The organism is Ruegeria sp. CDSC068 (assembly GCF_059610545.1).
Genome location: NZ_JBXWNV010000003.1, coordinates 173,015 through 288,357, shown reverse-complemented (window position 1 = coordinate 288,357; position 115,343 = coordinate 173,015). Strand labels below are relative to the sequence as shown.

Genomic DNA, 115,343 nt, shown 5'->3' with positions numbered 1-115,343 from the left:
ATACCCGCCGCGTAGGTCAGAGCCCCAAGAATAATCGCGCGCCTGTCGCCGACCTTTTCGGCGATGACCCCGAAAATCGGCTGCCCAATGCCCCAGGCCAAATTCTGAATTGCGATTGCCATCGAGAAGTCCGAGCGCAGCCAGCCGAATTCATCTGCGATGGGGATCTGAAACACGCCAAACGATGCGCGCACGGCAAAACTGACGGTGATGATGATACATCCGACGATCAGGATGGGGTTCAGCAAGCGCGTGTGTTGGGGCATTAGGTCCTCGGGCGTTCAAGAACCAGACGTTACCGCGTTTAGTTTGTGCGTCAATTCAGGAGTTTTGCGGTCACGGATCAGCAAAATTGATGCGCCCGAGAAATGGCTGCTTTTCAACGGGCAAACCGGGCGCTATGCCTCAAAACATGACGGGTTTGATATCGCTTTATGACACGCAGGTAGCCGACGGCACCCTGACCAGAGACGACGCTCAAGAGGCCGTTCTTCCTCATTTCGAACGTATCCGGGCGGCATTGGCCGAACCTGTGAAACGGGGGTTCTTTCGAAAAGCCCCGCCGCCGCCCAAAGGTTTATATCTGTGGGGCGGAGTCGGGCGCGGAAAATCCATGCTGATGGATATGTTCGTCGACTCTTTGGCAGACATCCCCGCCCGCCGAGTGCATTTTCACGCCTTTATGCAGGAAATCCACGCAGGCATGCACAAGGCCCGTAAGGATGGAGTTGAAGACGCGTTGGCTCCGGTGGCCGCCTCGGTGATCAAGTCCGCGCGCGTACTGGCATTTGACGAAATGCAAATCACCGATATCACGGACGCGATGATTGTTGGTCGTCTGTTCGATCTGCTGCACGAAGGTGGCACCGTGGTCGTGACGACATCGAACCGCCATCCGGATGACCTGTACAAGGACGGGCTAAACCGTCAGCTATTTTTGCCTTTCATTGCACATATCAAAGAACAGCTTGAGGTGTGGGAGCTGATCTCACCCACGGATTATCGCCAAAACCGACTGGAAGGCGCGCCTGTTTATTTTACGCCGATAGGTCCCGAGGCGCGCGAGAGTATTCGCAGTGTCTGGAATGATCTGGCCGGGGGGGCGGCGGACCCGCTGATCCTGCAGGTCAACGGTCGTGCGGTAGAACTGCCCGCCTTTCGAAATGGCGTGGCGCGGGCCAGTTTTTACGACCTTTGTGGAAGGATGCTGGGTCCGGCAGATTACCTTGCCATCGCGGAAGAGGTCAAAGTTCTGGTCCTTGAGGACATCCCGCGCCTGTCGCGCAATAATTTTAACGAAGCCAAACGGTTCGTAACGTTGATCGATGCACTGTATGAGGGAAAAGTCCGCTTGATCTGTTCAGCTGCGGCAGAGCCCGAGATGTTGTATGTCGAAGGTGAAGGCACATTTGAGTTTGAACGCACCGCGTCGCGCCTGCGCGAGATGCAGGATCAGGATTGGGGGCAATAGGAGCGCTGCCCCCGCCGCGCTTTGCGCGACTCCCCCGGGAGATATTGGCCAGATGAAGCTGTGCGTATGCGCCTTTTTCAGCCGTTCTCGCGCAGAATATTACCGGCCAGGTATAGCGATCCACAGATCAGAACCCGCACCTGCGGGTCATCTTCAGTAATTTTTTTCAGGGCCTCGGCCACACTATTGGCAGTAGACGCTGCTAGCCCAACCCGAGACGCGGCTTCAGCGGTGTCGTCAGCGCTCAGCGTATTGACCTCGCCCGGGATAGAGACTGCAGTCAGGCTTTGCGCCTGTGCGGCAAGCGGAGCCAGATACCCGGTGACGTCCTTTGTGTTCAACATCCCACAGATCATATGGGTAGGACGTGCAGGCAGCTTCGCCAGTAGGTCGGCCAATGCCAAACCTGCGGCAGCGTTGTGCCCGCCATCCAGCCACAGTTCGGCCTCGGGGGCCTGTTCGACCAGAGGGCCGGTTTTCAATCGCTGCATGCGGGCTGGCCATTCAGCCTTGGTCACCGCAGCCTCATAGGCGTCTTCCCCAAGATCCAGATGACGCAATACCGCTAGCGCGGCGCCGGCGTTTTGATACTGATGTGCGCCCAACAGATTTGGCAGCGGTAGATCGCGCAGGCCAGTTTCGTCCTGATAGACGAGCCGCCCGTTTTCTTCGGTGACGTGCCAGTGTTGGCCATGCACCAACAAAGGTGCACCCAGACGCGCGGCAGTGTATTCAATGACCTCCAGCGCCTCATCCTTTTGCGGGCCAATGATGCAGGGAACACCAGGCTTGATGATGCCGGCCTTTTCCGCGGCGATCTTGCCCAAGGTATCGCCCAGAAATTGTTCATGGTCGATTGAAACCGGCGTGATGACCGTCACCGCCGGGTCGTGAATGACATTGGTCGCATCCAACCGGCCACCCAACCCGACCTCAAGCAACGTGTAGTCCGCCTTGGATAGGGCAAAAGCCAGCAGGGCCGCGCAGGTCGTGATCTCAAAATACGTGATGTTCTCGCCACCGTTGGCGGCATAACATTCGTCCAGAACCGCCGTCAGAGCCGGTTCGGAAATCAGTTCACCCGCCAGACGAATACGCTCATGAAACCGTGCCAGATGGGGCGAGGTATAGGCATGGGCGGTCAGCCCTGCCCCTTCCAGCCCCGCTCGGATCATGGCCTGGGTCGAACCCTTGCCGTTGGTTCCCGCGATGTGGATCACCGGCGGCAGTTTGTTTTGCGGATTGTCCAGCGCGGCCAGCAGACGCCGGACACGATCCAAGGTCAGGTCAATGATCTTGGGATGCAGCGCCATCATCCTTTCCAGGATGACGTCCGATGTCTGAGAGGTCATTTTTCTTCCGCGTCTTCAGCCGGGGCTTCTGCCACTGCATCTTCGGATTCGGGCGCTGGCAGATCGCCTTTGACCGCCGGAGGCTGGTTCATCAACATCCGCGTGATGGTGATCAACTCATCGCGCATTTCGGTCCGCTTGGTCACACGGTCCAACATGCCGTGATCCAACAGATATTCCGCGCGTTGGAAGCCTTCGGGCAGCTTTTCCCGGATCGTCTGTTCGATCACGCGTGGACCGGCAAAACAAATCAGCGCATTGGGCTCTGAGATATGGACATCACCCAGCATCGCGTACGAAGCCGTCACACCGCCCGTCGTTGGGTGAGTCAGCACTACGATGTAGGGCAGATTTGCCTCTTTCAGCATTTCCACTGCCACGGTTGTGCGGGGCATCTGCATCAGGCTTAGGATACCTTCCTGCATCCGTGCGCCGCCAGCGGCCGAAAACAGGATCAGCGGGCGCTTTAGCTTCACCGCCTCTTGAGCGGCCGCGATGATCGCGTTGCCGACATACATGCCCATGGATCCGCCCATGAACGAAAAGTCTTGCGCAGCTGCGACAATCGGGGTTCGGCCAATTTCACCCAGGGCGACCAACATCGCCTCTTTCTCGCCCGTTTTCTTTTGGGCGGCTTTCATCCGGTCGGGGTACTTTTTCTGATCGCGGAATTGCAGCGGATCGTCTTTGGGCGCGGGAACCTCGACCTCGGTAAAGATCCCACCATCAAACAGATGATCGAACCGCGCGCGCGGAGTGATCGCCATGTGATGATCGCACTGGGTGCAGACATTCTGGTTTTCTGCCAACTCACGGTGAAACAGCATGGTTCCGCATTCATCGCATTTGTGCCAAAGATTCTCCGGCACTTCTCGGCGCGAGAAGATCGAGTTGATCCGTGGGCGGACGTAGTTTGTAATCCAGTTCATATCGGAACCTTGGCTTGTGCGGCTTTGACGTCAAATAAGACGCTACGGAAAGAAATGCAATCAACGCCTGAGCGCAACCCGCGCTGTTAGCCAACTGACGATCATCACAGCAAAATCCACATACAGCCATTGCCGCAGCGCCCCGGTATCCGACATGTCGTAAGGAAGCAGATACAATGCCAGACCACTTAAGCCATCGGGTAAGGAAACAAACAGCAGAGCGACCATATTATTGAACAGGTGCAATGCGATAGCAGGCCCCAACGTCCCTGCCCGTGCCGTCAGATCCGCCGCCATCAGGCCAAACATCCCAGACCACACAGCAACCAATAGCGCGTTGTCTCCGGCCGCGCCGGGGGCATAGTGACCTGCCGCGAACAAAATCGACGGTACGCCCAACCAAATAACCGGCGATCGGAATCGCGCTGCCAGACTTTGTTGGATGTAACCCCGAAAAAGCAACTCTTCAGCGCTTGTCTGAATCAGCACTGCAAAAAGCGAGAAAGGCAGAAACAACAGCCAGGTCGACAGTGCCAAATTCTGCGTCAGCGTTGCGCCCATGCCATATGGCGGCAAGATGGCCACGACGATCCCAACGATCAGCAATGCCTTAAAAACATTCCAAAATTGCCCAATGCCCTCGCGCCATGGACCACAGATTGAGCGCAGCGTTCGATGTTGTAGGCGTTTTGCAGCGATGGACACGCCCAATGTAATGAAGCCAAAGCTTGCCAGCAGCACCAAAAGTGCAACCGGGGATGCGCCGGTCAGCAAACCTTGGGCCCATTCGACGGATCCAAGACCCGCAACCAATCCAAAAAGTAGGAAGTTCAGAAGGATGCCAACCACGCCAACAATGGTCAGCCCGACAAGCAGGCGCCAAAGCTCTGGCCGTGCGCGCGAAGGTGCAACCAGTCGTTCATGCGCCATGTATCTGCCGGGGCGGGCGTCAGGCATTGTCGGCCGTTTCCCGGTTCGGCTCGTCATCATCGAAGATCAATGAGGTTGCATTGGCGGCGTTCAACCTTTCGGAAATCGTAGTCAGATAGCCGGCAACCGTTTGCAGCAGCTGCATTGCAACACCTGCGTCACTTTCAATAACCGCGCGCAATTCCTCGGCCCCAATGCGCAGGAACGAACAATTCTTGACCGCAACCAAATCAAACTGCCGAATTTCGCCGGTGATAATCGACAAGTCTCCGATAAGACGCCCCGGCTCGATGACCGAGATCGTACGCGCGGTTCCGTTCCCTTCATTCCAGATCAGGTCGGCTTCGCCCGAAATACACAGATAAGCGGCATCTGGCGTTTGCCCTTCGGAAAAGATGATCTGTCCGGCTGCGGCATCGTACCATTGCGCTGAAAACGCCAGAAGGCGCTGATTGCGACCGTCAATGCCGGAAAACAGCTCGGTCGACGAGATAATCTTGAGCTTACGGCTCAGGTCGTCTGTTGAGCTGGCCTCTTCTTCTGGGCGGGTCCGCGAGACGCCGTCAATTCGACCATCCTTGATCTCGACGAACAGATCATAGGCTTCGGGATGGGCAAAGTAATCCTCCATGAAGACCATGATGGAATCCGGCAACAATTCCCGCAGTTTCAGCCGGGTTCTCAGCCTGCTCTCGGAATCATGGCTGGCCAGAGCTTTGTCCAGGATCAACACATCAGGACGCTTGATTCCAGCGCGCGAGAATGCGGCGCGTTCCTGAAATACCGTCGGCAGATTATTCCCACCCAGACCCGAGGGCAGGTCATAGATAATGGCTGCCGCCCGGCGGCGCAGGCCAGCTTCGTTCATGGCTTCGGCGACGACATCTTCGATTTCATCCGTGTGTGCCCCTGCCATCAAAGAAACCCGCCCGAACAGGGCATTTTCCATGACAGTCATGCGTTCAATATATGCTTCCGGCGTGACCGGAACGAACATCCCATCCATCGAGGCACGCAGCTGTTCCGCTTGCCCCCTTCGGATGGCCAAGATTTTATCTTTGTACTCGTCTGGAAAATCAGGCCCGATCTGTTCCGCCGTCAGTAGGAACGGAACGGTCAGCAACAAGGCACGCTCGCCCTCGCTGATTGCTTCATCCCCTTTGGCTTTGCGCCGATCCTCGATATCAAGCAGACGGTGGAACATATCCTTGGCCATACCCAGACGAAGGAACAGCGGGTGATCTGCCCCGTCCCGCCCAAACGTCTGGTGCAGTGTCTCCAGCACCGCGCTTGCAATGCTCATCGCGTCATCATCCAGATCGTGATGGCGCAGCATCCACATGAACCGATCATCGCCCGCCAGAATATCCGGTGAGATATCACGCGACGGAGCGGCAAACAGCAGGTTGCCCCCCAGCGGTACAGCCGGGTTAAAGCGGTCCGGTTCGAACCGATAGACATACCGCGCCAGGTCTTTTTCTTCCAACCTCTGCGCGACCGTGTCGCGCAGGTTTACGATATCACGCGCAAGGGCAGAATGTTGCACTGGATCAAACTGAGTACGTAATGTCCGGCGGAACATGAACTCGTCGATGCCCATCGCCTCGACTAGCTGGAACCACCAGTTGCGGATATCCTCGATGTCTTCCAACCCTGCCAGGCCGGGATCGATCCACTCATCCGACAGGGAATCCGGAGGGTTCCCGGCCCGCACCGCTTCGATCTGCCACCGGCTTGGGGCCTTCTTTGCGTCGGGTTCGTGTTGTGGATGGGTTCGCAACGGCATCAAAAGGTTATCGCCTAAAGTCCCGTCAAACAGATAGGGTCGCGAATAGGCATAGCCGATCCGCGCCGCAATTACCGTCTGATGGAGTTTTAGCAAATCGTGACCCGCAATTGTGACGCTGCCTTGTATCGGCAAAAGCTCTCGTGTCAGTAGTTGCGCCAACGCGCCGCGCTCGGCGGCGCTTGACGACTGAATAGCAACGCGGGCGCCCTTGGGGATGGTCAGATCGATATCTTCAAGGATGGTTTTCCCGTCATCATCGCGCACTGTTACATTGCGCAGTTCGATATCGCCGCTGAGATGCGGAATGGACTCTGGCTCACCCACAAATAGCTCTTCAGGGATCATGTTGTCCGGGGCAAAGCGTTCAATCACGATTTCCCAGCGCAACGACATATCCTGAACCTGGTTGTAATAGGTCAGCAAATCTTTCCATGGGCCGCTAAGGTCCTTGTATGCCCCAAGCGCCGCGACCAACGCACCCACTGTCACTTCACCCGTGATCGCCAGATAGCCACCGACCGAATAGAACAGGAACGGCGTCATCTGAGTGATCAGATTGTTGAGGAACTTCATAAAGAACTTCTTGTTGTAGATCTTGAACCGGATCTCGAACAAGGTTCCCAACCGATGGCTGAATTGTGCCAACCGATAGCGCCAGCCGCCATTGGCCCGCAAATCGCTGATGCCCGCTGCGCTTTCGCCAATTTCCGAGCTGAGGTGGCGGACCTGCTGAATACGTTCCTTGTTCAGCAGGTTGATCTGGCGCTGCAGTTTTGGGATCAGCCATGCCTGCAACGGAATCAACGCGATGCTGGCCAGACCGAACCAAACGCTTTGCATGAACAGAAAGGTGACAATGGTCATCATCTGACCAAACTGGAACACCGGCTGGGCAATCGCATCACCCATCAGGCCGCCCATCGGTTCGGCCTCAGAGGTGATCATTGAAACAAGTTCACCTTGGCTGGTGGTGGCAAAATACGATTTCGGGAATCGCATCGCGCGGTGAATCAGCGTGAACCGAAGCCGGCGCAGCATACGCTCGGCCAATATGCCCTTCATCGTGTTGATGCGCATCTTCATCAAGCCGCTGGCGATTACAGTGGCCAAAAATGCAAAACAGAGGATTAGCAGATATTGGACCTGCGTGAAGGTGAACCCAAAAAGTGTAACGCTATCGTTGGGCGCACCAATTGCGTCGTTGATGATCTGTTTTGGCAGCTCAAGCGAGGCGTAGAGAAACGGAAACGACAACACCGTCAGAAACAACAGCACAAGCTGCTGCTTTTTCGAGTGTTTCCAGATGAACGAAAATAGTGTGGGTTCCATGCCCCGGCCTTGCCTCAAAGAATTTAGTACGCGGTTTTTCGGATAATCCAAAGCAATCAGGTGCCGGACGGTACGCACAGTCCCAGATGATTGCAAGAACGGCGATCGGGGCCTTAGCAGACACAACCAAAACCGCCCAGTCACAACAACGTTAGTGTCGGATAGTTTTATGCGGATTTCACCAATTCGGCCTTATCCTCGCCGTTGTCTTTGACTAAAGAAGGTCAAGTTCAGACGATGGGATCATGGGCAAACTTCTCGAACGATATCTACACCGCAAAACTATTGCGCGTTGGCAACGGGCCGTTCAAGACGCGGCCTGGGCCACGAACCCCCAATTGCGTCAACAGCGCGACGAGGCGCGCAAACTGCGTGCGCAATTGGACCGTTTGCTACGGGAAGCAAACGAAAGACTAACGCTGCCCCTGATTGGATCAAAGCAATTCCCCAAGCCGCTGGGTACTGACTGGTGCTGGCGACCTGATTTGTGGCGGGGTCCCTTGCCCCGGCCTGGTCTCGCCTCAATCCCGCGTAAGGTCGAGTTGGATCAACAGGTAAAGATATTCCATGACTGCGCTCTATCCGAGATCAGTGTTCGACAGGCACGAAACATGGACGAAAAGGACCTGGCGGCTTTTGGGCTTGGCGTCGAAGTGTTTGGCTTTGCGGGGTCATTCCTTTCTGTGTCGCTGGATTTGCCGCCTGAGGCAGTGCAAGGATTGACGCGGCAGCACCTGATGCGGGTCGATGCCCAGATTGAAACAGAACGTCCGCTGGACGTGACCGCGCGATTGAATATTCGGCACGGCCCAAACACTGATTCCGTTCCACGGTCTATAGATTTGTCGACAAGTTCGAATGTTCTGGATTTCGATCTTGCCAATTTGCCGCTGAACGAACGGCGTATAGACAAGATCTGGCTGGATCTGGTTCTGACCAATCCGGCTATGAACCGCATAGTTCTGCGGGACCTGACCCTTTGCCGCCACCACCGCGCCGACATGTGAGAGCATTGGCCATGACACAACCAACCTTGACCCCAACCCTGTTCGAAAACGGCATCTGGCGCGGGTACCTGCAGGCCGACACTGAACCGCACGTCGAAGTCCGTTATATGGGCCAGGCGCTGGAGGGTGTACTCATGACCGCCGCCGATGGTGGTTGGGAGCTGAGTGTGCCGGTGCCATCAACCGCGATTGCCGACGGGGTTCATTGCTTTGTAATAGCCGATGCAAACACATCACAGAAGATCGGTGAATTCACAATCATTGCGGGTGCATCAGCCGCGGATGATTTGCGGACCGAAATCGCTTTGTTGCGGGGGGAACTGGACTTGTTGAAACGGGCATTTAGACGGTCTCAGGCACCTTCGGACTGATCCGGGTTTTCTTCGTTTCCAAGGCTTTGTCTATCTTTCAGGCGGAATCCGTGCATCATAAATGTCATCCGAAGCAACCCGAGTGCGAAAATGGACCGCAGCAGTATCGTCAAGGTCATCGCTCTGATGGTGACAGGGTTCGGGATCGGTATCGACTTTACCGGCGCTCTTATTCTTGTCCCGGCCATCGAAAACAGCTTTGACGCTGATATTACCAGCACCCAATGGGTTCTGAATATCTACGCCTTGTTTTTTGCCATGACCATGGTCGCCGGGGGGCGCATGGGGGACATGTTCGGGCATCGCAAGATGATGATCATCGGGCTGGCGATCTTTCTATTTGCGTCCGTCATGTGCTTTGTCTCTCCCAGTCTCGACTTCCTGATCGCCGCGCGTGCTTTGCAGGGGATTGGTTCAGGTTGCGTCTGGCCTTGCACGCTTGCTTTTGGCGCCACCAAAGTCTCGCGTCCCGAGCACCGCGCCATGATCATGGGTATGATCCTCGCCGGTGTGACCAGCGGCAATGTTTTTGGTCCGCTCATCAGCGGCGCCGCAGTCAGCTTTGGCGACTGGCGCTTGTTCTTTCTTGCAAACGTGTTGTTTTCGACCATTTCGATGGTTACGGCCTTGATCCTTATGGAGCGTGAAACTCAACACAAACGGGGCGAACAAATCGATTTCGCCGGGATAGGTATTCTTTCGTTTGCCGTTCTTTTGCTGCTTTACGGGCTGGACATCGGTGCGGACTGGGGCTGGACGTCTGTCCCGCTGCTGATGTTGTTTTTCGTCAGCGCCGCGCTGTTCTTCTTTTTCCCGCAAGTCGAGAAGCGCGTGAAAGAGCCGCTTTTACTGCCACAAATGATGCAGAACCGCGAGTTTCGGATCACGCTGGGACTGAACATGTTCAACGTGTCGGCGGCATTTGTAGGGCTGCTATACTTCCCTCAATACATGCAAAAGGTCCTTGGTTGGTCCGTGTTTGAATCCGCGATTGGGCTTGCCCCGCTAACACTCCTGCTGGCCGTTGGCTCGATTGTTTCGGGCACTCTTTATAATGATTTCGGGCCAAAGCGCCTGCTGTTCTGGGGGTATTTGATCGCAACGACCGGCGCTCTCAGTATTATTATCTTGCCGGCGGGGCTGGGCTATTTTCAGATTTTGCCCGGCATGGCGATGATCGGGCTGGGCGCAACGTTGACGGTTGGGCCATCAGGCACTGCAGCCGTGTGCGCCGTCAAACCTGAACGCGCTGGACTTGTCGGCGGGCTGAGCTTTATGACCCATCTGGTATACGGCGCTATATCCGTCGCCTTCGCGACCGCAATAATGTATGTCGTCAGCCTGTCCAGCCTCAGTAAACAGCTGGTTGCGGATGGGATCAACATGTCTGCAACCGATCAAAAGGCGATCAACGGTGGAACGCTTACGACCGGTACGGCCCGCGCTATAGTGGAAAAGCTAAGCTCGGCAGAAGCCGAAAAGGTCAAATCCGCCGTCGCTGCCGCATTCGATGCAGGTATGAACATGGCCTTTGTTTTTGCGGCCATCTCGGTCTCGGTAGGCATTGTTCTGGCGATGATGCTTGACGAAGAAAAACTGCACAAGGTTGAGGGCTGATCCTGGCCTTTGCAGAAAGGGCCGCCTGTATCGGCGGCCCTGTTTGTCTTACTGAGACGGTCCGTTGGGATTGAACGCCGACAAACCTTTGAGGATGTCGATGGCGTAAGCCAGCTGATAATCCTCTTCCCGCAATTCAGCCGTGGCTTCGGCTTTGGCGCGGTCTTCTTCGATCTGACGAATTTCATCTTCGCTGAGGCTGTCATTGTTCAGGCTGCCGCGCAGGTCAGCTTCGGACCGCGTGCGGGCGTTGGCTTCCTCTTCCTCGGCATCCGGCGCAGGGCGCGGTTGTTCAACGATGATGTCGGGGCTGACGCCAAGTGCCTGAATTGACCGGCCCGAGGGCGTGTAATAGCGCGAGGTCGTCAGACGCATTGCACCATCGCCACGCAGCGGCATGACCGTTTGCACCGATCCTTTGCCAAAGCTCTTGGTGCCGACAACGATCGCGCGACGGTGGTCTTGCAGCGCGCCGGCCACGATTTCCGATGCAGAGGCGGACCCGCCATTAATCAGGACAACGATTGGTTTACCTTCGGCCAGATCACCCGCTGTTGCATTGAAACGCTCACCGTCGCTTGGGTCACGACCACGGGTGGACACGATCTCGCCTTCGTTCAGGAACGCGTCCGAAACTTTGATCGCCTGGGTCAGCAGCCCGCCAGGATTGTTCCGCAGGTCAAGGACAAAGCCATTGACCTTGTCCAGACCACCAGCTTCTTCGATCTGTTCATTCAGGCCTTCCTGTAGGTTCGGGAAAGTCTGGTCGTTGAATGTGGTGACACGCAGAACAACGCTGGTGCCTTCGGTTCGGGCACGCACGGCTGTTAGCTTGATGGTGTCCCGGATGATGGTGATATCAAACGGCTCTTGCTCGCCCTCACGGACGACCGTGATCACGATTTCCGACCCAACCGGGCCACGCATCAGATCCACGGCCTTGTCCAATGTCAGGCCAAGGATGCTTTCCCCATCGACATGAGTGATGAAATCACCCGCTTCGATCCCCGCCTCATCTGCTGGGGTATCGTCGATCGGCGAGACAACTTTGACATAGCCTTCTTCCTGCGTGACCTCGATGCCTAATCCTCCGAATTCGCCACGTGTCTGCACACGCATCTGCTCAGCATCATCTGGCGAAAGGTAGCTGGAATGCGGATCAAGCGACGTGAGCATACCGTCGATGGCCGCTTCGATCAGCTCTTCCGGCTCCACGTCTTCGACATACTGGGCGCGGATACGTTCAAAAATATCCCCGAACAGATCCAGTTGCTCGTACACGCTGGCCTTCCGGTCAGCCTCTTGCGCCAGCAAAGGACCAGCAATTTGTGTAGTTGCGATTACACCTGCCACGGTTCCGGCCAGACCGGCCATCAGAAATTTCTTCATACTCGTTTATCCATCCTTGTCGGTCCGAAACCATGATTCCGGGTCCACGGGGCTATTATTCTGTCTTACCTCTATATAGAGCGTTTCTGACCGGCCAGTTCCAGTGCCATCACTGCTTGTTGACAAAATTGCGCCGATTTCGGGCGATTCACCCGGCATTAAACCCACCGGAGTGCCTTCGGGGATCACCTCGCCCATGTCTCCGTAAACGTCTTGCAACCCGGCGAACACGAACAACAAGCCCGGTTGCGGCTCGAGGATCATGACGTTCCCGAGCTCCAGCAATGGTCCACGATACCGGATCGTTGCCGCAGTCGGCGCTGTAACAATTGCCCGAGGACGGGTGGCCAGAACCACACCGGGGCGCGCCACACCAGCCGCGTCAGTCTCATCCGCGCGGTGCAAAACTACGCCTTGGGTCGGCAATTCAATCCGCCCCTTGCGGTCAGAGACATCCGCATCTGTTTCGGCAATTTCGCCTTCCGAGATTTCGGACAATCCACTGGCAAAGCCGTCCAACGTCTCGGTTGATGAAATCAGGATGGCCGTGCGAACCGGATCTTCGACAAAGCGACGGGGCAAATCCGTGCGGTCAGCGATGGCTTCACTGAGGCTGGTGCGCGCGTTTTGCACACCGGTTAACCCTTCGACCAGAGTGTCTGCAGCACTTTGCTGAAGCTTCCGAAGGGTCTGGACCTCTTGCAGATCATGGGCCAGTGCCTGCGCGCGCGCGTTCAGTCCGGGAGTAACTTCGGACAGCATCATGCCTGCCCGTGCGGAACCTAGGGGCCCGGACGGGTGCAGCATCAGAACGGGTGGTGCCGTGGTCTCAATGGTCTGCAATACACCCAGAAGCTGCGCGACCTCCTGTTCCCGCGACCGCAATTCTGCTGTCAGCTGTGCCTCGCGGGTCGCTGCCATGCGCAACCCGTCCCGCATCGCTGAAAGCCCGGCCTCATAAGCCTGGATAGTTTCGGTCAGGGCACGCACGCGGTCGCGGGCACCGTCGGCTTCGGTCAAGTTGATCGAGGCCTGTTCTAGCATGCGCGCCGCATTCAAGGCCGCCGTGGACGGATCATTCTGCGCGCTGGCAGGCGACGCGAAACACATCGCAAAGATAAGCGCGCGCATCCTCATGACAGCAGGCTCTTCCCCGTCATCTCGGGCGGTTGCTCAAGACCCATCAAGTCCAGCAGCGTCGGGGCTAGATCGGAAAGGCGGCCGTTTCGCAGCGATGCATCTTTTGGTCCACCGACCAGCGCCACGGGAACCGGGTTCAGAGTATGCGCGGTGTGCGGCCCGCCGGTTTCGGGGTCAACCATGACCTCGCAATTGCCGTGATCCGCTGTGACGATCATCGCGCCACCGACCTTGTTCAGCGCCGCGACAACCTGCGACAAGCCCTGATCGACGGCCTCACATGCCTTGATTGCGGCTTGCAGATCGCCCGTGTGACCAACCATGTCGGGGTTGGCATAATTGGTGATGATCAGGTCATAGCCTGCCTCGATCGCCTCGACAAACTTCGCCGTCACTTCGGCCGAAGACATCTCGGGCTGCAGGTCGTAGGTGGCCACTTTGGGCGATTTCGGCATAAACCGGTCTTCGCCTTCCTCGGGCGTTTCCTTGCCGCCATTGAGGAAGAATGTGACATGGGGGTATTTTTCGGTCTCGGCCAGACGGAACTGGCGCAACCCCTTCTTGGCAACCCACTCACCCAGAGTGTTCACGATTTTCCGCTTGGGGAACACGGTTGTCATATAGGCATTGTGACCGTCGGAATATTCGACCATTCCCAACAGGGCGGAAAGCTGCGGGCGCGGGCCGGTATCGAAGTCCGAAAAGCCCGGTTCGCCAATCGCGCGCAAGATTTCACGGGCGCGGTCCGCTCGGAAATTCAGACAGAAAACCCCGTCACCATCCTGAATGCCGTCGTAACCTTCCAGAACAGTAGGAGCGATGAACTCATCGGTTTCAGACTGGTTATATGCGTGATCCACAGCGCCATGCGCGGTTGTGGCAGCCCGACCCTGGCCTTTGACCATCGCATCATAAGCCTCGCTGACGCGTTCCCAGCGATTGTCCCGATCCATTGCAAAATACCGACCACAGACCGTGACGATGCGCGCCCCGTCGGGCAAACGATCTTCAAGCTCAGACAGGTAAGTAAATGCCGATTTCGGAGCGACGTCGCGCCCGTCCGTCATGGCGTGCAGCGCCACCGGAACGCCTGCATCAGTAATAGCCTTGGCAGCAGCGACGATGTGATTCAAATGGCCATGGACGCCACCGTCCGAGACCAAACCCATCAGGTGCGCCGTTCCACCTGCTGCCTTCACCTTTGCTATGAAGGTCTGCAATGCGGCATTGTCGAAAAAGCTGCCATCTTCAATTGCCAGGTCGATCTGCCCCAGATCCATCGCAACAACGCGGCCCGCCCCGATATTGGTGTGACCCACCTCGGAATTGCCCATCTGGCCGCTGGGCAAGCCAGCATCCGGGCCATGTGTAATAATGGTCGCGTGCGGCCCATTGGTCATGATCGCATCAAAGGTCGGAGTATTTGCAAGGTACGGCGCGTTAGACCGTGTGTCTTCGGACAGGCCCCAACCATCAAGAATGCACAGGACGACGGGTTTGGGGGCGGTCATTGCGGCTCTCCGGATTTCTGCTCTGGTCGGTCTTGTATCGCCTGCCCTCGGGCAATTGAACCTTATTTTGTGCGCGGATGTGCAGATTTAATACTCAGTCCGCTCAATCCTTGTTTATCAAATCCGTATACGGACGCGTCGTGCGACCGCGATACTTGACGGTCAGGTCCAGCGGCGCATCGTTTTCATCATAGACCCCGATCACGATCCCCCTGCCCCGGCTTTTGCTCCGCATCTCAATCAACTGCTGTTCCGACCGTGTCGTGCGCTGCGACTGGCGGCGTGTCCAAACGAACAGGTGGTCGTACATTGTGGCAACAATATCGGCGTGATCGGCACTGTTCCCCAGATCAAACAGGATAGACCGATGACCGCCTTCGCAGTGGGTCAGCTTCCACTTTTTGTTGGCTGCCATGAACATGACTGCGTCCCGGACAGAGGCATTTAACATGTCTGCAATTGGTGATGCAGAGTAATCGTACTCACAAATCACCACGTCGCGGGGTGTTTCGTTCTGCTGCCCATGCAGGATCGGAAGCAAGGAGTGCCCCTCAATAATATGCCCTGCGATCTCACCGCCCGCCACATCCACAAATGTCGGAGCAAGGTCGATGGATTCAACCAGTGCATCGCTGACAGTGCCACGCGTTCCGTCTGCTTCGGGTGACGGGTCATAGATAATCAGTGGCACCTTGGTTGATGCGTCCTGAAAGAACGTTTTCTCGCCCATCCAGTGATCGCCCAGAAAATCGCCGTGATCGGAGGTCAGCACGATCATCGTGTCCTCCATCCGGCCAGTTTTCTCCATCCAGTCAAACAGTCGCCCCATCTGGTCATCGGCTTGCTTGATCAGCCCCATATAGGCCGGGATCACCGCATCACGTACATCCTGCCGCGAGAATGTCTGCCCGACTTTAGTATCCATGAATGCCTTGAGCACCGGATGCGCATTCTGACGTTCCGTGTCGGAGCGCACGACCGGCAGAACATGTTCCGGCCCGTATATCGAGGCATAAGGTTCCGGCACGATGTATGGCCAATGCGGCTTGATAAAGCTCAGATGACAGCACCACGGGCCATCATGGGTGTCCATGAATTCGATGCCACGTCCGGTCAGATAAGGGGTTTCGCTGTCCTTTTCCGCTATGTTGGCCGCCTCGGTTGAGTTCTTTAAAAACCAGCCGAACAGGACATTGCCGTCCTCATCCAGCCCCGAATTGGCAAAGTCGTGCCAGGGGTTGTCACTCTCATACCCTTTAGCAGCCAGATGCTTATTGTATTCCTGTGCGGCAATTCGGATCATAAAATCCGTCGGGTCCTTCAGGCAGCATACCGTCATCGCGTTCATATACATCAAACCCGCATTCCGCGACACGCGCGCCGATCAGACTGTCAGGCTCCAACCCCAGCCGCTCCATTCCTTCCGCATCTGCGCGCATATGGGTCTTGCCGACCAACCAGCAGTCCATGCTTGCGTTGCGCAGGTGATCCCCCATCGTGATTTCACCAACTTTCAGCGGAATGCCATTCCATGAGGCGCCGTGTGAATGCACGTAGCGGCCGGTATAAGTCGACATGCGCGAACTGCCGCAAATCGGGGACTGGATGTAGGCCCGATCAAAGCGGACTCCGTCAGCAGCCAGCCGGTCAATGTTCGGGGCGTGCAAATGCGGATGCCCGTAACAGCTAAGACAATCCCAGCGCAGCTGATCGAACATGATAGACAGGATGTTTTTGCCTTTGGCCAAACCCGCGCTCTCCCGCAAGATGCCTCAGGGGTCTATTTAGCCATTACCATCACTATAGCGAAGCGCAATCTGCGTTCAGGCCTGACGCTCCATCTGCTCAAGCATCTTTTTGGCACGTTTGCACTGCAACTGATCACGCAAGGGCGAATTGGGATCGACATCCTTTTTGCAGACCACACATTTGTCCGCGCCCGAGATTGCGTTCAGACCACCACAGCTGCCTTTGATCGTCTTGCCCATCAGCATGACGCCCAGCGACATGCCAACCACGATGATCAAAAGCAGAAAAAACGCTATGATAAAGGTGCTCATCCCGGTTCCTACCTGTCAGTTGGTGCCCAGTGCGTCTTTGAACGCAGTGCTGTGAACCGTAATATAGGCATCGTCGCCGCCTGTCACATCCCGCGAGATAAAATACACGGCAAGTTTATGTTCTTCTGCCAGCTCCAGGCCCTTATCCTGACCCAGCGCTAACATCGCTGTCGCCCAGGCATCAGCCATCATCGCATTTTCGGCCAGAACCGTGACCGAGGTCGTGCGATGCGTGATCGGACGACCTGTTGTTGGATCGATGATATGCGAATACCGCACGCCGTCCTGTTCAAAGAAATTCTTGTAGTCGCCAGAGGTCGCCATACCGAGGTTGTCCAGCTCAACTACCAACTGCAGGTTTTGGGCCCCTGCTTCGGGCTTTTCGATCCCGATCCGCCAAGCCTCACCCTTGTCGTTCTGGCCCATGGTGACCAAATCACCGCCGATCTCGACCATATAGTTTTCGATCCCAGCGTCGCGCAGAGTCGCAGCCACCGCGTCGATGCCATATCCTTTGGCGATTGCTGACAGGTTGATGCCCACACCAGCATCTGATTTGGCCAAAGTTCCGTTGTCGCTGTCCAACATCAGCAAGCGTTCCTGACCAACGCTTTCCAACGCCGTCTGTATCTCGGCATCTGATGGCACCGGATCTTCTGGCTTGCGCGGACCAAAGCCCCACAGTTCGATCAGCGGGCCAAGCGTTACGTCGAACGTGCCGCCCGATTTTTCGTGCACGTCATTTGCTGCACCTAAAACCAGCGCAAATTCTTCGGAAACCTCGGTGGGTTCGGTGCTGGACGACGCCGAAAATGTCGAAACCTCCGAGTTGGGGTCCCAGTTGGACATCTTGGCGTTCACGTCTGCCAATGCCTCTTCCACGGCAGAGCCCAATGCAGTCTCATCCACATCCGTGCCGATAGCGGTGATGTTGAATGTGGTACCCATGGTCTCACCGGACAGGCGCACAACCTCGGGTTCTTTGTCAAAGAGACATCCGGAAACAAGTGTTGCAACAGCCAGAACAGGCAAAAGGCGCATCGAGAGACCTCCAGAGGAAAACCGTGCCCGGCATATGCCAGCGGCCCCATGCAGAGTCAAACCGACTTCACAGCTTTAGCGGCAGGAAGCCTAACATAAGTAGCCCAATGCCGGCCGGCACACCGAACAACCAGGCTTTTTTTTGCCAGCCAACCGGCTGCTGTTTCCAGGCCATTCTAAAGTTATGCCCGCATACGACCACGGCAAAGAAAATCAGCACTGCGACGGGCGGGGTAAGGTACAAGTCAGACAAAAGGCCGGATATCCTTGTTTAGCGGCAGTTTTCCCCGGTTTGGGCATTTGCACCCTATACAGACCGCATTGCTGCGGTAAGGTGTAAGGGAAGCCATCTCAAAAATAAGAGGAGATTGCCAATGGCCCCAACCTCATATCAGCCCCCAACCCGCGGCGACAAGACCGATACAAGCACGCATAGCCAATCGGTTGAATCCAATCTGTCGCACTCGCAGACGACGGTGGCAAAATTGCTTGCGGGTAAAGGGGATGCTGTATTTGCGGTGCGCCCAAACGACACAATCCATTCGGTCGTGAATACCCTCAGTGAAAAGCGGATTGGTGCCGTGGTCGTGACCGACCAGAACGGTACCCTTCAGGGTATTCTGTCCGAACGCGACATCGTCCGGCGCATGGCTGACACGCCCGGCCAGACCCTGCCACAATCAGTCGAGGATCTGATGACGCGCGAGGTCAAGACATGTTCACCAGACGATTTGTTGAATGATGTCCTGAAAACAATGACCGAAGGACGTTTTCGCCACATGCCCGTTGTTGGCGACGGCAAACTGCGCGGCGTCGTCACAATCGGTGACGTTGTTCATTTCCGGCTGAAAGAGCTCGAGTATGAAGCGTTACGCATGAAACAAATGATCGTAGGCTAATCCTTCCGGCAGAAATCCCTTGACCTTGGCTGACTGACAGTATCCTTGATGCCAAAATTTGTTCGGTTATAGGTCGAGGGTAAATGAAGCACGTTCTGGTAACGGGTACAGCGGGATTCATTGGGTTCCATCTTGCAAAACTGTTGCTTTCGGAAGGATTCCGGGTGCACGGCTATGACGGGATGACCGATTACTATGATGTTGCGTTGAAAAACCGCCGGCATCAGATGCTGCTGCAAAACCATGGGTTTTCCGTCACCGAGGACTTGCTGGAAAATCACGAAAAGCTCAAACAGGTTGGAGATGACTTTAAGCCTGACGTGATTGTGCACCTGGCTGGTCAGGCAGGCGTGCGTTACAGCCTGGAGGATCCGCGCAGCTATATCGACTCGAATATTGTGGGCACATTCAACGTGATGGAGGTTGCCCGCGAACATAAGGTTGAACACCTGTTGATGGCGTCCACCTCGTCGGTCTATGGCGCGAATGAGGTGATGCCCTTCACCGAGGTCGAAAAGGCCGACACGCCTCTGACCATCTATTCAGCTACCAAAAAGGCCAACGAGGCCATGGGCCATTCCTACGCGCATCTTTGGAACCTACCCACAACTATGTTTCGGTTTTTTACCGTTTATGGCACTTGGGGGCGGCCGGACCTGGCGCTTTACAAGTTTGTGGATGCAATTCTGGATGACCGTCCGATCGATATCTACAATCATGGCGACATGTATCGCGATTTTACCAATGTGGATGATCTTGTCCGCGGAATCCGTCTGTTGATTGACAGCCCGCCCGTGCGCCCCGACAGCGCAGATGACATCGAAGAAGGCGACAGCCTTTCGCCCGTAGCGCCCTGGCGCGTGGTCAATATCGGAAATGGCGACAAAGTGCGCCTGTTGGATTTCGTCGAGGCGATCGAAGAAGCTGTCGGCAAGAAAGCAATCAGAAACTATATGCCCATACAGATGGGCGATGTCCCGGCCACTTGGGCCGATACCGATCTGTTGCAGCGATTAACCGGGTATCGCCCACAAACCGATTTCAAGGTCGGGATTGCCCAGTTCGTGGAATGGTTCCGCGACTATCACGGAAAATGAACTGAGTGCCGCATGCTCGAAACAGACCCCAATTCCCGTAAAATTGCCGTCATCGGCCTGGGTTATGTCGGCCTGCCACTGGCTGTGGCGTTTGCCGGGGTGGGCCCGGTCATTGGGTTTGATATCAATGCCAAACGCATTGACGCGTTGCGCGCGGGGCAGGATAGCACTCAGGAAGTTGCCCCCAATGATCTGGGCGCTGCGACAGGTTTGACCTTTACTTCGGGACCTTCCGATCTGGCGGGATGTGATACCTTTATCGTTACGGTTCCAACGCCAATCACGGCGGGCAAACAACCGGATTTGTCGCCCTTGCTGAGTGCGTCCGAGACGGTCGGGCACATTCTGAAAAAAGGTGACCTGGTGATCTACGAGTCCACGGTCTATCCCGGCGCGACCGAGGAAGACTGTGTGCCAGTGCTCGAACGGGTCTCCGGTCTTAAATTCAACAGGGATTTCTTTGTCGGATACAGCCCGGAACGGATCAATCCCGGTGATAAGGCCCATCGCATCTCGAACATTTGCAAGGTCACCTCGGGCTCGACACCCGAAGTTGCCGATTTGGTAGATGCGCTTTATGGCCGGATTATCGCGGCAGGTACACACAAAGCGGAAAGCATCCGCGTAGCCGAAGCCGCGAAAGTTATCGAAAACACTCAACGCGACCTGAACATCGCGCTGGTCAATGAATTGGCGATGATTTTTGGACGCCTGGGCATTGATACCGATGCCGTTTTGCGCGCAGCTGGAACCAAGTGGAATTTTTTGCCCTTCCGTCCTGGCCTGGTCGGCGGACACTGCATCGGCGTCGACCCTTATTACCTGACACATAAGGCAGAGGCGGTCGGCCATCATCCACAGATCATTCTGGCCGGGCGACGCCTGAACGACAGCATGGGCAGCTATGTGGTGTCGCAACTGGTGAAGCGGATGACTCGCGTCGGGATTGACGTCGGATCGGCGCGCGTGCTGGTAATGGGGCTGACATTCAAGGAAAACTGCCCGGATCTGCGCAACACCAGGGTCGTCGACATCATAGACGAACTGAAGGATTACGGTATTGAGGTAGATGTGCATGACCCGCACGCCGATGCCTCCGAAGCACAGGTCGAGTATGGCATTTCCCTGGTCGACACCCCTAAGGAACACGCCTATGACGGCGTCGTTTTGGCCGTCGCACATCGAGAGTTTTTGGATGTAGAGCCCGCGCAAATCAGAGCGTTCGGAAAAGACACAAGCGTGGTCTTCGACGTCAAGTCGGTCCTGCCGATAGAGGCCAGCGACCTTCGCCTTTGAGCACAAAAGAAAACCGGCGCGTATGAGCGCCGGTTCTTTATTTCTTACCCGCCGAAATCGTCAAGCATGATGTCTTCGCGGTCCACGCCCAAATCCAGCAGCATGTTGATGACCGACTGATTCATGATTGGTGGGCCACACATGTAGAACTCACAGTCCTCAGGTGCGGGGTGGTTCTTGAGATACTCTTCGAAAAGAACGTTGTGGATGAAGCCGGTGTAGCCTTTCCAATCGTCCTCTGGCTGCGCATCCGACAGGGCAACATGCCATTCGAAATTGTCGAATTCCTCGGCCAGAGTGTCGAAATCCTCGACAAAGAACATCTCTTTCTTGGACCGTGCGCCGTACCAGAAGCTGATTTTGCGGTCGCGATTTTCCAGACGCTTGAGCTGGTCGAAGATGTGGCTGCGCATGGGCGCCATACCGGCGCCACCGCCGATAAAGACCATCTCTTTCTGGGTGTCGCGGGCAAAGAATTCGCCAAACGGGCCCGAGATGGTGACCTTGTCACCCGGTTTCAGGTTGAAGATGTAAGACGACATCTGACCGGCTGGTATACCTTCGGAACCGGGAGGTGGCGAGGCAACGCGGACGTTCAGCATGATCATGCCTTTTTCGTCCGGGTAGTTGGCCATTGAATACGCGCGCTCGATCGGTTCGTTCACAACCGATTCATACTGCCACAGATTGAAGCGGTCCCAATCTTCGCGGTATTCCTCTTCCACGTCGAAATCAGTGTATTTCAACGCATGCGCAGGGGCTTCGATCTGGATGTATCCGCCAGCGCGGAAATTCACGTCCTCGCCCTCGGGCAAATCCAGAGTCAGCGCCTTGATGAAGGTCGCCACGTTTTCGTTCGAGCGAACCGTGCATTCCCATTTCTTAACGCCAAAGACCTCTTCGGGAACTTCGATGTTCATGTCCTGCTTGACCGCAACCTGACAGGACAGGCGGTCGCCGCAAGACGCTTCGCGCTTGGTGATATGGCTTTCTTCAGTCGGCAGGATCGAACCGCCACCTGAATGAACACGCACGCGGCACTGCGCACAGGTGCCACCGCCGCCGCAGGCAGAAGGCACAAACAGCTTTTCGGCCGCCAGTGTCTGCAGCAATTTGCCACCTGCGGGAACGGAAATGGTTTTTTCGCCGTTGATTGTGATGTTCACATCGCCAGTCGATACCAGTTTCGAACGGGCGGCCATGATGAGGGCCACCAAAGCGACAACGATCAGGGTGAAAAGGACGACGCCTAGGCTAAAAGTTTCCATTCGTCCCTCCTTACAGCTTCACGCCCGAGAAAGACATGAAGGCCATCGCCATCAGTCCCGCGGTGATGAAGGTGATACCAAGGCCCTGCAAGCCATCCGGAATATCCGAGTACTTCAGCTTTTCACGAACGCCCGCCATAGCGGTGATCGCCAGTGCCCAGCCAAAGCCCGAAGACACACCATAAGTGGCTGCTTCGGCAAAGTTATAGTCACGCTCGACCATGAACAGCGAACCACCCAGGATGGCGCAGTTCACTGTGATAAGCGGCAGGAAGATCCCCAGCGCGTTGTAAAGCGGCGGGAAATACTTATCCAAGACCATCTCAAGGATCTGAACCATCGCCGCGATCACGCCAATGTAGGAGATCAGACCAAGGAAGGTCAGGTCCACATCAGGGAAACCTGCCCAAGCCAACGCACCGGGCTTCAGCAGATAGCTGAGCAGCAGGTTGTTCGTGGGAACGGTAATCGCCTGAACGACCATGACCGAGATGCCCAGACCCAGCGCGGTCGAGATCTTCTTGGATACGGCGATGAATGTACACATCCCGAGGAAGAAGCTGAGCGCGAGGTTTTCAACAAAGATGGCCTTCACGGCCAGTGAAATCAGACCTTCCATCAGTGGGCCTCTACCTGCTGAATTTTGTATTCACGCTCTTCGACCTGGTTCGGCTTCCATGTGCGGAAGGCCCAGATGATCAAGCCGATGATAAAGAACGCGGACGGCGGCAGCAGCAGCATGCCGTTGGGCACGTACCAGCCACCATTGTTCACGGTTTCCAGAATGGTAACGCCAAACAGCGATCCGTTGCCGAACAGTTCGCGAATGAAGCCAACAAGCAGCAGGATCAGACCGTAGCCCATTCCGTTGCCCAAGCCGTCAATGAAGGACGCGACGGGCGGGTTCTTCATCGCAAATGCTTCGGCGCGGCCCATCACGATACAGTTGGTGATGATCAGGCCGACAAAAACCGACAAGGTCTTGGAAATCTCAAAGGCGTAAGCCTTGAGAACCTGATCCACCAGGATCACCAGCGAGGCGATGATCACCATCTGTACGATGATCCGGATCGAACCCGGGATCTGGTTGCGCAGGCATGAGATGAAGAAGGACGAGAACGAGGTCACGAAGGTAACCGCCAGCGCCATCACGAAGGACACCTGCAGCGAAGAGGTCACCGCCAGCGCCGAACAGATACCCAGCACCTGCAGTGTGATCGGGTTGTTGTCGACAAGCGGGTCGACCAGCATCTCTCTCTTGGTCTGGGACATCAGAACTCTCCTGCTTGCAGTTTGGCCAGGAACGGAGCGAAGCCCGCATCACCCATCCAGAATTTCACCAGGTTATCAACACCAACCGAGGTCAGCGTGGCACCGGCCAGCGCATCTACATAAAAGTCGGGGCCAGCGGCAGGTTGCGACTTGGATACTGTGATCTGCAGATCACCTGCATCGTCCCGCAGCTTCTTGCCATTCCACAACGCTTTCCAACGCGGATTGTCCACCTCGGCGCCAAGACCGGGGGTTTCGCCGTGCTGATAGAATTGAAGGCCGTAGATATCGTTGCCGTTGTTTTTCAGCGCGATAAAGCCATAAAGCGTCGACCACAGACCATAGCCGTGCAGCGGCAGGATCACCTTGTCCAACTCGCCGGATTCGTCGCGCAGCAGGTAGACAACACGGTACAACGCCTTGCGACCAATACCAGCCGGGTCATCGTCCAGCGCGACGCTCAGCTCTGGATCGCTTGCGGCGGCCAGGTCGTCGAATGTCGCGGGATCGAACTGGTCGTCGACGAACTCACCCGTCGAAAGTTCAACAACGTGCGGCTCGAATGCGGCGAATGCCTCAGACACGTCGGTGCCGGGTTCATAAACACCAGCTACCTGCAGAACGTTGATCTGCTTGTCCTTCAGCGCGTTGGCTTCCTGGACCGGGCGCAGGCTAACGGCTGCGGCTGACACAACCATCGAGGCCACCAGACAAACGGCGACGGCGATAAAGATCGTTTTACCGACCGAGTCCGGCGAGGCCGCCAGAAACTTGGCAATCGCGCCCTTGGGTTCTGGGGATTGCGTATCAGACATGGCGACGCGCCCTCCGTTTGATGTTTGCCTGAACGACGAAGTAGTCAATCAGCGGTGCAAAGACGTTACCGAACAGGATTGCCAGCATCATGCCTTCGGGGAAAGCGGGGTTCACCACACGGATCAACACAACCATGATACCGATCAGAGCACCGTAGATATACCGGCCCATGTTGGTATGGCTGGCTGAAACGGGCTCGGTCACCATGAAAGCCAGACCGAAAGCGTAACCACCGACGACGACGTGCCAGTACCATGGCATCGCGAACATCGGGTTGGTATCCGACCCAATGAGGTTAAACAGCAGCGTCAGACCTATGGTCCCAGCCAGACAGCCGACAATCAGTCGGAAATTGGCGATGCGGGTCGTTAGCAGGAATGCCAGACCGATCATACAAGCCAGCGTTGATGTTTCACCAAAGCTGCCCTGCATCTGACCAAGAAACGCATTCCACCATGTCAGCCCCTCGGTGGCCAACGCCTGATATCCTTCTGAGGCGGATACCGACAGAGCTGTCGCGCCTGAAAAGCCATCAACCGGGGTCCAAACCGTGTCACCTGACATGTTCGCCGGATAGGCAAAGTACAGGAACGCACGACCGACGAGTGCTGGGTTCAGGAAGTTCTTGCCAGTGCCACCAAAGACTTCTTTACCAATCACCACTCCGAAGATGATGCCCAACGCAACCTGCCAAAGTGGCGTAGATGCGGGCAAGATTAGCGTGTAAAGCATGGAAGTTACAAGGAAACCCTCGTTCACTTCATGGCCGCGAACAGTCGCAAAGATGACCTCGAAGATACCGCCTGCAACCAGAGTGACGATGTAAATCGGCAGGAAATACATCATCCCGTGCATCACATTGGCAAAGATGCTGGCGGGGTTCAGCGAGATACCGAACATCTGCAGGATGGCGATCCGCCAGCCAGTGGCTGAATCGGGTCCAAGCGCGGCAATGGCCGAGTTTGCCTGAAAGCCGGTATTGTACATTCCCCACAGGATACAGGGGATCGTGGCGATCACGACATATGTCATGATCCGCTTCATATCCACGTAGGACCGCGCATGGGGTGCAACGGAGGTTACGGTTTTCGGAGTGTAGACGAAGCTTTCGACCATCTCGTAGATGGGGAAATACTTCTCGTACTTGCCGCCCTTAGTAAAGTTCGGCTCGATCCGGTCAAAGAAGTTGCGCAAACCCATTCGGATCAGCCCTCCTTTTCAATCTTTGTCAGGCAGTCGCGCAGCGCCAGCCCATATTCATATTTCGCCGGACAGGCAAAGCCGATAAGGCCAAGGTCCTCTTCGTCCAGCTCCAGCGCACCTAGCGCCTGTGCAGTATCGGTATCCATTACCAGCAAAGCGCGTAGCAATTGCGTCGGCAAATAGTCCTGCGGCATCAACTGTTCGAATGTACCAGTCGGAACCATCGCACGGCGTCCACCATTCAGATTGGACGTGAATGCAAACAGCTTCTTGGCAAAGGCCGAGCCAAGAACCGGCTGAACCGCGTATTTCGACGGCATCGGAAGAATCCAGCCCAACGTATGCTGATCATGGTCTTCGCGGATGATGCTGATCTGACGCGCGAAACGGCCCAGGTAAGCTTGTGGCCCCTCTGCATGACGGCCCGACAGGATCGAGCCCGAGATTACACGGGCCGTGCCGTCCACATTGATTTCGTCACGGGTAAGATCATCGGTCGAGGCCCCCATGACGGTGCGGATCAGGCGGGGTTGACGCGCGCCGGGGCCTGAAAGGGCAACCACGATGTTCGGATCCAGATGGCCGGTTTGCATCAGACGGCCAATCGCGATGACATCCTGATAGCCGATTGTCCAAACCTGCTTTTCACCGGCCAGCGGCTCAAGGAAGTGGATGTGGGTTCCAGCCAGGCCTGCGGGGTGCGGTCCAGAAAATGCTGCGGCTTCAATACCCGGAACGTCGGCCCCCGGCAGGGCTGCGCCCTCATTTTGGCACAGATACGTCTTGCCCTCGGTCAGCTTGGCAACTGCGCTCAGGCCGACAGCAAAGGCGTCACCTGCATCCTGGATAATGATCGCGGCATCAGCGGCCAGAGGCTCACTATCCATCGCGGTCACGAAAATTGCCGTGGGCTTGGTACCCGGTGCGGGCATCTTGGAATAGGGCCGCGTGCGAAAAGCAGTCCACAGGCCAGCCGCACATAGACGTTCGGTCACGCCCTCGGCGGTATCGGCGTTGCCCACAGCCGAGAAATCCAGACCTGTGTCGTTGACGTCCGAGACTTCGATTACGACGCTCTGCAACACCCGACGCGCACCACGGTTGATGGCCACGATCTTGCCGCTGAGCGGAGCGACCATCATCGCCTCGGGCACGTCCTTGTGGCAAAACAACGGTGTGCCCCGCTGAACCTCTTCACCCTCTTGAACCAGCATGCGCGGTTTCAGGCCCAGATAATCAGCCCCCAAAACCCCGACAGACCTGAATTCAGGACCCGGTTGGATCGTCTGCTCTGGCGCGCCTTGCACCGGCAGCTCCAACCCTTTTTTCAGTTTGAAAGTTTGCATGTCGCTACTGTCTTCCAAGCCTCTTTCCTGCAACACATCGTTCCCACCACTGCATAGTGGCACAAAACGATCTGCATGTGGGAGCCTGAGAGCAAAAAAGGCGCATAGCACCTGTTTTCATTCCAAGCTTCGTTTTGATCACGGTCCCTTTACGCGGGGATGTTGCCAAACGCAAACCCGTTGCTGCCTAAATTGCCGATATTTTGTCAAATTAACTTGAAGGGCTGCCTTTTGAACCTGTTGAAATTGCATATCGCACCCGCAACACTTCCGGTGTAAGCACCCGGGATGGAACCAAACAACGATTTTGAGATTTTTCTGGTGGCAACGCCCGGCCTTGAAGCCCCGCTGCATGCCGAAGCGGTCGAGCAGGGATTCGCAGATACAAAGCCGGTACCCGGCGGCGTCACCTGTCGCGGCGGCTGGCCTGAAGTCTGGCGCGCGAACCTGTGTCTGCGCGGTGCGAACAAGGTTCTGGTGCGATTGGGCGGATTTCCCGCAGTTCATTTGGCACAACTGGATAAACGGGCCCGAAAATTTCCCTGGTCCGATTTTTTGCGCCCCGATGTGCCCGTCAAAGTCGAAGCGACAAGTCGAAAATCCCGAATCTACCATGCAGGGGCCGCCCGGCAACGTATCGAAGTGGCAATTACGGAAACTCTGGGCGCACCGGTTTCGCCCAATGCGGCCGTGCGCGTCCTGCTGCGCATCGAAAAGGACCTGTGCACATTTTCGATCGACAGTTCCGGCGAGCCTTTGCACAAACGCGGCCACAAACCGGCTGTCGCCAAAGCCCCGATGCGCGAAACGATGGCGGCAATGTTCCTCCGAGAGTGCGGATTTGATGGGTCCGAGCCAGTTTTGGATCCGATGTGCGGCTCTGGCACCTTTGTTATTGAAGCCGCCGAAATCGCGCTGGGGCTGCGCCCCGGCCGTTCTCGCAGCTTTGCCTTTGAAAATCTGCCAAGTTTTGACCCCAACGCCTGGTCCTCGATGCGCCAGCAACAACCTTTGGCCAAACCGGACGTCGTTTTTCATGGCTCAGACCGCAATAGCGGAGCGATTGAGGCCTCGACCAAAAACGCTGACCGGGCCGGGGTTGCCGATTTCACCATTTTTCAGGCGCGCTCGGTCAGCGACATAAAACCCCCGTCGGATGCCGCAGGTCTTGTTATTGTCAACCCACCCTATGGTGCCCGGATCGGGGATGAAAAACGCCTGCGATCCGTTTACGGCAGCTTGGGCAAGGTACTGCAAACCAAGTTCAAGGGCTGGCGTATCGGTATCGTGACCAGCAACGCAAGCCTGGCCCGATCCACCCGCCTGCCGCTGTTGCCCCCCGGGCCAATTGTGGACCACGGTGGCACCAAAATCCGACTGTATCAAACTGGTGTTTTAACCTGATCCGATGCCCGGGAACGACGAAGGCAATTCGCACAAACGACACGGAAACCCCCTTGCACATCCAAAAATGCAAGTATAGATCACGCGCCACGGTCGGAGTGTAGCTCAGCCTGGTAGAGCACTGTCTTCGGGAGGCAGGGGTCGGAGGTTCGAATCCTCTCACTCCGACCAAAAAAACAAGGCGCCTGAGGGCGCCTTTGTTGTTTGTAAGACAGTGATCCGAGGTTCATTGAACCTGAGCACTACTCGAACTCCAGTGCGTCGGCCGCTTTGCGCAGGTGCTCCGGGCTGTAGCGCGCATAGACAGACTCGGTGATCCGTGAGTTCGAATGGCCGAGAAACTGGGCTATCTCCTCCATCGAGACGCCGGCCTCCGCCATGTGGACTGCCGCTGTGTGGCGCAGAACGTGCGGTGACACATCAGGCAGACCTGCCTCGATCGCGGCGGCCTTGAAGCCCTTCTTGATGGACTTCACGGGCCCACCGGCCCATTCCACGACGTAGTCGGACAAAGCCGCCTTCCGCGCCTCTAGGAGCGCCGCACGCAGGCTCCCGGTCATGGGGACGATGGCCCGGCCCTTCCTCTGCCCCTCACCAGTGCGGAGGTTGACCTGACTGCGCTCGAAGTCCACCCGATCCCAGGTGAGCTCCAGCACCGCCGTCACCCTGGCCGCCGTCGACAACATCAGCCGAGTAGCGAGCTTGATGTGCGGTGCACAATCGACAGACAGAAGCTGTGCGATCTCCTGGCGCGTCAGATACCTCTCCTTGGGTGCCGGCTTACTGGGGCGCTCGATATAGGGCGCTCTGTCGATCAGTCCGGTCTTCTCGGCCCAGTTCAGGCAGGTCCGCAACTTGCCGAGCTGGGTCCAGATCGTGCCGTCCTGAATACGTGCCTGCCTGCGATCCGCGATATAGGCCTTGCAGTCCTGCACGCTGATCTGATCGGGGCGGAAGGCCCCAAACCAGGGCAGGACGGAGCGACCGGTGTAATTCATGCTTTCATGCACCGGCCGCCCCTCAACAGTCGCGCTGTAGGCTTTCCAGATCCTTTCCACGGTCAGTTCATCCTTTCCGGCTGTCTGTGCGAGCAGGACGTCACGGGCTTCGGCTTCGGCGCGTTCGAGGGTGTCCGCGTCAAGACGATACCGGCGCCGGCGTCCATCTTTCTCATACCAGACGACGACGAACCGATCGTTGAGCCGACCGATACTGTATTCCTGCACTTCTCAAACTCCTCCACTTTGTGTGCCGGGATGCGGAACTGACGCTGAACTCTGAAATGTTCGAGCTGGCCGGATTTGCAGAGCTGGCGGACAGTTTCAGAACTGCAACTCCAGCGCTCTGCGAGGGTCTTGGGGGTGTAGGGCGGTGACAATTCGTGCACTCCTTTCTGATCGTGTGAGTGCGTTATAGCGACGAGCACTTCGGACAACTGAAACATACTTCACAAGAGCGTGATCTTTGGTATCCGCTGGAAGGTGCTTATGAAATTGACCTTAACAGAGGGCTCTTCGAAGCTGAAAAAGGTAGCTTGCTCGCCCCTCCCTATCAAAATGTGAACAGGCATAGCTGCCCTCAGACAGGGCGAACTGCTCGCGAATGTGCGCAAGCACCACCATGTCCTTCCGCTGGCTTTGGCTGAGCGGGCGATTGCGGTAGGCGCGATAACCAATAATCGCCGGCTCTCTGGGGAGCAGATCAACGACTTACAGCAAACAGAGCGTCGCACTGCTCACGTTTTGGTAGTGGTTAGTCGTCGTTCGACGCGACGATTAGCTGTCCCAACGCTGTCAGACGATATTGTGTCTTCTTGTCGTAACTTCGAGCAACCAATCCTGTTGCCAGGAGGTCGGGACCGAGTGTTTCGAAGTCGGTTCCTGTCGATTCCTTTAGAAGTTCGTTCTTCGTAGCAAAGTCGCCATCCTCACTCAGGACCCAGAGAGCAACGCCGACCGAATTACTCATGAAGCCGTCGGGTAAATTTGGTTTTGTCTCCCAGTTTTTTGCTTCTTCTGCGGGCCGGTCAGATACGATCATGGCAGAAACCAAGCGAGTGACCTCCGTCGAAATTCCGCCAGTCTTGGTCAAGATGGTGTTGCGAAGATCGACGATATCAAGATCGGTCCGCTCAAGTTTATCGAGGTGAACTCGGATCATTTCCGCGCCCCACGGAGTGAGGAATTGCGATTGTTCTTGTCGACGAATGGCCAGAGACCGCAGCTCAGCGTCCGATGCACTCATGATGATGACTGGACGGATGGTGCGGTTCAGGACAGATGGCTGGCGTTCGAGGAAGTCGAGAAGCGTTTTGGCTTCCGTTGCATCGTTGGTTTTGTAAACGAGGATCTTGCGCTTGCCGTTTTCCGCCCGCGTTTTTTCGACGATGCGGCGCAGATCACTGATCGAAGTCGCTTCATGGACAATGATCTTGTCCTCACGGGCACCAGGAAATGTTCCAACCTCGGCGAGACGACGCAGTGCCTGTGATACCTTCCCGATTCCAAGAATTTCAAGGCCACAAATGATCTGCACCGGATCCGCAGTTTTCGGGTCGATGAGCCGCTCCATAAAAAAATCGCTGAGGGGCGAGTATGGCCATTGATCTTCCGGCTGTTTCGGTGCGGCGGAGTAGCGCCTCCGGTGGGTCGCGCTGTCGTAGTTGATCGTTGGGTCCTTGTTCTCGATTTCATCGAGAGCGTGATAGATATCGTTACCTGTGCCGAGCATCGCGGCAACTTCCCGAGTGCGAAGCAAATAATTGAAGCGGTTTTCACTGCCGGGAACCGGGACGCGACCAAGAACACCAAGATCGAAGAGCTCTTCAAGGAGAGCCTCGAAAGACGGAAGTGTCGGAGCTTCGCTGTTCTTAGGCCAGTAAAAAGAAGCTTCGTCCATCAACACACGTGTCGGAAGACCTGTGATGAGCGCACGGCGCTCATCACCCTCGTAGATCAAGCGCGCCAGCGTATAGGCGACCAGTGCGTAGCGAGGGTCGAGATTGAGGGTAAGATGGAACTTCTCTCGGATCCGGGTTTCGATATGCTCGAAGTTTCGGTGAGCGAAAAGGTCTTCTGACGGTATCGTCCAGAGGGGCTCGCCCTCGGGGAGCTTGAAGGTTTTTCCGCTACCGTGGCCGTGCATGGTCGAGAGAAGACCCTTCATGTATTCCTGGACCAAGGAAGGATAGTAGTTGGCCCAGGTCAGGATCTCCTCGACGGCCTGCATGTTCTCAAATGCGAAGCCAGCGGCGCGCATGGGAGATACAACCAGATCGAAAGCTGCGCGCTTGTCATCGATGTTTCGATTGAGCGGGCCGATACAAATCGGCTCCCCGAGGTGCCAGAGCGGAGAATTTGGCTGCTTGTTCATCCGTTGGACATTATGAAGCCCGGCGAAGACGACCTTGAAGGCGCGCTGCGTTTTCTCCATGAGCTCCTTCAGCTTGCTCAGCTGCGGGTAATCATCGCGTGTATCCTGAGTCATAAAGTTGTCAGCTTCATCGAACATGCAGATGATGCGCCCATTGGGGTGCCGGTTTACCCATGCTTGGATATCGCGTGAGACGAGATCCGCAGAAGTGTGGTCCGGCTTTACGACATCGTCCGGCAGCATCGTGGAGATGTGGCGCCAGATTTCGTTGGTTTTTTCAGAGATACCCAACGCTTTGATTTCACGATTCACGATGAACCGTTTTTCGGCTTCATCGTGCTGAGTCTGGGCCACATGCGCGAGAAGCGCAGATTTCCCGAGTTGGCGGCCACCATAGACAAGGCACCCATCAGCAGTCTTGTCGATGATTTTGCGCACTTCGTCTTCACGGCCGAAGAACATCTCAGGCGGAAGCTGACCGGCGTCGGTCGTGTAGGGTTCGATGCGACCATAAGGAAGTCCGCATTCGAAAACAGTGCGGGCCCGGGTATCACGACGGGTCGCTGCGAAGGCGATCAGAGCCTCGTCGATCAGGAGCGCCGGAATCACTTTGCTACGCAAACGCTCCGCAATATCGCGCCGCCGCGAGGTGTCTGCGACACCGGAAAGGAGAATGACTGCCGGCTTACTGGAGGCTGTGATCGCCTTAATGATCGTCTCCGGCAGAGTCTCTTGAGACGCGACAATGAAGCTGTAACCGCTCGTTGCATTGGAGCCAAACACAGGCGGCAAGAACCATCCATCCGAGACGATACGGCCATGAAAAGTCCCCTTCCAGGAACCCTTGCGGCCAAGTTCCTCAATCTTGAATATGTTGACCTGTTCGAATCCAATCTCTTCGAAAAGCTCCTTGATCTGCCCCGGAGTCGGCTTTTTCGTGCGCATGCCCAACATCAGGTCGCGATACATTTTGATGAAGCTGATCGTGGCAGCGCGACGATCTTCCTCCGCAAACAGGAGGTTTCCCTCCATTGCGGTGGCTTCTTTAAAAGCCTTACCTCCGGTCGGCCATTGGTCAGAACTGGCGTAGGGAAGAAGGTTGGACGAGAATTCACCGATAAGGCCTTGCAGGTCAGTCTCGAACACTGCCGCTGACCGGCCATCCCTAAGCTGTGCGATCCGGTCCTCTACCGCCTCGATGGTGAGTTCGTCGAGCTTCCCGAGAAGAGTTTCGACATCGTCCTCGTTGTCAGGCTTTCGGTATTCATTGATGCGAGCGATTTGACCGTCGCGGATGCTATTCTTGATGTCTTCGATCGATTGATCGAGAAGCCCAAGGCGGTCGCCGAGCCCAGTGATGTCATGGACTTCACTACCATCGGCCAGGCCGTCGATTTTTTCGAGGGTGAGCTTACACCATGTCAGCTGTCGACTGATTTGTTCTTGGTTTTTGAAATCGACCTTCTCGAGTGCAGTGAGCATCCGGTTCCGGAGTTCAACTTTAGGCCGCCAGAATTCGACGAATTCGGTTACCGTTTGTAGGATTTCCCCTTCGGACGAGACATCGAATTGATCGACCATGCGATATGCGGAATCGAACGCACCCTCTGAGCAGGCGCGCTTGATAGCATCCTCTTGTCCAAGGATTTTATCCTCAGACAGAACCCGTGTGTAGATTTCGGCGCGCGCTTCCAATTCGGATAGCGCTTCCCGGTCAACCGGAGGGAGCAGGTCCATTTCGGCGTTGAGTGCACCGTCAAGCGTTGAGAACCGACCAGTATCTCGCCCAAGAAGCGCCTCGCGGGTCTCGTTTATCTGATCACCGATCCAGGTCGCTATGGCGGCAATCAGCGGATCATCAGTGCTGCTAATTTCAGCCTCAAGACCATCCTTGGCCTTTTTGAGCTGCGTGCGGAGTGTGGCCGTCGTCAGCTTTGCGCGTTCCTCCGACTGCTGGCCGCGCTCTCCGCTGGAATGGGTTGCTTCATTCCAGCGCTCTAGTAGTGTCACCGGTTCGTCGAACTGACGAGCGAGGTATTCGACCCCTTTCGAATAGAGAACGAGGTCGTTGTATCCCTTTTCAGATGCATATGTCTCTGAGAGAGCTTCGATGGATTGGGCGTCGCGAAGGTTCTTGATGGCAATACGGACCAAGTTTGGAGCCGCCGGGTCTTTTTCTGCGATTGCCCGAACGGCTGCTCCGAGTTCACCATTTTGGGAGACGACGTAGTGCATGAATTCGGTGGCGAAAGGCCATCTCGATGTTTTCTGACGAAGAGCGTCACAAATTTTCTCCAGCCGATCGGTGAGGCGCTGTTTCTCGGGAGCCCCCGGCTGCCCGGAGAGTTCGGCGAGAACATCAGGGCTGGGAGGGTAATCGAAGCTGAGCCTCGAGACGGTTTCGTTTACTTCGACCAAGTGTTGCCCAAGGGTCCCTTTGCAGAGATCGGAGACTTGCGTGCGAAGTGTCGTATCCTTCGAGAGAATTGCGGGCCGCAGAATAGAGCCGAGGACAAGAACGGAGGCAAGATCAGAGAGTGAGGCCGAGGTGGCCATCCCGACGTGCTCATTGAACTTCTGGAGATCAGGGCCAAACCCGCGGTAGGGAGCGCGACTTGCAGCGGCGACACGCAGGGCGACAGCAGGGATCGGAAGAGCCATCCCCTCTTGCTCATAAGCTTCTGCGGCATGTGCTGCGATTGCGATGAAATCGCGGTCGATGAGAGATGCGAACGCGTCGTTAGAAATGGGCGCAGGCTGAAGGAGCGGAGAGTTCGTCTCTTCCTCTTGGTCGAGGTGTTCTTTGAATTGCCATTCGGGAAGCTCGTCAGGCGCGCTGACTTCGTCGGTGATATCGACCAAGACGGAGCTGGAACTTGCGTCTTCCTCGTCGGCATTGGGGTGAGATGATTTTGTGTCAACGTCCAACGAGGGGACATCTGTCGTCAACTGATCTTCAGTCGAGTGTGTATCTTCATCGATCGTGTCGCTGAGTAGGTCGTCTTCCTTCGCATCAGACAACTCGGTTTCAGTTTGGTCTACGTTGTCCTCAGGATCACTGTCGTCGTCGGCGATGGGTTCTGGGTTTTCTTGCCCTGCACCGTCTTCTTCGCTTCCATCCTCTTGGGCTTCAGTCTTAGCCTGAAGCAGACTTTGTTCGCGGATCTTGTCGAAGATTTCCGGATAATCTGAAGGATCGAAATCTTCATCGAATGTGTCAGCATCTATAGCCGGATCGTATTCCTCCAACAAGGACATGAACCGATCAGGTTTTTCGTCACCGAGAGACCGGAAGATTTCGAGGATGGGCTGATATGCATCTTTCATTCGGTTGATCTTATTTTCAAGCTCTTCAGCTTGAATGGCGAGCTCGCCGATCAGAGCAAATTTCTTAGCGGCCGTTGCCTCGGATATTTCTTTACCCAAAGCTTCGAGTTGGTCGTTGGTCGCCGAGATTTTTTCTTTGCGGCTGAGGATGAGGTCATAGAACCTGTCGGACAGGAGAATGCCGGCAATTGGTCGGGCGATCCTCGCGACGTCGTCGCCTTCTTTGATAGCTCCAAGCGTCCTGAGGCGTTCTTCAACATCCTCCGACATTTCCTCGGTGATGACATCCTGCATTTCGCGAGCGGCGATGGACAGCTCGGAAATGGCCTCGAGCCTTTCAGTGTTCATGACGGAACCGATTTGGATCTCCTCCGCCAACCCTTGGATTGCTATGTGAAGATGGCCAAGAATCAAGATGGAGTGCGCTTCGGGTTCGACTTCAAGGAGACCAAGAAGCTCCTCCGAAAAGCCGAGCCAATGCAATCCATCCTCGACATTCGGCAGTCTTTCTTCAACCCAATCCGTTGGTCCGCGGTAGGTGATAATATTGAGGGCCTTTTCGTATAGCTCCTCAAATGATCCGGGGTCGGTAAGCGCGTGATAGTAGTTCATGACCGCGTATTCGCAGAAAGACCCTACTGCAACTTCAGGAGGCACGTCCTCAAGTAGGAGCTCATGAACACGGTTATGAAGCTCCGGATGTGCTTCAAGGCGCAGTTTTGACAACGGAAGTTTCGGAATGACGCCCTTTTTTGGTCCACTCTTCCTGGATCTTGGGCCTTTTTGTGAGCCTCGTTTTTGCATCACTATCGTTTCAAGGATGGGAAAAACCCAAGGGTGGTTTTGGATACGATAAAGCAACTCTTCATAAAGATCTGCCGGCTCGTTCGGGTCGAAATCAGCCTCAATCAGTGCCGCAATTGTCTTCAGGTCCTGGTTGGTGAAATGGCGCGCTTCTGCCAAAAACTCCGGTGCATCGGGGCAGATTTCAAGGACTGGGAAACCACTGAAACTCTCAGGCGACACCCAGTGCTCCGGCCTCCATGTGCTCATCATTTGAACGGCAGCAGGGATACCAGCAAACGAAATGGTTTCAGACGCGGTTGTGAGAGCGAACGATGGTTTGTTTTGCGGCGTGTCTTCTGGCATGTTCGATCTCCTATTTGTTCCAGCTTTGCGTAAGCTGCACGCCTGCTTCGAGTAGGATTGCTTCAATCCATGCAAGGGCTGGGCGCCGTTCGAACTCAGACCATAGTCTTTGGTTAGAGAAATCGTTGAGACATCGCGTGCAACTTGTCACGCAGTCTTGGTTCTCACAATTTAAGATCTCGCGGGCTGCGAGAAAGAGGTCGACAGACTGGAAGCCATCCTCTTGTGTCAATCGAGTTGAGTATCCAGCACCGCCGGAAACAGTGTCGTAGAGCACGATTACGAGATGGCCATCGAGTCTTTGAACGATAGCCCGCAGATCTCGCGCGTCCGTCTCGAGTAGTTCGGCAGCACCAAGACGAAGGGCCTCTTGCAGTGTGCGGTCGATTTTCGTCGAGTTAATCAGATCCCCATTCGGATCATGGGGAGTTCCCTGGAACAGAATGGCGCGCACATCTGTTTCAAAGACATGCGCAAGATCGATTGGCCAGACTTGGAAAGACGGATCATATCGGCAATCCCGGCCGGTTCGTGGGTTGGTGTGCGCCTCGAGGACCATGGGTTGCTGCCATGCGTTGTTAGGTCCTGCATTCATTGCTGGAACAGCATGTTCACAGCTGGGGCACCATGCAAACCCGCCCCCATGCCGACCTTTGTTGACCGTGATGATGCGCCCCAGTTGATCGTCGGCCCGGTTGGAACCGGGCGCGTGGAAGGTCAGAATCCCCGGCACGTCCGTTGGCACGTAGCTTGAGATCGGGGCTTCAGTGAGGAGGAGAGCTTCTTCCGACACAGTTGACCGAATTCGACTGGCGCCGGGATCTCGGCCCTGACCATCGCGAACAGACGTCAGGAATCCGTGTGGCTTAATGAAATCACGTTTTCTATTGGTAGACGAAAATTGCGCGCCACATTGAGAGCAGTGATCGTCGGGGGTTACGCGCTGAGGGGTAATCTGAGGCGACCTGCACACGTCGCAAACGCGGTATTGGGCTTTCTCGATAAAGGCATCGTCGCCTGTAAACTTGGATCGTTTGGAGATGCCGTCAGAGATCCAAACGCGGCCGCCCGCAACAATTTCCGAGCCTGGAGCGTATTCAGAGATTCCAATGGCACCATCGCGATCGAGTTCGAGGACGGACGTATCGGATGTCTGCCCCGCCGCATTCAGGACCTCCAAGGAGACCGAGTGAACAGGGAATGAATAAGTCGGTATAACCGCGCGTCGCGATAGCTGATCGATCATGAATTGCCCAATGTAGAGGCGCTGCTGGGTGCGTAGCGCCTCCTGATATCGACCAATGCGCGTGAAGCCTGCCGAGTCATTGGAGTCGAGTTGTTCCCGCTCCTCCTCGAGATCGTCGATGCCGGATTGCATAATGGCCCAGCGACCCCAGACAGCGTCGGCGAATTGCATCACTCTTTTGCGCAGCTCTTTTCGGCAGCCTTCGGCATCGAGCGCAATGTCCGCATGTGCGGAAGGAAGTCGTTTGCCCAAGGCTGCCGCCGCTTCAACATCTTCATCTGCGTTGTCGAGCCAAGAGTTGAAGTTTTCGTCGAACGCCACTCGCGCGTCGTCGGTGAGTGAGGCAGCAAAGACGTCGCGAAGTTGAGGAGATCCACTCCTTTGGTAGTTCGCAAGCCGGTGCTCGAGGAACTTTGCCAAAAGCATTGAAAGCTGGTGGCGTTGAAAAAAGCTTGCGTTGTCCAAGCTGAGGTATGGCACACGAGGTTGCTCGGCGAGATAATCTTCAAACCGCTCGAAGACCGCGCGGTCGTATCGGCCCGACCGTGAGGTTGTCAGAACGATCGGGGCAACCTGTGCGCGGCGCCCTGCCCGACCAGCTCGCTGCTGGTAACTTGCTATAGACGGTGGAACATTCTTGCAAAGAACACTTTCCAAATCACCAAGATCGACGCCCATTTCCATCGTCGTGGTGCAGGAAAGAAGATTCACTTCTCCGATCTTGAAATCTTCTTCGATCGAGGTTCGGATTTCGCCAGCAATTGCCGCAGTGTGTTCGCGCGCGATCCCCATGATCGGGTGCTCGTGGTAGCGCGCAACATAGTGGTTTTGCTCAAAAAGATCAGCGCGATCTTCAGCGGTGATTTCGGTCAAAGTTCCTTTGCAGCCCATAGACTGACAAACGCCCGCGGTGTCGAATTGTGTTCGACTGCCACATTTGACGCATTGATAAAGGTGGACGTCTCTGCCGGGAACGACCTTGATACCGGGCCCAAATTTCAGGCCGCGACCGACTCCGTGGCGTGCAGCGATAGATCGGGGCCCTTCCATCACTTTCCAGAAAGCCGTCAGAACATCGAGTATTTGGTTGTCATCAATGGCTTCGCCTGTTGCGGTCGCCATTTTTTTCAGAAGTGCAGTAAAGCGGTTTGGCCGGTTTGCCGCAGGGATGAGATTTATCGCGGTTGTCGCTCTGCTGTTCTTATCCCGGGTAAAACAGCGTGTTTGCTGCGCTGCAATTCGGGTCCAGATCGACTCATCGACGAGATCAATCATGCCTGACCCTTGATCGGAGACGGCACGATGCTCTCTGATCATTTTCAGGAGATAGCGGACGTAAGCTTCCGCGAAGGGTTTCATTTTTTCCGGAAGGTGCTTCTCTACAGCGAAGACAGCACGATCGAGGTGATCATAGTTGACGCCGAGGAGTCCAAACCCCTCAAGCCCAAGTCGACCGCGCCCGAGGGTTGTCAGCTCAGCCACGATCAGGGCCTTAAGGCGCTGCATTTCATTTGTTCCGGATTCAAGCTCGGGTAGAACGCCTGGTCGATACAGTCTTAGCCCGTCTTTTCGAAGTTCGTTTCGAACAGCGGAGACGAGGTTATCTATATCAATTTCGCCGTTGGCGTCTACGGCGCGCAGAATGGCGCTGCGAAGGGCTTGTTCACGAGATGTGCGCTCAAAGAACGGCGCGAAGAACGCGGCGTCCTGCCTGTTGTCTGAAAAGACCAGCAGGTTGCGCCCGCCCATCGGGGGGGTGGTGCCGAAGTCTCGGCTCGGCATCGATTCAAGAATTGACTGGGCAGCAACAGCAGCGAGGGCTTCGTCGCCCGGCCTGACGGTCGTGATCGGCTCGGGAAAACGAGACGAACGATGGTGGCATGCGACGCAGCGCGGCATGTAGCGGCGACCATCGTCGGGATCTTCATGCAGTTCGACATTCTCGAGCGCGACTGCGCCAGCAGCCTCTTCTTCAAGCGGAAGGCCGGAAGCAGGATCAAAGTAGACCATGTGCGGCGTATCTTCGTCAGTCGAGGTGTCGTCCTCGTCATCTTCCTCCACGGCCTTCCCGCCAGGCACCAGCCTTAACAGCCGACGTGGGCCGCTGCCCGGGGTTGCTTCGACATGCGTAGGACCATCCCAAGCTTCAATGTAAGGCTCACCGCAGTTCCGACAAACGAAGAGCTCAAAGACGGGTCGATCTTCGTCATCTTTCTCTGCGCCGATAATGACCTGTGATAGGCTTTCGCTATCATTAGCCTTGAGGGACACACCTGTTCGGTCTGGTGCGCGCGATATCAGGTGGTATCGAGCCGGGAGAAGCGGAAAGACGGCGGCGCTTTCACTGACAGCAAGAACGCCGATGGAGATCAAGCCGACCAGCGCAGAAATTGCGCCTTTGCCCGCATCTGGAAAAACGTCTTCGGCAAGCCGCGTGAGGGGGATGGAGCCACCCTCGAGGCGGCGCGCAATTACGTGCACTTCATTGAAGTCGGAGAGGCGCTCAATCAACGCATCACCGAGTGATAGCTGTGCCTGATCGAGTGACAAGGCGTCTAAGCCGAGGAATTCGGCTTCGGCGTTCCAGCCTTCTATGTCCATAGGGCTGTCTGTAAGTGCGACTTCTCGAACCATACTGGCGAGGTCTGATGCTCGTGCCCAGTCTTCAAAGCTAAGGCCGCTGGGAGAGGCGGGTTTTGACAGTTTCGGGTGCAACTTCCTTTGCGAAGTGATCACAGCCCGCTCGCCGGCAAAAGGCTCTCCAAAGAGTCGCTCAGCAAAGTCCGAAAGCTCCCCTTTTCTCTTAGGATTGAGAGATGCTGATGTGCCGATGCATCTCACTTGGCCGTCCGGGATCTCAAGGTGAGCCTTCAGTCGTCGCAAGAGAAAGGCGACTTCGATGGCTTGAGCGCCCGTATAGGTGTGGATTTCGTCGAGAACGATCCGGCTAAGTCGCGCATTTTGAAGAAGCGGTCGGTTCGTCGGAAGGAGAAGGATATGCTCCAGCATTGCATAGTTCGTGATGAGGATATGCGGAGGTGACTGGCGCATCTCCAGCCTCGAAAGCTTCCAATTCAGTGGAACATCAGCGTCCTCTCCAAAGGCCTGCTGGAAGCTGGGTGTTTCGCGAAGCTTCGTGACTTCTTGCTCCCGCGTTGAATGTGATTTCACCTGTCCGGTATAGCGGCCTAGCGTGATGCCCGGATTGCCCAGGTCACGGAAAAGGAGCTGGGCGATCCGACCGAGTTGGTCATTAGCCAGTGCGTTGAGTGGGTAAACGAGGATCGCACGGACGCCGGGTCGTTCAAGATCTCCCTCTTTGAGGATGTCATTGATCATTGGGTAAAGGAAGCTTTCCGTTTTACCCGAGCCTGTGCCGGTTGCGACGAGATAGTTTTCGTCTCTCAATAGCGCTTCTTCTTGGTGAGCATGAAGTGGACGATCCCACACAGACGGCTCGTTCTGGGCAAAGTCGATCCACCTGGGGTCCAAGAGCCCTTCACCGTGAAGCTGCGCAAGGCTGCGACCTTTTTCAAAGTCCGGAAGCGTTTCGACGTATGGACCTTTGACAAAGGTGAGGCGACTGACCTTCTCGCGCAGCTGTTCCGCAAGCTTCGGGGCTCGGATCTCGTTGATCGGAGATGAAGTTGCCACGAAGCGCGCAAGAGTTCGGTTGAGATCTTCGCGGTAGGCGTTCGGATCAAGAATGGTCATTAGGCAGACGCTCCCTGGGTGGTCGCATGGCCCCACAGGGCGCGAAAATAGACAAAGAATTGAACACCGGCGCGAAGCATCATGGTCATAGCGGAACCAATGTCTTGGCGCGACAGTCCTGTTCTCGAAATCATATTCTGAAGGAATGCCTCAGAGCGTTTCTCGGCGCAGGCGCGAGCAAAGCGCTCGACCTGGATTGCGATCTTGGCTGGAGTCGGATCACCGCCTCCATTGATGTCGAAGGCCCTAAGATCATTCAGGTTCTCTGCGTGGGCTTCGCAGATGATCCTACATGCATTTCCAAGGGCGCCGCCGCCTACGAGATCCCCGATGTCTGTTTCCCTCAAGCGGAAACGTAGATCGACAAATGCGGTGCGTAGCGCATTCGCTGACAGAGCGTCTGGAATGTCAGGGTCATTTTGCAACCGTTCAAGCCACGCCAGCAAGGGATGTTCAGTCATGAGGTCGGGGAGAGGATCGGGCGCCTCGATAGTCATCATGAGATTGAGACTTGAAAAGCCGGTGCCTACCGAAAGGCCTGAAAGGGCATGAGTTCCAGCCTCGAATACCCAAGGCGCCACTCCGACGATGTCATGACGAGCGATGCTACCTTCGGGTCGAGTGACATTCAACACGGGCTTGATGGCACCCACGATCTTGTTTTGAGCGAAAGTCTCGAAGGCATGAGCGTAAACGGAATAGAGCGACGCCGACAGCTGGCCACCCAATGCATCAGGCTCCGGATGCGTCAACATTTGAGCAAGTCTTACGACAGTGTTTCGGTCAGGTTTCGCGATTGATCCAGCGATGCCAACTGCAACCGGAGCGCGCGATCCATCTTTCACAGGCTCGATGACACCGTTTGGGTCTAAGGTTTCGAAGGTAATTCTTGCGGGTCCAGTAATCCGACCTTTGTCGACACGAACAGTAATGACTCTCGTGCCCTGGTCGCGCAAAGCCTTGACCGCAGGAAGAGGCGGAAGGGAGGCTGGCATCACCCCAAAGGCGTAATCGCCGATAACAGTATCTTTTCCGGCTGCCTCGACATTAACACGCAAGGCGTCTGCATCCGCAGTCGGCCGCAGCGTCAGCACGATCTCCTCTGCCGTCTCGTGCAGGCTCAAGGAGCCCGCGTCCGATACGCGTCGAAGGCGCGCAAGGAGATCCAGCGTCCCATCGGCACGCCGGATCGCGATCCGGTCATCTCCTGTATCCTCTTCGAGCTTCTCGGCTCCGATTTCGAAGATTTGTCGCTGAATGAACGGACGATTTATTTGGCGTCCGAGGACGATCAAGTCTGCATTTCTGTCAAAGCAGCGAAGTCGGAGCGTATCGTGGCGGTTGTCGTAACCGAGCGCCACGGTCCCCCCTTTCGGAACGAAGACTTGATCGTTCGTCGAGATCCGGAAATGCCAGAGCTTTTCGGACCTTGCCGTAAGGTCGAATTCGTAAGCCTGCTCTTCGAGCGACAATCCAAGAATTGGAGTTTCGGCTTCGGATCTCGGATCAACGGAAAGCCGTTCGAAGGAATTGACATGCAAGCCAGAGCTTCTGGCTGGCAGGTAATTCGATGGAACCTTGACGTTCTCGAGATCTCCCATTGGTGGCATCGCAGCAGGCCAAACCCATGAGGTCGCCTTTAAGTCCGCGCGGGCGTTGGTGTCGCCGGCGGCACCCGGGACCAAGACTTCGAAAGTAGCTTTTCCCGGATCGGCCGCAGGATCGAAATTGAGGCTTGAGAAAGAAACGCGCGCCTCGTTTTGGCCTTCGATCGATATTCGACTGTATCTTGAGGTCTCGCCGATCCTGGCTCTAAGGATTCGTTCAGCTCCGCCGATTTCGGGATCAAGCCTGACGTAAATCGTAAGGTCGTTTGCATAGAGCGCGTTTTGTCCGTTCCTGCCGATGACCGTTCCATCAAACCAGATGGCCGTATCGATTGGAGATGCAATTTCCAAGGGCGACCTCTCCCCAAACGAAAGAGTTTCGCCAAGATCTACCCAAGCAGAGAAAACCGTCGGATCTTTGGTCGGGATTGCTTCTCCAAATTCGGATGCGCTGAAATGCATCTTACTCAAGATAACCAGGCGTGTGGCAGCAACTTCAATCTTACGGGTCGTTTCTTCGATGAGATGTAGGAGCGCCCCACTGTCAGCATCGAAGATCAGGACTTCTGTTTCTGTGGGAGCGAAGGCAACGTCGATAGTTGCGGAGCCTGCACTCCACTTGAGTGCCTCTGGCCATGGGGCGTCAATTGAGGCGCGCTTTCCTCCCGGGATCTGTATTGGGAACAGGCCAGTTTTGATGGATTGCGATTTCGATGAAATCTCGGGCAAAAGGCCAAGTCCATCTCGATGCCAGATGACGGACGGAGGTCCGACAAAATCAGATCGTTTCTTTCCAATGCGCCGGGCAAACTCGTCATACGCCTCGAAGAGTGATCTTTCTCCTGGGCCTGCACCGACTTCTCCGCGGCGCCAAGCGTCAAATCGGCGCGCATAGTGAGCGGATTCATCGAAGCGAATTGGGGCGACAAGGCGCGGTTGACCGGCGCAATAGTTGGCTACCGCAAGTCTTTGCCAATGCCTTGAAGCAACCGTGTCTTCGGTCGCGGGTGGTCCTTTTCGAAATGCTGTCCACAAAAAGGCTCTGGCCAGATTTTGGTGCTGCGGGTCAGGTGCGCCGAGGGGCGAGAAAAAGACCACGGTAGGGTCGGTGCTGTTCTTGACCGGAATACCGATGCGCTGTGCGGCGGCGATAAAGCGCGCCTTCATGATTGCACGCTTCTCGCCGCTGATCGCTTCGCCGAGGAACTTCTCAAGGTGTGAGTAGATCTCCCGATCTCGGGCGGTGTAGCTCTTTGAGAGAGGGTAGAGCACGGACCAGACACCGAGGGTCGGGAACTTCGCCAAGAGCATGTTTATGGAGTATTGGCGTGCGGCTCGGCAAGCGGAGGCGTAAAGATCTTCGGGTAGATTTAGGTCAGCTACGAATGGAGTCGCGTCCTTTGCAGTCCATATGGACTGCATTTCCCTCTCAAGAGAATTGAGGCTGTCAGATGCCAAGATGTTACTCTTTCCTAATCTGTCCCATTGGCGCTGAAGTCAGACACGCCGCTGGCCGCGTAGAGAATCTGCGACCGGGCGATCTCGTCCATATCGTCCGGGAACGTCTCAGCGAGTGAGAGCACATCATCGTTGGTCGGCGCCAGGATGCAATCGAGACGGCGCAACGCCACTAAGGGCAACACGAACTTACCATACTCGGATTGATTGAAATCACCGCGGAGAAGTTCTGCAATCGACCAGACAAAACTGCCCGAACTCCCAATATCGTTGTTAGTCATGCCTGCCCTAAATTCATTTCAACTATAGGATGTTATAATGAGGCGCGGAGCACAAGCACGATTACAACCATTACGCGTCAGAACTTTCCGAATTCCGGATGATCCTTGTAGGCGTCCGCGACAGTCGTGTCTTCGTAGAGCGCTGCTTCGCGGACAGCATCGACACCCATATCGTCGGCCGGTATCTCTTGTGGCTCATCCCAAGACCAATTCGGCGCGATGATGACCGGCTCGTCTTCAATCTCTTCGCGCAGCAACAGCTCTTGTTCTGCGCGCTTGAGGGGTTTCCGAATGCTGCTTTCCGTCCAAGGACGTCGTTCGTCACGCTTCTCACTGATGAGATTGTGCAGTCCAGAACGGTTCACCAATTCCAACTTCTCCCGGAGGGTCATCTTCTCCCATCCAGCCGTGCGTTCGATAAAGTCAGCGAGCTCCTGCACCTTACGGTCAGCTCGCGCAGCATTGGAGATCGATCCTTTGCGCTGTGCGACAGGGAGGTTGGTCCGGTTCCCCATCTTGACGCCGCGCTTCTTGGCGTTTGCCATTCCATAACGTGCACGCCCAGCTATTTCGTCACGATCACGCTGAGCCTTTAGAAGAAGACGTTCCAGACAATTACGCCCAACCCTGCGACGCTCAGTTATTGAGATCACCTGAACGTTGCTCTCGAAGAGGTCCTCAAGCACGGCCGGATGTCGCGCGAGACGATCGACACTGGGCACCAAGATCGCTGCCTCTTTCTCCGCAGCAATTTGAATAGCTCTTCGAAGGCCAGGACGATACAGATGACCCTGTGCACCAGCAGCTGAGCAATCGTCTTCTTCGATCGTCAGCAGGTTCAGGTTCTTCTCTTCACTATAACCACGAACCACATAACCTTGCTCATCCAGACTGCCACCTTCTTGTGCCTGTCTAGGAGTAGATACGCGTATGTAACCAACAACGTCCTGCAAGGTAACTTCTTCTTGTGTTTGTGTTTTAGATCAGACGTAAGTGCCTTATTTTATTGTATTATACATATGTTCATTACTAAAGCAAAGGAAATAGCAATGAGTAATATTTCTTCATAACTGCAACCTCCTTCTTCGACTTCTGGTTACCGCATGGCCCAATAGGAGGTTTGGAACACCCGGATGCTGCGGCGCCAGAACCCATCCCCTTAATCATGCGTAAGGAAACCTAGGACTTCGATATTGTAGGGATCCGTCGAACGAGCTTGAGCGAGGCGCTGAGCCATTCCTCGCCCACTTGCGTGATTGGGTCCGTTGTTTGCAGCTCTGCACCCATCAGGTAGATCCAGCCGTTACCGCTCTCCATTTTTTCAAACTCGAATTGTCCCTGCGACTCACGCTTTGGCCGACCACAACAGAGCCAATTACTATGACTGCTCCTATGGACTGGGTGAAGCTAAGCGTTTGTTCCAAGTATACCCAGCCGAGCACGACAGCTGTAACAGGACTCATCATGCCGAGCATCGAAACTGCACTGGGGTCCAGGCGCGCTATGCCACGAAACCAAAGAGCATAGGTAGCTGCAGCACCAATCAACCCAAGCCAAATAAGGCCGGCGACGTTTGTCGCGCTAAGCGCAGGTAGAGGCGGCTCAAGGAACAGTGCGATTGGCAGCAGTATCAAACCACCGGCTGTTAATTGCCACGCTGTGAAACTCAGCGCCGAGACCGGAGGTTGCCATTTCCGGCTGAGAACAGTGCCAGCTGCCATTGACGCAGCTCCTCCCAAACCCGCTGCTATACCGATCCAATCAAGTTGTGCTTCTGGCCCGATCAGCAGCAGAGACACACCCATTACGCCAGTTGTGGCGGCACCGAGCGCACCAAGTCTGATTGGGGTTCCCAGCCATCCCCACGCCATCAGAATCACGATCATCGCTTGCAACGATCCCAGGGTGGCGGCCACACCACCAGGTAACCTATACGCAGCAACGAAGAGGAGCACCCAAAACAGGGAGAAGTTGAGGCTGCCTAAGACGAAAGTTCGACCGAGCCATTCGCGTGGTGGAACGCAGCGCGTCAGAGCAAGCAACAACAAGCCAGCAGGCAGAGCCCGTAACGCAGCCAGGGTAATCGGATAGCCAGCCGGGAGCGCTTCGGTAGTTACCAGATAAGTGCTTCCCCATACCGCTGGGGCGAGTGAGGTGAGAAGAATATCGGTTGAGCGCGACATTGTATGTCTCCCGGCTGAGGCGTTTGAGAAGTTGAGTGAGACGTCAGAGCAGCGCAGGTTAAGCTGCTTCCTCTTGCAGATTTGATCCAGCGAGGCACGCTACAATCCTTGCAACATGAGCGCCCTGGAACCGCGCTCCGGCAAGGTCAGTTTCGGTAGGCATGCGGGAACCATCAGCACCGGCGATCGTTCCGGCACCATATGGTGCGCCGCCAATGATTTCTTCTGATGTAGTCTGGCCAGAAAATGTGTAGGGCATTCCGGCAATCAGCATCCCAAAGTGTTGAAGCGGGACTTGCGTTGTCAGAAGGGTCGCCTCGTGCCCACCGTGTTGCGAGCCCGTAGATGCAAAAACCGCCCCGACTTTACCAACCAGTGCATTCCTGGCCCAAAGCCCACCAGCCTGGTCAAGGAAGGACTTCATTTGGCCAGCCATCATGCCAAATCGGGTCGGTGTTCCAATGATGATTGCATCATAGTTTTCCAGATCAGCCGGCAAGGCGATAGGCGTATCATCCACGACATAGCCAGCCTGCTGGCGGACTTCCTCAGGGACAGTTTCGGGCACACGCCGAACGTCAACTTTGGTGCCGGGAACACTTCTGGCGCCTTCAGCTTCGGCATCGGCCAATGTGCGGACGTGGCCATAGCTTGAATAATAGAGAACGAGAATACGTGACATAGGATACCTCTCAGGGCTGTGACTTGTTCCCTGAGAGAATGGAATTTGTGGCGCCGCCAATTAAGTCACGCTCTTTGACATCACTCTTTACCTGTATTGAATAATGTCAGGACCTGAGAGCCAGACGCAGATGATCAAGAAAGGCTGTAACCTTTGCGTCCATTCCCAAGCGAGATGCTGTAACGGCGAATACTTCTGGCGCGGGCAATTCGTGGTCAGGAAGAACTCTCACCAAGGCCCCGCTGGCTTCAGGAGCATCAGAAACGAACTCGGGCAGAGTTCCAATACCCTGCCCCGCTATCAGCAGATCCCGCAAAACGAGGCTGTTGCCAACCCTCACACGCGGATCAAGTTCCAATGATGTGACGCCGTCGGCGGCCGAGAGCTTCCAACTCGTCAAATGATCAGCAAGCAAAAAGCCGATGATTGCGTGGGTTTTCAGATCCGCCGGCTGGGTCGGCGTCCCACATCGCTCCAAATAGTCGGGAGACGCAAATATTCTTTGCCGCATCACGCCGATCCGTCGGGCAACAAGTGCGGAATCCGGCATGGCAGCGCGGATACGTATCGATAGATCAAACCCGCCCTCGACCATATCGATCACCTTGTCGTCCATCGAAAGAGTAAATCGCAGATCTGGATAAGTTTCCAAGAACTCTGGAAGCATCGGTGCGATAACGGTTTGGCCGAAGGAACTTGACGCATTCACCCGAAGGTGCCCACGCATCGCTTTGGAACCTTCCCTGATGGTCTGTTCCGTTTTTTCGACCGCGTCGAGAATTCCAATTGCATCTTCGTAATAAAGACTGCCGGTGTCAGTCAGTGACATGGATCGGGTCGTTCTGGTGAGGAGGACGGTTCCCAGACTTTCTTCCAGAAGCTTGATTTCTCTGCTGAGAAGCGCAGGAGAAACACCAAGGTCTTCCGCCGCACGGGCAAAACTACCGCGTTCAACGATACGGCGAAAAGCTTGCATGACTGATAGTTTGTCCAACTCCTGGCCCCCGAGCAGTTTTTGACCCGCCCAGTAGGGCGTAACGAACTGCAAGTTATACGACTGCGTCACTGGTGCGAAGGGGCGACACGCCTGTGTTGCTGGTGTTGATCTCCGGGCGGTTGCCAGAAAACAATCATCACTCTATTTTCGATGAGGTTAGGAGTTAGGGGCAATGGCAAAATCTAAGAATCCGCATAAACCAAAAAACGTTCCAAGCCGGTCGAACAATGAAAAGTCGGATCGCCCCGTCGAGAGCAGGCCTATACCGGTTAGCGACGCTGTTAGTGAGCCAACTCGACAGGAAAGACTTATGGCGATTGCAAAAGATGTGGAACGACGCCTCAAGGGTTCAATGAAGCTACTCTCTTGAAGTCGCAATACGAATTTCCAAAGGAATAACAGCACATACAATCAAAGTGCAGCCTTCAATACGCTTCACAGCAAGTTACTGGCTTCCCAATTAGCACTTAGAAGCAACGGAGCATACAAAGGGTCTGGTAAACACAAGCGCAAATTGGGCTCCGCCCATGGATACTCCCTCCTACGTTTCCCCTGCGATCGATCTATCACTTTACCTATGCGTGTTCTCTCTAGGGGCTTTCTCTCACACCTCTTCTCTCTAGGCACATACGCTCTCTTAGGTTTGTTCTCTCTAGGTGCATCTATTTCCTGTCTATGAGCAATCGTCGGTATTTCGTCTCCGGAGTAGCTCGAAATACTGCCTGGCCTGATCGAGTGTGTTTGCTCTCTATGAGGTTCTCTCTCAGGCTTACTGTGCGCTGGCCTGAGTTGCATCCGTGTTCTTCTGTGTGTCACGTGTTAGCTGGCCTGTGTTTCGTCGCTATGCGCGCTTTTCTGGCCTGTCTTCGGATATGTGTTGTCTGAGAACCTTTGTTTAATGAGTTTGTCTGGTTCAAAGGTTTACATTTTGGTTTGAAAAATTGGTTTTCGGGTGAAATCTGTCAACTTAATGTAAACTTAATGTAAACTTAGTGTAAACCTTTGGCCTGATTTTGGGGTGTTTTTGAGGTCGAAAGGTTTACATCCGCCGATCCCGCGAGGGGTGGATGTAAACCTTTGTCAACCTTATGCAACCATTGAGGAGTGCGAGGAATCCACATTGCGAAGAGCAATTTGAAACGCACCTTCTCTTTTGTCTGTAATCCGGTAGCTATCAAGAAGACACTAAAAGAGAAAATTTGGCGAGCAATGATAACGAACGGTCAGGTGGACATTTCGCGCTTTCTTGAGCGCTGTGTATCGATTGACCTGGAAGTGGATCCTAAATCCGCTCGGATATTCGCATTGGCTGCCACAACGAACGATGACTCCCGACCAGCCCTCGTCGAAAAAAGCAGCTCCGCCTCAGCACTGTCGCAACTCGACACATATTGTAAAGGTTTCGACAGTGTCATCGGCCACAACATCTTGCACCACGACCTGCCCCACCTGGTCGCTGCTGCGCCCCGCTTTGCCGCCTTGGCAGAGGCACCAGTCGACACACTCTGGCTCAATCCTTTGGCCTTCCCGCGCAACCCCTATCACCATTTAGTCAAACACTATCAAGACGGACGGTTGCAAACGGGTCATGTCAACGATCCCGAAAAGGATGCACGTCTGGTCTTCGAGGTTCTGCAAAACCAGATCGAGGCGTTCGCCAAGCTAAACACCACGACCCCAGATGCGCTGACAGCCTATCATTTCCTTGCCACACGCCCCCCACGCAGCGGAGGGTTTGACGCTCTTTTTACTGCTGTGCGAGGCACTAGCAGACCCAATAAACAAGAAGCTTTTGACGCCGTTCGCCACCTTTTGGCTGGACAAGTCTGCTTGCATCGGCTCGAACAGACTCTTAGCCGGATGGAAAACCCGAACCTTGCCTGGCCTTTGGCCTATGCCTTGTCGTGGATTTCTGTTGCTGGCGGCGACAGCGTCATGCCTCCCTGGGTTCGCATGCAATTCCGCGAAGCTTCTCTGATTGTGCGTCACTTGCGAGAGGCTGCTTGTAACGATGACTCTTGCCAATGGTGTGTCGAACACAACGATCCTAAAAGGGCGCTAGATCGCTGGTTCGGCTTTCCGTCCTTCAGACCCGAACCCGTGGACGAATTCGGTCAACCCTTGCAGGAACGCATTGTAGCTGAGGCGATGGCAGGCAAAAGCGTTCTGGGCATCCTTCCAACCGGAACTGGCAAGTCAGTCTGCTATCAGATTCCAGCCCTTTCACGGTTCGACAAGACCGGTGCGCTAACCGTCGTTATCTCACCGCTAGTCGCACTCATGGCCGATCAGGTGCAGGGCCTGGCGAGAGCCGGTATATCTTCCGCCGTCACGATCAACGGCCTTCTGTCGCTGCCTGAACGGCACGACGCTCTGGACAAAGTGCGCATGGGTGATGCTGCGATCTTGATGATTTCACCCGAACAGCTTCGCAACAAGTCAGTTCGCAGCGCTCTGGCACAACGCGAAATTGGCCTTTGGGTGCTAGACGAAGCACATTGCATCTCAAAATGGGGCCATGATTTCAGGCCCGACTACCGCTACGTCAGCCGGTTCATCAAAGAAAACTCCGGCGACGCCCCCGCTCCGATACTTTGCCTTACCGCCACTGCCAAACCCGAGGTAGTGCGCGATATAAGAGAGCATTTCAAAACACGACTGGATCAGGATCTGATCCTGCTGGACGGTGGTGCGTCGCGCACGAACCTTTCTTTTTCGGTGCGTGAAACCCAGCGCACGACGAAACTCGCAGATATTCTGAACGCGATCGAGCAGGGCTTGCCCGCCTCTGGCGTCTCCGGAGCCGTGGTCTATTGCGCGACCCGAGGTGCGACAGAACGCGTGGCCGAATTCCTGAAACAACAGGGTGTCAGCGCCGAACGTTTCCACGCTGGCCTACCTCCCGAAGAAAAGCACGAGATCCAAGAACAATTCCGGACCGGCGAATTGCGCGTGATTGCTGCAACCAACGCTTTTGGCATGGGCATCGACAAACCTGACATCCGCCTAGTAGTCCACGGCGACGTGCCAGGCTCGTTGGAGAACTACTTACAAGAGGCAGGACGCGCGGGACGCGACCGCGACCCCGCTAGCTGCGTGTTATTGTTCAACACCGAGGATGTTGAACGCCAATTCAGCCTTTCGGCCCGTTCCCGCCTTGCGCGGCATGAAATAGGTGCCATCCTTAAAGCGCTACGTCGATTGGATGTGCGCACTCGAGACGAAGGTAAGATCGTCGCCACTCCGGGCGAGATCGTGAGAGAAGAAAAAGACTTTGAATTCCAGCGTGACAACAACACTGAAGACACGCGCGTAAAGACCGCCGTTGCTTGGCTGGAGGAAGCGAGTCTGTTGCGGCGTGAAGAAAACAGCGTGCAGGTCTTCCCCGCCTCCCTACTCGTGCGCGATGTGGATACCGCCGCCACCTTGTTGGATAAGGCAGACATCACGGGCGCTCGGCGCAAGCAACTGCTGGCGATAGTGCGCCATATCGTAAACACACCAGTGGGAGAAGGTGTTTCCACCGACGAATTAGCAGGAACTAGCGGGCTCTCCTCCGCTGAGTTGCGCAAGGCGCTGACCGATCTGGAGGCGATTGGTATTGCCAGCGACGACACCAATATAACCATTTTTGTGCACTATGGCGTGACCGACGCATCGCAAGCTCGGCTGGATCGGGCAGCGCGACTAGAAGAAGACCTAATCGCCGTGATGCGCGAAATGGCCCCAGATGCCGATCAGGCTGAACCGATTCCGTTCAACCTTTCCATTGCCTGTCAGGAGTTGCAACAGCGCGGCCATGGCGAGGTGCGTCCGTATCTGGTGGAGACCCTTCTGCGCGGTATGGCACAGGATGGACGTGATACGGAGGGAGGGCGTGGCAACCTTTCTCTGCGTAAATCCGTGCGCGGTAGCATCCTTGTGCGACTTCAACAGTCTTGGCGCTTTGTCGCTCAAACCGCCGAGTTGCGCCATCAGGGCGCACAACGCCTACTGGCGCATCTTCTGACCCTCGTGCCGAAAGGCACACACGGCAAGGACATTCAGGTCGAGACCACTCTGGGAGCGATGCTGTCCACGATTACCGGCGACACGCTTTTGCGCACCAGTATCAAAGACCCAAACCGCTTAATGGACCGATCACTTTTGTGGATGCATGAACAGCAGGTGGTTACGCTGGGACGCGGACTGTCCATCTTTCGCCCTGCCATAACGGTGCATCTTGGCTCCAAAGGAGGTGGTTTCACCGTCCAGCATTTCGCACCACTCGAGGAACACTATGACGAACAAACCATCCAAACCCATGTGATGGCAGCCTACGCGGAAAAAGGACTGGAAAACATTGAGACAGCGCAGCGCTTGTCCGACGACTATTTCGTGCTGGAGCAAGACGCCTTCATGCGCCGATGGATGCCGGGGCGCGGGACCGAATTCCGGCGTCAGGCCACTGGCGCCACCTATAAGGCAATTGTCGAAAACCTGGGCAATCCGGTGCAGCAAAAAATTGTGCGTGACAACCGGGAACAAACCAACGTCCTTGTGCTGGCAGGACCAGGCTCGGGCAAAACACGTGTCCTGGTTCATCGCATCGCTTATCTGCTGCGCATCAAACGCGAGGATCCCCGCGGTATCCTCGTGCTGGCCTACAACCGTCACGCAGCCGCTGAAATACGTGAACGCCTTCGCCGGTTAGTTGGAGATGACTCAACCTTAGTAACCGTCTCAACGGTGCATTCACTGGCTATGCGCCTGGTCGGAGCTAGTTTCGCGGGCATTCAAACAGCCGACATCCCCGATTTCAAAGGTCTATTGCAAAAGGCTGCGGCACTGCTTCGGGGTGACGGTCTAAGCAAGCAAGAGGCCGAAGCGCTACGTGAAACACTGATACAGGGGTATCGCTGGATTTTAGTGGATGAATATCAGGATATCGGTCCAGATGAATACGCGCTGATCGCTGCTGTGGCAGGAAGAACTCTGGACGATCCCGATCTGCGACTCAGTCTCTTTGCCGTGGGTGATGACGACCAGAATATTTATGCCTTCTCCGGTGCATCGATCCGCTACATCCGCCAGTTTGAACAGGACTACGCCGCAAAACCGGTTTTCTTAACCGAGAACTACCGCTCTACCGGTCATATCGTCGCCACCGCCAACGCCGTGATCGCAGGGGCCGCCGCGCGTATGAAACTTGGCCATGATATTGCCGTAGATCAGGCCCGGACGAAGGCTGACGCCGGTGGATCTCTGGCCAAATTGGATCCAGTAGCTCAGGGCCGTGTGCAGATCCTTGAGTGCCCCGCTGGTAATGAAGAGCAGGCTATGGCCGCACTAGACGAGTTGATCCGCCTCTCTCGTCTCGACCCCGATTGGACATGGTCACGCGCCGCGATTATCTCGCGCGATTGGCGAAAGCTGATACCAGTGCGCGATTTCGCCGAAAACCTCGGAATACCGGTTGAAATGGCTAACGAGAACATGCCTAGCCTATGGCGGATGCGCGAGATGCAGACGTTTGTCAAAGCCCTACGCGAGACACCCTCAAAGCTTTACTCGATCAAACAGTTGACCGAAGTGCTGAACACACTCTCGCATTCGCGCTGGACCGATCGTATTGGCGAAGGATTAGGCCTACTGGCACGCGAGGTTGGGTCGCGCAGCCTGCCCGTCCCAGACATTGTCGAATGGTTCGCGGAATGGTCCCGTGATAGCTGGGATGAACAAAGAGGGCTAAAACTGCTGACGGCCCACCGCGCAAAAGGTCTGGAATTTGACGATGTGGTTATTCTCGATGGCGGGTGGGAGCGGCCCTCGCGGTCCGAAGATCAGGACGCACCCCGTAGACTGTTCTATGTCGCTATGACGCGTGCCCGCCGCAGCCTTGTAGTAATGAGCAACGACAACCATGAATACCTGCCAACAGGTGCACCTTCAGTTCTGACCCGTAGCGTGACGCCTGACATGAACGCGTTGCCTGGTCCCCGTCGCTTTTTTCAAGCGGCTGAGGCGCGGATGGTTGATCTTTCCTATGCTGGACGCCTGAATCCAGGCCACTCCTCTCTGAGTGCTGTTAATGAGGCACGCGTCGGTGATGCAGTGTTATTGGTAAAGGACGGCGACCGCTGGTTGCTACACAATGAAAAAGGGCAAGTGCTGAGCCGGATGTCCAAATCCTTCGCACCACCGCCAAATACCAGGTTTGATCGGGGTGAAGTCGCCGCTATCCTTACATGGCGGAAGGAAGACTCAGGTGAAGCCTTCCAGCACACTCTCCGCCGCGATGCATGGGAGGTGGTTTTGCCAGAGCTCGTTTTCGTGTCCGTCAACTAGGACATCACTTACAATTTTTTTGTTTCCAGAGGGATCCGACGAAGCCCAGCACTTCAACCATCCCCACCACAGTAATGCTACGCATTTTCATCGAGCCGCCTGAGGCCTGCATAGACGCCGAAGTAACTGCACTTGGCGCAAAGTAATGCCGGGATCACTTTCATTGCTAACATCGCGCAGGAAGCGCAGCCAGGCGCGTTCATTAGGAGTCAAATCGTCATTCTTTTCACACATGGTTTTTATTTCCGGAAGATTGCGTTGATCGCAGCCAGGGACCTGCTCGTCAGCCTTGGATCGGTATTATTGGAAGCCTCACGGATCGCTTGCAGCCAGCCAACTTCATTTGCCGTGACGGGCTCCCCGAATACCTCCACGACTGCTTCAGCGGCCGTCCGACCAATTGCTTGCTCCAGAGCGAGCTGCATCACGAAAGCAGGGTCCGCCTCAAGCGCAACCGCCAGCGCCGGGACGCGATCGAGCGCCACTTTGGAGCTACCCTGTTTGATCATCGTGATCATGTTCTGGTTCACATAGCCGGCCAGGGCGGCAATCTCAGCCTGGCTCTTGGTCGGTTTCAATTCGAGCACCCTGCGCTCGACGTATTTTGCCAACCTTGTTTTTTCGTGTGGTTTCTTGATCATCGCAATCTTCTCAAAAGTGACGCAGCACATGCTGCATGTCTTCTCTATAGCGATGCTGACAATGGGAATTTGAGGCGGGAATAAATAAGTCAGCTAAATTGTTTTGTCGTGTCCGCAAATCGTGTTGGGAAAATTTCCGAGTGGCCTTCGGATCTTCACAATTGGCCAATATAGCTCCTAAAAAACGGCGGAGCGGATCGTGCAGGCACACGACTTTCGGCAATTCCTCGACCAGGTTCATGACTTGAACCCGGCGCAGGTCGAGGACGCCAGAACAAAGATTAGGGATGTTCGGAGAAAAACCGAAGCCCTGGCTGAGATTGAATAACGAACAGAACAAGAACACAAGTGTCCGCATTGCGGCGATGACCGACGCCAGAAATGGGGCCGAACTCGAACCAAGGTTCAACGCTACCGCTGTCCGGGTTGCAAGAAGACCTTCTGCGGCGGGAAAACTTCCAGGATCAGGCACATTCATCGGCCAGATCTGTTTCTCGAAGTTATCCGGGATATGCTGGGAACGCGGACACCTTCTTCAATTAGGCAGTTGGCCAATCGTCTCAGCTTGGACAAGCACACAATCTGGTGCTGGCGCCTGATCATCATGCAGGGTCTAAGTGATTCATCCGACGATCATTTTTCCGGCATCGTCGAAGTGGATGAAACCTAAAAGAAGGAGTCCCGGAAGGGTTCCCGTGAATGGGTAAGATACAAGCGAGACCCAGACAACAACCCGAAACCTCCGCGTCTGCGCTGGTATGAATACAACAAGCTGGGCGTGAAGATGCAGAGGGGCCTCAGCCAATGGCAATTGCCGATCCTGACGGTTGTTGATCGCAGTGGGGCCCAGAGGATCGCGGACCGGGCCAATTTGACAATCCAGAAGGTTCTGGATCCCGTAATTCCATCCGATGCCGTTCTGTGCAGCGATGCTCTGCGCGCGTATGGAAATGTCACCGGGGTGAAAGAGTTGGAACATTTCGTGGTCGGTGGCGCCAAGGCAACCGCTTCACACCACATCCAGAACATCAATTCCCTTCATTCGAAATACGAGGACTTCATCCGGCAGTTCAAAGGGACGGCGTCAAAGTATCTGTCGGGATAAATGGATTGGTTCATCGCCCGAACAACGGGAACCAATCACACAGCTGCGTTTGCCAGCCTCTGAGTCAAGTCTTGGCGGCCTTGATCGCCTTTTCCAGGGCAACCTCGGATACAAAGCGAAGTTTCTGTCCTTCCTCAATCAATTCTCGGGCACGCTCGATTTTTGTGCCGAAGTGAGTGGTGCGCCAGTGTCGTGATGCTGTTGCGGAGATCACGACATAGTCAGTTTTCTTCGTAGTTCGGGGCGCACAGGTTCCGCCGGCGCTTTCGATCTCGGAAATGATGAAAGACCTGGGTCCCATTCGCATTGGGCCAGTCAGGACGAATACTGATCCCTCAAGTGCGATTTCGCTCGGATCTGTAATCGGCTCATCCAGCTTTGCAACTGTCCCAATGTTCGGGATACCAGTGTCGATAAAGCCATCTCCCACCAGTTGGGCAATCCACTCCTGGATTTCCTCAGCCTCATCGTCCGTCAGGATGTCATCGTCCATCGCCGTTTCAACCGCTGCTTTCAGGGTTGAGAATGGACCTGCGTTCATCAGGATGGGTGAAGATTTGAAGCGCCGGAGAATGGCGCGGACTTCGGCTTCAAAAACCTTGCCGTCGCAGATGATTCCAGCGCAAAACCCAAGAAATTCGTTAATTTCGTCGGTTTCAACGGAAGTTGAACCTGAGCCGAGCTCCGCCCGTTTGTCCTCGATCACCTGCTTCAGCTGCCCCATCAAGTCTTCTGCAGACGTGAAGCACTTCGCCCGAATGTCTTCCGCCAGATCGGAGGCATCCGGGTCGTTGAAAAACTCAGCAAACTTTCCTGCTTCTGCCAGGAGGGCGTCTTCTTCACCCTCCTCGATACGGTGCGAAGACAGGGCACCGTCGAGAAAGCCAATCCAATAAACGACCCGTTTCCGGGTATTGGCAGATTTGTTGAAGGCGTTGTAGCGTTCTTCGAGTTCGCGTTCGTGAATGTTGAGTATTGCTTTGTCAGAAATTTTCATTTTTACACCGGTTTTTCTATGCTTCGAATATAGGAGCGCGAAGCAAGCAAAGGCAAAGATGATTTCAGGTTGAGTGCAGGAGACTCATCCCAACACGACTTCCGGACACGACAAATGTTTAGCCAGTTGGGAACAACTCATTCTGAACCGATCATTCTATCCGGGCGGAAAAACAGCTGTCTTTTTTACTGTTCCATAGACAAAGCTAGTATCGATTGAGGCTATCCCACCGATCGGATGAATTCGGTGACGAATAAATTCCTCGTAGGCCTCGAGATCCGAAACCAAAACCCGCAACTGGTAGTCCATTGCACCGGTAAGAACATGGCATTCAAGAACTTCATCGATCATCCGAACGCGTTTCTCGAAGTTCAGAACGTCCGTTTCGTTGTGTCGCTCCAACCTAATGCGCACGAAGACGGTAATAGCCATCCCATACGCGGCAGCGTCAACTTCGGCGCTGTATCCCTTTATCACTCCGTTGGCTTCTAGGTTTTTGACCCGGCGCAAACACGGTGATGGCGACAAGTTCACCTCGTCGGCAAGATCCTGATTCGTCATGCGCCCGTCCCGCTGCAGCGCTCGAATGATCTGCCTGTCCTTAGCGTCCATTTCACCCTCTTGCTTAGCAGAATATGCCAACATGGCTACATATGTTGGCATATTTCGCAACCAATAGCCCAAAGTAAAGGCGCAAACTAGCTTCAGCATGATTCAGGAGCTTCTAATGACTCGTCCAACCGGATTTGCCACCCGCGCCATTCACCACGCTTATAAGCCTCTGGAAAATGAAGGAGCGCTGACACCGCCGCTGCATTTGACGTCCACGTTTACCTTTGAAACCGCAGAGGCTGGTGGAGAGATGTTCGCCGGCGAGCGTGATGGTCATATCTACAGCCGGATTTCAAACCCTACATGCGACCTTCTTGAACAACGCATTGCCGTGCTTGAGGGGGCCGAGGCCGGTCTAGCTCTCTCAAGCGGCATGGGGGCGATCACGGCAGTGCTCTGGACCCTGCTGTCGCCAGGTGACGAAGTTATTGTGGACAAAACACTCTATGGCTGCACCTTCGCCTTCATGCGTCACGGTTTGGCGAAATGGGGGGTTACGATCACGCATGTGGACATGACAGACCCTGAGAACCTGAAAGCGGCCGTTTCTGACAAAACCCGCGTTGTCTATTTCGAAACTCCGGCCAATCCGAACATGCGCTTGGTGGACATCGCCGCAAGCGCCGCAATTGCGCATTCGGTCGGTGCAACGGTCGTCGTCGATAACACTTATGCCAGCCCGTATCTGACCCGCCCGATCGAGCACGGCGCAGATATCGTTCTACACTCCGCTACCAAATATCTCGGGGGACATGGCGATGTAGTCGCTGGTCTGGTTGTAGGAACCGCCGAACAAATTGCTGAGATCCGACTTGTCGGGATGAAGGACATGACCGGCGCGGTAATGGCCCCTTTCAACGCGATGCTGATCCTGCGTGGCCTGAAAACACTAAACCTGCGTCTGGATCGTCACTGCGCGTCTGCCAAGGTCGTCGCGGCCTTCCTCGAAACACATCCTGCCGTGGGCGAGGTTTATTTCCCAGGTCTTGAGAGTTTCGCCCAGCATGATGTCGCGCAACGCCAGATGTCTCAACCTGGCGCGATGATAGCGTTTGAGGTCAAGTCCGGCCTGTCTGGTGGGATTGAATTCATGAACCGTCTGAATATGATCCAGCGTGCGGTGTCGTTGGGCGACACAGAAACACTGATCCAACACCCAGCCTCCATGACTCATTCGACGTATACCCCAGAAGAGCGGGCCGAGCATGGGATAAGCGATGGCCTGATCCGTCTGTCTGTCGGGCTAGAGGATGTCGAAGATATCCTTGCAGACCTAGAGCAGGCTTTTCCCTACTCTGCTCGCAGCGCCGCCTGAACCCGGAGACCACTATGCACATTGATCCCACCCAACTGAAGATCGTCGAACAGCGCCTGCTGTGGTTGTCTCATTGGATGATCCACCATGCCAACCATGTCCGACCAAAGGTGGATGGGATCAAGATCGGTGGCCATCAGGCTTCGTCTGCTTCGATGGTGTCGATCATGACCGCGCTCTACTTCTCGGCCTTACGCCCTGAGGACCGGGTTGCAGTCAAACCCCATGCGTCGCCGGTGTTTCATGCGATGCAGTATCTCATGGGTAATCAGACCCGCGAAAAGATGGAGAACTTCCGCGGGTTTGGGGGTGTGCAAAGTTATCCCAGCAGGACGAAGGACATTGACGATGTTGATTTCTCGACCGGGTCTGTAGGTTTAGGTGTCGCGATCACCTCGTTTGCCTCGATCATTCAGGACTACATCAAGGCCAAAAGCTGGGGTTCAGACGCCCCGATGGGGCGTATGGTGGCACTTGTTGGCGATGCCGAACTGGACGAAGGCAACGTCTATGAGGCGTTGCAGGAAGGCTGGAAAAACGACCTACGAAACACGTGGTGGATCATTGATTACAACCGACAGTCGCTGGACGGTATCGTCCGGGAAGGACTGTTTGAACGGATCGAGAAAATCTTCGATGCTTTCAGCTGGGATGTCGTTCGCGTGAAATATGGCGTCTTGCAACGCGCTGCCTTCGACGAGCCCGGCGGAGACCGCCTGCGTGATTGGATCGACGCTTGCCCCAACCAGGACTACTCGGCGTTGACTTTCATGGGTGGTGCGAATTGGCGACACCGCCTCATGGACGATCTGGGGGATCAGGGGGATGTGACCGCTCTGATCGAACGGCGCACGGATGCAGACCTCGCAGCCCTTATGGAGAACCTCGGCGGCAACTGCGTCGAGACCATGGCCCAAACATTTGCCGACATCGATCATGATCGCCCAACATGTTTCCTGGCCTACACAGTCAAAGGATGGGGCACCCCCATTGCAGGCCACAAGGACAACCACGGCGGGCTGATGAACAATAGCCAGTTCGCCGCGTGGCAATCGCATATGGGTGTGCCAGAAGGCAAAGAATGGGAGCCGCTTGTGAAGGTGCAAGACCCAGACGCGCTCGAGGATTTTCTGGCCAGCACCCCGTTCTTTGCCAAAGGTCCGCGCCGCTATTTCGATGACAAGCTGCATGTTCCGACCATCGAGATCGACACCAGTCGCGAAATCTCGACACAGATGGCGTTTGGCAAGATCCTAGACGATCTATCAAAAGGCGACAGCCCATTGGCTGAACGCATAGTGACAACCTCTCCGGATGTGACAGGCACGACAAGCCTTGGTCCTTGGGTGAACCGGCGCAAACTGTTCGCCCGATCGGAGCAAGCCGACGCCTTCATAGAACACCGGATCCCTTCGACGGCGAAATGGGAATTCACGCCGGAAGGGCAGCATATCGAGCTTGGTATCGCCGAAATGAACCTCATGTTGCTTCTTGGAGCGGCGGGTCTGTCGCATTCGCTGTTCGGTAAGCGGCTGATCCCAATTGGCACCGTCTACGATCCATTCGTCAGTCGCGGCCTCGATGCGCTAAACTACGCCTGCTATCAGGACGCGCGCTTCTTGCTTGTTGGCACACCATCGGGCGTCACTCTCGCACCCGAAGGTGGAGCACACCAGTCCGTTGGAACACCGCTCATCGGGATGAGCCAAGACGGGTTGGCCGCTTTTGAACCCGCCTTTGCCGACGAGCTAGCGGTGATTATGGAATGGGCCTTCGACTACCTACAGCGCGATGGTGAAGGGCAGCCCGATGAGCGCACATGGCTGCGCGATGAAACCGGAGGCTCCGTCTATATGCGCCTGACCACCAACCCGATTGAACAGCCCGGAAAACGTGTCGACCAAGAGTTCCGCCAAGGTGCCATTGATGGGGCCTATTGGTTGCGAAAACCCGGACCCAATTGCGAAGTTGTAGTCGCCTATCAAGGAGCAGTCGCGCCGGAGGCAATCAAGGCTGCCGGTATGATTGGTGAAGGCCGTCGCGACATAGGGGTATTGGCCGTGACGTCCGCAGATCGCCTGAATGCCGGATGGACGGCCGCTCAACGAGCACGTTCTCGCGGCAACCTAGCGGCGCGCTCTCACATCGAAACCCTGATGTCCGACCTTCCGCCACACTGCAAGCTTGTCACCGTTATCGATGGTCATCCTGCTACTCTATCCTGGCTCGGGGCAGTGCTTGGACATCAGACAATCTCCATGGGCGTCGAGCATTTTGGTCAGACCGGAACAATCGGCGATCTGTATCGCCACCACTGCATTGACGCAGACGCTATCCTGGAGAAAGTGAATGGCCTGACCCATGGCAGAACTCTTCACCGTGCCTAAGTGGGCTGGATCTGGGCAATAATGCATAGAACAAACTAGCACTGAACATAGACCAAGATAACTAGCGGACCATGTAGACAGTGCTCTTAGGTTCAATGAACCTGCCGAACCTGAACTTGGCTGGTTTGATTGGCGATAACGCCTGAAAAACAGGGCTCCTTTGACTAAAAATCAATAACTTGGACCTCTGCACCGGTCTTCGGGAGGCAGGGGTCGGAGGTTCGAATCCTCTCACTCCGACCAATAAAATCAATCAGTTAAATACGAATGAACTGCGCCGCCGCCGCAGCATACCCGGATTTTGTCCGGATTATTCTGTTTTCAGGGTCTGGTTTCCGAAGAAAAGTGAAAGAAAAACCGCTGAGGGGGCGGCCACCCACCTCAACGGTAATGCAAATTTATCTGCACGAACAGAATACCAAATTCGCAGCCGGTCCGCAATCGCGGGAGGCGCATATGTCTAGGCTCAATCGCTTTGAATGGCTCAAGGCCGTTCTGCAATGCGCTGACCTCAACTCGTCAACTAAGGTAGTTGCCTCAGCGCTTTCGGTACAGTTCACCAACGACAGGACCGGCCAACTCAATCCCTCACTAAAAACGCTTGATGAGTTCCTGGTCGGAATGTCGCTAGCAACCATCAAACGCTGCCTCAAACAGCTTGTCGAGTGCGGTTGGCTGTTTCGAACTGAAGGGCGTGGCGCAGGCAATCACACAGAATACGACCTTCGCTCCCCAACAAAAATCATCCCGTTTCGCCGGAGGAAAAAGGATGCACCGATGAGCCTTTCAGAAGGGCGAAAGGGTTCGCCCGTGAGAGACAAAGGGCGCATGGGTGATCTTTCCTATATAAAGAAAGAACAATCCATAGAACAAAACCTCGCGCTTGAGCCGGATCTGCCGAATGGTGGGCCATCCGACTCGGCGCGCGTGGGCAGTGCGCAACCCGAATTCGTCTCGCGCCAATCTTTCGGCTGCCGCCAATGGGAGCAGTTCACCGAACGAATGTTTGGTGCTTGGATCGACCGGGTACTTCCTGAAGCCATCGAAAACAACGAGCGCGGCTACTGGCTCCCCGGCAGGTTCCCTCCAACGAACAAGAACGAGTGGCCCGTGTTGCGCAGCTGGCTCATCACCGAAGGCTGGACCCTGTTTGCACCATCGAAGCAGGAACTGTGCCATGCGGTCTGAGCAAAGAGCAAGGCGACCCATGTCATACGCTGGCGCTGCTGACACGGGACCTTGCGAGGGGTGGCAAGCCTCCCCTTCGAACCCCACCGGCGGAGGCACGCCGCCCGCCAAAGCGCCGCTCACCGAGACCTTCGTCTTTCGATGTAGCGTTGCTGAGAAGGCTGAGCTTCGCGCCAAAGCCGAAGCTGCCGGAGTGTCTGCCGCGACCCTCTTGCGCGAAGCCTTGGGTCTGACGGAAGCACGTCGTCGCAAGCCTGCGCCTCGCGTCGACCCCGCTCTGGTCCTGGCACTAGGGCGCATTGGCGGTAACCTCAACCAGGTTGCGCGGGTTGTGAATCGGGCGCTTCTGATTGGTCGGGTTGACATGGATACGCTGGCCGTCGCCCGACAACTGGTTGTGATTGAACGCCAGCTTACCAAGATCCTTGATGAGGCACGACAATGCTGATCAAGTTCTTTCCCAATGGCAAAGGCGCGGGTGCTGGTCCAGTTGGCTATCTCGTCACGCGTGAGGTCTTGGCCTATGACTCCAATCGCGATCTAATCCGCGATGCTGATGGCCAGCCCATGACGGTCATACGCGATCCTTTGCCTGAAGTGCTGCGCGGCGATTCCACCCGCACCGAGGCCCTGATCGACGCCAGTCGCAATCAGTGGACCTACCGCGCGGGCGTCATCAGCTTTGCCAGCGAGGACGCACCCACCGAAGCCCAGCAGGTCGAAGTCATGAACGCCTTCGAGGCACTGGCATTCGCTGGTATGGACAGTGAGCAATTCGACTTGCTCTGGGTCCGGCACAGCCACGAAGACCGAGTTGAGCTGCATTTCTGTACACCGCGTTTGGAGCTGACAACCGGTAAAAGCCTCAACATCGCGCCACCTGGCTATCGGACAGCCTATGACAGTCTGCGCGACTTAATGAACAAGACGCACGACTGGGCCGATCCGATGGATCTGGAACGCACACAGGAGGTTCAAGCCACCGTTGAGGCCCCAACTAGGGCACAGGGCCGCGAAGAACTCCACGAATGGATCTTAGACCAGATCAGCATCGGCACCATCACCGACCGCGCAAGCATGGTCGATGCTCTGACCGACGCAGGTTTCGATATCCCCCGCGTAAGCAAAAATTACATCACGGCCAAAGACCCCGACACAGGCGAACGCTGGCGATTGAAAGGAGAGATTTTCCATGACGACTGGCAAGCCGACCCGGCTGAGCGAGAAATTGAACGCGGACTTGGACAAGATCCGAAAAGAGCACGCCGCCTTGATGGATTCTCAATTGCAGAGCTTCAGGAGCGATATTCAAGCATGTGTAACACTCGCGCGGAATACAATCGAAGCCGATACCCGCACGTTTTTGGATTGGAGCGGGACGACCTGGCAGAGTCACATCGACAAGATCAAATTCCTGATTCAGATCTCACCTTGGGCGGTGATAACGGCCTGTATGGTGTTGATCGCAGCAACCTTAGGACTGACTTTTCTGTGGAGCTGGAAACTCTCAACGATAGCCGCCTCGACGCAGCTAGAGAGGTTGGGCATCCAGGCGGTACTTCACGAGGGAGCGACTTATTTGATCCTGCCGCCAGAAACATCAAGCATGCGCACCTGTTCGGTGGCGAGCCGATTGGTTTCTTGCATCAGAGTGGAGCCAAACTAGATGGACCAATCCCTGACAGCCTTGGAGCGAGATTTGCTCGCGTGCGTCGAGCAGTTGGTGACGGCTTGCGAGACCTCCGCCTCGGAATTGCGCAATTTGGAAGAACGCTCGACGACCGGGATCGAGGCCAGGCTAAATGGCTTAACGCAGTGCATCGAGCTGCTGATGAAATCACATCTCAAGTCCGTAGCTACATTGGCCGACTTGCTGACCGAAGAACAGAACTACACCACGCTGGAAGAGAACTTGCAGACGAGTTTGAAGCTAGCGAGAGCCGCCGAAACTCTGCTGCAAGAGAGCTGAATCATGGGCTGCTTGAACGAGACCAAGACTACGGCTTCCATCTTTGATCTGAAGGAATGACGATACCCACTCATCACGAACGCTTCACCATGAGCTTCCGCCAATCCTGCGCCTGCGGGATTGACTACAGAGAATTTGAAAGAGTCGACTCGCTACCGATAGGCATTCCACTAGTTGCAATTGCAGGGGTTTGGGGCGATTGCTACAACTTACGGTGTCTGTTTATGGACACTGACGGAAATCAGTATTTGCGGAATGTGTTCAGGACCAAAAACGGCTACTTGATACCAGAACTTGGGGTCGATGCGAAAATGATCAAAATAGGCCAAGTTGTTCTAGCCTAGCGCTCAACTGCGTATTCTCAGTGAATTCGTAGCGTGAGAACTTTTCGGTATTGCACTTCTTGCATTCGTCTAGAAAGTAGAGACTCCGGTTCCCCAAAGATCGTGGGAACGTATGAGCGTTAGTCCTTTTTCCAAATGCCTTTGACCCTGTGGCGTCGCAGAATCGACACCTCATGCGGTCACCAAGAAATCGAGGCTCGTCTTCCGGTCCCACTAGTTCCTGAACGATTTTATCATAGAGTTTCACTTGTAATCCTACTCAGGTGGGCCTGGGCTGTTTTTTGCGCGTTTCTGGCGATCTAGGGCGCAGTGAGCGCCCGCTCCAACAGTCGTCTCCTGCACCGATCTCGAAAGCATCAGAAATGGCGGCAACTGGAATATCGCCCAGGTGAGCACTTTCGATCTCTGCCATAAATCTTTTTGTCGATTCTTCTAACTTCCAAAGGGCTCTGATTTCCCTCCCGGATTTGATGTTCTCTGCCACTACATCGGTGTTTATTCGCAGCCAAACAGATCGCCCCCATTGTCTCTTGAAAGGGAGAAACTCACCAATAGAACTTGTGAAGAACTCAGCTTCGTATTCTTGCAAATCAAAGCCTTTAGGGAAATCAAAGAGGCTAACCCCTCCTTCAGCCCGCACAAAAGGCGTGCCTCCATAACGCTCACTATCTGGCAACGGGGGATCTACAAAATGAAACCTGTATCTAGAATTTTCTCAAACCGAAGTACGGACGTGGTGTGCCACATACTTCCCTCAAGGTACTTTGAAATAAAGTCTGGTATTGTTACCATATTCTTTGAGTCTCAGCTTTCATATCAACCATGGATTGCGACAAAACGGGCCTCATTCAAACGGTCTTTCGCCATCGCTTAGGGTTATTACTCGAAATGGTGAAGAGTATCGGTTCTGACGCTCCCTGCAAGGTCCGCATTGGGCTGCTAGCTACCGAATACGTCCGCTTTACCCAGTTGGCTCGGCAATGACGTCTATGTTCTCGTGGCTAACATCGATGGGTTTAACGTAAAGGAATATTTGATGGCAGAGAGGACCGAGTATCTGGTCATCCAGTGCGCAAGCGACGGCAGCATTTTGAAGCAACTGCGCGCTCCCAAAAGTGTGAATCCCCGCCTTTTGTTGGAGAGGCTTATTTGCCGAGATTTAGATGATGACTCTGTAATCGAATCTTGCCTACGATCAAACGCCAAGCATTTCTATGATCCCTTTCAGGTAATCGACATGCGGGAGGAGCATCGACGAGAGCAAGCGCGTGATGCGTTGAACGCTGACCCTGAAACTAATGACCCGATTGGAGTCTACAACCGAGCGAGAAACGCGCAAATCCCGCCCGGAAAGACACTACTGATGGCCGGGATAAATCATGAATATTTTGTCCAAGAAGTGGAGGTCTGACTCTGACAAAAGTGATTGTTGATACTACCGCAACGAACGCTAACTTCGTTCACGTCAATATCATCTGTGAATTGTTCAACGGTGTCCGCTTCCTGCAGTTTGCCGCCTGCTGTGCGAGCGATATTCACAACAACAGTGTAGGTCTGGTAAGGGCTCATTCGACCAATTCGGGCCCGTCGCAGAGAAAGTCCGGTGCGAGCCCAAATCTACCGATGCTGCAGCTAGTTCGAATGGGCGTGATGAGCACAGAACGGACGTCCCCGGGTTTGATCACTCCTCCTGCCGACTCTTGAGAAGAGGCAATTATACACACGCATAAGCCACCTATGGATTTACATCTAAGAAGCTTTCGTTGGAACGAAGGTCACTAAATTCGAGCCTGGCTTCAACTCTCCACCTGTAAACAATTGTACATGATATAAAATTCTTTTCAGTTTTTTGCTATTAGGCCTGTCTGTACAAATCATCGCTACAAACAAGGCGAATTTTGGCTTGGAGCGTTTCTCTGCCCCTGTTTCGCCGATGACAAGGAGGAAAGAAATGTTCAAGATTTCAGCGGGTCTCGGGTGCGTATTTGCTGCGGCAATCACCGCTTCGGCGGCCCAGGCAAACGAATGCGGTGAAGTATCACTGATGCAGGCCGATTGGGGGTCAGCGCAAATTGTGACCGCGGTCTCGAAGTTTCTGATGGAGCAAGGCTATGGTTGCGAAGTGACCACGGTTCCGCTCTCGAGCAACCCTGCGCTGGCATCCGTTTCCGAGACAGGAGAGCCCGATATTCTGACTGAAATCTGGACAAACGGCGCGCCGGCTTACCAAGGGCTGGTTGACTCAGGTGCAATCATTCCTGTGACCGAAGTTCTGTCAGATGGCGGTGTCGAAGGGTTCTTTGTTCCGAACTACCTTGTGGAGGAGCATCCGGAACTGGCAACAATTGAAGGCATCGCAGCCAACCCCGAACTCGTCGGAAATCGCTTTCACAATTGCCCCGAGGGATGGACCTGTCTGAATGTCAGCACCAACCTGATGAAGGCAGGCGGGCTGATTGATGCAGGCATTGAAAACTTCGTGCATGGATCAGGCGAAACCCTTGCGGCTTCGATCGCTGCCGCCTACGAAAACAAAGAGCCGTGGTTCGGCTTTTATTGGGCACCGACATCGGTACTGGGCAAATACCCGATGACCCTGGTCGATATGGGCCCCCATGACCCTGAAAAGCACGCCTGCAACATCACAGCGGAATGCGCGACGCCAGAAATGAGCGCCTTCCCCCGCAGTGAAGTCGTTACAGTTCTGTCGAAAGAATTCATGGCCGAAAACGCAGCAGTGTCTGACCTGATGACAAATCTGTCCTTCACCAACGCACAGATGGGCGAAACGCTGGCATGGGTCGAGGACAACAATGCCTCCTACGATGAAGGTGCGGTGCACTTTCTGACGACCTACAAGGATGTCTGGGGAGCGTGGCTTAACGATGCTGCGCGCGACAAACTTTCCGCATTGCTGCAGTAAACTGCATGGACAGGGGCATCCTCAGCGATGCCCCTAACGCACTGAAGTAGATCGGAAAGTGGGATAAATGGCCTTCTATGACAAGTTGTTCAGCGCATTGGGTTTGAGCGAATGGTGTGGCACGTCAGATGACAAAGCGCCTCTTTCGCTGGCGGACCTTGCGGCGCAAGCAGGAGGAGAAGAGGCCTCTGGGCCGCTCATTCCAATTCCCTCATTTGATAATCTGCACGAAAGCTGCAACCGCATATGGCAGTCGCGCGATGTAACCAACGGGATCGAAGAAGGGTTTCTGGCAGCCAAACCGGTCCTGAAAACCGTTCTGGACCCGATCACACAGCCATTGAGCTGGATATTGGATGGCGCACTTTGGCTGTTTGAAGCGACGCCATGGTTCATCATGGTCCCGCTTCTGGTGGCGATTTCCTGGTACGCGTCACGTTCGCGCCCTGTGACGATCTTCGTGGCCGCCTCGATTATGATGCTGGCCCTCGTAGACCACTACGATGTGGCGATGCAAACCCTGTCGATCGTCTTTGTGTGTACGACGATTTCGGTGCTGTTCGGTGTGCCCATTGGAATTGCCATGTCGAAATCCGACCGACTGCAAAAAGGCGTCGTTCCGTTGCTCGACCTGCTGCAGACCCTGCCGACATTCGTGTACCTGATCCCTCTGATTTTCTTGTTCTCGGTCACGGAATCCAAACTGTACGGGATTGCGATCATCCTTTACGCGATTGTCCCGGTGATCCGCCTGACCGATCTGGGCATCCGGCTTGTCGACAGGGATGTGATCGAAGCGGCCAATGCCTTTGGCATGAATGACCGCCAGAAACTGATGCGAGTACAATTGCCGCTGGCGTTGCCGAACATCATGGCCGGGATCAACCAGACCATCATGATGAGCCTTGCCATGGTCGTGATCGCCTCTCTTGTTTCGGCCCCTGGCCTTGGCGTGAACGTGTTGCGCGGTATCCGAAACCTTGAACTGGGTGTGGGCATCGTTGCGGGTATCGGCATTGTTCTGCTGGCCGTGATCCTTGACCGCGTGTCAAAGGCAGCTCTCACACGGGTCGATAAGACCCAAGTCAAACATTAAGGAGCCGGTTCAATGACACAGCCAATGGTCCGCCTGTCCGGGCTCTATAAAATCTTTGGCGCCCGCGACAAGGACGTGTTGCACCATGTCCAGGATGGCATGGGCAAGGAAGAATTGCTGGCGCAGCACGGGCACGTGTTGGGGCTCAACAACATCAACATCGATATGCAGGCGGGGGAAATCACAGTGGTCATGGGCCTGTCCGGCTCTGGGAAATCTACTCTGATCCGCCACTTGAACCGTTTGATCGAACCCACTGCGGGCGAGATCATCGTGCAGGGTGAGGACGTGATGCAACTGTCCGAGGACGGGTTGCGCCATGCTCGACAGGAAAAGATGTCGATGGTGTTCCAGAAGTTCGCGCTTTTGCCGCACAAAACCGTGCTGAAGAACGCAGGCATGCCGCTCTCGGTGCGCGGCGAGGACGAGACGACTTGCGACCGTGAAGCCGCAAAATGGCTGGAACGCGTGGGTCTTAGCGGGTTCGAGAACCATTATCCAGCGCAATTGTCCGGTGGGATGCAACAGCGTGTGGGCATTGCCCGGGCGCTGACCGCGAACACACCGATCATGCTGATGGACGAGGCTTTCTCGGCTCTTGACCCACTGATCCGAACCGACATGCAGGACCTGCTGCTCGAGCTGCAAAAAGAGCTGCACAAGACCATCATCTTCATCACTCACGATCTAGATGAGGCGTTGAAGCTGGCCGATCACCTTGTGATCCTAAAGGACGGCTTTGTCGTGCAGCAGGGTGAGCCGCAGCATATCCTGCTGAACCCCAACGATCCCTATATCGAAGATTTCGTGAGCGACATCAACCGCGCACGGGTTCTGCGGGTGCGCTCGATTATGACCCCGCTTGTCGGTGGCAAAGTGCCAAAAGATGCCCATGGCGAAGTGGACGTGAACGACACGCTCGAAAGCATGATCGCGCGGTCCGGCGGGGATACGTCACACGCCTATGTTGTCAAGGATGGGGAGAAGACAGTCGGCTCACTGGATATGACTGAACTGGTTCGCGCTCTTGTCCCTCGCGTCGCATCCGAGGCCGGTGCCCGTCAGTCCTGAAGCGCGCTGACGGCAGAGCTGGAATTCAACAGATCAGGCCCGAAATAGCCGCATGGTTGGGTCGGCCTCGATCTGTTCGAACAGCCAGTCGATAAATGTATCGAGCTTGGGGTTGGGTGCACGCTCTTTTTGCGTCGCCAGATACCAGCGGCCTGGCTCGGGTACTGAAATGTCGAAGGGTCTAACCAGACGCCCCCGCTCAAGATCACGCTCGCAAAACGGTGCCCTTGCGACGCTGATACCGTGATTATTTAGAACAGCCTCACGGACAAGCGGGTAATTGTCGAAAACAGAGCCAAATTTCATCGTTTCGCGATCTAAGCCCGCCGCATCCAACCAACAGTCCCAGTCATCCGGCTCATTCCATGTGCTTGGGACACTAAGCAGAAGGAAATTTCTGAGCTCTTCCAGCGGCATTCCACCGCTTGCGGTTTTCAAGGCCTCCGGAGCACATACCGGGTAGATATCGGTTTCGAACAAGGGGCTGTAGTCAAATCTCTTATCAAACGGTGGCGCGTTGAACACGCCCACATCGAACCGGTGCATATCATAATCACCGTCTTCAAAGGTCGAGACGATGCGCACGCGTGTGTCCGGATTATCCTGAAGAAATTCAGCCAATCTGGGCTGTAACCACATTGTATTGAAACTTGCGTAGGACTGAACGAGCAACACGTCCGGTTCCTCAGGTGTCTGGATGCGCCGAGTGGCTTTGATGATTCCCTGAATGTGTTCGCGTATTGGCGGGTAATATTGCTCGCCAGCCGGTGTTAGCTCGACCGAACGGCTTGTGCGTTCCAGTAGTTTAACACCGATTGTTGTTTCTAATGCTTTGACCTGGTGGCTGACTGCCGCATGCGTCACACAAATCTCGTCAGCGGCCTTTCGGAAACTCTTGTGACGCGCCACCGCCTCAAAAGCGCGCAGTGAAACCAGCGTGGGCATGTGAGTGGTCATTGCTGCATCTCCTCGATGAAATCAATTCTGCTTACCCTCAAGCAGAGTTATCCGACGACGGGCGCGAATATAGCAGGGTATTGATACTCTTTTTCATAACCTGTCAGGGGGTAGCACGCAATTCGCGGTGCGATGTGATCGGTTAGAATATCTTGATGAACGGAAATTTCTTTCAGTTCTTCAACTGGGGAAGAGATGCCAGATTAGGGGCTAAAGAAGCTCAAGGATTCCACCTTCATGCCGCCACTTTCACCTTCGCCAAATGCATATGGCTATCCGTTGCTGATTAAACACTTGCTGGCCGGATCCCAGCTTGTGTCAGCCAGCCAAGAGATCGTCAGCGGCACCGAAATGCGGTTGAGCTATGCGGACTTGGGCAAACGCGTGCGCCAACTTGCCAATTCTTTAAAGGCGAGCGGGATACATGAGGGTATGCGCGTCGGTGTCATGGATTGGGATACGCACCGTTATCTTGAGTGTTTTTTCGCGATCCCGATGATGGGCGCGTCCCTTTTCACGATCAACGTGCGTTTGTCTCCTGCTCAGGTTCTTTATACGATCAACCATGGGCAACCGGATCTGATCATCGTGCACCGCGATTTCATGCCGCTCGTTGAGGGTATCAAATCGGGCTTTGATCGGGACATCACCATCGTGCCGATTGGAGACGGAGAAGGATATGAAGAGTGGATAGGCAAAGCCCCAGGCAGCTTTGACTTCCCGGACTTCGATGAAAACCAAACGGCAACCTTGTTTTATACAACCGGGACCACCGGCAATCCCAAAGGAGTGAGCTATTCACATCGGCAGTTGGTCCTTCACACCTTGGGTCTGATCGCTGGTTTCGGCGCGTGGCCCGGGAATGCCGGATTTCATCGCGGCGACGTTTACATGCCGCTTACACCATTGTTTCATGTCCACGGCTGGGGATTTCCATATGCCGCAACGATGCTGGGGCTGCGTCAGGTCTATCCCGGTCGATATGACCCTGACACTATCTTGCGATTGATTGCAGCCGAAGGCGTCACCTTTTCCCATTGCGTGCCAACGGTTCTGTCAATGGCGCTCGACCATCCCATCTGCCCGCAAACTGACCTGCACAGATGGAAAGTGATCATTGGCGGGGCCGCCTTGCCGCGAGGCCTGCAGGACCGCGCCGCGGCGGCAGGCATATCCTTGCATGCGGCCTATGGGATGTCCGAAACCTGTCCGTTTCTGACGGTGGCCGATTTGTCCAGCAATGACCCCGAGATGCAGGCGCAAACCGGCTTTCCCGGCCCTCTTGTCGACCTTCGTGTTGTAACACCGGATATGCAGGACGTCCCACATGACGGTGAAACAACCGGCGAAGTTGTTGCTCGGGCGCCCTGGTTGACACAAGGCTATCTGGATAATGCGCAAGCCTCGGATGAGCTTTGGGACGGTGGGTATCTGCATACCGGGGATGTTGGGTATATCCGCGAGAATGGATCGCTGCAGATTACTGACCGCCTCAAGGATGTGATCAAGACCGGCGGCGAATGGATATCCTCACTGGCACTGGAAAACATAGCATCGTCTTGCAGCGGCGTTGAGGACGTCGCGGCAATCGGGTTGCCGCACGCGAAATGGGGTGAAAGGCCGGTCTTGGTTGCTCAAGCCGCAAAAGATGCCGATCCGGATCTTGTGCGCTTGAGAGTCATTGAAGAAATCCAGTCGCGTGTCGGTGCAGGCGAGATCTCAAAATGGGCAGTTCCAGACGAGATAGTCTTTGTCGACCGCCTACCTAAAACCAGCGTCGGCAAGCTCGACAAGAAACTCGTGCGGAAAGATATTTCAACGCGCTCGGACTTTAAATCATGACAGACAAGCAACGCCGTATTCAGGCGCTTATCGGGTCCATTGTCACCTATCTGCAGGCTCACAGAGCTGCCACGCGCGGCGTTGACCTGACGTTGGACAAGCTGGCAGCCATGGACCTGAAGGGTGAGAGGCTCATTGATTTACCTCCCCAAGGAACCCGGCACGATGAGGTTCTGAAGAACGCCATCGCCGGGATTGTCGCCCCCGAATTGCAGGAAATCGCAGGTTGTCTGAAAGCGGCCAAGGATGATCTGATCTGGCGCGAAGACAACGCCCAATTCTATCCCCCTGGTGCCGAATTGGGCGAGGGATACACAAAGTGTAACCTACATACTCTGCTGATTGGGCCAGACGCATGTGGACATCACCATCCCGATTTCAACCTTGGCATTTTCATGCTGGGTCCAAGGACGCTGTATCGCGACCACAACCACGACGCGCCAGAGCTGTACCTGAACCTGTCCGAGAAATCTGGTTGGCGGTTTGGCACCCGTGACTGGCAGGATTATCCGGCTGGATCACTTATCTGGAACGCGGCGGGCGATCCCCACGCCACCCGGGTCTATGACCAGCCATTCATCTCCGTCTTTGTCTGGCTCGAGAACGTGAATTCACCCTGCAACGTAATCCACTTCGACGATTGGGCAGAGATCGAACAAGATCTTGCCAAACAGTCCAATTGAGGTTTCCAAACATGATTTCCACTAAACACACCGAGAGTGTCGCTTTCATTGAGCTGAATGCCCCGCCAGTGAACGCTCTTGGTCTCAAGATGCGACTGGCGCTTTCCTCGGCCATCCACGAGCTGGACGCCGATGAACAGGTCAAAGCTATCGTTCTATGCTCGGCTCTGCCGCTCTATTGCGGCGGCGCTGATATCGTTGAGTTCCGCACCGGGGCAGTTTGGGACAAGCCGGACCTGCCAGACCTGTGTGTAACGATTGAAACCAGCAAGAAACCCATTATCGCCGCGATAGCAGGTCCCGCTATGGGTGGTGCGCTGGAGATCGCGCTTGCCTGTGATTACCGTGTCGCCACGCCGGATGCCGTGATGGGCCTACCTGAGATCAAACTGGGGCTGCTGCCTGGTGCCGGAGGCACCCAACGACTACCCCGGATTGCCGGTCTGGAAGTGGCAACGCAAATGATCCTTTCCGGTGACCCCGTGAAAGGCGATTATGCCCTGTCTTGTGGGCTGGTCGACGCACTATTTGAGAACGACCAGGATTTTCGCGCGCATGTTTTGGGTTTCGCCACCCGTGTCAGCCATGAGGGCGATCCGAAACGCAGTTGCGCGGATATGACCGTCACACATCCTGATCCGAAGGGTTATCTCGCGGGTTTCCGAGACCAGATAGCGCACACGTCCAAAAACCTTGTCGCCCCTGAACGATGTTTGGTGTCCATCGAGGCCGCGTGCGAAATGCCGCTGGCCGAGGGGTTGGCACAAGAGAAGGCAGGTTTCGCTGAACTGCTCGACACACCTCAATCGCGGGCGGGGCGGCATCTGTTCTTTGCAGAGCGTGAATGCACCAAGGTTCCCGGCGTTACCCGTGCTGACCAACCACGTAGCATTTCATCGGTGGCTATGATCGGTGCCGGAACAATGGGGCGCGGCATTGCCATCGCCTTTCTGCAGGCGGGGTATCCGGTCACGTTTCTGGAAACCACGCAAGGTGCGCTCGAACAGGGGCTGGAAAAGGTCCGGGAGCATTTCCAGCGTGCGGCTCAAAAAGGGCGGCTCAGTGCGGATCGGGCAGAGGCAATCTCCGCCAACGCCACCGGGACACTCAGCTACGGCGACCTTGCAGAGGCCGACCTGATCATTGAAGCGGCGTTTGAAAGCATGGATGTCAAACGCCAGATTTTTGAAGCCCTGGACCGACACGCAAAACCTGGCGCGATACTGGCCTCAAACACATCGACATTGGATGTTGATGAAATCGCCGCAGTCACATCCCGCCCGGAGGATGTGATTGGTCTCCATTTCTTCAGCCCGGCCAATGTCATGCGCTTGCTGGAGGTGGGGCGCGGCGCCAAGACCGCTCCCGATGTCATTGCAACGGCAATCACGGTCGCAAAGAAGATCCGGAAGCTCCCTGTCACGGTTGGCGTGTGCTACGGCTTTGTTGGAAACCGGATGCTGGAGCCATACTTCCGCGAAGGATCCCGTCTGCTTCTAGAGGGGGCGACGCCGAAACAGGTGGATGACGTCCTTGAAGGCTTCGGCATGGCCATGGGCATTCATGCGATGGCAGATCTGGCGGGAGTCGATGTGGGCGCCCGCGTGCGTCAGGAGCGGCGTAGTGAAATCGCGCATGACCCGACATACCAGGCTGTGCAGGACAGGTTGTTTAAACTAGGCCGACTGGGTCAGAAAACCGGGCGAGGAAGCTATGTCTACGAGGGGCGGACGCGGGTCGAAGACCCTGAGATTGTTCAAATCAGTGCCCATTTGGCAGACTTGCATGGCGTGAAGCGCAGGGAAATCGACGATCAGGAAATCCTTGAGCGTTGTCTGTTCCCCCTGATCAACGAGGGCTTCTTGATCCTTGAAGAGGGCATTGCGACGCGCCCGGGTGATTGCGACCTGATCTGGACCAACGGCTATGGCTTTCCGAACTGGCGCGGCGGCCCAATGCACTATGCCGACGAGTTTGGATTAAGCCAGATTCTGGAACGCATGAACCACTATCGGCAGTCGCTTGGTGCCTATGGTGAGATGTGGTTCACGCCTGCGCCTTTGCTGGAAGAACTCGCAACCTCGGGCGTAACACTTGCCGCGCATTTTGATGCCAAAAAGGAAAAATCATGAGAGAAGCCGTTATCGTCTCAACCGCACGAACCCCTATTGGGGTTGCCTTCAAAGGTTCGCTGAACAACATCAAATCCCCTACCATGATGGGGCACGCCATTCAACACGCTGTTGAACGTGCAGGCGTGGACCCCGGTTCGATCGAAGATGTCGTCATCGGATCGGTCCTTACGGCGGGAACCGCAGGCATGAATGTCGCGCGTTTGTCGGCGCTGGCGGCGGGCCTTCCCAATACGGTGGCAGGACAGACGATCGACAGGCAATGTTCATCGGGATTGATGGCCATTGCGACGGCCGCAAAGCAGGTCATTGTGGATGGTCAGAATGTCTCCGTGGCAGGCGGGCAGGAAAATATTTCCATCCTGCAGAATGCCTATCTGAAATGGGCGGGCGATGAGAAAGATCCAAACGTTATCGCCCAATCTGAACATGCCTATATGCCGATGCTGATGACGGCGGAAAATGTGGCGCAGGTATATGGGATCAGTCGTGACGCCCAGGATGAATATGCTGCACTTTCCCAAGGTCGGACGGCCCGGGCTCAGGCTGCTGGCGCCTTTGATGACGAGATTGTCCCGATCACTGCGATAAAGCGGGGCAAGAATCGCGAAACCGGAGAGGAAACCCTGGAAGAAGTGACCTTGTCAAAAGACGAAGGCAACAGGCCGGGTACGACGGCCGAAACACTTGGCCAGCTGAACCCGGTTGTCGAAGGAGGACTGATCACTGCCGGAAACGCAAGCCAGCTTTCTGACGGGGCCTCGGCTTGTGTGCTCATGGAAGGCAAAATGGCTGAGCAACAGGGTCTCACACCGCTAGGTATCTATCGCGGCATGGCTGTTGCAGGAAACGCACCGGAAGAGATGGGGGTCGGCCCGATCTATGCCATTCCAAAGCTGCTTAAGAATGCAGGTCTTCGCATCGAAGACATCGGCCTTTGGGAGCTTAACGAAGCCTTTGCCTGCCAGGTTCTCTATTGCCGCGACCACCTTGGGATTGATCCCGAAATCTACAACGTGAACGGCGGTGCGATATCGATTGGCCACCCCTACGGCATGACAGGTGCGAGACAAGTCGGGCACGCTCTGCTTGAGGGGAGGCGTCGTGGCGTAAAATACGTGGTGACCTCCATGTGTGTTGGCGGAGGCATGGGGGCCGCAGCGTTGTTCGAAGTCGCCTGACCCCACTGAAATGAGTTCAAGCAGAGCGTTATCTGGTTGAGACATTGACATTCTGTCATCTGCGAAGGCCGCCATCTGCAAGCCTGCGTTTCATGTCGACCGGAATTGGTGATACCTCCTGAGGCGTTATGACCAATGTCACGCCAACGATCCTTTCCACGGTTTCCAGCCAGTTTGTCGATGACTGGCTGGCGGCGCTGCGTGCCCTGTGCCCAGAGGCGCAGATGGCGTCGCTGCTTAGCCGGTCCGGTCTGAACGCGGATACGCGCTCGCCGAATGGTCGCGTCACGCTGGATCAGATCGTTTGCCTCTATCAACTTGCCGCAGTTGAGACCGGTGATGAGATGATGGGGCTTTGGAGCAGACCCGTCCGGCCGAGGGCCCTACAACATCTTCTGACCACTGTCAGGGAAGCCACGTCTCTTGCATCGGCGCTCTACCGGTTTTCAACGTTCTGGAACTTGTTGCTGGATGATTATCAGTTTGATCTGGAGGACGCCGACAACGCGTTGGTGCTTACCCTGAAACCACAAGGCGAAGTGCCGCTTCAGCGGTTTGGACATATGCTGATCCTCAAACTTGCCCACGGGCTCATGTCTTGGCTGGCAGGGCACGAGGTTCCGGTCAGGGGCGTCGATTTCGCATTTGACCGCCCGGACTTTGATCAGGATTACGCGATCATCTTTCCCGCACCGCTACGGTTTGGCCAACCCGCCACCGCCATCGCGTTTGACCCGAATGCACTGGGTCCAGTGCAGACTCGAAGTACAGCTGATCTTGACCGGTTTTTGCAAAACGCGCCCCGGGACTGGATCTTCACCTCTTCGCGTGAACACACCCAATCGCTGCGGGTGCGCACTTATCTGGGCCAAACGGGATGGGACGCGGCGACCCTGACCCAGACAGCATCCGCAATGCACATGACCCCGCGCACCCTGATCCGCAGGTTGCAGTCGGATGGGACGTCGTTTCAGGCGATCAAGGATGCCCTGCGGCGCGACATCGCGATCCGCGATCTACAAGCGGGACGCAAAAGCGTTGAGGCCATCGCACATGATGTCGGCTTTTCCTCGGCTGCCAATTTCCACAGGGCCTTTCAACGCTGGACCGGCAGTACACCCAGCGCATATCGCAAATCACATACATAAGCGGCCATTTGTCACTTTTGGACAATTATCTGTCAGCACACGAGATAGAGCTTAACGGGCTGGCTCGCTAAGTCTTGCCGCAGAGAAGCATTTTCAGCTGAAGTTTCGCCTTCATAGCTCATCAGTCCGGCCATCCACGATTGCCGGGTTGTGGCGTCATCTGAGAACAATCGCCATTGAAAGGATCCATCAATGTCAGACAAACTCGCCACCATACTCCAGGCCGCACGCGACCACGCCGAGCAGGTCATCCTGCCCAATGTGGACGCCTGGAACGCCACGAAGACATGGCCCCGTGATGCGTCAGACAAGGCCGGGGCCGTTGGCCTGACGGGGCTCTACGCCCCCGAGGAGTTTGGCGGCCAGGGCTTGCCACTTTCAGAGGGCATTCAGGTCTACGAACAGCTGGGGCTCGGAGATGGCGCTTATGCCTTTGCCCTGTCGATGCATAACATCTGTACGTTCGCGGGCTGCGGCTATGGCACAGATGCCTTCAAGGAAAAATGGGCGCGAGACCTGACCTCTGGCCGCAAACTGGCGAACTTTGCACTGACCGAACCGCAATCCGGATCGGATGCCACAAACATGTATTCGCGGGCCGTGATCAATGACGACGGCACATGGACGATCAGCGGTGCGAAGGCATGGGTCAGCCTGGCGACCGAGGCTGATATCTATTTCACCGTGGTCAAGACCAGCAATGAGCCCGGCCACCAGGATATGGCGATGATCGCCATTCCAGCCGATGCGCCGGGCCTCAGCTTTGGTCCGCTCTACGACACCCCGTCCTATAACTTCCTGCCGCTGGCCGAGATGTACATGGACACAGTCGTGGTGAGTGACGACAACATCATCTTGCCGATCGGTCAGGGCTTGCAAGGCTCGCTCATGGCGATCGATATCGCCCGCGTTTCGATTGCGTCAGGATGCTGTGGATTGATGCAAGCCGCATTGGACACGGCGCTGTCCTATTCCAAGAACCGCAAGATGTTCGGTGGCAAGAACCTCGATCTGGACGGGATCCAGTGGATGCTCGGCGAGGTTGCAACCGATCTTGAAGCCTCCAAGCTGCTCTATCGAAGGGCGGCAGAATCCCTTGGCACGTCTGAGGGCCCACTGATGGCCGCTCATGCCAAACGGTTTGTGCCAGATGCCGCAGTGAAGGCTGCGAACACCTGCACGCAAGTGTTGGGCGGTATGGGGCTGTTGCAGCCCTATGGTCTGGATCGTTTGTCCCGCCTCGCACAAATGCTGCGGATCGTGGACGGGACGACCGAAATCAGCCGGGTGGTCATTGGGCGGGCCCTGCAAAGACGAGCGTCGACCTTGCCTGACCTGCCAGTACCGAAAGGATTTGGTGAAACCGGCTGAACGTCCCACCCCCGGTGAAGCGGAACCAACCTGAAAATCTCCTCTGAGATCGGTAAAGTCGAAAGACCAGCCGCACATGTGCGGCCGGTTACTCGAGATTGCAGACCTTGGTGCAAACGCAGCGGATTCACCCTTTGTCCGCACAGCAGACGCTCACGAGTAATTTGCAAATGACCGCATCGAGCCCAAAGCGAACGCTCGCTCAAACTTGGTTTGGGGGACATTATTATCCCAAAACCGTCTATTTGACTGACCGGTTGCCAGAATCGCAGTCTTAGGTGATCCTTCAAGAAATCGAAGGATCGCAATATGTTTAGGTTTCTATTAATTGCATTCGGTATTTGCGTATCTACTTTCGCGTTAGCGCAAGAGTCGTCCGAAGATGTGGCGGGAAAAGATGATACCTCGGCAACCTCGTCCAGCCTGCTAACTGATGCTGAGTTGCAGACATTGGTCGCCCCGGTTGCTCTTTATCCCGACACGTTACTCATACAGATATTTGTCGCGGCCACCCAGCCATTGGAAATTGTTAAGGCTGAGCGGTATTTGCTGGATAACGCCGACCGCGACCCCGTTGAACTTGAGCCGGAAATCGAAGCAATGGGATGGGATCCTTCTGTCAGCGTATTGGCGACGGCGTTTCCCGAAGTTGTTGGTCAGATGGCCACCCATATCGACTGGACCGAGACAGTCGGCACAGCCATGTTGGCCCAGTCCGATGATGTGATGGATGCGGTGCAGGTCATGCGGGATCAGGCAATTGACAGCGGCGCTCTTGTTTCAGGTCCCGAGCAAACTGTCGAAGTGTCTGACGACGACACAGTAGTAATTACACCGACAGAACCCGAAACGGTATACGTCCCACAATACAATCCCGAGACGGTTTATACTGGCCCGTCAACCGGGGATGTTGTGGGCGCAGCACTACTAACGTTTGGCGCCGTTGCCCTGATCGACGAAATTTTTGACGACGACGATGATTGGTATGACTATTGGGGGTGCCGAAATTGCGGTGGCTGGGGCGGTGGTCCGATTTACAGAAATCCAAACATCGACATAGACGTCGATGGCAACGTCAATATCGGCAATGATATAGATTTAGGTGACCGAACGGATATCGGATGGAACCCCGATCCTGACCGGCAACAGGAGGCCCGGAACAAAATAGCGGACCATAAAAGACCTGAAGGTGGCCGCGGCGACTTGCCGGTTAGCCGTCCTGACGGTCGCACGGATGAGCTGCGTGCAAAGTTGAGCCGAGAATCTGGTGCTACAGATATTAGCCGGGACCGCGGGGCGGCAGCAGCTGCGGTCGGTGCCGGTGCGGGGGCTGTAGCAGGCGGGGCATTAGCGAACCGGAGCAACGCAAATCGGGATAAGGCCGCTGCAAAGCAACAGGCCATTGATCGTACCAAACGTCCAGATGCGGCGAAAAAGCCAGTCGCACAAAGACCGCAGACCGCCAAAAAGCCGCAGGCGAAGAAAGCCGCATCGACGCAGCGCAAGCCCGCGGCATCCAAAGGGCAAGCGATGAAGAAAAAGGCGTCCGGCAGCAGAACTCAAAGCGCGTCCAATCGTGGACACGCCGCTAAAGGCAAGCGGAGACGGTAAGATGCGTAGATCAGTATTTTCAATTTTGTTGCTTGCCGCGACCACAAGCCCGGCTCTCTCTGAAGGAGCCAGATTTGATACGCCGCAAACCGCACTGGATGCTTTTGTTGATGCGTTGAAGGCTAATGATCAGAGCAAGCTGATCGAAATTTTCGGGCCTGAAGCCGAGGATCTGGTTGGAACGGGTGATCCGGCGGAAGATCAAGAAAGAAGGCAGGAAATGCTTGGCATGTATGCCGAGGGGTATCGTTTCCGGCCTGAGGACGATGGCGTTGTACTTCTTCTGGGTGAAGACGGTTGGCCTTTTCCTATCCCAATTTTGCGAAAAGATGATGGTTGGCGCTTTGACCTGGAAGCTGGGATCGAGGAACTTTCAGCTCGTGAAATAGGCTTGAATGAGTTGGAAGTGATCGAATTGCTTGAGGCCTATGTTGATCTGCAGGCAGCTTTCCGGCTTGTGGACCATAATGGGAATGGCGTTATGGAATTCGCTCAGACGATCATTTCTGATCCCGAAGAGCAAAACGGTCTCTTCTGGCCTGGAAAAGACAGCTTTGTCGGTGCGGCGCTTGCCCGCGCCGCAGCTTCGGGGTGGAGTGACGGTCAGGCTGACTATGAAGCCGAGCCGTTTCTTGGCTATTATTACACAATCCTGCAAGAGCAGGGCCCTAACGCTCCCGGGGGTGCCTACCCTTATTTCGCCGGGGATCACTTCGTTGCAGGACATGCCTTGCTGGCAATACCGGCAGACTACGGAGAAACTGGTGTCCATTCCTTTCTGGTTGGCGAAAACGGCATAGTCTACGAGGCAGATTTTGGCCCGGAAACACTCAGTATTGCTGCTGAAATTACTGCCTATGATCCAGACACTAATTGGTCACCGGTCGAGTAATGTTTGGATTGATAGTGGCGATTAAGCTCTGATGCTTTGCTGAGGCCACTATTTGCGGATCGTGTAACAAGCTTCAGTTCGATGGTTACGTGTACCCGAACAGGTTCAGCCTGGATCGCTCTTGCAACACACATTGTAACGGCTTGCAAATTGTCCATCTTACGGTTTGATCCATTCTTCTGCCTTAACACGTTTCGAGTCAATGACTGAAAAGTCCGCAGCCTTGCCATCCGACACTGGAATTTGAACGTCCGGAATGTGCGGTTTTTGACCTACCGCATATGCGAAAGACCGACTCTCGCTAAACGGCAGGAACGGGCTCAACGAGCCTGTCGAGGCGCTGAATATTAGCCTGAAAAAATCTCTTATTTTCAATGATCCTATCAGGGCAAACACGCGCTGCAACCAAATGTTGAAGTACAAGTTCCAGGGAATGCAAATCCTAAGCCCGAGCGAAAGGCCGCAGCAGTCTGCAAATAAATCGATAGAACTAAAACTCATGCTTCCATCATACTTTTGAGGGAACCAGTCTATCCAGAAGCATCCGGACTTGAGTTCAAGATTAGATTTCTGTGTTCCAGATAGACTTGGAGAGAGGAGTTTTGCAGAAATTCAGAAGCATCATTGGTTGGGCGCGCAAGTCTTGCTTCTATAAACGCAAGAATACACACAACAACAAGCCCGGCTAGTATCCAAAGGTACGCGAAAAGCCCTAGTAGATCTGGGCTGGTAACTTGAACGGCTATCGGAGGGGTGAGAAGAAGAATTGTAAGCATCAAACCTTTTTTCAACTTCTTCTGCTTCTGCAAATAATCCGTAGATATTTCCTCAACCTCATGCTCCAGCCTACGCACCCATGACAAGTACTCGTCTTCTAGTTGGCCACGTAAATAATGGCCGCAACGACAAAACTCTCTAGAAAGATACTCAATCCCTCCGCAGGCCTCACATTCCGTGGCATTCGGGCAACCTCTAGTCGGCCTAACTCCGTTGGAGCTTCCAGGTTGGTACGGTGCATCAAGTTGGGTCTCTTCTAGGATGCTATCTACCTTGCCCAACACGCCCACTTTGCGCGGCCTCAATTGCTCGGCTTTTCGCAAAACTTCGTTCTCTAACATCAAGCGACTAACCTTAAGATGGTGTCAATTCTGGCTATATCGGGCACTTGGTTAAGGCCCTCAATCGTTTCGGGGCTCAGAGCTTCTTTGAAAAGAAAATCTATAGCGTCCCATTTCTTTTCGGGTGCTACAACAAGGCCGCGATTAATTATTCTGTGCTCAACTGCGATTCCAAGTTTACGATAGGCATGCGCCATTTCCGAATGTCGGCGGCTTTTGCCTTCAGCAGTGTCCCCTTCGAGCATCCAGAGCGGATCGACATCGAATTCTTCATAAACCTTCAGAAGTAGGGTGGCGGTTAGGTCGCGTTGGCCACGTTCATAGTACTGATATGCACTTCGACTGATGCTAAGTCGTTGCGCCATTTCTTCTTGTGACAGACGCGCCTCGGTTCGGACAGCCGCAAGGCGCACCCCTAGGTCAGGAACAGTCATGATGTACCTTTTTGTGGTTGCATTGACCACGATTATGGTTATCTCTATTCAATGTAACCGCTCATAGAGGCATTTGGTTCGTTTTAGGTAGCATTATCGTAGTTTTGTTTCGATCTGAACGCAAAACGAAAATTTTGCCTCGATATGTGTGCAGTCATTGAGGAGTTGAAATTGCAAAAAATTCTCGAGACACCAAGGGAATTAGCTGAACGAGTGGGCATCCCCGTTTCCAACGTTCGCTATCTAATCCGCGAAGACATGCTGGATCATATTTATACAGCCCCAGGCCGACGAAACCCCAAGATTCCCAATGGTGCGTGGGAACGATACCTCGATCAATTTACGGTGAAAGCATGCCCCGCAAACCGACCCCGCCCCGCCTTGCACGCGACCGAAAACGCCTCGCCGATGGCAATTGGTACATCTACTGGACCGAAGGGGGACGCAGCCGTGAGCACTCGACTGGCACTGGGGATCGCGACCAGGCTGAACTCTACTTCGCAGAATGGAAGCTAAGGCGCTTCAGGCCGGATCGCGCGGTCGAGCCACACGAATTCTATGTGACTGACGCAGTTTCGCACTATCTGGCGAAGCGATTTGACGACGTTACTGACCCGGAGCGTTTGGCCAATGCAGCAAAGCCAATCATCAGGTTTTTTGATGGCTATGCCGTGGGCGATATCAACGATGTGCTCATTAAAGAATACTGCCAGAAACGCCGGAAGAGCCGTCGAGACAAGGGGCTGAAGGACGGCACCTTGCGAAGGGAGCTCAGTTTGCTCTCCACTGCTATCCGGCGTGCCGAGGAAGATCAGCTAATCACGCGCAAAATAACGGTCCGACTACCTCCGAAACCCGAGGGTCGTATCCGATTCCTGACATGTGATGAAGCGCTAAGGCTAATCCGGGTATCGCGGAGCTTCGATACGCCTCTGGAGGATGGCGTGCCGACCGAGTCAAAGACTGAGCACCTGACTCTGTTTCTTAGGATCGGATTGCTGACCGGCCAGCGAAAGGAGGCGATCCTATCCTTGCGCTGGTCTGATATCGATTTTCATAGCAACATCATCTACTGGAACCCCGTTGGACGGCGCCGCACGAAAAAGGAACGCCCGAGTTCTAGGCTGCCTGCGCGTCTGAAGAAGCACCTGCTATGCCGACGAAGGCGGTTTCCGGTAGACGAATTCGTAGTCACCCATCGCGGCAAGTCACTGCAGAACGTCAAACGCGCATTTAGGACTGCCGTTGTGGCGGCAGGCTTGGAGACCGAGGGGGACCGAAAAGTCGTTCCACACACTCTGCGGCACACCTGTGCGACCTGGCTAATGCAAAAGGGGGCGCCCAAGTGGGACGCCTGCGGCTTCCTGGGTATGACCCACGAAACGCTTGAGAAGAACTATGGGCATCATCACCCTGATCACCAGAGAGGAGCGGCGGATGCAATCTGATATCCAGATCATTTCCGGATATAGATCGGTACAAACGTGAACAAAGGAACAGTGAAATGATAGTACATTACAATAATTACAATGGGTTAAAGTCAGGCCCGTTCCTTCGGGAGGCAGGGGTCGGAGGTTCGAATCCTCTCACTCCGACCAATAAAACAAGGCGCCCAAGGGCGCCTTTGTTGTTTTCAGGACAGTGATCCAAATTTCGCTGAACCTGAGCATTGGCCGAACTCTAACGCATTGGCAGCTTTACGCAGGTGCTCGGGGCTATTAGGTACGCGGCGTCGCATTCCAAAGCTTTCGCCAAAGCCGAGACGCGATCCAATGCTACCTTGGAACTGGCCGCAAGGCGGTTCGTAGAAACGTTCCGGGGCTTTCAATCCAGACCAGACCATTTGATGTCTACCAACCACTTTTTTGCGGCCAAAATCGACGCTCGCCCAGTTTGGTCGACATGTGACAACAGCCATACATCGCGGGCGACCGGATTTGTCTGATCATCAAGTAAGAGGGCGCGGAGCCTTTTGTCGCCATCCGCGATTAACGATGGCAGCAGTGTTTTCCCTAGACCATTTGCCGTCGCTTCCAGTGCGGTTTCGACGTCCGCCACCCGGATATTGGCACGCCGCGTGCTTGAAGCAGAGATCGTTTTCTCAAGCCATTTGGCCTGCGGCAGGCCGGCGTTGGCATCATCATAGGTGATCCAGCCGAGATTTTCCGCGTCATCTGCTGAGATCTTTCGATCTACATATACGCCAAATTGCAGCTCGCCCAGTTTCTGGGCCTTAATGCGAAAGCCACCCTCGTATGGGCGGGCAAACCGCAGGGCCAGATCCGCCTCACGCCTGGAAAGGTCTAGATTGTCCGAGCTTGGAAACAGCTCGATCGTCAATTGAGGGTGCAACTGGCCAATCACGTCAATTTGGGGCACGAGAACGCGATTGATGATGACCGGTACAGAGGTGATCCGAACGACTCCTGACACGTGATCTGCCGTCCTGTCTGCACGTAATTGCAGCGCCCGGTTCGCGGACTCCATGGTTTCAGCGTAGCTGAGAATGTCCAAGGCAGCATCGGTGGGTTCATATCGTCCCGCAGCGCTGCTTAGAAACAGGGATAGGCCAAGATCAGATTCAAGCGCCTTGACCCTGCGTGCCACTGTTGTTTCGTTCACCCCTGTCGCCTGTGCGGCGGCTTTTAGCTTACCGCCGCGAAACAGGGCCAGGAAATATCTGAGATCATCCCAGTTTGTGCTCTGCATTTCTGCAGACTAGACTGGCAGATTATCCAATTCAATCGGCGAAAATGCTGTGCATAGATGATGGTGTTCTAAATAGGAGAGCAGCTTATGAATTTCATCATTCTCTTCGAAGATGCACCGCAGGCCGACCCTGACATCCGTAAAAACCATATGGCGCAGCATCTAAGTTTCCTTGAACGTCACGCAAGTAAGATTGAAGCGGCCGGTCCGTTGTCAGATCCCGAAAGACAAGGGCGCGATGGGCTTTGGCTGGTCGATGTAGACTCGATAGATGACGCAGAAAGTCTGATCAGAGAAGATCCTTTCTGGGAGACAGGTTTACGTGCGTCCTACTCAATAATCCCCTGGAGGCTGGTTTTTTCGGCAGGGTCGCGACTGATCTAGAAACTGTATTGCTTTCGGCGGCCAAGAAGAACAGTCGCCGGATAGCCCAACAGCAAAGATGGATTTTATCGACCTTTCTCGGCGCTGCACGAACGGTGGCCCCCGGAATTGTCACATCATAATTTTCGCAAATAGGCCCAGGACACATATCCCTTGAGCTGACGCGCGCGATCAAGCGACACACGGCACCAACGGGTGCCACCAGTTTGTTCGCAACTGTGAACCCGCAGGGCGGTTCCATTTGGAAGCCCAACGATAACGATATACCCTGTTCCCGGCCCAGCACGCATTTTCAGCATGTCACCCTCTTCGACACCAAAAACCTCGTATCGTCCAAGTGAGGCCGCTTTTGCAGCCTCAGTGGTTATAAAGATCCCTAGAACAAATACCGCCAGGTGAAAGAAAATTGCGTTGCGCATCGGTTTTTCCTGCTTGTTGCCTCGGACATCATCTTAACGAACCGGATCGACAAGCGGAACGATTCCAGGCAATAACTTTAGGACGCCGACCGGTGTCCAAAGTGTGCTTAGCCTGAAATAGCGCGTCGTAAGGGCAAAACGGATGTTTAGTTTACGGATGTTCTCCCGGCACTTGGCCTTCGGCTGCGTTGGTTTAAAACCTGTATTGGTTGTCCTCATCCGCTCCCCGGACGTGCAGCGTCCGAATGCATGGCTGACGCAGGTCCTCACCTACATTGGGGGCATCGGTCGGACTTCATCGCCTAGCTTCAGGAATTTCCGCGCCCGGTAGCCTTGATCCGCAGGCCTCCATGCCGGTGAGACTGGGTTCGAGGTTTTCAAGAATTCTACTGCCGGATCTCGGTATAATCGTATTGAAGAAGGTTTCGCCCGGCATTCAGAAATTGAACTGGGTACAGTGATGAAACAAAACCGGTAAATTTCCAAAGCGGTACCTTGAAACCTGGGTGGCAATTGTATACCGGTGCATACAAATATGATCGAGCGGGTTGCCCCACGCCTCTCAACAGCAGCAGATTCACACAAAGCGGAAACAGCCATGAGCCAGTATTCAGATTACTTGGATGAAATTGAAACGCGCAAAGAACAAGGGCTTAGCCCGAAACCCATCGACGATGGTGCGCTGGTCGAGGAAATCATCGAACAAATCAAGGATACTGGTCATCCGCATCGCGCAGATTCGCTGCACCACCTGATTTACAACACGTTGCCCGGCACAACCAGTGCTGCGGGTGCGAAGGCAACGTTCCTGAAGTCCATCATCGTCGGCGAGGTAACTGTTGAGGAAATCTCGCCAGAATTCGCGTTCGAACTTCTGTCCCACATGAAGGGCGGACCGTCCGTTGACGTGCTTTTGGATGTTGCATTGGGCGACAAGCAGGACACAGCGGTTCAGGCGGGCGAGGTTCTGAAAACTCAGGTATTCCTGTACGAGGCTGACACAGACCGCCTGAAAGCCGCTTATGAGGCGGGCAACAAGATCGCTGCGGATCTCCTTGAGAGCTACTCCAAAGCCGAATTTTTCACCAAGCTGCCCGACGTGGACGAAGAAATCCAAGTTGTCACATATATTGCAGCCGAGGGTGACATCTCCACTGACCTTCTGTCGCCAGGCAATCAGGCGCATTCGCGTTCCGACCGCGAGCTGCATGGCAAATGCCTGATTTCCGAGGCCGCACAAAAAGAGATTTTAGCGTTGAAGTTGCAGCACCCCGACAAGCGCGTGATGCTGGTTGCGGAAAAAGGCACTATGGGCGTTGGTTCGTCGCGAATGTCGGGGGTCAACAACGTGGCGCTTTGGACCGGCAAGCAAGCCAGCCCGTACGTACCGTTCGTCAATTTTGCACCTGTCGTGGCAGGCACAAACGGCATTTCGCCCATCTTTCTGACAACCGTGGGAGTCACCGGTGGTATCGGTGTCGACCTGAAGAACTGGGTCAAGAAAGTGGACGAGGATGGCAAGGCGATCCTCAACAACGATGGCAACCCGATTTTGGAACAGCGCTATTCGGTTGAGACCGGCACCGTGCTGACCATCAACACGAAAAAGAAAAAGCTCTATAGCGCGGATGGCAGTGAAGAACTGGTCGACATGGCCGGTTCGTTCACCCCGCAAAAGATGGAGTTCATGAAAGCCGGCGGCTCTTATGCCATCGTCTTTGGCAAGAAACTGCAGACATTTGCATGTGAGACGTTGGGCATCGAACTGAAGTCGGCCTTCGCCCCTGCGAAGGAAGTCAGCCATGAAGGTCAGGGGCTAACGGCTGTCGAAAAGATCTTTAATGCAAATGCGCGCGGAGCGACCCCGGGCAAAGTGTTACATGCCGGCTCTGACGTGCGCGCCAAAGTCAATATCGTGGGCTCTCAGGACACCACCGGTCTGATGACCAGCCAGGAGCTTGAGGCTATGGCTGCCACCGTCCTGTCACCCAGTGTCGATGGTGCCTATCAGTCCGGCTGTCACACAGCTTCGGTCTGGGACCTCAAGGCGCAAGCCAACACGCCGCGCCTGATGGCGTTCATGCACAAATTCGGCCTGATTACTGCGCGTGATCCCAAGGACGTGTACCACGCGATGACGGACGTCATTCACAAGGTGCTCAACGACATCACCGTGGATGACTGGGCCATCATCATCGGCGGCGACAGCCATACGCGGATGTCCAAAGGCGTGGCCTTTGGTGCGGACTCGGGCACGGTTGCACTGGCGCTGGCCACGGGTGAGGCGACAATGCCTATCCCGGAATCCGTCAAGGTGACGTTCAAGGGCGAAATGGCACCGCACATGGATTTCCGTGACGTGGTGCACGCGACGCAAGCTCAGATGCTGGCGCAGCACGGCGACAACGTTTTCCAGGGCCGGATCATCGAAGTTCATATCGGTACGCTGCTGGCGGACCAGGCCTTTACCTTCACCGACTGGACGGCCGAGATGAAGGCCAAAGCGTCGATCTGTATCTCGAACGACGATACGCTGATTGAATCGCTGGAAATCGCCAAGTCGCGGATCAAGATCATGATCGAGAAGGGCATGGATAACGATGTTCAGATGCTGCAGGGCCTGACCGACATCGCGGACAAACGTATCGACGAAATTCGCTCGGGTGAAAAACCGGCCCTTCGCCCTGATGATAACGCCAAGTACTTTGCCGAAGTCGTCGTGGATCTGGATCAGATCGTCGAACCGATGATCGCCGACCCCGATGTAAACAATGCCGACGTGTCTAAGCGCTATACCCACGACACGATCCGCCCGATCTCGTACTACGCTGCTGAAAAGAAGGTTGATCTGGGCTTTGTGGGCTCCTGCATGGTGCATAAGGGCGATATCAAGATCGTGGCCCAGATGTTGCGCAATCTCGAAGACGAGTATGGCAAAGTCGAGTTCAAAGCCCCGCTTGTTGTTGCCGCACCAACCTACAACATCGTTGATGAGCTGAAAGAAGAAGGTGATTGGGCAATTCTGCAGAAGTATTCGGGCTTTGAATTCGATGACCTGTTCCCCAAGCAAACCGCTCGGACCGAGTACGAAAATATCCTCTATCTTGAACGCCCGGGCTGTAACCTTTGCATGGGCAACCAGGAAAAAGCTGCCAAAGGCGACACTGTTCTGGCCACGTCCACCCGTCTGTTCCAAGGCCGTGTTGTAGCGGACAGTGAGACAAAGAAGGGTGAATCCCTTCTGGGTTCAACTCCGGTTGTTGTTCTGTCAGCCATTCTGGGTCGTACGCCGACGCTGGAGGAATATAAGGTTGCGGTCGAAGGCATCGACCTGACCAAATTTGCACCACCGATGGAAGTTCCCGGTACTGCTCGTTCTGTGCATTTCTAGTAAAATAGCGGGCGCGGCGAATGTTGCCGCGCCCGCTTTACCCCAACCTGCCCGAAGCTTGGTAAAAACGGCGCATTACAATGGGGGTCAGGTACATCGGGATCTGATAGGCCCCGATGAACACCAAAAGTGGCGATGTCACCTCGGGTGGTAACGCAATCAGAAAAATCGCGACATTCCGGTTTCCGGCGACAATTGACAAAGCGGTGGCTTTGTCGGCAGCCACTCGGTTGCGTGTCAGAAAAAACATCGCCAGTTGCGCGCCGAAATTGGCCAGACATGCGATCCCGACCCAAAAAATCGCAAGACCGGGGTCAACAAGAGCTGTCGAGGTCACTGACGGCATCAAGCCGATCACAAATACGGCGAGTGTGATTGTTGCCAACCCTTCTAAATTTTTTAGCGTGGTTTGGGATGGGTTTCTCATAAACGCGAGGCGCAACAACACGGCTGCAACAGTCGCCCCCGCAATCGTCACAAACAGACGCAAGACGGCGATCAGAACGGATTGAAAGTCTCCCAACTCGGGTATCAGAACGAAGATGGGAAACACGGTCAACGGCAATACGGCGGTCCCTATCACCATCAGGCGCATGGCGTGTTCTGCCGGATGTCCCATCATCAGGCACATGTTGGCACTTCCCGAGATGGACGGAGCCGCGGCCATGATCAGCAGCGACAGAAAGACCGGCGTGCCGGTCCACCCACCGACTATGCCAATAGTCACAACTAGTAGCGGCAAAACCAGCTGGAACGCGATCACTGTATTTGCCACCTGGCGTAAATCGACCAATGACCCCAACAACAAAGAAGGCTCAATTCTAAGGACCGTCAGAAACAGCAGCAGTGCGACAAGCGGCGGTAAGACCGCCCGCATCGGCTCGGCCAGCGCGGGCAGCAGCAATCCGGCGGCCAGCCCTACGACAAGAACATAAGGACCGTTACGCGCCGCCAGATGAAGTGGGTTCAATCCCCCCTACCCGCCCGGGCTTTGCCTAAGGTTTTCCGGCAGCCATGTGGCCAGTTCCGGGAACCAGATCAGGACGAAGACCATCACCACCATGATCAGAAACATCGGAATTGCCGCTCGGGCGATATAGCTCATCTCATGGTTCGTCATGCCTTGCATCACAAACAGGTTGAAGCCGATCGGCGGCGTGATCTGCGCCATTTCAACGACAACCACGATAAAGATACCGAACCAGATCAAATCGATACCCGCGTCCCGGATCATCGGTTCCACCACGGCCATGGTCAGAACGACTGATGAGATACCGTCAAGGAAACACCCCAGAATGATGTAGAAGACCAGCAGGACCATCAAAAGCTCAAACCGCGTCAGCTCCCACCCGGCGATCAGGTCAGCCAGACCGCGCGGCAGGCCCGTAAATCCCATGGACAAAGACAGGAACGCGGCCCCTGCCAGGATCAGAGCGATCATCGCACTGGTCCGGGTGGCGCCCATCAGGCTTTCGGTAAACGTCTTCCAGGTCAGCGACCCCTGCCCTGCGGCCAGCAACAGACCACCGATCACGCCAAAGGCGGCGGCTTCGGTCGCGGTGGCATAGCCCAGATACATCGACCCGATCACCACCATGATCAGCAGGATTACCGGCAACAAGAAGCGTGAGTTCTTGAGCTTCTCAGAAAAGCTCAGTTTGCTCTCACTGTTTGGGTTCCAGTCTTTCCCGAATTTCGAATAAATTGCGACGTATCCCATGAACATCGTCGCCAGCACCAATCCAGGCAAGATGCCCGCAAAGAACAGTTTGGTGATCGATTCATTGATCGTCACGCCATACACGATCAGCGTCAGCGATGGTGGGATCATCAGACCCAGTGTCGCCGCGCCGGTCAATGTTCCGATGATCATTCGCTCCGGGTAATTGCGTTTTCTCAGTTCAGGGATCGACATCTTACCCACGGTCGTCAGTGTCGCCGCCGACGACCCGGATACGGCGGCAAAGACTGTGCAGCCCACGATATTGGTGTGGACCAATCCACCAGGCAAAGGTGCCATCCACGGCGACAGACCTTTGAACATGTCCTCGGATAATCGCGTTCGATACAGGATTTCGCCCATCCAGATGAACATCGGCAGAGCTGTCAGGGTCCAGGACGAGGACGCCGACCAGATGGTTGTGATCATCACGTCGCCTACGGGACGTGTCGTGAACAGTTCCATCCCGACCCAGGCAACGCCCATAAGCGCCAGACCGACCCAGACACCGGTGCCCAACAGGGTGAAGAGAACAAAGAGGAAGAGGATGATGACAGACAGGTTTTCCATGCGCTTATTCCCCGTGGCTCTGATCGGCTAGATCGCGGACGATACGGTGATTGCCACGGAAGAGGACGTGGACCAGATGATCGGTCAGGGCGATTGCAAGAATGACCCCGCCGATCAGCATCGCAGACTGCGGAATCCACAGCGCAGTCTTGTCCTGACCCTGGCTGATATCGTTGAACTTCCAGCTCCAATAGACAAAACGATAGGCATACCAGCAAAAGTACCACATCACCGCGGCACCCACGGAAAAACACCATATTTCAAGGATGCGGCGAACCCGATCGGGAACCGCATTGAGCAGGATCGACACACGAATGTGGCTGCCTCGGTTCAGCGCATTGGCAAATGCCAGAAAGGACGCGGCGGCCATGGCATAGCCGGCGTAATCAGGGGCGCCGGGAAAAACCTCACCGGTCCAGCGGGCCAGCATTTGCACAACGATCAGCAGCAAAATGGCGATCAGGCTAAGCGCTGCCAGAACCCCCGCCGCCTGATAAATGAAATCCAATACGGACCTGAGCCCTCGTAGTGCCGCCATGCTGTCCCCACTATTAGTTATTCTACGGAAACGGGCGGCAGGTTGATCCGCCGCCCATCTCTGGCCAATTACTGAGACGAATTGAACGCATCGACGATGGCCTTGCCCTCGTCACCTGCGGCCTCAAGCCACTCATTGGTCATAGTGACACCGATCTCTTTCAACTCGTTGGTCATCTGCTCGGACGCCGGACCGACTGTCATGCCTCCATCACGCAGACCTTGCAGGGTAAAGCCGGTGTATTCCTTGGCGCGCCAATTGCCGGCATATTCGGCAAGCTCTGCACAGCCCTTGATGACGTTCTTGTTGGCATCAGAAACGCCAGCCCAGATGTCTGAGTTGACCATGACGTAGTTGCGCGGCAGCCACGCGTCCACTTCGTAGAAATAATTTAGACTTTCCCAGACTTTGCGGTCATATCCGGTCGACCCCGACGACACCATCGAGTCCGCGACACCAGTGGCAAAAGCCTGGCTGATTTCTGCAGCCTCGATTGTCACAGGCAACATGCCGGTCAGTTCCGCCAAACGCGACGTGGCATTGTTATAGGACCGGAATTTGATGCCTTCCATGTCGGCGACAGAGTTCACCTCGTCTTTAAAGTACAGCCCTTGCGGCGGCCACGGCACGGCATAAAGCAACGTCAAATTCTGTTCAGCCAGCAGATTTTCAATCGAGGGTCTTGCAGCCTCCCATAGCTTGGCGCTGTCATCGAACGACGTTGCCAGAAACGGGATCGAGTCGAACCCGAAAAGTGCGTTTTCGTTCTGGTGACCGGACAACAGACGCTCACCAATTGGGGCTTGCCCGGTTTGAATGGCACGCTTGATGTCGGCGCCTTTGAACAACGACCCGGACGGATGCGTGACGATCTCAACCTCACCACCGGTTCCTGTTGTCACGCATTTGGCAAATTCCGCACCCGTGGCCGAGTGGAAGTTCGATGCCGAATACGCCATGGGCATATCCCATTTCTCGGCCATCGCCGGTGCGGTTGCTGCGGCTGTCAAAGCGGTTGCCGCCAGAAGGCTTGTCAATTTCTTCATCTTTTTCTCCCTGTTTAATTTTGTTTTGCCGGCTTGTGTTACCGGACATTTCTTAAGTCGCGTAGCGAGACGGAGCATAGACGCTCATGTCTGCGTTTGGGGTCCTGCCCGCGATCATCTGCGCGAGCAGACGTCCTGTTTTTGGCCCGCCTGTCAGACCGATATGATGGTGGCCAAACCCCATAAATGCTCCGTCAATTCCCGGCACTTCGCCGATGATCGGGATCGAGTCTGCCGGTGCGGGCCGGTGCCCCATCCATTCTACTTCGTCCTTCCATGTCACGCCCGGAAAGGCCGCCCGGGCATTCTTGCGCATCAGTTCGAACGGTGCCCTCGAAGGCGGCGCGTCCAGCCCGCCGAATTCGACAATCCCAGCCAGCCGGATGCGGCCGTCCATCGGCGTGGCAACGAACTTGCCCGAAGCAACCATAACCGGACTTTTCGGCATCGCGGAAGGTTCCACCAATTCAAGATGATAACCACGTTCTGTCTCCAGAGGAACAGAAACGCCCAATTTGCTGGCCAAAGGCCCCGACCAAACGCCCGCAGTCACAATGGCTGTGTCACACGGGATGGTCTCACCAGCCACCCGAACGCCTGAGACTTTACCGTTCTCGTGTACGACGTCCTCAACAGCAGCACGGATGACCCTGCCGCCGTTGGCCTCGACATGTGCGGCTAGGTCTTTCACGTACCGCCCGGGATCGGTGATGTGTCCGTGATCGGAAAGTTTGGCAGCAAATCCGATATCTTTGCTGTAGATCGGGTCGTAGGCGTGGAACGCGGCACCCTCTAGTTCTTCCCACTTGAACCCGTGCTTGCGCCGAACACCCCAACCAAAGGCATCGCCTTCGAAATGCTGACGGTTTTCGTAGAGGAACAGGTAGTCGGAAGGCACAATCCATTTCTCGGCCGCCGTACCCTGAGCCAGCGCCTGATGATCGTTTAGGCTGTCTCCTACTATAGGGGTTAGCGCGGCCGCTATACGTCTGACGTCGCTTGCGTTTGCGTGTTTCAGATAGCGCGTCAACCACGGCAATAGCTTGGGTACGTAACCCCATTTCATGAATAATGGCTGAGATGGGTCAAACAGCATCCTGGGCGCTTTTTTCAAAAGACCCGGCACCGTGACTGGAATAATCGAGCATGAGGCTAGCACACCGCCATTGCCATGCGAGGTGCCCTCTCCGGGGCCGGCCTTATCGATCAGGACGACATCATGTCCGTCACGTTGCAGCCAGACGGCGGTTGAGACACCAACTATACCGGCACCGATAATGGCAATTGTCTTTTTCTCGTTCATGCCGCCACCGCTTTGGAAACAGCATAGTGGTTTAGCTTTGCCTCGTCTGGCTTCCCTCCAAGACCCGGTGTATCGGGGACTATGACCTGGCCCCTTTTCACCTCGAATGGCCCCTCAAGAATGTCTTCTGCCAAGAAATAAGAGGCCTGATAAAACTCGCAGCCCAGCGTAATTTCCATTGTGGCGGCGATCATGTGAGTGCCTGCCAGATGTGCCAGGCCAGCCTCAAACATATCTCCGCCATAAGCACTCAGGCCGTGTGCTGCAGCCATGCGAGCGACTGTTTGCCCGCGCAGCAGACCTCCGGATTTCATGATTTTGACCGAGACACCGTCGCAGATCCCTTCGCTTGCAGCCCGCTCCATATCCTCGGGGCCAAAGACGCTTTCATCGGCCAGTAGCGGCACATCCGTCATTTGCCGCAGCTTTGCCATCATGCCGTAGTGATGCGCGCGCACCGGTTGTTCGATGAAATCGGGATTGAACGATGCCACGTCCCGTACCTGCGCCGGTGCGTCCTCGATCGACAGACCTTGATTGTAATCAACACGCACTGAGAACTGTGGGTAATGCTTCGCCAAATACTCAAGGCGCATGATATCAAAAGCATGATCCTTGAACCCAGTCTTCAACTTCACGATCCTCACGCCGTCGTCCTCCAATCGGGCCAGAAGATCTATATCCTGCGCAAAATCGGGGTTAGCGATGGAGCAGCTAAGCGGGATCGCGTCGCGGCATTTCCCTCCCAACAAGGCCCAGACCGGAACGGCGCTGATCCTACCCGTCAAGTCAAGCAATGCTGCTTCCAACGCCGCTTTAGCCTCGGTGCAATGCGCCACCGCATATGAAGCACGCTCCATGATGGCGGCTCTATCAGCAACCCTCGCCCCCATGACCAACGGACGGAGGTAGCGATTCAGGGCGGCGTATGTCGCTTCGGGCGTTCCGGTGAATACCGACCATGGTGAGGCTTCGCCATATCCGTGGCTACCATCCTCGGACGTCAGGCGAAGGACAACGACCTCGCACACGCCTTCGACAGATCCAATGCCGTGGTCCCGGCGGGATGTGACGGGCAGTTCAAGGTGCCACAGGTCGTAGCCGATGATTTTTTGTGACAGATCGACCATTCGTCCTCCCCAGCGGTAGGTGGAAGCCTGCCTTGACCGGCATATCATTTCAAATACTATGTTTTCGTAATTCCATCATAAGAAATGATAGGGTAAGCTATGTCTCTGCGCTTTCGTCAGTTGCAGGCGTTCCACGCCATCATGGAAACCGGCACTGTGACGGGAGCCGCGTCAGTCCTGGGAATCTCCCAACCGGGCATCAGCAATCTGTTGGCTCAGTTGGAACGTGAGGCCCGGCTGCCCTTGTTCGAACGAAACAAAGGACGTCTTTTGCCGACGCCAGAGGCCGAGCTTTTGTATCGAGAGGTCGATACGGTGGTCCGCGGGCTGGATCACGTCGCGCAGGCCGTGTCGGATCTTCAGAACAAACATCCCGGGCAGTTGCAGGTCGCGGCACCTCACTTGTTGTCGTTCGGTTTCATGCCGCGAGAGATTGCACGCTTTGCCAAGTCACGCCCCAATCTATCCGTCAGCTTCCAGTCCCAGTATTCTTCGAAAATACAGGAGTGGGTAACCTCGGGCTTGTTCGAGATCGGCATCGTCGAGATGCCAATACTCCACGATACGCTGAACTATCAGGTCTTCCATTTTGAAACGATGGCTACGTTCCCCGAGGGTAGCCATTTGGCGGCCCATGACGTTCTGACACCAGAACTGTTGGAGAATGAGCCTTTCATCGTCATGGGCCCCGAGCACCAAACCCATCGCAGGACCCGCGACATTTTTCAGACTGCAGAGCGTACCTGGCAGACGCGAATACACACGCATTTGTCGGAAAACCTGCTGAGCTTTGTCAAACAGGGCATGGGCGTCGCGATGATTGATCCGTTCACAGTGACCTTCGATGAAGAGGGCGGATATCAAACCCGCCCTTTCACACCAGCCGTCACGCTGGATCTTGCGATAATCACCGCAAAAGGACGCCCTTTATCAATGATTGCGCAAGAGTTTCTGGCCCAACTGACCCCGTCAATCGCGTCTTATGCCACCCATTCCGACACCGGTGCCGCAGCTTCGTGAAGCTGTTGTGAGTGGATGTCGACCAGCGTCGGGCCATCATGCTCAACGGCCTGCTTCAAAACTCTGCGCAGATCATCCGGGTCTTTCACTGTCCAGGATTTGACCCCAAATGCCGCCGCAACAGCGGCGTGATCGGTCCGATTGAAATCGACGTTGTAGTAACGCTGCCCAAAGCCTGCATCCTGACCCGCTTTGATCCAACCAAAGACTGAGTTCGAGAATACGATCGAGGTAATCGGCATTTTGTGCCGCACCATCGTTTCAAACTCACCGCAAGTGAAGCCAAACGATCCATCCCCCATAACGGACAATGTCTTGACCGATGGCCGACCTACATGGGCGCCCATGGCCGCACCTAGCGAATACCCCAACGCGCCATGTGCCCGATTGGTGATAAAATGCCGTCCCGGTTTGCGCCAGCGGTAATGGGCGCTGAAGTAAGGGCACGGGGTGCCCGGATCAGCGACAACAATCGCATCATCGTCCAGAATGTCTGCAAGAGCCGCCATTACGGCTTCGGGCCGGATCGGGGTGTCGCGACTGGCCGCAAGCGGAGCGAACGCCGCCAGCTTGGCTTCCCAAGCGGCACGGGCTTGGGCCGCTCCACCAAAACCTGGCAGATCGTGCCGCGTCTCAAGCGACCGCGCCAAAGCCTCAAGCGCCAACCGGGCATCGGCACAAATGGCGACTTCGGTCTGATAATTTGCGCCGATCACCATCGGGTCGCTGTCTATATGGATGATGCTGGCATCCCGCCCGGGGCTGCGCCAGCGTTCGGTCGTGACCGACCCCGCGCGGCATCCGACAAATATGACCACATCGGCCTGATCCACAATGGCGCGCGTGGCCGGAACACCACCGTTCGAGCCAACGACGCCCAAGGCCAGCGGATCCGTTTCGGCAATGGAACCCTGACCGGAAACTGTTGTGGCAACTGGGATATCCAACAGGGTGGCAACACGGTGCAATGCCTCTTCGGCCCCGGACAGAACCGGCCCGCCGCCGCAAACGATGACTGCTGATTTGGCTTTGGCCAGGATATCCGCGGCCGCTTCAATGGCATCCAGATCCGGTCCAGCCCGTTCGGCGGGATAGCTGCAGTGGCGTGCATCTGCCCAAACCTCAGCCTCGTCCACCGGACCTTTCTGCGTATCAAAGGGCAGCGCCAGATGTGTGGCTCCTGGCGTTCCGGTCGTCATTGCACGAAACGCAGCCCGCACCATCGCAGGCAAACGCGAGGCGTCGTCCAGAGACGCATTCCACTTTGCCAACGGCTTGAACAGCGCAGCCTGATCCAACTCAGTCAACGGGTATTTTCCGCGGCTGGTCGTCGCCACGTCAGAGGTGATCGCCAGAATGGGAACCGAGCTTTCGCTGGCCTCGATCACCCCCGGCAGTATGTAGGTTGCCCCGCCTCCGGACGGGCCTTCGCAGACGCCCGGCTTGCCAGTGACGCGTGCGTATCCATCCGCCATATAGGCCGCGTGACGTTCATCCCGGGTCAGTATGTGCTGAATACCATGATCCATCCGCGCTAACGCGTCATAGAAGGGCAGCGTTGTATCACCGCACAGGCCGAACATGTGTTTCACGCCGTGTGCTTCCAACATGCGCACCATTGCTTCGGCTCCTGTCAGATAATTCGTCCCGGTCATGGCTGGGTTTCCTTTGATTTCATTCTGCACACAGAGCTGTATACAGTTTTGTATATTGATTTCAAGAGCAACCTGTGGCACGCCTTAGCAAACGGAAAAAGGCGGCACTTATGGCAGGTCCACGCGTTGATGACATCTATGATCAGGTAAAGGCGATGGCCGTCTCGTTTCACCTTCGACCTGGTGATCGGTTAAACGAAGTGGCTTTGTCGAAGGAATTGGGCGTCAGCCGGACCCCCCTGCGCGAGGCCCTGAACCGGTTGGTGGCCGAACACCTGTTCGACTTTCGCCCTGGACTGGGCTTTTTCTGCCGCCCGCTGGACCCGCAGAGCGTGTTTGATCTGTTCGAGTTGCGCCAGATCATCGAATCCGCCGCCGCGCGCATTGCTTGCGCGAAGGCGTCTGACAAAGATCTACAAACACTTCGGGATGAGCTTTACGCGACCGGCATCGACATCACCGGCCTGACCGTCGAAGAAGCGGTTAGCAGAGACGAAGATTTTCATCTGGGCATTGCCAGGCTATCGGGCAACAACGAACTGGTGCAAACCCTGACCCGGATCAACGAACGCATCCGATATATCCGCTGGGTTTCCATGAGCTTGGATCGGGTTCAACGCTCTAAAGACGAACATAAACGGGTCATGCAGGCCCTGCTGGATCGCGACGCGGATGAGGCCGCGCGCGTACTGGGTGCCCATATTTCCAAGCGAATGGATCAGGTGCAGGACGCCGTGCGCCACGGGATATCCAGCATCTACATGGAAGGGTCCGAAGACATTTCGGCACGAATAATCGAGGAGGCGCACGGATGATCGCCCAAGGCGGCAAATCTATTTACGGAGCGTCGGTGGGTATTCTGATGCTAGACGCCCAATTCCCACGCATCCCCGGTGATATGGGAAATGCGCTGACATGGCCTTTTCCGGTGCTCTATCGCATTGTTCGGGATGCCTCGCCGGACCTGGTCGTTCGACACCGGGCCGAGGGCATGTTGGACGCATTCATTGATGCCGCGCGTGAACTGGTCAAGGACGGCGCGGACGGCATTACCACCAATTGCGGGTTTCTGTCCCTGTTTCAGAAAGAACTGTCCGAGGCTGTACCGGTTCCTGTTGTGACCTCATCTTTGATGCAGGTGGAGATGGTGAACGGTATCCTTCCGGCCGGAAAACGCACGGGGGTTCTGACCATCTCTGCCTCCACTTTGACCCGTGAACATCTGCGCTGTGCTAAGGTTCCGGACGATACACCCATCGGATCCACCGAAGGCGGGCGCGAATTCACACGCGCGATACTTGGGAACGAACTTGCCCTGGATGTTGATAAGGCCCGTGCCGATAACGTTGATGCCGCGCTTGCGTTGCAGTCTCAAAACCCTGAACTCGGCGCAATTGTTCTGGAATGCACGAATATGTGCCCTTACGCGGCAGATATTCAGCGCGCCACAGGATTGCCCGTCTTTTCCATCGTGACATTGGTCAGTTGGTTTCAGGCCGGGCTTTTGCCGCCGCGCTTCCCCGGTCCTTAGGAGGCACAACGGCCGTTCGATTCCACCAATTCGTGCATTGCGCTTACTGGCAAAAGACCGTAAGCGTCCCGCCCGCCGGTCGCAGCCTACCCGGTTATCAAAACAAGGACTGAAAACATGAAAACTACATTGGTCTGCTCCGGCGGACTGGATTCCGTGTCGCTTGCGCATGTGCTGGCCGCGGAAGGAAACCTGTCACGGCTTGTGTCTTTCGACTATGGCCAGCGCCACACCAAAGAGCTGACCTTCGCTGCCCTCTCCGCAGAGCGGCTGAGCGTGCCTCATCACGTGATCGACCTGCGTTCTGTCGGCGCGTCGCTGACAGGCTCGGCCTTGACCGACGATGTCGACGTGCCTGACGGGCATTACGCGGAAGAAACGATGAAGGTCACGGTTGTCCCCAACCGCAATGCGATCATGCTGACCATCGCTTATGGCGTGGCAGCAGCGCAGCGTGACGACGCGGTCGCGACTGCTGTGCATGGCGGCGACCATTTCATCTATCCCGATTGCCGCCCGGCATTCACCGATGCGTTTGACACCATGCAGCGCGCCGCGTTGGACGGCTACGCGGATGTGGCGCTGCATGTGCCATTCGTGCACCGCAGCAAAGCCGATATTGTCCGCGAAGGCGCGCGCGTGGATACCCCGTTCGATCAGACGTGGTCCTGTTACAAGGGCGGCGACGTGCATTGTGGCCGTTGCGGAACATGCGTTGAACGGAGCGAGGCGTTTGATCTGGCCGGTGTGCCGGACCCAACGCAATACGAAGACGCCGAATTCTGGAAGTCGGCCATCGCGAGGGCACAGGTCTGATGTACCGGATCACCAAAGAGTTCCACTTTTCCGCCTCGCACCAGCTGACCCACCTGCCCGAAGATCATCAGTGTGCCCGGATGCACGGTCACAACTATGTCGTCGTGGTCGAATTGGCCCAGCGTGAGTTGAACGCGGATGGGTTCGTGCGGGATTACCACGAGCTGAAGCCGCTCAAGACCTATATCGACGATGAATTTGACCACCGGCACCTGAACAATGTGCTGAACGTCGTGTCGACCGCCGAAAACCTTGCGCGGCATTTCTTTGACTGGTGCGCGGCCCGCTGGCCCGAAACCGCTGCGGTGAAAGTGTCCGAGACGCCCAAGACATGGGCCGAGTATCGCCCATGACCCTTAGAATATCAGAAATTTTCGGCCCCACAGTACAGGGCGAAGGCGCGCTGATCGGTCAGCCGACGGTATTTGTACGCTCGGGCGGGTGCGATTTCCGGTGCAGCTGGTGCGACAGCCTCCATGCTGTCGACAGCGCCTATCGCCACGATTGGGCAGCAATGGAAACGCAGGCCGTCTGGTCTGAGGTTCAGCGTTTGTCAGGCGGGCGGCCACTGACCGTGTCTCTGTCTGGCGGAAATCCCGCCATTCAGGATTTTGGCCCGCTGATCCGGCAGGGCAAAGCGGAAGGCTATGCCTTTGTATGCGAAACCCAAGGGTCAATCGCAAAGCCGTGGTTTTCCGACCTTGCTATGCTTGTTCTCAGTCCGAAACCCCCCAGCAGCGGCGAGGATATGGATTGGACGGCGTTTGGCGCCTGCCTCGACGTGCGCCCCGCGCAAACTGTCCTCAAGATCGTGATCTTTGACGACACGGATTTTAACTGGGCACGCAGCGTAGCCGACCGGTATCCGGACCTTCCGCTGTATCTTCAACCCGGTAACCCGGAAGCCGATCCGGCCAGCCCGGTTGATTTGAACAATGCCACCAGCCGTATGGAATGGCTGATCAACAAGACTTTGAATGCCGGTTGGTTCGCGCCTCGCATTCTGCCCCAGCTACACGTGCTGATCTGGGGCAACAAACGCGGCGTCTGACTGCAGGAGAGATAACATGACCGATAGTATCTACAGTAACCTCACCCAGTTGGGCGGAGACACCAAAATGCCAGCCAGTCCGGAAGAGGCGGTTCTGGAACGCGTGCAGAACCCGCAGGCTGATGTGGATTACAACGTGCGCTTTACCGCGCCCGAGTTCACCTCGCTTTGCCCAATGACGGGCCAACCGGATTTTGCCCATCTGGTGATAGATTACGTGCCCGATCAGTGGTTGGTGGAAAGCAAGGCACTCAAACTGTTTCTGGGCTCGTTCCGCAATCATGGTGCCTTTCACGAAGATTGCACCATCTCGATTGCCCGCCGGCTGCAGGAGTTTCTGGAGCCAAGGTGGCTGCGTATCGGAGGGTACTGGTATCCGCGCGGGGGCATTCCGATCGACGTGTTCTGGCAAACTGGTCAAATACCCGATGGCGTCTGGATCCCGGATCAGGGTGTGCCGCCTTACCGTGGGCGTGGTTGACCACGATGATTTGAGAGGCGTGTAGGCCCCAGCCTGACAAGCAATCAAAGGGGCTCCCCGCACCGGTTCGAAACATGGCGTTTTGGCAGTGGTGGTAATTTTGTTTCGCCCGAGCTTGCGGTTTTGAAACATCATGACAATCCAACATTGATGGGTTAGATGTTTCCTTAATGTAAGAACAAATTCCTGGTGACGATTGTGGAACAGGTGGCCTTCAATTTTGAGATGGGAGTCGTTTGCGCCCTTCTTGCCTTCACCGTATTTCTCTTTGTATCCGAAATCGTCAGAATTGACCTTTCTGCCATACTTGTTCTGGTCATTATTGGCCTTCTCAGTTACGCGCCCGGGCTCGAAAAACTCGCTGACGTGCCGCACCTGTTTGATGGATTTGCATCCAATGCGGTTATTTCCATTATCGCTGTCATGATCGTTGGCGCGGGCCTCGACAAGACCGGCATAATGAACAAAGTCGCCGCTGTTATTCTGAAATATGGCGGTACGTCCGAGAAACGCGTGCTACCTATTATTTCGGGCACTGTTGGGGTTATTTCCTCGTTCATGCAGAACGTTGGGGCCGCTGCGCTGTTTCTTCCGGTCGTCAGCCGAATATCTTCCCGATCGGGCATCCCGTTGTCGCGCTTGCTGATGCCCATGGGATTCTGCGCCATCCTTGGCGGAACAATGACGATGGTCGGATCTTCGCCTCTTATATTGCTGAACGATCTGATCCAGTCAGCCAACAATAGCCTGCCCGACGGTCAGAAAATGGAACAGTTCGGCCTGTTTTCTGTGACGCCGATCGGGATTGTTCTGATCCTGACTGGCATTGCCTACTTTCTGCTGCTGGGTCGGTGGGTTTTACCGGGTGATGAGGGATCGGAAAACACCGGAACCGGACAGGGAACGCAGGAGTATCTGCAACGTGTCTACGGCCTGAAAGCCGATGTTTTTGAAGTAATCGTTCCAGCCGAAAGCCCTTTGGTCGGGCAGATTTTGGCCGACATAAACCACGAAAACCACCTGTACATCATTTCGACATTCTATCGCGGCAAAACCTCGATGGTTCAGGTCCTGACGGCCGAAATTGCTGCACCTTGCCGGTTGGCGATTATTGGTCGACGCTGGGTCGTAGAGGAGTTTGCGCAGAAATACGGGCTGACCGTGCTGCCGGCGTTGGACATCTTTGTCGAAGAATTCGCACCAACCAATGCAGGTATCGCCGAAGTTGTCATAACACCCGACAGCAAACTGATTGGGAAATGCCCACGCGAGCTATTGTTCCGCAAAACATATGGCATGTCGTTGCTTGCCATTCATCGCGGCGAGGAAACGCTCAGCCATGTTGAATCCGAAACGCACGAGTCCACTCAAATCGGGCTTGAGGAGTTTCACGCAGGCGACATGCTAGTGGCCCATACACGGTGGGACAACCTGATGCGGATCAAGCGCGATCCCGATTTTGTGGTCGTCACCACCGACTTCCCACAAGACGAACTGCGCCCGCAAAAGGTCGGTTGGGCGCTGGCGTTTTTCGCCGTTTCCTTGTCGATGATCCTGTTCACCGACATTCGGCTCTCGCTCTGTCTATTAACCGGAGCCGCGGGAATGATGCTGACACGTGTGTTGAGTGTCGATGAAGCCTACCGTGCGGTCGGATGGAATACTGTTTTTCTGCTCGCATGCCTTATTCCATTGGGTCAGGCGGTACAGAATACCGGCACGGCTGCGTGGATTGCACAACAGATCATGATCATTCTGGACGGCTGGCCGATCTGGTCCCTTCAGGCAGGCGTTGCGGTTCTGGCTACGGCGTTTTCGTTGGTGATGTCCAATGTCGGCGCCACTGTTCTGCTTGTGCCATTGGCCGTTTCCATTGCGGTGGCAGCTGGCGGAAATCCGGCCGTGTTTGCCCTGACGGTTGCCATATCAACATCGAACAGCTTCATAATCCCGACCCATCAGGTAAACGCCCTGATCATGGGTCCTGCAGGGTATAAAGTCATGGACTTTGTGCGCTCAGGGGGGGTCATGACGATCCTGTTTCTTGTTGTTTCACTCCTGATGCTCAATTTGCTGTACTGACCGCTTAGACAAGCAGGAATGGGTCCATGGTGCTGACAATGCGCTGACGCTCTGCAGCTGCAAACTACCGCTCACTGAATGCACGTTCCATTGTCATCTGCACCGGCTTCAACAGGTAGGAAAGCAGCGTCTGTTCGCCCGTCGTCATTTCCGCAACAACAGTCATCCCAGCTTGAAGTGGACGTTCCCACGGGCCCGTACCAACCTTGGTTTCGGCCAATTGAAACGAGGCCCTGAAATAGGTTTCACCGGTTTGTTCATCGGTCAGAGGCACAGGATAGATGGATTGCAGGCGTCCTTCAACCTTACCGAAACGCCTGGCATCAAACGTGTCTACGCTTACTGAAACCGGCTGATCCACCGCAACATGGCCGACCTCGGAATTGGTGATACGTGCTTCTACGACCAAGGCGCGACGGGTTGGCAAAATCTCAAAAATCACTTCGCCCGGCGCGATGACTTCCCCTGGGTTAGGAAATGTTACCGCCTGTATAGTTCCACGTGCTGGGGCAGAAATACGCAGTGCAGACAATTTGGAATTTACGACGTCTAGCGATATCTCCAACTCCACGCGCTTTTGCTCAAGTTCGGCCCATCGGGTCAGCACCTCATCTCGCAACGCCAGGGTTTCTTCTGCTTTGGCTGCGCGGGCCAGCATCAATGCGCTCTGGGCTTCGGCAAGGCGCACCCGGGCGTCCGATGCAGCCGCGCGAACCGCGTCCACTTCATCCTCTTCCTCAAGGAAATCGCTCAGGGATTTTAGACCCTGCGTCCGCAACTGTGCGTATCTCTCAAGAATCTCCTCTTTCTTTCGAACGCGGTCCTGCGCGAATTGCGTGGCCCGTATCAGAATATCCAACGTCCCTTCTTGCTGTTTGATCGAGGCCAGCTGAATGCGTTGGCTTTCAGCATAAAGGTCCAGCCTTGCGGCCGCAGAAGTCAGGCCCTTGCCCTTGAGCGCATCAATTTCCGCCTTGTCAGGCACAGCTTCGCGATCCAATACCGCCAGTACAGCAGACGCTGTGGCCAGGTCTCGCTGAACCGCAACAAGCTGGCCGGACGTAACATCTCTTTCCCGCGTCAGATCCGGGTGATGCAGCTCAACCAGCAAATCCCCCGCTTCAACCAACTGACCATCGCGGACGTGAACAGCCCGGACAATGCCGCCGGGCATCGTTTCTATTTGTGGATACGCGCCAACTGGCAGGATCGTCCCTGGGGCGCGGGTGACCTGGGGAACAGCAGTTTGCCCTGCCAGAACCACCAGGCATCCAACCATGGCGGAAAGCGCAAGCGACAGGAAAGCCGCAAATCGTGGCCGCCGCATTCGACGCCTCCAATTTGCGCGTTCCATTGGACCGGACGTGTCACTTTTCTTTGAACCTGATTTCACTATTCCCTCCCAAGCGTTTTCAATACGGCCTGAAGTTTCTTGCGCCCCGCATCACCAGTGCTGTTCACGACAACCTTGTCCCCGTTCAGAAAGATGAAGCGGTCTGCAATCTGCATGAATGAGCGATCCGCCGTTGCTATGACCACTGTCTTGCGCCCTTGCTGCGCGCGGATCCAGTTTCTGAAACACGCCCGTCGATGGTCGGAAAGGCCGTTGGTTGGCTCGGAAAACAGATAGACCGAAGAAAGTCGCGCCATGCTGCGTGCAAGGACCAGCGACTTTAAGGTTGCCGATGGCATCTGCGCCAGGTCACCGTCGGTCAAACGAGTGTCGATGCCGTTTGGCAGAAGCCCTTGGTCATCCAGCAAATCCATGTCGGTCAAAGCAGACATTATGTTGTCATCAGTAAGAGACGGCGAAGCCAATCGAAAGTTCTGGGCAACAGTGCCGTAGAACATCGACGTGTTATAGGTGGTGTAGGTTATGGATTTACGCAATTCGTCCCTGGCAATCTGACGAATGTCGATGCCGTCATGTTCAATCGTACCAGTCAGAGGCGTATAGAGGCCGTCGATCAGATCAAGCACCGCTGTGCGACCTGCCACATCGCGGCCCATGACCAGTACCACTTCGCCCGGATCACAGTTGAAACTGGCTTGCGAAAGGACAGGCGCGTTCAAAGGGTCCGGCCGGTACGTGACAGAGGAAAATGCAATCGCGCCGCTTAAAGTTTTTTGGTGCGTTTGTTCCAGCCCCACTTCGATCTCCTCGCCAAGATCAAGGACGCGATCCGCCTGATTTCGACTGCTTCGGAAGGAAAGGATCTGGGGGAAGCTGGAACATAGAGACTGAATCGGCGCCAGAATTTTGGACACCAACGCAATCGAGGCGATCAACGCACCAAAGCTGATATCACCGCGCAACGCACCATGCACGCACAAGATGACGGCCCCCATCGTCGCAAGTGCCGTAACGGATTGAGCCAATGATTGCGCAAGCGCCTGAAATTGACGGCTGCGGCGCGCGGCCGTTTCTGCGCGCAGTGCAAGAGGCATGCAGCGGTCCAACCATTGGTTTTGCATCCCCAGATCTGCAATGGCCCGCTGGTTAAGAATAGCGCCCTGAACGCCCGACTGGCTAGCGGCGGCGGCCTCTGCGGTTTGTTGATCCAACCGTTTTTGATGTGGGATGATGATTGCGCCAAGCAAGACAAGAAAGACCGCCAAGCCGAGCGTCAGCAGCCCGACCTGCGGTGCGAGATATGCAAGGACCGCAAAGAAAATCACCACGAATGGCAGATCCAGAAGGGTCGTCATGACCTGCCCGGTAAATGCATCGCGCAAGGATTCGAATTGGCGAAAACGCGATAGCTGTTGGTTTACATCCATTTTCCCGAGCTGGCTCAGCGGCAGGGACATCAGTTTGCGAAACAGCGCAATCATCAACTGACGCTCTCCACGCCAGCCAACATATGCCAGCGCCCGCGTGCGCGCATGGCGGAAGCACAAGTCTGACGCCCCCACAATCACCACACCAATCATCAGCGAAACCAGCAAACTAACAGAACCCGACGGGATGACTCGTTCGTAGATTCCCATGATCAGCAATGGAGCCATAAGCCCCAGAACGTTGGACAACAACGAGGCGATCAGCAGCCAGGGCAACATCGGGCCTAATTCTGCGAATGCCGAGCGGACAGATGTGAACCGCCTGTCTGTCTGGTGATGCGTGAAGCGGTCGATCCGGATGACGGTGCACCATCGGCGGCCGGGCTTAAGGTGGTTCAGATCTGGGTTCAGATCGTCGCTGATTTGCAGCGTGCCACCTATCCGATCCAACGCAAGGTAGCAGGCACCATTGCTCGGTATGATCAATGCCGGGCATTCGTGATCCGTGATCTCGCGTTCACGACATCTGATCTGCGTGTAGGGGATATTGAGGTTTTCCAACGTCTCGAAAATGTCATCCGGGCGGAGCCGATCCAGCACGTGCGGAAACGCCTCAAGCAGCCGGTCTTCATTATTGCGCCAACCGCCCGCCAATAGCAGTCTAAATAGCAACCCGCTTGCAATCTGAGTATTCATTACGGTCATGCGGCACCCTTTTTCCAGGCTTCCGCGGCAGTCCGTTCAAGATCTGCGTCTACCGCCCATGCCGCCAGATCCAGGGCGTTTGACAAACTTAAGCGAACGCACTTGTGCGTTATCTGCCTCATCCGAGGGTCCGGGCTTGCCACAAACATCGTAGGCCGCGGAGAAACGGATTGGAGGTAATCCGCCAGAGCTTGGCGTTCCATTGTATCTAAAACCGCTGTTGGTTCATTCATCAAAAGCACCCGCGGCCGCAGCGCCAAGGCCCGTGTCAATGCAATGAGATGACGGTTCACCGGGTCGGCCTCAAACCCGGTTCCGGTGTTAAGCAGGGTTGCATAACCCATGGGCAAACGGTGAATGCGTTTCTCTAACCCAAGTGCGACGGCAATCTGCTTGGCGCGATCAACGGTCTCTGCGTCACCAAAAGCGCTGATGTTTTCAAGCAGTGTTCCCGACAGGATCGCGGGCTCGGCTTCGAGCGCAACCAGCGCATCGTGCCCGCGCCACCCGATCAGCTGTGAGGCCGGTATGCCACCAATGGACAAGCTGCCCTCATCTGGTTCTCGCTGCCCCGTCATTGCGTCAAACAACGCTTCGACCATCCAGCTTTCTTCGGGCTCAATCAAAACGCCCTGCCCTTGCTCCACCTGAATGTTGAGGGGCGAGAAAGCTCCCCCCTCTCCTTTCAAACGGCGCATGGACAAACCGGAAACCATGATCTGACCCAAGTGATCGTAGGAAAGCCCTACACTTTGCCCGATTTCAAGCTGTTCCATTTCGTGCAATCGTGCTTGTGAAATGGCAGAGTTTTCCGACTGAACCCACATCGCCATTAGTTTGGTCAAAGGCTGGATAATTCGACCATTCAACAGCATGCAGGCGGCCAATTCGGCGATGCCAATCAGGTTGATGATCACCAGGTAGGCCCCCAGCAGCCCCATCGCAGCAACAGTCATCTGCGAAAAGATGGCTCCAAAGCTTTGTGCAAAGCCCGAGAAATGGATCAGCTTTTTGCTGTTATCGACGGTCTGATCTTCAAGCAATTCAAAGCGGCGGGCCATTTGTGGCTCCATCCGGTTTGCCTTGACCGTGGGCATGTTCGACAAAATCTCGGTCAAGAACGCGTATCGGCGTGTGTCCAGGGACTTGCGGTGCTTGAACAAAGCCCACTGCCCCCGCTTCATGACCGCTGCGAAGGTGATCACAACGCAAAACGCGCCCAATGGCACCAAAATCAGCCACCCCCCGATCAATCCGATCAAAATCGCAAACAAGACCGTAAAGGGCAGATCAATCGAGAGTGTTTGCCCTTGCCCCGAATGGTAGTCCCGCAACTGGCCGATAGCTGCGTAGCGTTCCGCATAATTGCTGGCGGGTTCGCGTGAGAAGGCCAGAGAATTCGCGTTCAGGACTTTGGTCATAAAGCGGTGGTAATTCCAGACCGCTGCCCCCTCAGCCGTGGTTGTCAAAAGGACGGCACGGCACTGTCTAAGCAACAGCTCCAAAAAGGCTCCGATCACCAGTGCCACCGTCAATACGCGCAGCGTGTCTGTAGACTGAAATGGGATAACCCGATCGAATATCAGCAAGATGGAAATCGGCATCAAAAGCGACAGAACATTCATAGTCAGAGAGGCAACCCAAAGCGGGATATCAAAGTGAGAAGCCGAAATACGACCAACAAATCCACGCGGTTCCATGATGCTTTTCACCCCCTCGATCATTTCAGCAGGAGTGGCCGGTTTCCGTTTAAGACCCGTAAATTCTCCGACGCATCTTGCCTAGGATTTACCTTTAAGTTTAAACGCTTAGTTGCCAAATATCGGCGGACGCGTGTTACCAAATTCAGTGAATCAGCTGTTGTTTGGGGAATTGTGCGATGGGTAAACAAGAGAACGACCTGAATTTTCACCCAAGGTCCGTACCGGCGGATAGGGATGAAAAACACGAGATCGCCTCTCATCTTTCCCGCAATGTTGTCGGGCCAAGCGAAGATCCGACGCGCAGTTCGTTACACACAGGCCAACAGTTCTCTGGGATAATGGAACCTAACATTCGGAGCGAGGGTGCCCCGGAAGAGTTGAACCGTCGCACCGTGCATGCACAACAATCCGGCAACGTCACAAACACTGATCCTGTCGCCCACACTTTTCATTCAACGAGCTCGTCGGCTGGGTCAATTGCACAGAACCCCAAGGCAGAGGCGACGGAAATTGACGAAAGCGCGGCCGGAATGGAAACAATCAGTGCTGCAATTCCAACGCCCCAAACAACCGAAGGTTTGGGAAAAACCCATGTAAGCGGTCCGGCCTCTCGTCCAGAGCCGCCAAGCGTACCCAATCTGGATGCAGCGCCGGCAGTTTCAACCGACACACAGACCGAAAACAACGCGCCGCAAGAGGTCACTCTGGACAACACATCTGTTGCAGAGAACGCCAATGGCGCGGTGATCGGAAACATTTCCATCGTGGACCCGGATGCGTCGGACACGCACAGCTTTGACATCTCAGACGACCGTTTTGACATCGTTGACGGCAAGTTGCAGCTAAAGCCTGGCATTGCTCTGGATCATGAGGAAGCGGCACAGATAGAAGTCGACGTCATGGTCACGGACTCTCGCGGGGCCACCCTGACCGAGAGTTTCATCGTAGAGGTTCAGGATGTGAACGAGGGTCCGACAGGCCTTGTGCTGGACAACACTTCAGTCGCCGAGAACGCCAACGGCGCGGTGATCGGAAACATCTCGATCGTCGACCCGGATGCGTCGGACATGCACAGCTTTGACATCTCGGACGACCGCTTTGACATCGTTGACGGCAAGTTACAACTAAAGCCCGGGATTGCACTGGATCATGAGGAAACGGCACAGATAGAAGTCGACGTCACGGTCAAGGACTCTCGTGGGGCCACCCTGGCCGAGAGTTTCATCGTGGAGGTTCAGAATTTGAACGAGAATCCGATAGGTCTTGTGCTGGATAACACCTCTGAAAACCTCATTCAGAATGGCAGTTTCGAAGAATTTGACTTGGATAAAGGCAGGTGGAAAGGCTTTGGCTCGGATGAAAGCGGATCCTGGCAAGACGCACATGGAATGGAAATCTGGGATCATTTAGGCGGTACGAGTGCATCCGATGGCGATCAGCTGCTCGAGATGGATCATGGTCGGGGCATCGACAGTATTTCCCAGGTCGTCCAGACAGAGGATGGTCAGCTCTATGATCTGGGCATTGACCTGCGTGAGCGCCTCGCAGGTGGAACCGATACAGTCGAGGTCTATTGGAACGGCAATCTGGTGGCGGAGCTGGACCCGCAATCCGCTGATTGGGAGACGTTCCAGATGCAGGTTGTTGGAACCGGGCAAGACACGCTGGAACTGCGCGAACCTGAGGGCCAGAATGATACCTACGGCGCCCTGGTTGATAACATCACTCTGACCGCCGCGCAGCAGACAGTGGCCGAAAACGTCGATGGGGCCGTTGTGGGGCAACTCAGTTTCGTGGATGCGGATTTGCACGACACCCATAAGTTTGAAATCTCGGATGACCGGTTCGAAGTTATTGACAATCAACTGCGTCTGAAACCCGGCGTGGCAATGGACTATGAAGAGGCATCCTCGGTCACTATTGATGTCACGGTGATTGACGAAGGCGGGTTACGTCAGATCGAAAGCTTTACGGTCAATGTGGCAGATACGGACGAGATGACGTTTTCGTCAGGGTTTCACGCCAAATACTTCGACGTTGATCATCGTCTTTCCAAACTGGAAGACATCAACTGGACCGCAGAGCCGACCCATGAAGAAGTTAAGCCCGAAATCAACTACGCTAACGGTCACGACACATTCTGGGATGGAGGCGCAAAAGACACGTTTGGCGTCCAGATCAATGGCAGTATCGAGGTTGAGCAAGGCGGAACATTCACTTTCTTTCTGGGCGCCGATGACGGCTCGATGTTGGTAATCAACGGCCAACCGGTCGTTGAAAATGATGGGCTACACGGGTTTCGAACTCGAACAGGTGAAGTTGAGCTTGAACCGGGAACACATTCGATCGAAATCCGATACTTCGAAAATTACGGCCGGGCTGGACTGAAGCTTGAGTGGGAGGGCCCAGGTCTTGACGGACGTGAGGTGGTTACAGCCCCGGACATGTCCGAGGCCCAAACCGTTTCGGGGATGCCGCTGGCCATTGATGTGGATATGGGAACGCTCAGCGTGACCGATGAAACCACGTTCGAACTGACAGGTCTGCCCACCGGAACAATTGTCGAGGCTGGCGGAACCGCATTCACAGCAAACGCGGACGGGATCGCAGAGATGGAAGGCTGGCAAGGTGAGATGATCACCATAACACCGCCGCCAGAGTTTGCGGGAATAGTCGAAGCAGCCCTGCATCATTCTACGCCGACCGGTGAAAACAGCAGTCACGACGGCGTACAATACCTGACTTTCGAAGTAACTCAGGCCGACCTGCCCTCACCAGATGTCAAAATTGTGGGCGGATTCCGTGCCAGTTATTTTGACATGGACAACAGGTTGTCAAAGTTGGACGACATCGACTGGTCCGCTGACCCGGCGCATCGGGAATTTGTGCCTGAAATCAATTTTGAAAACAGTCGCAACTCATTCTGGGAAGGCGGTTCAAGGGATACGTTTGGGGCAAAGCTCGAAGGTAAGATCACAATAGAAGAAGGCGGCTCCTACACTTTTTTTGCCGGTGCGGACGATGGCGTAGCAGTCTTCGTCAACGGGGTTAGGATTGTGGACAATGATGGTCTGCATGGGTTCCGGACGCGGTCCGGAGAAATCGACCTGGAACCTGGCACTTATGATATCGAAGTTCGGTATTTTGAGAACTACGGCCGTGCGGGGTTGAAATTGGAATGGGATGGGCCCGACACAACGGGGCGTGAGCTTTTGCAGGCCGACCCAGCCCCGAATTTTGGTGAAAACGGGGCTTTTGAAGTCGCAATCGAGCTGGACCAAGCAAGTGATCAGGCTGTTGTATCATTGGAAGGGCTACCACCAAATACGCTTCTGATCAGCGGTGAGGATTCACTGATGACTGATGGCGGTTCGGCGGATCTGTCCGGCTGGGATCTCGACTTTCTTGAGATATCCCCGCCCCCAGGATTCGAAGGCTCAATCGACGGAGAAATCTTGGTGACGGACACCGGATTTAATGGGGCGCAATTGACCTCGGAGATTCCCTTTGCACTGGAGGTCGGGCAGACAGATGAAGATGCAAAAGACTTTGCCATTGATCTGTCCGAAACGCTTGCTGCGACAATGCAGGTTGAACCGCCGGCGCCGTGGCACATAGATCATTCGCAAAGTGACGCGGAAAACGACGGTGATGTCATGGCCGAAGCGGTACTGACCAACACGGGCTCTGAGATCTCGTGCATCCAGACCGAAGCCTATGAGCGCATTGATTGGTAGCAATATTCAACCTTGTTTGCGGGCCACGATCCATGTTGGGTTATATGTCAGGGTCACGCCATCATCGTCACCAAAGTGTCGGACATAGTGTTCCGAGAATTGAGCAAGGCTGGTTTTGGTCCAGGCCTTCTGCGCGCGCCCGTTGACCCCAGTTCTTCGAAGGTGATTGAGAACGCCTCGGGGCGTATCAAAGCGCAATGCAGAGAGAATTTCGCCGCAACTGATAATCTCTAACCGGCCTTCGACCGCCGCGGCCAAATCTTCAGATCGGCACAGGCCCGGCGCTTTGGCTGTGGAGCCGACTTTCATCAGCTCCCGGTACTGTTCTGGTCCAAAGCCTGAAACCGCCAACCAACCTCCAGGAGCCAATGCGTTGGCCGCCTTTTGCAAGAAGGCTTCGGGATCGAACAGCCATTGGATCATGGATGCGGAAATGACCAAATTGGGCTGAGGTGGCCATTCAACAGCTTTGGCATCACCACACAAAAAGTCTGCGCCGACCGCTGTTGCGGTCTCAGCTGCTTCGGGCGACAGGTCATTGACCGTCAACTGGCCAATATCGAATGCGCTACACACCCGATGCGTGAGGTGGCCGGTACCACAGCCAAATTCCAATCCGGTCGCGAAACGATGCGGCGCGCCGCCGACCCGCATCTCTTGGACCAGCCGATCCG

Annotated in this window: 84 protein-coding genes, 1 tRNA gene and 4 pseudogenes (2 of these 89 running past the window's edge); 41 read left to right on the top strand and 48 right to left on the bottom strand. The window is 55.3% G+C overall.

Annotated features, from left to right (window positions below):
- Positions 1-266, bottom strand: the 5' portion of a protein-coding gene (locus AC2FID_RS08690) for an MFS transporter (RefSeq protein ID WP_282169501.1). It extends 973 nt beyond the left edge of the window; 266 of the gene's 1,239 nt are visible here — the first part of the coding sequence; it begins with the start codon at positions 264-266; the stop codon falls past the left edge of the window.
- 146 nt (positions 267-412) lie between these two features.
- On the opposite strand from AC2FID_RS08690, the gene zapE reads away from it, so the two are divergent.
- Positions 413-1,471: a cell division protein ZapE gene (gene zapE / locus AC2FID_RS08685; protein ID WP_282119425.1), complete on the top strand. Its 1,059-nt coding sequence runs from the start codon at positions 413-415 to the stop codon at positions 1,469-1,471.
- A gap of 77 nt (positions 1,472-1,548) precedes the next feature.
- On the opposite strand, the gene AC2FID_RS08680 is transcribed toward zapE, so the two are convergent.
- From AC2FID_RS08680 to AC2FID_RS08665, 4 genes are read right to left on the bottom strand one after another with little or no spacing between them, the layout of a single operon-like run.
- Entirely contained in the window at positions 1,549-2,823 is a 1,275-nt protein-coding gene (locus tag AC2FID_RS08680) for a bifunctional folylpolyglutamate synthase/dihydrofolate synthase (RefSeq protein ID WP_496836385.1), read from the bottom strand.
- Positions 2,820-3,752 carry an acetyl-CoA carboxylase, carboxyltransferase subunit beta gene (gene accD, locus AC2FID_RS08675; protein ID WP_496836384.1) on the bottom strand — a complete coding sequence of 311 codons (933 nt, stop codon included), beginning with the start codon at positions 3,750-3,752 and terminating at the stop codon, positions 2,820-2,822. Before accD ends, AC2FID_RS08680 begins: the two co-directional genes overlap by 4 nt.
- A 60-nt stretch (positions 3,753-3,812) precedes the next feature.
- Entirely contained in the window at positions 3,813-4,709 is an 897-nt protein-coding gene (locus AC2FID_RS08670) for a CPBP family intramembrane glutamic endopeptidase (RefSeq protein ID WP_496836383.1), read from the bottom strand.
- On the bottom strand, positions 4,702-7,800 hold the full coding sequence (locus tag AC2FID_RS08665) for an ABC transporter transmembrane domain-containing protein (RefSeq protein ID WP_496836381.1): 3,099 nt from the start codon (positions 7,798-7,800) through the stop codon (positions 4,702-4,704). The genes AC2FID_RS08670 and AC2FID_RS08665 overlap by 8 nt, the downstream gene beginning before the upstream one ends.
- Before the next feature lie 245 nt (positions 7,801-8,045).
- Between AC2FID_RS08665 and AC2FID_RS08660 the strand changes: the two genes are divergently transcribed.
- The 3 genes from AC2FID_RS08660 (at position 8,046) to AC2FID_RS08650 (ending at position 10,795) form a co-directional block, all read left to right on the top strand.
- A complete protein-coding gene (locus AC2FID_RS08660) occupies positions 8,046-8,807 on the top strand; it encodes a DUF6478 family protein (RefSeq protein WP_496755992.1) in 762 nt (253 codons plus the stop codon).
- A gap of 11 nt (positions 8,808-8,818) precedes the next feature.
- Positions 8,819-9,178, top strand: coding sequence for a hypothetical protein (locus AC2FID_RS08655; protein ID WP_496836380.1), 360 nt, complete (start codon positions 8,819-8,821; stop codon positions 9,176-9,178).
- A gap of 90 nt (positions 9,179-9,268) precedes the next feature.
- The gene (locus AC2FID_RS08650) at positions 9,269-10,795 is read left to right on the top strand and encodes an MFS transporter (protein ID WP_496755988.1); all 1,527 of its coding nucleotides are present in this window, start codon (positions 9,269-9,271) and stop codon (positions 10,793-10,795) included.
- Between the two features lie 48 nt (positions 10,796-10,843).
- Here AC2FID_RS08650 and AC2FID_RS08645 read toward each other — a convergent pair whose 3' ends face one another.
- The 6 genes and pseudogenes from AC2FID_RS08645 to AC2FID_RS08620 all read right to left on the bottom strand — a co-directional run bounded on the left by AC2FID_RS08645 (position 10,844) and on the right by AC2FID_RS08620 (position 17,936).
- Positions 10,844-12,184, bottom strand: a complete 1,341-nt coding sequence (locus AC2FID_RS08645) for a S41 family peptidase (protein WP_058277149.1) — start codon at positions 12,182-12,184, stop codon at positions 10,844-10,846.
- Positions 12,185-12,190: 6 nt separating this feature from the next.
- The gene (locus tag AC2FID_RS08640) at positions 12,191-13,321 is read right to left on the bottom strand and encodes a murein hydrolase activator EnvC family protein (RefSeq protein ID WP_496836378.1); all 1,131 of its coding nucleotides are present in this window, start codon (positions 13,319-13,321) and stop codon (positions 12,191-12,193) included.
- Entirely contained in the window at positions 13,318-14,835 is a 1,518-nt protein-coding gene (gpmI, locus tag AC2FID_RS08635) for a 2,3-bisphosphoglycerate-independent phosphoglycerate mutase (RefSeq protein ID WP_496755983.1), read from the bottom strand. Before gpmI ends, AC2FID_RS08640 begins: the two co-directional genes overlap by 4 nt.
- A 103-nt stretch (positions 14,836-14,938) precedes the next feature.
- Positions 14,939-16,553: pseudogene (locus tag AC2FID_RS08630) on the bottom strand (sulfatase-like hydrolase/transferase).
- Positions 16,554-16,658: 105 nt separating this feature from the next.
- Positions 16,659-16,895 (bottom strand): (Na+)-NQR maturation NqrM, encoded by a 237-nt coding sequence (gene nqrM, locus AC2FID_RS08625; RefSeq protein ID WP_058272093.1) that lies wholly within the window; start codon positions 16,893-16,895, stop codon positions 16,659-16,661.
- Positions 16,896-16,910: 15 nt separating this feature from the next.
- Positions 16,911-17,936, bottom strand: coding sequence for an FAD:protein FMN transferase (locus tag AC2FID_RS08620; protein ID WP_496836375.1), 1,026 nt, complete (start codon positions 17,934-17,936; stop codon positions 16,911-16,913).
- Positions 17,937-18,310: 374 nt separating this feature from the next.
- Between AC2FID_RS08620 and AC2FID_RS08615 the strand changes: the two genes are divergently transcribed.
- The 3 genes from AC2FID_RS08615 to tviB all read left to right on the top strand — a co-directional run bounded on the left by AC2FID_RS08615 (position 18,311) and on the right by tviB (position 21,228).
- A complete protein-coding gene (locus AC2FID_RS08615; RefSeq protein ID WP_058277144.1) occupies positions 18,311-18,835 on the top strand; it encodes a CBS domain-containing protein in 525 nt (174 codons plus the stop codon).
- 83 nt (positions 18,836-18,918) lie between these two features.
- Positions 18,919-19,932: an SDR family NAD(P)-dependent oxidoreductase gene (locus tag AC2FID_RS08610; RefSeq protein ID WP_496836373.1), complete on the top strand. Its 1,014-nt coding sequence runs from the start codon at positions 18,919-18,921 to the stop codon at positions 19,930-19,932.
- A gap of 12 nt (positions 19,933-19,944) precedes the next feature.
- Entirely contained in the window at positions 19,945-21,228 is a 1,284-nt protein-coding gene (tviB, locus tag AC2FID_RS08605) for a Vi polysaccharide biosynthesis UDP-N-acetylglucosamine C-6 dehydrogenase TviB (protein WP_496836371.1), read from the top strand.
- Between the two features lie 44 nt (positions 21,229-21,272).
- Here the strand turns inward: tviB and nqrF are convergent, their stop codons facing one another.
- Genes nqrF through AC2FID_RS08575 form a run of 6 tightly spaced genes read right to left on the bottom strand, consistent with a single transcriptional unit; the run spans position 21,273 to position 27,133 of the window.
- Positions 21,273-22,496, bottom strand: coding sequence for an NADH:ubiquinone reductase (Na(+)-transporting) subunit F (gene nqrF, locus AC2FID_RS08600; RefSeq protein ID WP_058277141.1), 1,224 nt, complete (start codon positions 22,494-22,496; stop codon positions 21,273-21,275).
- Between the two features lie 10 nt (positions 22,497-22,506).
- Positions 22,507-23,115: an NADH:ubiquinone reductase (Na(+)-transporting) subunit E gene (nqrE, locus tag AC2FID_RS08595; protein WP_058272100.1), complete on the bottom strand. Its 609-nt coding sequence runs from the start codon at positions 23,113-23,115 to the stop codon at positions 22,507-22,509.
- Positions 23,115-23,768: an NADH:ubiquinone reductase (Na(+)-transporting) subunit D gene (locus AC2FID_RS08590; RefSeq protein ID WP_058272101.1), complete on the bottom strand. Its 654-nt coding sequence runs from the start codon at positions 23,766-23,768 to the stop codon at positions 23,115-23,117. Before AC2FID_RS08590 ends, nqrE begins: the two co-directional genes overlap by 1 nt.
- Positions 23,768-24,583, bottom strand: coding sequence for a Na(+)-translocating NADH-quinone reductase subunit C (locus AC2FID_RS08585; protein ID WP_496836368.1), 816 nt, complete (start codon positions 24,581-24,583; stop codon positions 23,768-23,770). The genes AC2FID_RS08590 and AC2FID_RS08585 overlap by 1 nt, the downstream gene beginning before the upstream one ends.
- Entirely contained in the window at positions 24,576-25,784 is a 1,209-nt protein-coding gene (locus tag AC2FID_RS08580; protein WP_058277138.1) for an NADH:ubiquinone reductase (Na(+)-transporting) subunit B, read from the bottom strand. Before AC2FID_RS08580 ends, AC2FID_RS08585 begins: the two co-directional genes overlap by 8 nt.
- A gap of 5 nt (positions 25,785-25,789) precedes the next feature.
- Positions 25,790-27,133, bottom strand: a complete 1,344-nt coding sequence (locus AC2FID_RS08575; RefSeq protein WP_496836367.1) for a Na(+)-translocating NADH-quinone reductase subunit A — start codon at positions 27,131-27,133, stop codon at positions 25,790-25,792.
- 288 nt (positions 27,134-27,421) lie between these two features.
- Between AC2FID_RS08575 and AC2FID_RS08570 the strand changes: the two genes are divergently transcribed.
- Both AC2FID_RS08570 and AC2FID_RS08565 read left to right on the top strand, forming a co-directional pair.
- Positions 27,422-28,537 (top strand): THUMP domain-containing class I SAM-dependent RNA methyltransferase, encoded by a 1,116-nt coding sequence (locus AC2FID_RS08570; RefSeq protein WP_496836365.1) that lies wholly within the window; start codon positions 27,422-27,424, stop codon positions 28,535-28,537.
- A 94-nt stretch (positions 28,538-28,631) separates the two neighbouring features.
- Positions 28,632-28,708 (top strand) — tRNA-Pro (locus AC2FID_RS08565).
- 71 nt (positions 28,709-28,779) lie between these two features.
- Here the strand turns inward: AC2FID_RS08565 and AC2FID_RS08560 are convergent.
- The 11 genes and pseudogenes from AC2FID_RS08560 to AC2FID_RS08510 form a co-directional block, all read right to left on the bottom strand.
- Positions 28,780-29,763: a tyrosine-type recombinase/integrase gene (locus tag AC2FID_RS08560; RefSeq protein WP_496836363.1), complete on the bottom strand. Its 984-nt coding sequence runs from the start codon at positions 29,761-29,763 to the stop codon at positions 28,780-28,782.
- A gap of 17 nt (positions 29,764-29,780) precedes the next feature.
- Positions 29,781-29,981: pseudogene (locus AC2FID_RS08555) on the bottom strand (helix-turn-helix domain-containing protein); the annotation flags it as partial.
- A gap of 124 nt (positions 29,982-30,105) precedes the next feature.
- Positions 30,106-30,246, bottom strand: a pseudogene (locus AC2FID_RS08550) (IS3 family transposase); the annotation flags it as partial.
- A gap of 43 nt (positions 30,247-30,289) precedes the next feature.
- Positions 30,290-36,385 (bottom strand): hypothetical protein, encoded by a 6,096-nt coding sequence (locus AC2FID_RS08545; protein WP_496836361.1) that lies wholly within the window; start codon positions 36,383-36,385, stop codon positions 30,290-30,292.
- Between the two features lie 10 nt (positions 36,386-36,395).
- Complete coding sequence (locus tag AC2FID_RS08540) at positions 36,396-41,345, bottom strand: DEAD/DEAH box helicase (protein ID WP_496836359.1); 4,950 nt, start codon at positions 41,343-41,345, stop codon at positions 36,396-36,398.
- Positions 41,345-44,410, bottom strand: a complete 3,066-nt coding sequence (locus AC2FID_RS08535) for a hypothetical protein (RefSeq protein WP_496836357.1) — start codon at positions 44,408-44,410, stop codon at positions 41,345-41,347. The genes AC2FID_RS08540 and AC2FID_RS08535 overlap by 1 nt, the downstream gene beginning before the upstream one ends.
- A gap of 14 nt (positions 44,411-44,424) precedes the next feature.
- The gene (locus AC2FID_RS08530) at positions 44,425-44,691 is read right to left on the bottom strand and encodes a type I restriction-modification system subunit M N-terminal domain-containing protein (RefSeq protein WP_496836355.1); all 267 of its coding nucleotides are present in this window, start codon (positions 44,689-44,691) and stop codon (positions 44,425-44,427) included.
- Positions 44,692-44,768: 77 nt separating this feature from the next.
- Entirely contained in the window at positions 44,769-45,644 is an 876-nt protein-coding gene (locus tag AC2FID_RS08525; protein ID WP_496836354.1) for a recombinase family protein, read from the bottom strand.
- Between the two features lie 333 nt (positions 45,645-45,977).
- On the bottom strand, positions 45,978-46,874 hold the full coding sequence (locus AC2FID_RS08520; RefSeq protein ID WP_496836352.1) for an EamA family transporter: 897 nt from the start codon (positions 46,872-46,874) through the stop codon (positions 45,978-45,980).
- Positions 46,875-46,932: 58 nt separating this feature from the next.
- Positions 46,933-47,556: an NAD(P)H:quinone oxidoreductase gene (gene wrbA, locus AC2FID_RS08515; RefSeq protein ID WP_496836351.1), complete on the bottom strand. Its 624-nt coding sequence runs from the start codon at positions 47,554-47,556 to the stop codon at positions 46,933-46,935.
- 106 nt (positions 47,557-47,662) lie between these two features.
- Positions 47,663-48,604, bottom strand: a complete 942-nt coding sequence (locus AC2FID_RS08510) for a LysR family transcriptional regulator (protein WP_496836350.1) — start codon at positions 48,602-48,604, stop codon at positions 47,663-47,665.
- 1,176 nt (positions 48,605-49,780) lie between these two features.
- On the opposite strand from AC2FID_RS08510, the gene AC2FID_RS08505 reads away from it, so the two are divergent.
- Positions 49,781-54,880 (top strand): RecQ family ATP-dependent DNA helicase, encoded by a 5,100-nt coding sequence (locus tag AC2FID_RS08505; RefSeq protein WP_496836349.1) that lies wholly within the window; start codon positions 49,781-49,783, stop codon positions 54,878-54,880.
- A gap of 239 nt (positions 54,881-55,119) precedes the next feature.
- Here the strand turns inward: AC2FID_RS08505 and AC2FID_RS08500 are convergent, their stop codons facing one another.
- Positions 55,120-55,521: an XRE family transcriptional regulator gene (locus AC2FID_RS08500; RefSeq protein WP_496836348.1), complete on the bottom strand. Its 402-nt coding sequence runs from the start codon at positions 55,519-55,521 to the stop codon at positions 55,120-55,122.
- 10 nt (positions 55,522-55,531) lie between these two features.
- On the bottom strand, positions 55,532-55,999 hold the full coding sequence (locus AC2FID_RS08495; protein WP_496836346.1) for a hypothetical protein: 468 nt from the start codon (positions 55,997-55,999) through the stop codon (positions 55,532-55,534).
- Between AC2FID_RS08495 and AC2FID_RS08490 the strand changes: the two are divergent.
- Together AC2FID_RS08490 and AC2FID_RS08485 are read left to right on the top strand one after the other, a co-directional pair.
- Positions 55,910-56,191, top strand: a pseudogene (locus AC2FID_RS08490) (IS1595-like element ISTme1 family transposase); the annotation flags it as partial. The gene AC2FID_RS08495 and the pseudogene AC2FID_RS08490 overlap by 90 nt on opposite strands.
- Positions 56,192-56,305: 114 nt before the next feature.
- Positions 56,306-56,626: a hypothetical protein gene (locus AC2FID_RS08485; protein ID WP_496836344.1), complete on the top strand. Its 321-nt coding sequence runs from the start codon at positions 56,306-56,308 to the stop codon at positions 56,624-56,626.
- Positions 56,627-56,690: 64 nt separating this feature from the next.
- Here the strand turns inward: AC2FID_RS08485 and AC2FID_RS08480 are convergent, their stop codons facing one another.
- A complete protein-coding gene (locus AC2FID_RS08480; protein WP_496836343.1) occupies positions 56,691-57,623 on the bottom strand; it encodes a BRCT domain-containing protein in 933 nt (310 codons plus the stop codon).
- Positions 57,624-57,779: 156 nt separating this feature from the next.
- Positions 57,780-58,235: an Lrp/AsnC family transcriptional regulator gene (locus AC2FID_RS08475; RefSeq protein ID WP_496836478.1), complete on the bottom strand. Its 456-nt coding sequence runs from the start codon at positions 58,233-58,235 to the stop codon at positions 57,780-57,782.
- Between the two features lie 115 nt (positions 58,236-58,350).
- Here AC2FID_RS08475 and AC2FID_RS08470 point away from each other — a divergent pair, with 115 nt between their 5' ends.
- From AC2FID_RS08470 to AC2FID_RS08450, 5 genes are all read left to right on the top strand, one after another.
- Complete coding sequence (locus AC2FID_RS08470) at positions 58,351-59,550, top strand: methionine gamma-lyase (protein ID WP_496836341.1); 1,200 nt, start codon at positions 58,351-58,353, stop codon at positions 59,548-59,550.
- A 14-nt stretch (positions 59,551-59,564) separates the two neighbouring features.
- Positions 59,565-61,937, top strand: coding sequence for a thiamine pyrophosphate-binding protein (locus AC2FID_RS08465; protein WP_496836339.1), 2,373 nt, complete (start codon positions 59,565-59,567; stop codon positions 61,935-61,937).
- 267 nt (positions 61,938-62,204) lie between these two features.
- Complete coding sequence (locus AC2FID_RS08460; protein WP_496836337.1) at positions 62,205-63,125, top strand: hypothetical protein; 921 nt, start codon at positions 62,205-62,207, stop codon at positions 63,123-63,125.
- Positions 63,126-63,144: 19 nt separating this feature from the next.
- Complete coding sequence (locus AC2FID_RS08455; RefSeq protein ID WP_082643591.1) at positions 63,145-63,573, top strand: plasmid mobilization protein; 429 nt, start codon at positions 63,145-63,147, stop codon at positions 63,571-63,573.
- Positions 63,567-65,141, top strand: a complete 1,575-nt coding sequence (locus AC2FID_RS08450; protein WP_170367310.1) for a relaxase family protein — start codon at positions 63,567-63,569, stop codon at positions 65,139-65,141. Before AC2FID_RS08455 ends, AC2FID_RS08450 begins: the two co-directional genes overlap by 7 nt.
- 556 nt (positions 65,142-65,697) lie before the next feature.
- Here AC2FID_RS08450 and AC2FID_RS08445 read toward each other — a convergent pair.
- Positions 65,698-66,114, bottom strand: coding sequence for a hypothetical protein (locus AC2FID_RS08445; RefSeq protein WP_496697841.1), 417 nt, complete (start codon positions 66,112-66,114; stop codon positions 65,698-65,700).
- Between the two features lie 360 nt (positions 66,115-66,474).
- Here AC2FID_RS08445 and AC2FID_RS08440 point away from each other — a divergent pair, with 360 nt between their 5' ends.
- From AC2FID_RS08440 to AC2FID_RS08425, 4 genes are all read left to right on the top strand, one after another.
- Positions 66,475-66,849, top strand: coding sequence for a hypothetical protein (locus AC2FID_RS08440; RefSeq protein WP_170666092.1), 375 nt, complete (start codon positions 66,475-66,477; stop codon positions 66,847-66,849).
- Between the two features lie 540 nt (positions 66,850-67,389).
- Positions 67,390-68,361, top strand: coding sequence for an ABC transporter substrate-binding protein (locus AC2FID_RS08435; protein ID WP_058274113.1), 972 nt, complete (start codon positions 67,390-67,392; stop codon positions 68,359-68,361).
- 67 nt (positions 68,362-68,428) lie between these two features.
- On the top strand, positions 68,429-69,457 hold the full coding sequence (locus AC2FID_RS08430) for an ABC transporter permease (RefSeq protein ID WP_496697843.1): 1,029 nt from the start codon (positions 68,429-68,431) through the stop codon (positions 69,455-69,457).
- Positions 69,458-69,469: 12 nt separating this feature from the next.
- Positions 69,470-70,528, top strand: coding sequence for a quaternary amine ABC transporter ATP-binding protein (locus tag AC2FID_RS08425; protein WP_298856018.1), 1,059 nt, complete (start codon positions 69,470-69,472; stop codon positions 70,526-70,528).
- Positions 70,529-70,561: 33 nt separating this feature from the next.
- On the opposite strand, the gene AC2FID_RS08420 is transcribed toward AC2FID_RS08425, so the two are convergent.
- Positions 70,562-71,485, bottom strand: coding sequence for a LysR substrate-binding domain-containing protein (locus AC2FID_RS08420; RefSeq protein WP_298856016.1), 924 nt, complete (start codon positions 71,483-71,485; stop codon positions 70,562-70,564).
- Positions 71,486-71,722: 237 nt separating this feature from the next.
- On the opposite strand from AC2FID_RS08420, the gene AC2FID_RS08415 reads away from it, so the two are divergent.
- The 8 genes from AC2FID_RS08415 (at position 71,723) to AC2FID_RS08380 (ending at position 82,345) form a co-directional block, all read left to right on the top strand.
- Complete coding sequence (locus AC2FID_RS08415) at positions 71,723-73,327, top strand: fatty acid--CoA ligase (RefSeq protein ID WP_496836334.1); 1,605 nt, start codon at positions 71,723-71,725, stop codon at positions 73,325-73,327.
- Positions 73,324-74,010 (top strand): dimethylsulfonioproprionate lyase family protein, encoded by a 687-nt coding sequence (locus AC2FID_RS08410; RefSeq protein WP_014880570.1) that lies wholly within the window; start codon positions 73,324-73,326, stop codon positions 74,008-74,010. Before AC2FID_RS08415 ends, AC2FID_RS08410 begins: the two co-directional genes overlap by 4 nt.
- A gap of 11 nt (positions 74,011-74,021) precedes the next feature.
- On the top strand, positions 74,022-76,142 hold the full coding sequence (locus AC2FID_RS08405) for a 3-hydroxyacyl-CoA dehydrogenase NAD-binding domain-containing protein (RefSeq protein WP_298856007.1): 2,121 nt from the start codon (positions 74,022-74,024) through the stop codon (positions 76,140-76,142).
- The gene (locus AC2FID_RS08400; protein ID WP_209509591.1) at positions 76,139-77,323 is read left to right on the top strand and encodes an acetyl-CoA C-acyltransferase; all 1,185 of its coding nucleotides are present in this window, start codon (positions 76,139-76,141) and stop codon (positions 77,321-77,323) included. Before AC2FID_RS08405 ends, AC2FID_RS08400 begins: the two co-directional genes overlap by 4 nt.
- Positions 77,324-77,451: 128 nt before the next feature.
- Positions 77,452-78,471, top strand: a complete 1,020-nt coding sequence (locus tag AC2FID_RS08395; protein ID WP_170520204.1) for an AraC family transcriptional regulator — start codon at positions 77,452-77,454, stop codon at positions 78,469-78,471.
- Positions 78,472-78,663: 192 nt separating this feature from the next.
- Positions 78,664-79,842: an acyl-CoA dehydrogenase family protein gene (locus AC2FID_RS08390; protein ID WP_299665341.1), complete on the top strand. Its 1,179-nt coding sequence runs from the start codon at positions 78,664-78,666 to the stop codon at positions 79,840-79,842.
- 309 nt (positions 79,843-80,151) lie between these two features.
- A complete protein-coding gene (locus AC2FID_RS08385) occupies positions 80,152-81,453 on the top strand; it encodes a DUF3300 domain-containing protein (RefSeq protein WP_299665344.1) in 1,302 nt (433 codons plus the stop codon).
- 1 nt (position 81,454) lies between these two features.
- On the top strand, positions 81,455-82,345 hold the full coding sequence (locus tag AC2FID_RS08380; RefSeq protein WP_299665347.1) for a DUF2950 family protein: 891 nt from the start codon (positions 81,455-81,457) through the stop codon (positions 82,343-82,345).
- 1,117 nt (positions 82,346-83,462) lie between these two features.
- On the opposite strand, the gene AC2FID_RS08375 is transcribed toward AC2FID_RS08380, so the two are convergent.
- Entirely contained in the window at positions 83,463-83,897 is a 435-nt protein-coding gene (locus AC2FID_RS08375; protein ID WP_131726293.1) for a helix-turn-helix domain-containing protein, read from the bottom strand.
- Positions 83,898-84,250: 353 nt separating this feature from the next.
- On the opposite strand from AC2FID_RS08375, the gene AC2FID_RS08370 reads away from it, so the two are divergent.
- Positions 84,251-85,345, top strand: coding sequence for a tyrosine-type recombinase/integrase (locus AC2FID_RS08370; protein WP_058281578.1), 1,095 nt, complete (start codon positions 84,251-84,253; stop codon positions 85,343-85,345).
- A 376-nt stretch (positions 85,346-85,721) separates the two neighbouring features.
- Here AC2FID_RS08370 and AC2FID_RS08365 read toward each other — a convergent pair whose 3' ends face one another.
- Positions 85,722-86,606: a LysR family transcriptional regulator gene (locus AC2FID_RS08365; RefSeq protein ID WP_496836330.1), complete on the bottom strand. Its 885-nt coding sequence runs from the start codon at positions 86,604-86,606 to the stop codon at positions 85,722-85,724.
- An 87-nt stretch (positions 86,607-86,693) separates the two neighbouring features.
- Between AC2FID_RS08365 and AC2FID_RS08360 the strand changes: the two genes are divergently transcribed.
- Positions 86,694-86,990 (top strand): YciI family protein, encoded by a 297-nt coding sequence (locus AC2FID_RS08360; protein WP_282119410.1) that lies wholly within the window; start codon positions 86,694-86,696, stop codon positions 86,988-86,990.
- 116 nt (positions 86,991-87,106) lie between these two features.
- Here the strand turns inward: AC2FID_RS08360 and AC2FID_RS08355 are convergent, their stop codons facing one another.
- Positions 87,107-87,409, bottom strand: a complete 303-nt coding sequence (locus AC2FID_RS08355) for an SH3 domain-containing protein (RefSeq protein ID WP_282119409.1) — start codon at positions 87,407-87,409, stop codon at positions 87,107-87,109.
- A 598-nt stretch (positions 87,410-88,007) separates the two neighbouring features.
- On the opposite strand from AC2FID_RS08355, the gene AC2FID_RS08350 reads away from it, so the two are divergent.
- Positions 88,008-90,800, top strand: coding sequence for a bifunctional aconitate hydratase 2/2-methylisocitrate dehydratase (locus AC2FID_RS08350; protein WP_496836328.1), 2,793 nt, complete (start codon positions 88,008-88,010; stop codon positions 90,798-90,800).
- A 37-nt stretch (positions 90,801-90,837) separates the two neighbouring features.
- Here the strand turns inward: AC2FID_RS08350 and AC2FID_RS08345 are convergent, their stop codons facing one another.
- The 6 genes from AC2FID_RS08345 to AC2FID_RS08320 form a co-directional block, all read right to left on the bottom strand.
- A complete protein-coding gene (locus AC2FID_RS08345) occupies positions 90,838-91,770 on the bottom strand; it encodes a hypothetical protein (protein WP_496836326.1) in 933 nt (310 codons plus the stop codon).
- A gap of 6 nt (positions 91,771-91,776) precedes the next feature.
- Complete coding sequence (locus tag AC2FID_RS08340; RefSeq protein WP_058272117.1) at positions 91,777-93,090, bottom strand: TRAP transporter large permease; 1,314 nt, start codon at positions 93,088-93,090, stop codon at positions 91,777-91,779.
- A gap of 4 nt (positions 93,091-93,094) precedes the next feature.
- Complete coding sequence (locus AC2FID_RS08335; RefSeq protein WP_058272118.1) at positions 93,095-93,628, bottom strand: TRAP transporter small permease; 534 nt, start codon at positions 93,626-93,628, stop codon at positions 93,095-93,097.
- 68 nt (positions 93,629-93,696) lie between these two features.
- Positions 93,697-94,674 carry a TRAP transporter substrate-binding protein gene (locus tag AC2FID_RS08330; RefSeq protein WP_109311038.1) on the bottom strand — a complete coding sequence of 326 codons (978 nt, stop codon included), beginning with the start codon at positions 94,672-94,674 and terminating at the stop codon, positions 93,697-93,699.
- 52 nt (positions 94,675-94,726) lie between these two features.
- Positions 94,727-95,977 carry an NAD(P)/FAD-dependent oxidoreductase gene (locus AC2FID_RS08325; protein WP_496836324.1) on the bottom strand — a complete coding sequence of 417 codons (1,251 nt, stop codon included), beginning with the start codon at positions 95,975-95,977 and terminating at the stop codon, positions 94,727-94,729.
- On the bottom strand, positions 95,974-97,107 hold the full coding sequence (locus AC2FID_RS08320) for an enolase C-terminal domain-like protein (RefSeq protein ID WP_496836322.1): 1,134 nt from the start codon (positions 97,105-97,107) through the stop codon (positions 95,974-95,976). Before AC2FID_RS08320 ends, AC2FID_RS08325 begins: the two co-directional genes overlap by 4 nt.
- Positions 97,108-97,206: 99 nt before the next feature.
- Between AC2FID_RS08320 and AC2FID_RS08315 the strand changes: the two genes are divergently transcribed.
- The gene (locus AC2FID_RS08315; RefSeq protein ID WP_058276592.1) at positions 97,207-98,127 is read left to right on the top strand and encodes a LysR family transcriptional regulator; all 921 of its coding nucleotides are present in this window, start codon (positions 97,207-97,209) and stop codon (positions 98,125-98,127) included.
- Here AC2FID_RS08315 and AC2FID_RS08310 read toward each other — a convergent pair.
- Positions 98,088-99,782, bottom strand: a complete 1,695-nt coding sequence (locus tag AC2FID_RS08310; RefSeq protein ID WP_496836320.1) for a thiamine pyrophosphate-binding protein — start codon at positions 99,780-99,782, stop codon at positions 98,088-98,090. The genes AC2FID_RS08315 and AC2FID_RS08310 overlap by 40 nt on opposite strands.
- Positions 99,783-99,892: 110 nt before the next feature.
- On the opposite strand from AC2FID_RS08310, the gene AC2FID_RS08305 reads away from it, so the two are divergent.
- From AC2FID_RS08305 to AC2FID_RS08275, 7 genes are all read left to right on the top strand, one after another.
- Positions 99,893-100,597, top strand: coding sequence for a GntR family transcriptional regulator (locus AC2FID_RS08305; protein ID WP_496697876.1), 705 nt, complete (start codon positions 99,893-99,895; stop codon positions 100,595-100,597).
- Positions 100,594-101,313 (top strand): aspartate/glutamate racemase family protein, encoded by a 720-nt coding sequence (locus AC2FID_RS08300; RefSeq protein ID WP_496755950.1) that lies wholly within the window; start codon positions 100,594-100,596, stop codon positions 101,311-101,313. Before AC2FID_RS08305 ends, AC2FID_RS08300 begins: the two co-directional genes overlap by 4 nt.
- A gap of 117 nt (positions 101,314-101,430) precedes the next feature.
- Positions 101,431-102,129 carry a 7-cyano-7-deazaguanine synthase QueC gene (gene queC / locus AC2FID_RS08295; RefSeq protein ID WP_496836318.1) on the top strand — a complete coding sequence of 233 codons (699 nt, stop codon included), beginning with the start codon at positions 101,431-101,433 and terminating at the stop codon, positions 102,127-102,129.
- Positions 102,129-102,482: a 6-carboxytetrahydropterin synthase QueD gene (gene queD / locus AC2FID_RS08290; RefSeq protein ID WP_496836317.1), complete on the top strand. Its 354-nt coding sequence runs from the start codon at positions 102,129-102,131 to the stop codon at positions 102,480-102,482. The genes queC and queD overlap by 1 nt, the downstream gene beginning before the upstream one ends.
- Positions 102,479-103,180: a 7-carboxy-7-deazaguanine synthase QueE gene (queE, locus tag AC2FID_RS08285; RefSeq protein ID WP_282119398.1), complete on the top strand. Its 702-nt coding sequence runs from the start codon at positions 102,479-102,481 to the stop codon at positions 103,178-103,180. The genes queD and queE overlap by 4 nt, the downstream gene beginning before the upstream one ends.
- 16 nt (positions 103,181-103,196) lie before the next feature.
- The gene (queF, locus tag AC2FID_RS08280) at positions 103,197-103,661 is read left to right on the top strand and encodes a preQ(1) synthase (RefSeq protein WP_282169527.1); all 465 of its coding nucleotides are present in this window, start codon (positions 103,197-103,199) and stop codon (positions 103,659-103,661) included.
- 225 nt (positions 103,662-103,886) lie between these two features.
- Positions 103,887-105,743, top strand: a complete 1,857-nt coding sequence (locus AC2FID_RS08275; RefSeq protein WP_282169691.1) for an SLC13 family permease — start codon at positions 103,887-103,889, stop codon at positions 105,741-105,743.
- A 64-nt stretch (positions 105,744-105,807) separates the two neighbouring features.
- On the opposite strand, the gene AC2FID_RS08270 is transcribed toward AC2FID_RS08275, so the two are convergent.
- The 3 genes from AC2FID_RS08270 to AC2FID_RS08260 all read right to left on the bottom strand — a co-directional run bounded on the left by AC2FID_RS08270 (position 105,808) and on the right by AC2FID_RS08260 (position 110,929).
- The gene (locus tag AC2FID_RS08270; protein WP_496836314.1) at positions 105,808-107,070 is read right to left on the bottom strand and encodes an HlyD family type I secretion periplasmic adaptor subunit; all 1,263 of its coding nucleotides are present in this window, start codon (positions 107,068-107,070) and stop codon (positions 105,808-105,810) included.
- Between the two features lie 65 nt (positions 107,071-107,135).
- Complete coding sequence (locus AC2FID_RS08265; RefSeq protein WP_496836312.1) at positions 107,136-109,229, bottom strand: peptidase domain-containing ABC transporter; 2,094 nt, start codon at positions 109,227-109,229, stop codon at positions 107,136-107,138.
- Positions 109,226-110,929 carry an ABC transporter transmembrane domain-containing protein gene (locus AC2FID_RS08260; RefSeq protein WP_496836310.1) on the bottom strand — a complete coding sequence of 568 codons (1,704 nt, stop codon included), beginning with the start codon at positions 110,927-110,929 and terminating at the stop codon, positions 109,226-109,228. The genes AC2FID_RS08265 and AC2FID_RS08260 overlap by 4 nt, the downstream gene beginning before the upstream one ends.
- Before the next feature lie 179 nt (positions 110,930-111,108).
- Between AC2FID_RS08260 and AC2FID_RS08255 the strand changes: the two genes are divergently transcribed.
- Positions 111,109-114,669, top strand: coding sequence for a PA14 domain-containing protein (locus AC2FID_RS08255; protein ID WP_496836308.1), 3,561 nt, complete (start codon positions 111,109-111,111; stop codon positions 114,667-114,669).
- A gap of 6 nt (positions 114,670-114,675) precedes the next feature.
- Here the strand turns inward: AC2FID_RS08255 and AC2FID_RS08250 are convergent, their stop codons facing one another.
- Positions 114,676-115,343: the 3' portion of a methyltransferase gene (locus tag AC2FID_RS08250; RefSeq protein WP_496836306.1), read on the bottom strand. 91 nt of this gene lie beyond the right edge of the window; only the last 668 of its 759 coding nucleotides appear in the window; its start codon lies beyond the right edge, outside the window; it ends in the stop codon at positions 114,676-114,678.

What these genes read in the sequence shown, in the direction of transcription:
- AC2FID_RS08500 (WP_496836348.1), bottom strand. Translation starts at nt 55,521, where the DNA reads ATGATCAAGAAACCACACGAAAAAACAAGGTTGGCAAAATACGTCGAG.
- AC2FID_RS08335 (WP_058272118.1), bottom strand. Translation starts at nt 93,628, where the DNA reads ATGGCGGCACTACGAGGGCTCAGGTCCGTATTGGATTTCATTTATCAG.
- AC2FID_RS08405 (WP_298856007.1), top strand. Translation starts at nt 74,022, where the DNA reads ATGATTTCCACTAAACACACCGAGAGTGTCGCTTTCATTGAGCTGAAT.
- AC2FID_RS08585 (WP_496836368.1), bottom strand. Translation starts at nt 24,583, where the DNA reads ATGTCTGATACGCAATCCCCAGAACCCAAGGGCGCGATTGCCAAGTTT.
- AC2FID_RS08435 (WP_058274113.1), top strand. Translation starts at nt 67,390, where the DNA reads ATGTTCAAGATTTCAGCGGGTCTCGGGTGCGTATTTGCTGCGGCAATC.
- AC2FID_RS08260 (WP_496836310.1), bottom strand. Translation starts at nt 110,929, where the DNA reads ATGGAACCGCGTGGATTTGTTGGTCGTATTTCGGCTTCTCACTTTGAT.
- AC2FID_RS08465 (WP_496836339.1), top strand. Translation starts at nt 59,565, where the DNA reads ATGCACATTGATCCCACCCAACTGAAGATCGTCGAACAGCGCCTGCTG.
- wrbA (WP_496836351.1), bottom strand. Translation starts at nt 47,556, where the DNA reads ATGTCACGTATTCTCGTTCTCTATTATTCAAGCTATGGCCACGTCCGC.
- gpmI (WP_496755983.1), bottom strand. Translation starts at nt 14,835, where the DNA reads ATGACCGCCCCCAAACCCGTCGTCCTGTGCATTCTTGATGGTTGGGGC.
- AC2FID_RS08440 (WP_170666092.1), top strand. Translation starts at nt 66,475, where the DNA reads ATGGCAGAGAGGACCGAGTATCTGGTCATCCAGTGCGCAAGCGACGGC.
- AC2FID_RS08270 (WP_496836314.1), bottom strand. Translation starts at nt 107,070, where the DNA reads ATGCGGCGGCCACGATTTGCGGCTTTCCTGTCGCTTGCGCTTTCCGCC.
- AC2FID_RS08495 (WP_496836346.1), bottom strand. Translation starts at nt 55,999, where the DNA reads ATGAATGTGCCTGATCCTGGAAGTTTTCCCGCCGCAGAAGGTCTTCTT.
- AC2FID_RS08520 (WP_496836352.1), bottom strand. Translation starts at nt 46,874, where the DNA reads ATGTCGCGCTCAACCGATATTCTTCTCACCTCACTCGCCCCAGCGGTA.
- nqrM (WP_058272093.1), bottom strand. Translation starts at nt 16,895, where the DNA reads ATGAGCACCTTTATCATAGCGTTTTTTCTGCTTTTGATCATCGTGGTT.
- AC2FID_RS08575 (WP_496836367.1), bottom strand. Translation starts at nt 27,133, where the DNA reads ATGCAAACTTTCAAACTGAAAAAAGGGTTGGAGCTGCCGGTGCAAGGC.
- AC2FID_RS08455 (WP_082643591.1), top strand. Translation starts at nt 63,145, where the DNA reads ATGTCATACGCTGGCGCTGCTGACACGGGACCTTGCGAGGGGTGGCAA.
- AC2FID_RS08615 (WP_058277144.1), top strand. Translation starts at nt 18,311, where the DNA reads ATGGCCCCAACCTCATATCAGCCCCCAACCCGCGGCGACAAGACCGAT.
- AC2FID_RS08470 (WP_496836341.1), top strand. Translation starts at nt 58,351, where the DNA reads ATGACTCGTCCAACCGGATTTGCCACCCGCGCCATTCACCACGCTTAT.
- AC2FID_RS08655 (WP_496836380.1), top strand. Translation starts at nt 8,819, where the DNA reads ATGACACAACCAACCTTGACCCCAACCCTGTTCGAAAACGGCATCTGG.
- AC2FID_RS08645 (WP_058277149.1), bottom strand. Translation starts at nt 12,184, where the DNA reads ATGAAGAAATTTCTGATGGCCGGTCTGGCCGGAACCGTGGCAGGTGTA.
- AC2FID_RS08660 (WP_496755992.1), top strand. Translation starts at nt 8,046, where the DNA reads ATGGGCAAACTTCTCGAACGATATCTACACCGCAAAACTATTGCGCGT.
- accD (WP_496836384.1), bottom strand. Translation starts at nt 3,752, where the DNA reads ATGAACTGGATTACAAACTACGTCCGCCCACGGATCAACTCGATCTTC.
- AC2FID_RS08410 (WP_014880570.1), top strand. Translation starts at nt 73,324, where the DNA reads ATGACAGACAAGCAACGCCGTATTCAGGCGCTTATCGGGTCCATTGTC.
- AC2FID_RS08355 (WP_282119409.1), bottom strand. Translation starts at nt 87,409, where the DNA reads ATGCGCAACGCAATTTTCTTTCACCTGGCGGTATTTGTTCTAGGGATC.
- AC2FID_RS08325 (WP_496836324.1), bottom strand. Translation starts at nt 95,977, where the DNA reads ATGAACGAGAAAAAGACAATTGCCATTATCGGTGCCGGTATAGTTGGT.
- AC2FID_RS08275 (WP_282169691.1), top strand. Translation starts at nt 103,887, where the DNA reads ATGGGAGTCGTTTGCGCCCTTCTTGCCTTCACCGTATTTCTCTTTGTA.
- AC2FID_RS08610 (WP_496836373.1), top strand. Translation starts at nt 18,919, where the DNA reads ATGAAGCACGTTCTGGTAACGGGTACAGCGGGATTCATTGGGTTCCAT.
- AC2FID_RS08665 (WP_496836381.1), bottom strand. Translation starts at nt 7,800, where the DNA reads ATGGAACCCACACTATTTTCGTTCATCTGGAAACACTCGAAAAAGCAG.
- AC2FID_RS08370 (WP_058281578.1), top strand. Translation starts at nt 84,251, where the DNA reads ATGCCCCGCAAACCGACCCCGCCCCGCCTTGCACGCGACCGAAAACGC.
- queD (WP_496836317.1), top strand. Translation starts at nt 102,129, where the DNA reads ATGTACCGGATCACCAAAGAGTTCCACTTTTCCGCCTCGCACCAGCTG.
- AC2FID_RS08395 (WP_170520204.1), top strand. Translation starts at nt 77,452, where the DNA reads ATGACCAATGTCACGCCAACGATCCTTTCCACGGTTTCCAGCCAGTTT.
- queE (WP_282119398.1), top strand. Translation starts at nt 102,479, where the DNA reads ATGACCCTTAGAATATCAGAAATTTTCGGCCCCACAGTACAGGGCGAA.
- AC2FID_RS08380 (WP_299665347.1), top strand. Translation starts at nt 81,455, where the DNA reads ATGCGTAGATCAGTATTTTCAATTTTGTTGCTTGCCGCGACCACAAGC.
- AC2FID_RS08640 (WP_496836378.1), bottom strand. Translation starts at nt 13,321, where the DNA reads ATGAGGATGCGCGCGCTTATCTTTGCGATGTGTTTCGCGTCGCCTGCC.
- AC2FID_RS08530 (WP_496836355.1), bottom strand. Translation starts at nt 44,691, where the DNA reads ATGACTAACAACGATATTGGGAGTTCGGGCAGTTTTGTCTGGTCGATT.
- AC2FID_RS08570 (WP_496836365.1), top strand. Translation starts at nt 27,422, where the DNA reads ATGGAACCAAACAACGATTTTGAGATTTTTCTGGTGGCAACGCCCGGC.
- nqrE (WP_058272100.1), bottom strand. Translation starts at nt 23,115, where the DNA reads ATGGAAGGTCTGATTTCACTGGCCGTGAAGGCCATCTTTGTTGAAAAC.
- AC2FID_RS08315 (WP_058276592.1), top strand. Translation starts at nt 97,207, where the DNA reads ATGTCTCTGCGCTTTCGTCAGTTGCAGGCGTTCCACGCCATCATGGAA.
- queC (WP_496836318.1), top strand. Translation starts at nt 101,431, where the DNA reads ATGAAAACTACATTGGTCTGCTCCGGCGGACTGGATTCCGTGTCGCTT.
- AC2FID_RS08590 (WP_058272101.1), bottom strand. Translation starts at nt 23,768, where the DNA reads ATGTCCCAGACCAAGAGAGAGATGCTGGTCGACCCGCTTGTCGACAAC.
- AC2FID_RS08375 (WP_131726293.1), bottom strand. Translation starts at nt 83,897, where the DNA reads ATGACTGTTCCTGACCTAGGGGTGCGCCTTGCGGCTGTCCGAACCGAG.
- AC2FID_RS08485 (WP_496836344.1), top strand. Translation starts at nt 56,306, where the DNA reads ATGCAGAGGGGCCTCAGCCAATGGCAATTGCCGATCCTGACGGTTGTT.
- AC2FID_RS08400 (WP_209509591.1), top strand. Translation starts at nt 76,139, where the DNA reads ATGAGAGAAGCCGTTATCGTCTCAACCGCACGAACCCCTATTGGGGTT.
- AC2FID_RS08650 (WP_496755988.1), top strand. Translation starts at nt 9,269, where the DNA reads ATGGACCGCAGCAGTATCGTCAAGGTCATCGCTCTGATGGTGACAGGG.
- AC2FID_RS08415 (WP_496836334.1), top strand. Translation starts at nt 71,723, where the DNA reads ATGCCGCCACTTTCACCTTCGCCAAATGCATATGGCTATCCGTTGCTG.
- AC2FID_RS08480 (WP_496836343.1), bottom strand. Translation starts at nt 57,623, where the DNA reads ATGAAAATTTCTGACAAAGCAATACTCAACATTCACGAACGCGAACTC.
- AC2FID_RS08390 (WP_299665341.1), top strand. Translation starts at nt 78,664, where the DNA reads ATGTCAGACAAACTCGCCACCATACTCCAGGCCGCACGCGACCACGCC.
- AC2FID_RS08680 (WP_496836385.1), bottom strand. Translation starts at nt 2,823, where the DNA reads ATGACCTCTCAGACATCGGACGTCATCCTGGAAAGGATGATGGCGCTG.
- AC2FID_RS08255 (WP_496836308.1), top strand. Translation starts at nt 111,109, where the DNA reads ATGGGTAAACAAGAGAACGACCTGAATTTTCACCCAAGGTCCGTACCG.
- zapE (WP_282119425.1), top strand. Translation starts at nt 413, where the DNA reads ATGACGGGTTTGATATCGCTTTATGACACGCAGGTAGCCGACGGCACC.
- AC2FID_RS08310 (WP_496836320.1), bottom strand. Translation starts at nt 99,782, where the DNA reads ATGACCGGGACGAATTATCTGACAGGAGCCGAAGCAATGGTGCGCATG.
- AC2FID_RS08475 (WP_496836478.1), bottom strand. Translation starts at nt 58,235, where the DNA reads ATGGACGCTAAGGACAGGCAGATCATTCGAGCGCTGCAGCGGGACGGG.
- AC2FID_RS08305 (WP_496697876.1), top strand. Translation starts at nt 99,893, where the DNA reads ATGGCAGGTCCACGCGTTGATGACATCTATGATCAGGTAAAGGCGATG.
- AC2FID_RS08420 (WP_298856016.1), bottom strand. Translation starts at nt 71,485, where the DNA reads ATGACCACTCACATGCCCACGCTGGTTTCACTGCGCGCTTTTGAGGCG.
- AC2FID_RS08545 (WP_496836361.1), bottom strand. Translation starts at nt 36,385, where the DNA reads ATGCCAGAAGACACGCCGCAAAACAAACCATCGTTCGCTCTCACAACC.
- AC2FID_RS08300 (WP_496755950.1), top strand. Translation starts at nt 100,594, where the DNA reads ATGATCGCCCAAGGCGGCAAATCTATTTACGGAGCGTCGGTGGGTATT.
- AC2FID_RS08330 (WP_109311038.1), bottom strand. Translation starts at nt 94,674, where the DNA reads ATGAAGAAATTGACAAGCCTTCTGGCGGCAACCGCTTTGACAGCCGCA.
- AC2FID_RS08425 (WP_298856018.1), top strand. Translation starts at nt 69,470, where the DNA reads ATGACACAGCCAATGGTCCGCCTGTCCGGGCTCTATAAAATCTTTGGC.
- AC2FID_RS08360 (WP_282119410.1), top strand. Translation starts at nt 86,694, where the DNA reads ATGAATTTCATCATTCTCTTCGAAGATGCACCGCAGGCCGACCCTGAC.
- AC2FID_RS08460 (WP_496836337.1), top strand. Translation starts at nt 62,205, where the DNA reads ATGAACTGCGCCGCCGCCGCAGCATACCCGGATTTTGTCCGGATTATT.
- AC2FID_RS08340 (WP_058272117.1), bottom strand. Translation starts at nt 93,090, where the DNA reads ATGGAAAACCTGTCTGTCATCATCCTCTTCCTCTTTGTTCTCTTCACC.
- AC2FID_RS08430 (WP_496697843.1), top strand. Translation starts at nt 68,429, where the DNA reads ATGGCCTTCTATGACAAGTTGTTCAGCGCATTGGGTTTGAGCGAATGG.
- AC2FID_RS08450 (WP_170367310.1), top strand. Translation starts at nt 63,567, where the DNA reads ATGCTGATCAAGTTCTTTCCCAATGGCAAAGGCGCGGGTGCTGGTCCA.
- AC2FID_RS08670 (WP_496836383.1), bottom strand. Translation starts at nt 4,709, where the DNA reads ATGCCTGACGCCCGCCCCGGCAGATACATGGCGCATGAACGACTGGTT.
- AC2FID_RS08540 (WP_496836359.1), bottom strand. Translation starts at nt 41,345, where the DNA reads ATGACCATTCTTGATCCGAACGCCTACCGCGAAGATCTCAACCGAACT.
- nqrF (WP_058277141.1), bottom strand. Translation starts at nt 22,496, where the DNA reads ATGGAAACTTTTAGCCTAGGCGTCGTCCTTTTCACCCTGATCGTTGTC.
- AC2FID_RS08320 (WP_496836322.1), bottom strand. Translation starts at nt 97,107, where the DNA reads ATGGTCGATCTGTCACAAAAAATCATCGGCTACGACCTGTGGCACCTT.
- queF (WP_282169527.1), top strand. Translation starts at nt 103,197, where the DNA reads ATGACCGATAGTATCTACAGTAACCTCACCCAGTTGGGCGGAGACACC.
- AC2FID_RS08265 (WP_496836312.1), bottom strand. Translation starts at nt 109,229, where the DNA reads ATGACCGTAATGAATACTCAGATTGCAAGCGGGTTGCTATTTAGACTG.
- AC2FID_RS08620 (WP_496836375.1), bottom strand. Translation starts at nt 17,936, where the DNA reads ATGCGCCTTTTGCCTGTTCTGGCTGTTGCAACACTTGTTTCCGGATGT.
- AC2FID_RS08580 (WP_058277138.1), bottom strand. Translation starts at nt 25,784, where the DNA reads ATGGGTTTGCGCAACTTCTTTGACCGGATCGAGCCGAACTTTACTAAG.
- AC2FID_RS08385 (WP_299665344.1), top strand. Translation starts at nt 80,152, where the DNA reads ATGTTTAGGTTTCTATTAATTGCATTCGGTATTTGCGTATCTACTTTC.
- AC2FID_RS08350 (WP_496836328.1), top strand. Translation starts at nt 88,008, where the DNA reads ATGAGCCAGTATTCAGATTACTTGGATGAAATTGAAACGCGCAAAGAA.
- AC2FID_RS08365 (WP_496836330.1), bottom strand. Translation starts at nt 86,606, where the DNA reads ATGCAGAGCACAAACTGGGATGATCTCAGATATTTCCTGGCCCTGTTT.
- tviB (WP_496836371.1), top strand. Translation starts at nt 19,945, where the DNA reads ATGCTCGAAACAGACCCCAATTCCCGTAAAATTGCCGTCATCGGCCTG.